Annotated in this window: 102 protein-coding genes and 4 pseudogenes (1 of these 106 running past the window's edge); 47 read left to right on the plus strand and 59 right to left on the minus strand. The window is 57.2% G+C overall.

The window, feature by feature from the left end:
• Positions 1–456 precede the first annotated feature (456 nt).
• Positions 457–681 carry a hypothetical protein gene (locus tag A3220_RS06645; protein ID WP_062373925.1) on the plus strand — a complete coding sequence of 75 codons (225 nt, stop codon included), beginning with the start codon at positions 457–459 and terminating at the stop codon, positions 679–681.
• A gap of 8 nt (positions 682–689) precedes the next feature.
• Here the strand turns inward: A3220_RS06645 and A3220_RS06650 are convergent, their stop codons facing one another.
• Entirely contained in the window at positions 690–2,648 is a 1,959-nt protein-coding gene (locus A3220_RS06650; RefSeq protein WP_044630760.1) for a ligand-gated channel protein, read from the minus strand.
• A gap of 190 nt (positions 2,649–2,838) precedes the next feature.
• Between A3220_RS06650 and A3220_RS06655 the strand changes: the two genes are divergently transcribed.
• The 5 genes from A3220_RS06655 (at position 2,839) to A3220_RS06675 (ending at position 8,875) form a co-directional block, all read left to right on the plus strand.
• A complete protein-coding gene (locus A3220_RS06655) occupies positions 2,839–3,762 on the plus strand; it encodes a LysR family transcriptional regulator (RefSeq protein WP_062373928.1) in 924 nt (307 codons plus the stop codon).
• Between the two features lie 69 nt (positions 3,763–3,831).
• Complete coding sequence (locus A3220_RS06660) at positions 3,832–4,707, plus strand: AEC family transporter (RefSeq protein ID WP_062362932.1); 876 nt, start codon at positions 3,832–3,834, stop codon at positions 4,705–4,707.
• Positions 4,708–4,828: 121 nt separating this feature from the next.
• Positions 4,829–5,989: a PQQ-dependent sugar dehydrogenase gene (locus A3220_RS06665; protein ID WP_062362935.1), complete on the plus strand. Its 1,161-nt coding sequence runs from the start codon at positions 4,829–4,831 to the stop codon at positions 5,987–5,989.
• Positions 5,990–6,014: 25 nt separating this feature from the next.
• On the plus strand, positions 6,015–7,460 hold the full coding sequence (locus A3220_RS06670; protein WP_058577514.1) for an ATP-binding protein: 1,446 nt from the start codon (positions 6,015–6,017) through the stop codon (positions 7,458–7,460).
• Between the two features lie 11 nt (positions 7,461–7,471).
• Positions 7,472–8,875 (plus strand): sigma-54 dependent transcriptional regulator, encoded by a 1,404-nt coding sequence (locus A3220_RS06675; RefSeq protein ID WP_062373932.1) that lies wholly within the window; start codon positions 7,472–7,474, stop codon positions 8,873–8,875.
• A gap of 39 nt (positions 8,876–8,914) precedes the next feature.
• Here the strand turns inward: A3220_RS06675 and A3220_RS17420 are convergent, their stop codons facing one another.
• Both A3220_RS17420 and A3220_RS06680 read right to left on the minus strand, forming a co-directional pair.
• Entirely contained in the window at positions 8,915–9,091 is a 177-nt protein-coding gene (locus A3220_RS17420; protein WP_161491476.1) for a hypothetical protein, read from the minus strand.
• 187 nt (positions 9,092–9,278) lie between these two features.
• Positions 9,279–9,695, minus strand: coding sequence for a hypothetical protein (locus A3220_RS06680; RefSeq protein WP_062362941.1), 417 nt, complete (start codon positions 9,693–9,695; stop codon positions 9,279–9,281).
• 397 nt (positions 9,696–10,092) lie between these two features.
• Between A3220_RS06680 and A3220_RS06685 the strand changes: the two genes are divergently transcribed.
• The 4 genes from A3220_RS06685 to A3220_RS06700 all read left to right on the plus strand — a co-directional run bounded on the left by A3220_RS06685 (position 10,093) and on the right by A3220_RS06700 (position 15,022).
• Positions 10,093–11,295, plus strand: a complete 1,203-nt coding sequence (locus A3220_RS06685; RefSeq protein WP_044630703.1) for a glycine betaine/L-proline ABC transporter ATP-binding protein — start codon at positions 10,093–10,095, stop codon at positions 11,293–11,295.
• Positions 11,295–12,128, plus strand: coding sequence for a proline/glycine betaine ABC transporter permease (locus A3220_RS06690; protein WP_058577511.1), 834 nt, complete (start codon positions 11,295–11,297; stop codon positions 12,126–12,128). The genes A3220_RS06685 and A3220_RS06690 overlap by 1 nt, the downstream gene beginning before the upstream one ends.
• Before the next feature lie 150 nt (positions 12,129–12,278).
• Positions 12,279–13,151 (plus strand): glycine betaine ABC transporter substrate-binding protein, encoded by an 873-nt coding sequence (locus tag A3220_RS06695; RefSeq protein ID WP_058577510.1) that lies wholly within the window; start codon positions 12,279–12,281, stop codon positions 13,149–13,151.
• Positions 13,152–13,381: 230 nt separating this feature from the next.
• Positions 13,382–15,022 carry a BCCT family transporter gene (locus A3220_RS06700; RefSeq protein WP_062373935.1) on the plus strand — a complete coding sequence of 547 codons (1,641 nt, stop codon included), beginning with the start codon at positions 13,382–13,384 and terminating at the stop codon, positions 15,020–15,022.
• Positions 15,023–15,100: 78 nt separating this feature from the next.
• On the opposite strand, the gene A3220_RS06705 is transcribed toward A3220_RS06700, so the two are convergent.
• From A3220_RS06705 to A3220_RS06715, 3 genes are all read right to left on the minus strand, one after another.
• Positions 15,101–15,826, minus strand: a complete 726-nt coding sequence (locus tag A3220_RS06705) for a 3'-5' exonuclease (protein WP_062373938.1) — start codon at positions 15,824–15,826, stop codon at positions 15,101–15,103.
• 1 nt (position 15,827) lies between these two features.
• Positions 15,828–17,738 (minus strand): DUF294 nucleotidyltransferase-like domain-containing protein, encoded by a 1,911-nt coding sequence (locus tag A3220_RS06710; RefSeq protein ID WP_062373942.1) that lies wholly within the window; start codon positions 17,736–17,738, stop codon positions 15,828–15,830.
• 255 nt (positions 17,739–17,993) lie between these two features.
• Entirely contained in the window at positions 17,994–18,383 is a 390-nt protein-coding gene (locus A3220_RS06715) for a DUF4168 domain-containing protein (protein ID WP_054641526.1), read from the minus strand.
• A gap of 146 nt (positions 18,384–18,529) precedes the next feature.
• On the opposite strand from A3220_RS06715, the gene A3220_RS06720 reads away from it, so the two are divergent.
• Both A3220_RS06720 and A3220_RS06725 read left to right on the plus strand, forming a co-directional pair.
• On the plus strand, positions 18,530–19,453 hold the full coding sequence (locus tag A3220_RS06720) for a DMT family transporter (protein ID WP_062373946.1): 924 nt from the start codon (positions 18,530–18,532) through the stop codon (positions 19,451–19,453).
• Positions 19,454–19,570: 117 nt separating this feature from the next.
• Positions 19,571–20,260, plus strand: a complete 690-nt coding sequence (locus A3220_RS06725; protein WP_062373950.1) for an EAL domain-containing protein — start codon at positions 19,571–19,573, stop codon at positions 20,258–20,260.
• Between the two features lie 30 nt (positions 20,261–20,290).
• On the opposite strand, the gene mtgA is transcribed toward A3220_RS06725, so the two are convergent.
• The 4 genes from mtgA to A3220_RS06745 form a co-directional block, all read right to left on the minus strand.
• On the minus strand, positions 20,291–21,007 hold the full coding sequence (gene mtgA, locus A3220_RS06730) for a monofunctional biosynthetic peptidoglycan transglycosylase (RefSeq protein WP_062373953.1): 717 nt from the start codon (positions 21,005–21,007) through the stop codon (positions 20,291–20,293).
• Positions 21,008–21,017: 10 nt separating this feature from the next.
• Positions 21,018–21,872: an S-formylglutathione hydrolase gene (gene fghA / locus A3220_RS06735; protein ID WP_062373955.1), complete on the minus strand. Its 855-nt coding sequence runs from the start codon at positions 21,870–21,872 to the stop codon at positions 21,018–21,020.
• 83 nt (positions 21,873–21,955) lie between these two features.
• The gene (locus A3220_RS06740; protein ID WP_062361028.1) at positions 21,956–23,065 is read right to left on the minus strand and encodes an S-(hydroxymethyl)glutathione dehydrogenase/class III alcohol dehydrogenase; all 1,110 of its coding nucleotides are present in this window, start codon (positions 23,063–23,065) and stop codon (positions 21,956–21,958) included.
• 88 nt (positions 23,066–23,153) lie between these two features.
• Entirely contained in the window at positions 23,154–23,846 is a 693-nt protein-coding gene (locus A3220_RS06745) for an MBL fold metallo-hydrolase (RefSeq protein WP_252860428.1), read from the minus strand.
• Positions 23,847–23,963: 117 nt separating this feature from the next.
• Between A3220_RS06745 and A3220_RS06750 the strand changes: the two genes are divergently transcribed.
• Positions 23,964–24,851 carry a LysR family transcriptional regulator gene (locus A3220_RS06750; RefSeq protein ID WP_054641524.1) on the plus strand — a complete coding sequence of 296 codons (888 nt, stop codon included), beginning with the start codon at positions 23,964–23,966 and terminating at the stop codon, positions 24,849–24,851.
• Here the strand turns inward: A3220_RS06750 and A3220_RS06755 are convergent.
• Positions 24,848–26,215 carry an L-serine ammonia-lyase gene (locus A3220_RS06755; RefSeq protein ID WP_062373957.1) on the minus strand — a complete coding sequence of 456 codons (1,368 nt, stop codon included), beginning with the start codon at positions 26,213–26,215 and terminating at the stop codon, positions 24,848–24,850. The genes A3220_RS06750 and A3220_RS06755 overlap by 4 nt on opposite strands.
• 189 nt (positions 26,216–26,404) lie before the next feature.
• Here A3220_RS06755 and A3220_RS06760 point away from each other — a divergent pair, with 189 nt between their 5' ends.
• Both A3220_RS06760 and A3220_RS06765 read left to right on the plus strand, forming a co-directional pair.
• On the plus strand, positions 26,405–27,046 hold the full coding sequence (locus A3220_RS06760) for a hypothetical protein (protein ID WP_062373961.1): 642 nt from the start codon (positions 26,405–26,407) through the stop codon (positions 27,044–27,046).
• A 177-nt stretch (positions 27,047–27,223) separates the two neighbouring features.
• The gene (locus A3220_RS06765; RefSeq protein WP_062373964.1) at positions 27,224–28,795 is read left to right on the plus strand and encodes an AbgT family transporter; all 1,572 of its coding nucleotides are present in this window, start codon (positions 27,224–27,226) and stop codon (positions 28,793–28,795) included.
• Positions 28,796–28,904: 109 nt separating this feature from the next.
• Here A3220_RS06765 and rpoD read toward each other — a convergent pair whose 3' ends face one another.
• The 3 genes from rpoD to rpsU form a co-directional block, all read right to left on the minus strand.
• Positions 28,905–30,752: an RNA polymerase sigma factor RpoD gene (gene rpoD / locus A3220_RS06770; protein ID WP_062373967.1), complete on the minus strand. Its 1,848-nt coding sequence runs from the start codon at positions 30,750–30,752 to the stop codon at positions 28,905–28,907.
• 235 nt (positions 30,753–30,987) lie between these two features.
• Positions 30,988–32,847 (minus strand): DNA primase, encoded by a 1,860-nt coding sequence (gene dnaG, locus A3220_RS06775; protein WP_062373969.1) that lies wholly within the window; start codon positions 32,845–32,847, stop codon positions 30,988–30,990.
• 187 nt (positions 32,848–33,034) lie between these two features.
• Positions 33,035–33,250, minus strand: a complete 216-nt coding sequence (rpsU, locus tag A3220_RS06780; RefSeq protein ID WP_016416934.1) for a 30S ribosomal protein S21 — start codon at positions 33,248–33,250, stop codon at positions 33,035–33,037.
• 200 nt (positions 33,251–33,450) lie between these two features.
• Between rpsU and tsaD the strand changes: the two genes are divergently transcribed.
• A complete protein-coding gene (gene tsaD, locus A3220_RS06785; RefSeq protein ID WP_062373973.1) occupies positions 33,451–34,494 on the plus strand; it encodes a tRNA (adenosine(37)-N6)-threonylcarbamoyltransferase complex transferase subunit TsaD in 1,044 nt (347 codons plus the stop codon).
• A 37-nt stretch (positions 34,495–34,531) separates the two neighbouring features.
• Here tsaD and plsY read toward each other — a convergent pair.
• Positions 34,532–35,100: pseudogene (gene plsY, locus A3220_RS06790) on the minus strand (glycerol-3-phosphate 1-O-acyltransferase PlsY).
• A gap of 101 nt (positions 35,101–35,201) precedes the next feature.
• Between plsY and folB the strand changes: the two are divergent.
• Together folB and folK are read left to right on the plus strand one after the other, a co-directional pair.
• Positions 35,202–35,582, plus strand: coding sequence for a dihydroneopterin aldolase (gene folB, locus A3220_RS06795; RefSeq protein WP_044629667.1), 381 nt, complete (start codon positions 35,202–35,204; stop codon positions 35,580–35,582).
• Positions 35,579–36,124 carry a 2-amino-4-hydroxy-6-hydroxymethyldihydropteridine diphosphokinase gene (folK, locus tag A3220_RS06800; protein WP_044629668.1) on the plus strand — a complete coding sequence of 182 codons (546 nt, stop codon included), beginning with the start codon at positions 35,579–35,581 and terminating at the stop codon, positions 36,122–36,124. Before folB ends, folK begins: the two co-directional genes overlap by 4 nt.
• Before the next feature lie 5 nt (positions 36,125–36,129).
• Here folK and A3220_RS06805 read toward each other — a convergent pair whose 3' ends face one another.
• The 7 genes from A3220_RS06805 to A3220_RS06835 are packed head-to-tail and all read right to left on the minus strand — an operon-like array spanning position 36,130 to position 43,913.
• A complete protein-coding gene (locus A3220_RS06805; RefSeq protein ID WP_062361010.1) occupies positions 36,130–37,257 on the minus strand; it encodes a polynucleotide adenylyltransferase in 1,128 nt (375 codons plus the stop codon).
• Positions 37,258–38,073, minus strand: coding sequence for a symmetrical bis(5'-nucleosyl)-tetraphosphatase (locus tag A3220_RS06810; RefSeq protein WP_062373975.1), 816 nt, complete (start codon positions 38,071–38,073; stop codon positions 37,258–37,260).
• A 22-nt stretch (positions 38,074–38,095) separates the two neighbouring features.
• A complete protein-coding gene (apaG, locus tag A3220_RS06815) occupies positions 38,096–38,473 on the minus strand; it encodes a Co2+/Mg2+ efflux protein ApaG (protein ID WP_044629671.1) in 378 nt (125 codons plus the stop codon).
• Entirely contained in the window at positions 38,470–39,318 is an 849-nt protein-coding gene (gene rsmA / locus A3220_RS06820) for a 16S rRNA (adenine(1518)-N(6)/adenine(1519)-N(6))-dimethyltransferase RsmA (protein WP_062361005.1), read from the minus strand. Before rsmA ends, apaG begins: the two co-directional genes overlap by 4 nt.
• A 26-nt stretch (positions 39,319–39,344) precedes the next feature.
• Positions 39,345–40,388, minus strand: coding sequence for a 4-hydroxythreonine-4-phosphate dehydrogenase PdxA (pdxA, locus tag A3220_RS06825; protein ID WP_044629673.1), 1,044 nt, complete (start codon positions 40,386–40,388; stop codon positions 39,345–39,347).
• A complete protein-coding gene (locus A3220_RS06830; RefSeq protein ID WP_062373978.1) occupies positions 40,388–41,428 on the minus strand; it encodes a peptidylprolyl isomerase in 1,041 nt (346 codons plus the stop codon). The genes pdxA and A3220_RS06830 overlap by 1 nt, the downstream gene beginning before the upstream one ends.
• A gap of 37 nt (positions 41,429–41,465) precedes the next feature.
• A complete protein-coding gene (locus A3220_RS06835; RefSeq protein WP_062373982.1) occupies positions 41,466–43,913 on the minus strand; it encodes an LPS-assembly protein LptD in 2,448 nt (815 codons plus the stop codon).
• Between the two features lie 70 nt (positions 43,914–43,983).
• Between A3220_RS06835 and A3220_RS06840 the strand changes: the two are divergent.
• From A3220_RS06840 to speD, 4 genes and pseudogenes are all read left to right on the plus strand, one after another.
• Positions 43,984–44,993: pseudogene (locus tag A3220_RS06840) on the plus strand (phosphotransferase).
• Positions 44,990–45,652, plus strand: coding sequence for an N-acetylmuramate alpha-1-phosphate uridylyltransferase MurU (gene murU / locus A3220_RS06845; RefSeq protein WP_062361000.1), 663 nt, complete (start codon positions 44,990–44,992; stop codon positions 45,650–45,652). The pseudogene A3220_RS06840 and the gene murU overlap by 4 nt, the downstream one beginning before the upstream one ends.
• Positions 45,653–45,746: 94 nt before the next feature.
• On the plus strand, positions 45,747–46,166 hold the full coding sequence (locus A3220_RS06850) for an OsmC family protein (RefSeq protein WP_054641169.1): 420 nt from the start codon (positions 45,747–45,749) through the stop codon (positions 46,164–46,166).
• Positions 46,167–46,393: 227 nt separating this feature from the next.
• Positions 46,394–47,188, plus strand: a complete 795-nt coding sequence (gene speD, locus A3220_RS06855; RefSeq protein WP_062373986.1) for an adenosylmethionine decarboxylase — start codon at positions 46,394–46,396, stop codon at positions 47,186–47,188.
• 78 nt (positions 47,189–47,266) lie between these two features.
• On the opposite strand, the gene lpxL is transcribed toward speD, so the two are convergent.
• From lpxL to A3220_RS06915, 12 genes are all read right to left on the minus strand, one after another.
• Positions 47,267–48,181 carry an LpxL/LpxP family Kdo(2)-lipid IV(A) lauroyl/palmitoleoyl acyltransferase gene (gene lpxL, locus A3220_RS06860; RefSeq protein ID WP_062373990.1) on the minus strand — a complete coding sequence of 305 codons (915 nt, stop codon included), beginning with the start codon at positions 48,179–48,181 and terminating at the stop codon, positions 47,267–47,269.
• Positions 48,182–48,193: 12 nt separating this feature from the next.
• The gene (alr, locus tag A3220_RS06865; protein ID WP_062373993.1) at positions 48,194–49,294 is read right to left on the minus strand and encodes an alanine racemase; all 1,101 of its coding nucleotides are present in this window, start codon (positions 49,292–49,294) and stop codon (positions 48,194–48,196) included.
• A gap of 180 nt (positions 49,295–49,474) precedes the next feature.
• On the minus strand, positions 49,475–50,449 hold the full coding sequence (gene rpoS / locus A3220_RS06870) for an RNA polymerase sigma factor RpoS (RefSeq protein WP_044630278.1): 975 nt from the start codon (positions 50,447–50,449) through the stop codon (positions 49,475–49,477).
• Between the two features lie 153 nt (positions 50,450–50,602).
• Positions 50,603–51,637, minus strand: coding sequence for a peptidoglycan DD-metalloendopeptidase family protein (locus A3220_RS06875; protein ID WP_062373996.1), 1,035 nt, complete (start codon positions 51,635–51,637; stop codon positions 50,603–50,605).
• Positions 51,638–51,665: 28 nt separating this feature from the next.
• The gene (locus A3220_RS06880) at positions 51,666–52,631 is read right to left on the minus strand and encodes a DUF368 domain-containing protein (protein ID WP_062374000.1); all 966 of its coding nucleotides are present in this window, start codon (positions 52,629–52,631) and stop codon (positions 51,666–51,668) included.
• Positions 52,628–53,305, minus strand: coding sequence for a protein-L-isoaspartate(D-aspartate) O-methyltransferase (locus tag A3220_RS06885; protein ID WP_054641166.1), 678 nt, complete (start codon positions 53,303–53,305; stop codon positions 52,628–52,630). Before A3220_RS06885 ends, A3220_RS06880 begins: the two co-directional genes overlap by 4 nt.
• Positions 53,292–54,038, minus strand: a complete 747-nt coding sequence (surE, locus tag A3220_RS06890) for a 5'/3'-nucleotidase SurE (protein ID WP_062374003.1) — start codon at positions 54,036–54,038, stop codon at positions 53,292–53,294. The genes A3220_RS06885 and surE overlap by 14 nt, the downstream gene beginning before the upstream one ends.
• A gap of 21 nt (positions 54,039–54,059) precedes the next feature.
• Entirely contained in the window at positions 54,060–55,100 is a 1,041-nt protein-coding gene (locus A3220_RS06895) for a tRNA pseudouridine(13) synthase TruD (protein WP_062374005.1), read from the minus strand.
• Positions 55,093–55,581 carry a 2-C-methyl-D-erythritol 2,4-cyclodiphosphate synthase gene (ispF, locus tag A3220_RS06900; protein WP_062360982.1) on the minus strand — a complete coding sequence of 163 codons (489 nt, stop codon included), beginning with the start codon at positions 55,579–55,581 and terminating at the stop codon, positions 55,093–55,095. The genes A3220_RS06895 and ispF overlap by 8 nt, the downstream gene beginning before the upstream one ends.
• Positions 55,581–56,291, minus strand: a complete 711-nt coding sequence (ispD, locus tag A3220_RS06905; protein ID WP_044630251.1) for a 2-C-methyl-D-erythritol 4-phosphate cytidylyltransferase — start codon at positions 56,289–56,291, stop codon at positions 55,581–55,583. Before ispD ends, ispF begins: the two co-directional genes overlap by 1 nt.
• Positions 56,288–56,650, minus strand: a complete 363-nt coding sequence (ftsB, locus tag A3220_RS06910) for a cell division protein FtsB (RefSeq protein WP_044630252.1) — start codon at positions 56,648–56,650, stop codon at positions 56,288–56,290. The genes ispD and ftsB overlap by 4 nt, the downstream gene beginning before the upstream one ends.
• Positions 56,651–56,732: 82 nt before the next feature.
• Positions 56,733–57,881 carry a GNAT family N-acetyltransferase gene (locus A3220_RS06915; protein ID WP_062374010.1) on the minus strand — a complete coding sequence of 383 codons (1,149 nt, stop codon included), beginning with the start codon at positions 57,879–57,881 and terminating at the stop codon, positions 56,733–56,735.
• Positions 57,882–58,052: 171 nt separating this feature from the next.
• Between A3220_RS06915 and A3220_RS06920 the strand changes: the two genes are divergently transcribed.
• From A3220_RS06920 to A3220_RS06935, 4 genes are all read left to right on the plus strand, one after another.
• Positions 58,053–59,408, plus strand: coding sequence for an aldehyde dehydrogenase family protein (locus A3220_RS06920; protein WP_058577486.1), 1,356 nt, complete (start codon positions 58,053–58,055; stop codon positions 59,406–59,408).
• Between the two features lie 72 nt (positions 59,409–59,480).
• Positions 59,481–62,111 carry a GAF domain-containing protein gene (locus A3220_RS06925; protein WP_062374013.1) on the plus strand — a complete coding sequence of 877 codons (2,631 nt, stop codon included), beginning with the start codon at positions 59,481–59,483 and terminating at the stop codon, positions 62,109–62,111.
• Positions 62,108–63,877, plus strand: coding sequence for an EAL domain-containing protein (locus tag A3220_RS06930; RefSeq protein WP_054645095.1), 1,770 nt, complete (start codon positions 62,108–62,110; stop codon positions 63,875–63,877). Before A3220_RS06925 ends, A3220_RS06930 begins: the two co-directional genes overlap by 4 nt.
• Entirely contained in the window at positions 63,867–64,730 is an 864-nt protein-coding gene (locus tag A3220_RS06935) for a MurR/RpiR family transcriptional regulator (RefSeq protein ID WP_054641164.1), read from the plus strand. The genes A3220_RS06930 and A3220_RS06935 overlap by 11 nt, the downstream gene beginning before the upstream one ends.
• A gap of 13 nt (positions 64,731–64,743) precedes the next feature.
• On the opposite strand, the gene A3220_RS06940 is transcribed toward A3220_RS06935, so the two are convergent.
• A complete protein-coding gene (locus tag A3220_RS06940; protein WP_044630258.1) occupies positions 64,744–65,103 on the minus strand; it encodes a RidA family protein in 360 nt (119 codons plus the stop codon).
• 82 nt (positions 65,104–65,185) lie between these two features.
• A complete protein-coding gene (locus A3220_RS06945) occupies positions 65,186–65,662 on the minus strand; it encodes an Lrp/AsnC family transcriptional regulator (protein WP_044630259.1) in 477 nt (158 codons plus the stop codon).
• Positions 65,663–65,859: 197 nt separating this feature from the next.
• Between A3220_RS06945 and A3220_RS06950 the strand changes: the two are divergent.
• Positions 65,860–67,546, plus strand: a pseudogene (locus tag A3220_RS06950) (2-isopropylmalate synthase).
• A 56-nt stretch (positions 67,547–67,602) separates the two neighbouring features.
• Here the strand turns inward: A3220_RS06950 and A3220_RS06955 are convergent.
• A complete protein-coding gene (locus A3220_RS06955; protein ID WP_058577482.1) occupies positions 67,603–68,457 on the minus strand; it encodes a universal stress protein in 855 nt (284 codons plus the stop codon).
• Between the two features lie 176 nt (positions 68,458–68,633).
• Here A3220_RS06955 and crcB (A3220_RS06960) point away from each other — a divergent pair, with 176 nt between their 5' ends.
• Positions 68,634–69,011, plus strand: a complete 378-nt coding sequence (crcB, locus tag A3220_RS06960) for a fluoride efflux transporter CrcB (protein ID WP_062374016.1) — start codon at positions 68,634–68,636, stop codon at positions 69,009–69,011.
• 13 nt (positions 69,012–69,024) lie between these two features.
• On the plus strand, positions 69,025–69,420 hold the full coding sequence (gene crcB / locus A3220_RS06965) for a fluoride efflux transporter CrcB (protein WP_062360962.1): 396 nt from the start codon (positions 69,025–69,027) through the stop codon (positions 69,418–69,420).
• 93 nt (positions 69,421–69,513) lie between these two features.
• Here crcB (A3220_RS06965) and cfa read toward each other — a convergent pair whose 3' ends face one another.
• From cfa to A3220_RS06980, 3 genes are all read right to left on the minus strand, one after another.
• The gene (cfa, locus tag A3220_RS06970) at positions 69,514–70,668 is read right to left on the minus strand and encodes a cyclopropane fatty acyl phospholipid synthase (RefSeq protein ID WP_054641161.1); all 1,155 of its coding nucleotides are present in this window, start codon (positions 70,666–70,668) and stop codon (positions 69,514–69,516) included.
• Between the two features lie 158 nt (positions 70,669–70,826).
• A complete protein-coding gene (locus A3220_RS06975; protein ID WP_044630266.1) occupies positions 70,827–71,684 on the minus strand; it encodes a universal stress protein in 858 nt (285 codons plus the stop codon).
• Between the two features lie 19 nt (positions 71,685–71,703).
• Positions 71,704–73,194 (minus strand): SulP family inorganic anion transporter, encoded by a 1,491-nt coding sequence (locus A3220_RS06980; protein WP_062374019.1) that lies wholly within the window; start codon positions 73,192–73,194, stop codon positions 71,704–71,706.
• A 502-nt stretch (positions 73,195–73,696) separates the two neighbouring features.
• On the opposite strand from A3220_RS06980, the gene A3220_RS06985 reads away from it, so the two are divergent.
• A complete protein-coding gene (locus A3220_RS06985) occupies positions 73,697–74,710 on the plus strand; it encodes an isocitrate dehydrogenase (protein WP_062374022.1) in 1,014 nt (337 codons plus the stop codon).
• Positions 74,711–74,712: 2 nt separating this feature from the next.
• Here the strand turns inward: A3220_RS06985 and A3220_RS06990 are convergent, their stop codons facing one another.
• Positions 74,713–75,489: a ZIP family metal transporter gene (locus tag A3220_RS06990; RefSeq protein WP_044630269.1), complete on the minus strand. Its 777-nt coding sequence runs from the start codon at positions 75,487–75,489 to the stop codon at positions 74,713–74,715.
• A 56-nt stretch (positions 75,490–75,545) separates the two neighbouring features.
• Here A3220_RS06990 and A3220_RS06995 point away from each other — a divergent pair, with 56 nt between their 5' ends.
• Entirely contained in the window at positions 75,546–75,815 is a 270-nt protein-coding gene (locus A3220_RS06995) for a sigma factor (protein WP_082051476.1), read from the plus strand.
• 59 nt (positions 75,816–75,874) lie between these two features.
• Here the strand turns inward: A3220_RS06995 and A3220_RS07000 are convergent, their stop codons facing one another.
• A complete protein-coding gene (locus tag A3220_RS07000; RefSeq protein ID WP_062374024.1) occupies positions 75,875–76,525 on the minus strand; it encodes a peroxiredoxin in 651 nt (216 codons plus the stop codon).
• A gap of 105 nt (positions 76,526–76,630) precedes the next feature.
• Positions 76,631–77,668 (minus strand): CNNM domain-containing protein, encoded by a 1,038-nt coding sequence (locus A3220_RS07005; protein WP_062374028.1) that lies wholly within the window; start codon positions 77,666–77,668, stop codon positions 76,631–76,633.
• Between the two features lie 171 nt (positions 77,669–77,839).
• Between A3220_RS07005 and A3220_RS07010 the strand changes: the two genes are divergently transcribed.
• From A3220_RS07010 to A3220_RS07020, 3 genes are read left to right on the plus strand one after another with little or no spacing between them, the layout of a single operon-like run.
• The gene (locus tag A3220_RS07010) at positions 77,840–81,313 is read left to right on the plus strand and encodes a DNA methyltransferase (RefSeq protein ID WP_062374030.1); all 3,474 of its coding nucleotides are present in this window, start codon (positions 77,840–77,842) and stop codon (positions 81,311–81,313) included.
• A complete protein-coding gene (locus A3220_RS07015; RefSeq protein ID WP_058577478.1) occupies positions 81,313–82,062 on the plus strand; it encodes a HipA family kinase in 750 nt (249 codons plus the stop codon). Before A3220_RS07010 ends, A3220_RS07015 begins: the two co-directional genes overlap by 1 nt.
• A complete protein-coding gene (locus A3220_RS07020; RefSeq protein ID WP_054641159.1) occupies positions 82,059–82,880 on the plus strand; it encodes a DUF3037 domain-containing protein in 822 nt (273 codons plus the stop codon). Before A3220_RS07015 ends, A3220_RS07020 begins: the two co-directional genes overlap by 4 nt.
• Before the next feature lie 92 nt (positions 82,881–82,972).
• On the opposite strand, the gene A3220_RS07025 is transcribed toward A3220_RS07020, so the two are convergent.
• From A3220_RS07025 to doeA, 8 genes are all read right to left on the minus strand, one after another.
• On the minus strand, positions 82,973–83,440 hold the full coding sequence (locus tag A3220_RS07025; protein ID WP_054641158.1) for an S-ribosylhomocysteine lyase: 468 nt from the start codon (positions 83,438–83,440) through the stop codon (positions 82,973–82,975).
• 53 nt (positions 83,441–83,493) lie between these two features.
• The gene (locus tag A3220_RS07030) at positions 83,494–83,841 is read right to left on the minus strand and encodes an antibiotic biosynthesis monooxygenase (RefSeq protein ID WP_044630276.1); all 348 of its coding nucleotides are present in this window, start codon (positions 83,839–83,841) and stop codon (positions 83,494–83,496) included.
• Positions 83,842–83,904: 63 nt separating this feature from the next.
• On the minus strand, positions 83,905–84,582 hold the full coding sequence (locus tag A3220_RS07035) for a haloacid dehalogenase type II (RefSeq protein WP_062374033.1): 678 nt from the start codon (positions 84,580–84,582) through the stop codon (positions 83,905–83,907).
• Positions 84,583–84,708: 126 nt separating this feature from the next.
• Complete coding sequence (locus tag A3220_RS07040; protein ID WP_062374036.1) at positions 84,709–86,142, minus strand: aspartate aminotransferase family protein; 1,434 nt, start codon at positions 86,140–86,142, stop codon at positions 84,709–84,711.
• A gap of 188 nt (positions 86,143–86,330) precedes the next feature.
• Positions 86,331–87,827, minus strand: coding sequence for an NAD-dependent succinate-semialdehyde dehydrogenase (locus A3220_RS07045; RefSeq protein WP_062374039.1), 1,497 nt, complete (start codon positions 87,825–87,827; stop codon positions 86,331–86,333).
• 225 nt (positions 87,828–88,052) lie between these two features.
• The gene (locus A3220_RS07050; RefSeq protein ID WP_058577473.1) at positions 88,053–88,529 is read right to left on the minus strand and encodes an Lrp/AsnC family transcriptional regulator; all 477 of its coding nucleotides are present in this window, start codon (positions 88,527–88,529) and stop codon (positions 88,053–88,055) included.
• 8 nt (positions 88,530–88,537) lie between these two features.
• The gene (doeB, locus tag A3220_RS07055; protein WP_062374042.1) at positions 88,538–89,569 is read right to left on the minus strand and encodes a N(2)-acetyl-L-2,4-diaminobutanoate deacetylase DoeB; all 1,032 of its coding nucleotides are present in this window, start codon (positions 89,567–89,569) and stop codon (positions 88,538–88,540) included.
• A gap of 26 nt (positions 89,570–89,595) precedes the next feature.
• Positions 89,596–90,795 (minus strand): ectoine hydrolase DoeA, encoded by a 1,200-nt coding sequence (doeA, locus tag A3220_RS07060; RefSeq protein ID WP_044628651.1) that lies wholly within the window; start codon positions 90,793–90,795, stop codon positions 89,596–89,598.
• 299 nt (positions 90,796–91,094) lie between these two features.
• Between doeA and A3220_RS07065 the strand changes: the two genes are divergently transcribed.
• From A3220_RS07065 to A3220_RS07080, 4 genes are all read left to right on the plus strand, one after another.
• On the plus strand, positions 91,095–92,030 hold the full coding sequence (locus tag A3220_RS07065) for a glyoxylate/hydroxypyruvate reductase A (RefSeq protein WP_062374044.1): 936 nt from the start codon (positions 91,095–91,097) through the stop codon (positions 92,028–92,030).
• 155 nt (positions 92,031–92,185) lie between these two features.
• Positions 92,186–92,830: a hypothetical protein gene (locus A3220_RS07070; RefSeq protein WP_089675805.1), complete on the plus strand. Its 645-nt coding sequence runs from the start codon at positions 92,186–92,188 to the stop codon at positions 92,828–92,830.
• Entirely contained in the window at positions 92,831–93,763 is a 933-nt protein-coding gene (locus tag A3220_RS07075; protein ID WP_062374046.1) for a lysine exporter LysO family protein, read from the plus strand.
• 75 nt (positions 93,764–93,838) lie between these two features.
• Positions 93,839–95,068 (plus strand): spore maturation protein, encoded by a 1,230-nt coding sequence (locus tag A3220_RS07080; RefSeq protein WP_044628655.1) that lies wholly within the window; start codon positions 93,839–93,841, stop codon positions 95,066–95,068.
• Positions 95,069–95,264: 196 nt separating this feature from the next.
• Here the strand turns inward: A3220_RS07080 and A3220_RS07085 are convergent, their stop codons facing one another.
• The 4 genes from A3220_RS07085 to A3220_RS07100 all read right to left on the minus strand — a co-directional run bounded on the left by A3220_RS07085 (position 95,265) and on the right by A3220_RS07100 (position 100,207).
• A complete protein-coding gene (locus A3220_RS07085) occupies positions 95,265–95,822 on the minus strand; it encodes an NYN domain-containing protein (RefSeq protein ID WP_217284280.1) in 558 nt (185 codons plus the stop codon).
• Positions 95,823–96,106: 284 nt separating this feature from the next.
• Complete coding sequence (locus A3220_RS07090) at positions 96,107–98,299, minus strand: OsmC domain/YcaO domain-containing protein (protein ID WP_062374050.1); 2,193 nt, start codon at positions 98,297–98,299, stop codon at positions 96,107–96,109.
• A 108-nt stretch (positions 98,300–98,407) separates the two neighbouring features.
• Positions 98,408–99,292 (minus strand): alpha/beta hydrolase, encoded by an 885-nt coding sequence (locus A3220_RS07095; protein ID WP_062374052.1) that lies wholly within the window; start codon positions 99,290–99,292, stop codon positions 98,408–98,410.
• Positions 99,293–99,322: 30 nt separating this feature from the next.
• Positions 99,323–100,207, minus strand: a complete 885-nt coding sequence (locus A3220_RS07100) for a LysR family transcriptional regulator (RefSeq protein ID WP_062374055.1) — start codon at positions 100,205–100,207, stop codon at positions 99,323–99,325.
• Between the two features lie 119 nt (positions 100,208–100,326).
• Between A3220_RS07100 and A3220_RS07105 the strand changes: the two genes are divergently transcribed.
• Together A3220_RS07105 and A3220_RS07110 are read left to right on the plus strand one after the other, a co-directional pair.
• Positions 100,327–101,337: a zinc-binding alcohol dehydrogenase family protein gene (locus A3220_RS07105; protein ID WP_062374058.1), complete on the plus strand. Its 1,011-nt coding sequence runs from the start codon at positions 100,327–100,329 to the stop codon at positions 101,335–101,337.
• 99 nt (positions 101,338–101,436) lie between these two features.
• A complete protein-coding gene (locus tag A3220_RS07110) occupies positions 101,437–101,679 on the plus strand; it encodes a hypothetical protein (RefSeq protein WP_062374061.1) in 243 nt (80 codons plus the stop codon).
• An 11-nt stretch (positions 101,680–101,690) separates the two neighbouring features.
• Here A3220_RS07110 and A3220_RS07115 read toward each other — a convergent pair whose 3' ends face one another.
• The gene (locus A3220_RS07115; RefSeq protein WP_044628662.1) at positions 101,691–102,278 is read right to left on the minus strand and encodes a TetR/AcrR family transcriptional regulator; all 588 of its coding nucleotides are present in this window, start codon (positions 102,276–102,278) and stop codon (positions 101,691–101,693) included.
• A 219-nt stretch (positions 102,279–102,497) separates the two neighbouring features.
• Between A3220_RS07115 and A3220_RS07120 the strand changes: the two genes are divergently transcribed.
• From A3220_RS07120 to betT, 6 genes and pseudogenes are all read left to right on the plus strand, one after another.
• The gene (locus A3220_RS07120) at positions 102,498–103,703 is read left to right on the plus strand and encodes an efflux RND transporter periplasmic adaptor subunit (protein WP_062374064.1); all 1,206 of its coding nucleotides are present in this window, start codon (positions 102,498–102,500) and stop codon (positions 103,701–103,703) included.
• Positions 103,700–106,798: an efflux RND transporter permease subunit gene (locus A3220_RS07125; protein WP_062374068.1), complete on the plus strand. Its 3,099-nt coding sequence runs from the start codon at positions 103,700–103,702 to the stop codon at positions 106,796–106,798. The genes A3220_RS07120 and A3220_RS07125 overlap by 4 nt, the downstream gene beginning before the upstream one ends.
• A pseudogene (locus A3220_RS07130) lies at positions 106,798–108,221 on the plus strand (ATP-binding protein). The gene A3220_RS07125 and the pseudogene A3220_RS07130 overlap by 1 nt, the downstream one beginning before the upstream one ends.
• Before the next feature lie 21 nt (positions 108,222–108,242).
• On the plus strand, positions 108,243–108,989 hold the full coding sequence (locus A3220_RS07135) for a response regulator (RefSeq protein ID WP_058577198.1): 747 nt from the start codon (positions 108,243–108,245) through the stop codon (positions 108,987–108,989).
• Between the two features lie 119 nt (positions 108,990–109,108).
• Positions 109,109–109,522, plus strand: coding sequence for a hypothetical protein (locus tag A3220_RS07140; RefSeq protein WP_062374071.1), 414 nt, complete (start codon positions 109,109–109,111; stop codon positions 109,520–109,522).
• Positions 109,523–109,724: 202 nt separating this feature from the next.
• Positions 109,725–111,764: a choline BCCT transporter BetT gene (gene betT, locus A3220_RS07145; protein WP_062360650.1), complete on the plus strand. Its 2,040-nt coding sequence runs from the start codon at positions 109,725–109,727 to the stop codon at positions 111,762–111,764.
• Positions 111,765–111,839: 75 nt separating this feature from the next.
• On the opposite strand, the gene adhP is transcribed toward betT, so the two are convergent.
• Positions 111,840–112,868 (minus strand): alcohol dehydrogenase AdhP, encoded by a 1,029-nt coding sequence (gene adhP, locus A3220_RS07150; RefSeq protein ID WP_172416473.1) that lies wholly within the window; start codon positions 112,866–112,868, stop codon positions 111,840–111,842.
• Positions 112,869–112,988: 120 nt separating this feature from the next.
• Entirely contained in the window at positions 112,989–114,509 is a 1,521-nt protein-coding gene (locus A3220_RS07155; protein WP_044628670.1) for an aldehyde dehydrogenase family protein, read from the minus strand.
• A gap of 117 nt (positions 114,510–114,626) precedes the next feature.
• On the opposite strand from A3220_RS07155, the gene A3220_RS07160 reads away from it, so the two are divergent.
• A complete protein-coding gene (locus A3220_RS07160; protein WP_062360646.1) occupies positions 114,627–115,316 on the plus strand; it encodes a response regulator transcription factor in 690 nt (229 codons plus the stop codon).
• A 7-nt stretch (positions 115,317–115,323) separates the two neighbouring features.
• On the opposite strand, the gene A3220_RS07165 is transcribed toward A3220_RS07160, so the two are convergent.
• Positions 115,324–115,343 carry the 3' portion of a hybrid sensor histidine kinase/response regulator gene (locus A3220_RS07165; protein ID WP_062374074.1) on the minus strand. 1,357 nt of this gene lie beyond the right edge of the window, so 20 of the gene's 1,377 nt are visible here — the last part of the coding sequence; its start codon lies beyond the right edge, outside the window — the gene reads right to left on this strand; the stop codon is at positions 115,324–115,326.

The following is a 115,343-nucleotide window of genomic DNA, read 5'->3' on the forward strand; positions in this document are numbered from 1 at the left end:
GCAGATCATCCTCGACTTCGGGCAGGATATCGGGCGCATGACGGTGCTCAAGACGCTGCGGAGCCGACTGCGTTATCCACGAGGAACGCCATGCTGACCGTCAATCGGCGACACTCTATCCACAAGCAGTTCCAAGCGACACGCGATCGCCAGATATGTCGTGCCTGGCGGGTGGAAAGGCATGACAAAACGGGCCGTCAGCACCGATCAGCACGGTGGGTTTTGGCAATAACGGGCTTGCGAAAGCCAACTTGCACGGGGCGAATGATCAAAAAGTGCTCGCTGGCGGTGATAGGGAAAGTGTCGGCGCCGGCTTCACGGATTCAGGTATATGTCAACGCACTCGCTTGGGTAGTATGAGCAGCGCGCCTTTTACTCGCCTTCGCATTTACCACCTTTCACTCATGTTAGGAAACAACCTGTTATGACGGTGCCTTTACTTGCCCTCTTTCTTTTGTGCTGCTACTGGCCTTTTCACTCGTTGCTGGCACCGCGCTGGCCCAATCTGCCCCACGAGTCGAGCTGGCGAGCGTCAACCGGGAGCCGATTTATCAAGAGCTTAACCTGGTCGGCACGGTGAACTCCCTGGAGGATGCGCTGCTCTCCTCGTCGGTGGCCGGGCTGGTCGCGGGCATAAACAAACACGGCCACCCATCGGTGGCCGCGTCTATTGCCTACTGACAGGATGTTTAGAAAGCGACGTTCAGGCCCAGCCACACCCGGCGGCCGTCATCCACATAGCCGTATTCGTCGTAGGTGATGCGCTCATCAAACAGGTTGTAGATACCGGCGTTCACCGTGGTGCTATCGTTGAGCTGATAGCCAATACCCGCATCCACGAAGGTGTAGGACGGCGCGACAATCGCGCTTTGTGACGGCCCGGTGGTGGGCTGGCTCTCCTCACCCCGGTAGCTCACTTTGGTCCACTGGCTAAGCCGTGCGTTCACATCCCAATCCAACGTGGCCGACACCTGGTGGCGGGGCAGCTGGGTCAGCGGCTCGCCAGCGTACTCGCCGCTTTTCTGTTCGGAATCGGTGAAGGTGTAGCTGGCGGTAAGCGCTAGCGTGTCGGTCAGCGGTGCGCCTAGACTGGCCTCGACCCCTTGGGTCACCGCGTCATCGATGTTGACCCGGTACGTGGGGTCGCTGCCGAACTGGTTCGGGCCTGCATTGCAAATATCGATCGGGCAGGCGATACGGGTGATTTTGTCTTCGAAATCGTTATGGAACAGCGTGAGGCTGCCGTTCAGGCCTGCGTCGTTGCCGTACAGCAGGGCAATCTCTTTATTGAGCGAGGTTTCCGGCTCAAGGTCAGGGTTGCCGTATACATTACCGCCACGACTGATCTGCCCCCAGTCCGGGGTAATTTCCCGCAGGTTGGGGGAACGGTAGCCGGTGGATACGCCGCCTTTCAGGGTCCATTCAGGTGTCATGTTCCATACGCTGTAAAGGCGCGGGCTGAGGTGGCTGCCATAGTTGTCGTCATCGTCCAGGCGCAGCCCGCCGGTCAGTGCCCAGGCGTTTGTCAGCATCCACTCATCTTCCATAAACAGCGCCCACTGGCTGTTCTCAACCGCCGTACGGTCGGAGATTTGGTTGGTGGTGCCATCCTCCAGCGACTCCTCTTCCCAGCTCGCGCCGACGGTGAGCATGTGCATACCCAAGGGAATCACTACGCTGGTTTTCGCGGTGGTGTTGGTAATCTCGATATCCCGCGATTGGTTTTCGCTGCGCTCACGCTGTACGAAGGTTTCGCTGGTGCCCCAGTCGAAGCGGCCGCTATGGGTCAGCGCTACATGGCTATTGGTGTATTCACCGATACTGTCGGTGCAGCCGCCACGGCACCCTTCCGCAGGCGCCGAGCGCCCAACCAGCGAGCGGCGATCCTGCTCGGTGATCCCCGCTTCTGCAGTAAAGTCGTGGTTATCGCTGGCGGCCAGGCTTAGCCGTGCGGTCAGGCTTTGTAAGCTCTTCTCTTCGTAGCCGTTTTCAATATCGTCTTCGTCGCGTTCTGAGGTGCGGCCATACAGCTGCAGGCCTAAACGATCCGCCACCAGCGGCCCGCTTAGGTAGAAGTTGGCTTGGCGGCTGTCGCCGGAGGCGCTGTCTTCCTGCAGCACGGTATCGAGCTGGATGTTGCCGTGCCAGCTATCCGCCACTTTGCGGGTAATCACATTGATCACCCCGCCGATGGCATCGGAGCCGTACAAGGTCGACATCGGCCCGCGCACCACCTCGATACGCTCGATGGCTTGCAGCGGCGGCAGCCAGTCCTGTTCGAAGCCTGCGCTGCCGTTGGGGCGTGATTCGCGGGAGTTTTGTGGGCGGCCATCCACCAGAATCAGCGTGTATTGGGAAGGCATACCGCGAATGGAGATGTCATTGCCGTTATCGCCTGCCCCGCCTCCAGTCACTACCACGCCGGGGACATCCCGCAGCGCATCGGTGACGTTTTGGAAGTGTCCACGCTCCAGCTCTTCACGGGAGATGACGCTGATTGAGGCGGGTGCACTGCTAATTTGCTGCTCAAAGCCAGAAGCGGTGACCACGATATCGTTGAGCTGAGGCGTTTCTTGAGCCGCAACTGCCCCGCAGGCGAGAGATGAGATAGCGCTGGCCAGCAGCGTACGGCGCAAACGTAAAGACATAGCGGGTTCCTTTGAATTGAAAGAGCACTTATACTTAAATACGAATTATTAGCATTTGTATTTTTGCATACTCTTTGCACAAAGAGGCGGGACGGTGCGTTCAACCAACCGGAACAAAAATAGCAATTATTTTCATTCAAATAATTAAGTGGCACAATGGCGTGACCTCGTTCCCCCAGTGGCCCCGACTATGTACGATTTTGATGAACTCGCCGCTTTTGCCGATGTGATGACCACCGGCAGCCTGACGCGCAGCGCACAGAAGCTCGGGCTTGCTAAATCCACGTTAAGCCGGCGCATTAGTCAGCTAGAAGCCCGGCTGAACCAGCCGCTGCTGCGTCGCCAGGCGAACCGTTTGATTCCCACCGAAGCGGGCCTGCTGTTTCACCAGTACTGCACCGAGCTGCTGGCCATGGTCGCCCATAGCCAAGAGGCGCTAGCAGAACTTCGCGAGGAGATCAGCGGTAAAGTGACGCTGGAGGTACACGGTGCGCTGGCCCGAGGCTGGATGGCGGGCGTCGTGGATGCGTTTCTGACCCGCTACCCCAAGGTCGAGCTGACCTTGCACACCCGGGAAACGCCGCCTAGTAAAATGCACAGCAACAGCGTGCATATTTGGCTAGGCGCCACCCATGAGTGTGGGCTGAATCAAGAGCGCTTGGGCCACCTCACCCGCGGCCTCTACGCCAACCCACACTATCTGGCCCACGCGGGAACACCGCAACACCCCCAAGAGCTGGATGCGCATGCCTGGATCGACTTGTTGGATACTGCCTCCAGCGGCCTGCTGCTGCATCACCCCGAACACGCCGACTACCTGTTCAACGCGCCCCGCTCGCGACTCCGGGTAGATCTCACGGCGTTGCACATCGATGCCATTGCCTATGGCCAGGGCATTGGCCTGCTGCCCCACTGGGTGGTCGAGAAGCGTGAGTGCCATCACCCTGGCGATTTGGTGAACTGTTTGCCGGGCTGGGAGCCTGCCCCGCTCCCCATCACGCTGCTTTACGCTTACGGGCACCACTCCCGCCGGGTAAATGCGCTGCTTGAGTTTCTCCGCGAGCAAGTACCTGCTGCGTGGCAAACGCTTCCCGAGGCCGCTCATGCCACCTAAGACATTCGCCTTGCCAGTTAGCCGCCTAATTACCCACAATAGGCGGCCGATGATCGTCAAGGAACGTTAATGCTCGCTGAACTCTTCGCCGTCATGGCGCCAGTGCTGGCCGGTGCCGGGCTGGGTTTTTTATGGGTACGCTTAGGGCAACCCTACCCCGTCGATTTTATTACGCGTTTGGTCTTCAACATTGGCACCCCTGCGTTGGTACTGGCGTCGCTCTCTGGTGCCAACATTGATGCCGGCACCTTTGGGCAGATGATGCTGGCCACCGCGCTGGTCATTATCAGCATGGGGGCAGCCAGCTTTGCCGTGGCCAAACTGCTGCGTCGAGATTGGCGGGTACTGATCGCGCCGATGATGTATCCCAACACGGGCAATATGGGGCTGCCTGTCGTGCTTTACGCTTTCGGCAGCGCAGGTTTTGCTTACGGTATTACGGTGATGGTGACGGTATCGCTGTTTCAGTTCACCTTAGGAGCCGTGCTCAGCAGTAGCGGAAGCCCGATTAAAACGCTGATTAAAACCCCCACGGTTTATGCCATCTTAATTTCCATGGCCCTGCTGTTGACCGACACGCCGCTCCCGCTATGGATGGCCAACACCGTTGACTTAATGTCTGGATTCACAGTACCGCTGATGCTCATCACCCTCGGTGTGTCGCTCGCTAGTATTCAGGTGAAAAGCTTACGCTCAGGGGTTGGCTTTAGCTTGATCCGTATCCCTCTGGCCGCCGCTGCCGCTTGGTTTATTTCTGGTTGGCTTGGCTTACCGCCGCTGGCGCAGAGCATTTTGGTGGTGCAAATGTGCATGCCCGTGGCGGTATTCAACTATCTGTTTGCCCAGCGCGCCCGGCGCGAACCCGCTTATGTGGCCAGTTTAGTCTTCTGCTCAACGCTCATGGCGCTGATCTATTTACCGGTACTCTTGGCACTGTTGATGTAGCCCGGGGGAACCCCGCCCGCTTACGGCAGTCACTGCTAGACTTAGACTCTGATCCAGCGCTAACAGAGGACACTCGATGCCAACTCGATACGCTATGCCCAATCGATATGTCGGCCCCCTGATGACTCCACGCCGTTCACTGCGTTTACAGGCTAAACGCTGGATAGCGCCTTCCCTGGCAGGACTGCTACTTGCCAGCACTGCCCAGGCAGAGGTGGTTCATGATGCCCTGGAAACCGACCACTTCGCTATTACCATTGAGCGCGTGGCCAATGGCTTTGCGAACCCCTGGGCGGTGGCGTTTCTTCCCGATGGTCGCTACTTGGTGAGCGAGCGCAGCGGTGAGTTAAATCTCGTTGACTCTGACGGGCAAACGCAAGTGCTTGAAGGCATGCCCCGCGTCAGCCAAAACGGCCAGGGAGGCCTGCTCGATGTGGCCCTGCACCCTGAGTTTGGCGATGGCGAGCACGATTGGATCTACTTCACCTGGAGCAAGCCTGAGGGCGATAACAGCCGTTCAGCGCTCTCCCGCGTTAAGTGGAAAGGGGATTCGTTAGGCGACGTTGAGCACCTTTTCGTGCAGGATCGCGCCTCCTCTCCCGGCCGACACTACGGCTCCCGTTTGGCATGGCTCAAAGATGGCACGCTGCTGATGAGCATCGGAGACCGCGGCGTAGACCCTTCTCGCGCTCAGGCCAGCGATGACCACGCAGGCTCTACCCTTCGGCTCACCGAGACCGGAGAGGCCCCTGGCGATAATCCCTTTGTGGATGACGACGATACGCTGGATGAAATTTACACCATGGGCAATCGCAATATTCAGGGCATAACCGTTCTCAGCAATGGTGAACCTTGGGCCACCGAGCACGGCCCACGCACGGGTGATGAGCTGAATCAGATTGTGCCTGGCAATAACTACGGCTGGCCGGAGGTGAGTTTAGGCAATGACTATAGTACCAACGAGCCGATAGGCGTTGAATCTAAGCCTGGCATGGTTGACCCGGTATATCGCTTTGATGGGCGCTTTGCCCCCTCAGGTCTTGCCGAGGTGACTAGCGATGCCTTTGAGCCCTGGCAAGGAAGCCTGCTGGCGGGTGGTCTGGGCAGCCAAAAGCTGCTGCGCCTTACCCTTGAAGAGGGCCAAGTGGCCGGTGAAGAGCTGATTTTAGAAGGTGAGATCGGCCGTATTCGCGATGTGCGCCAAGGGCCAGATGAAGCGATTTATTTGCTAACCGACGGCGGCCAAGGCAGCCTTTACCGACTAACGCCCAGCGAGCGCTAACGTTAAGCCACCATCAGGAAGCACGATGCGATTACGTAACCTCATCATCTTAACGGTCATCGTGCCGCTTTTCGTTATCCTGGTGGTCTTTAGCCTGGTGGCGATTAAATCGCTGGAAGATAACGTTCGCTCCAAGCTGCAAACCGAGGTGGAGATTATCACCCGCGCGCTCAGCACCTCGCTGAGCTACGCGGTGGCTCGAGACAGCGCCACGCCGCTAGAAGAGGCGCTGCAGTCGGCGTTTTCGTTTCACCGCATCTACGGGGCCTACGTATTCGATACCCAAGGCCGTGAGGTATACGGCCTTGGGCTAGGTAAAGATCTGTTCACACCGGAAGAGATTCAGCAGGTCATCGAGCGCGACGACCTGCACAGCAGCTACCGACAACAGGAAGGTTGGACCTACTACTCTGCTCTCACGCCGCTACGTACCCAAGACGGCACTGTGCAAGGGGTGCTGCAGGTGAACCGACTCAATACCGGCATTGAGAATTACACCGGGTTTATCAGCATTGTGGCCGTGCTGGTCTTCGTGATTGGCGCGGCGGGCATCGTGTTCAGCATTTGGTGGGGGTTTCGCCACTACATCGAGCGGCCGCTCAACCGTCTGTTGCGCGTCATGCTGCTAGTGGAAGATGGCGACCGCAGCCAACGGGCCACAGTAGACGGTCCGACGGAGTATCGCCGTTTAGCGTCGGGCTTGAACGGCATGCTGGACGCTATGGCCGAAAAAGATCGTGATATCGATGCTCGCCAGCGGCGAGAAATCGAGCTGGAAAAACGCCTGCGCAAATCGAAAAAGCTGGCAGAGCTTGGCGTGTTGGCCGCCGGGGTGGCCCACGAAATTGGCGCACCGCTGACAGTCATCAACGGCCAGGCCCAGCGGTTGGCCCGCAGGGATACGATTGGCGACGACGAGCGTGCTAGGCTTGGCCGGATTCGCGGCGAGGTAGAGCGAATCGTCGAAATTGTCCGCCAACTGATGGAATTAGGCCGACAACATAACGTGGAGAAAGGACACCAAGCCCTTAACCAGCTTATCATTAGTGCCAGCGAGCTAGTCGAGGAGGAGCTGGAACCACGAAATATCTATCTGGATATTGATCTTCCGTCCCCTCCCCCCCATTTATTAGTTAACGGTCAACAAATTGTGCAGGTGCTGACCAACTTATTACGCAACGCCGCCCAAGCCCCGGACGTTAGCCATATTCGTGTTCGCGCCCAGTCGCACAGCGACGAGCTTACGGTATGGGTCGAAGATAACGGGTCAGGCATACCGACTTCGCATCATCATCAAGTGTTCGACCCCTTTTTCACCACCAAGCCGGTGGGCCAGGGCAGCGGCTTGGGACTATCGATGGTGCACCGCATTATTAACGACCACGGCGGGACGATTGGCGTATTTGACAGCGCGCTTGGCGGTGCTGGCTTTGAAATTACGCTTCCCCTTAGTGAAACCGCATCCGCTTGAGGACGACGTTTGTGACCCATCAGGAACACCTTTTACCGTTATTGGTGGTGGAAGATGACGCCGCTATCCGTGAGTTATTAGAGGAAGAGCTCAACGACGCGGGCTATGACACACTGGGTGTCCCCAGCGCTGAAGAGACCATTGCCCTGCTTAGCCACACGCCAGTGGCCATGATGATTACCGATGTACGGCTCCCCGGCATGACGGGCATTCAACTGCTGCAGCAGCTACGCCAGAGTGGCAGCGAGCTAGGCATTATTGTGATCACCGCGTTTGGCACGATTGACCAGGCGGTAGAAGCCTTAAAGCTTGGCGCAGATGATTTTTTAACTAAGCCACTTGATTTAGATGCTATCCGCGAAGCCGTATTTCGCGTACTGGAGCGACAGCGTTTGTCCCTTCCCCACGATGCGGAACTCAGTCACTTCCACGGTATTGTGGGTAAAAGCCAAGCCATGCAGTCACTGTTCCACGATGCGTCTCGATTAGCCAAAAGCGATGCGCCTATTTTGATCCTGGGTGAAAGCGGCACGGGTAAAGAGCTGCTGGCCCGAGCGATTCATCAAGAAAGTAGCCGCCACGAAGCACCTTTCGTTCCCGTTAACTGCGCCAGCATTCCCGCCGACTTGATGGAGAGCGAGTTTTTTGGTCATGTGAAAGGTGCCTTTACCGGTGCTAACGAGGCCAGAAAAGGACTGTTTCATAGCGCCCAGGGCGGCAGCCTGTTTCTCGATGAGATTGGCGAAATGCCGATCAATCTGCAGGCCAAGCTACTACGCGCCCTGCAAGAGAAAACCGTTCGCCCCGTGGGCGGCGAGCGTGAGGAACCAGTAGATGTGCGCATCATTGCCGCTACGCACCGCCACTTGGAAAAAGAGATTGAGCAGGAGAACTTTCGCAGTGACTTGTTCTACCGCTTAGAGACATTCTCACTGCGCATTCCACCGCTACGCGAGCGCGGCACGGATATCGAACACTTGGTGTTCGCACTGATTGATAAGCACGCAGAAGCCCAAGGCAAACAGATCGAACAGATCGAGCCAGAGGCGCTCAATAGCCTGCTGAACTACACCTACCCTGGTAATGTGCGTGAGCTGGAAAATGCAGTTATGCGCGCGGTAACGCTCAGCGAAGCGGGCGTACTGCAGCATCAGGATTTACCTGAGCGCCTGCGCGAACAGTCTAGCCAGCAAAAAAGCAGTGCCGACAGTACCCCAACGCTAAGCGGCGAGGTGCTACCCGGCACGCAGATTCCTGCCCCGGCGCCTGCCCGTTGGCCAAGTTTGGAAGAGGTGGAAAAGCGCTATATTCGCAAAGTGTTGGAAGCGACAGGGGGAAATAAACGGCGGACGGCCGAAGTATTAGGCATCGCCCGCCGCACTCTTTATCGGCGTTTGGAAGATAGCGAGGAGTAAGTCCAAGCCGGTCGCACTCGCCGACCGGCTTTTTCATGCTTACTCCGGGTCACTCACGCCATCGCCGGTCGACTCACGTGTCGCTTGCCCATCATTCGCCATGGGGCCGGTATCCATGGGCTCTTGAGGTTCGTCGGTCGGTACTTTCGAATCGGTGGTCGGTGCTTCGGAATCACCGCAGCCTGTCAGCACGCCCGCCATGAGCAGTGCGCTCAACAGTAGCGCCTGCCCCCTAACCTTATCAGCTGACTGGTTTGCAACCGCCCAAACTCACCGTCATACGCTTTAAACAAGCAAAAAAAAGCCCCCGCGGGCGCGGGGGGCGAAAGGATGATAAACCGTGTGGAGCAGCCGCAGGGAACAGACAGCTGGGTTGGCTTACCATCGTAGGGAGCGTTGACGGCTATTGGCCGTTAGTCATGTCGTCTTCATCATCGGTAGTGTTAACGTCGTCGGTAGTGGTCTCGCTAGCACCGGGCATGGGATCGGTGCCTTCACCGAAACCAGGATTCTCTTCAGGATCGTTGACAGCGCCCGCTTGGGTATTCTCACTCGGCATTGGCTCTTGCGTCGCCGCGGGATCTTCGCCCAAGCCCGGGTCTTCATTCATCGGCTCGTCTGCCATGGTAGGCTCGTTCCCGGTAGCCGGAGCCGTCGTGGTCGTCGCATCCTGCTCCATGGTGTCAGGTTGCTGCGCCGGGGGCATTTCATCTTCGCCGTTGCCACACCCCGCCAGGGCCAAGGTGCTGACGGTTGCGGCTAACATGCACAGTGTCAGCACACGTGGACGCTTGCGCGATTGGCTCACTTGTTTATCCATAAAGATTGCCTCCTTTTTCGACTAACGTGCTTGCGTCACTTGCCAAGCTTTTCTAAAAAGGCACATTCACACTTCATGCCAACATTGAAAAAAATACATTTATATTTAAAAAAAACAATAGCTTATTAAAAAATCGTAGCCACCGTTCGCTGTCACGACAGGGTCATGGGCGTGGGTTCAAAATGGCACATGTGGCGTAATATGGCCTGGCTGGCGGGCGCGTTGTGACACATCCCACCCATTTATGTATAATAATTTTTAATAATTTATTAAACATAACCTCATCTTCTACTTATGAACCGTTTTGTGTCGCTGCTTGCAGGGAGCACGTAAAGGCCGCAGGTAAGCGCATTGAGTAACGACACAAGGCTGCTCATTCAATCAAAAGGCACCGCTGATGGACGAGACACGCCCTGTCAAAATTCAGGTACGCGGCTTGAGTAAGGTCTTTGGCAAACAGCCCAAAAAAGCCCTCGAGTTACGCGACCAGGGCCTCAAACGCCCTGAGATTCTCGAAAAAACCGGCCAAACCCTCGGCCTTTCCGATATCTCCTTCGACGTCTACGAAGGTGAACTACTGGTCATCATGGGCCTGTCTGGCTCGGGTAAATCCACGCTGATTCGCTGTTTGAATCGCCTGATCGATACTACCGAAGGCGAGATCATCATCGACGGAGAGAACATCCCCACGTTGGGTGAAAAAGCGCTGCTGGAGTGCCGCCGCCGTCATTTCTCGATGGTCTTTCAAAACTTCGCGCTTTTCCCCCATCGCACGGTTCAACAGAATGCCGAGTTCGGCCTGGAAATTCGCGGCGTCGAAAAATCGGAGCGCCAGTCGATTGCTCATAACGCGCTGAAGCAGGTGGGCTTAGAGGGCTGGGAAGACGCCTACCCCAATCAACTATCAGGTGGTATGCAGCAACGCGTTGGGCTTGCTCGCGCCCTGGCGAACGATGCCAGCGTGCTCTTAATGGACGAGGCGTTCTCGGCCCTCGACCCGCTGATCCGTAAGGATATGCAGCAAGAGCTACTGCAGCTGCAAAGCAAAATGCAGAAGACCACTGTCTTCATCACCCACGACCTCGATGAAGCGCTCAATATCGGCGACCGCATCGTGCTGCTGAAAGATGGTGAAGTCGTACAAATTGGCACGCCAGAAGAGATTCTGACCAAGCCCGCCGATGACTACGTCCGCCGCTTTATTGAAGGGGTGGACCGCTCGCGCATTCTGACCGCCGAGAGCGCCATGCGCCCGGTACGCACCACCGCACGCGACAGCGATGGCCCACGTACAGCGCTGCATCGGATGCGCGATCACAGCATTGACTCCATCTACGTCACTGACCGTGACCGTCAGTTGTTAGGCCTGCTGGAAGCGGACGCTGCCAGCCGCGCCATTGAGGCAAAAGCCGAGACCATTACCGACCATCTGACTCAAGATTTCCGCAAAGTGCCGCCAGACGAGCCGCTGCAAAACCTCTTCGCCATGTTTAGCGAAAAGAGTTACCCGATTGCCGTGGTGGATGAGCAGCAGCGCCTGCTGGGCGTTGTAGTGAAAGGCGCAGTCCTGGATGAACTGGCACGAGCAGGAGAACAGTAATGGAGATAACACGCATTCCTTTAGGTAGCTGGATCGAAAGCGGCCTGACGTGGCTGACAAGTGAATATTCGGTGGTTACCCGCGGCATTTCCCGCGTGACACAGGCAGGGATCAACAGCCTCAACGATGGCCTAATGTGGCTACCCGAGTGGGCGCTACTGGCGATTATTGCACTGCTGTGCTGGAAACTCGCCAGCACTCGCCTGGCCATTGGTGCGGTTGCCGGGCTGGCTTTGATCTGGAACCTAGGGCTTTGGAACCCGATGATCGAGACGCTGACGCTGGTGGTGATTGCCACGCTGGTCGCAGTAGTCATCGCCCTGCCTGTGGGGATTGCCGCCGCACTATCGGAGCGGCTCTACCGGGTGATCATGCCGGTGCTGGACTTTATGCAGACCATGCCAGCGTTTGTGTATCTGATCCCTGCCATCCCGTTTTTCGGCATTGGCTCGGTGTCGGCGATTTTTGCCACGGTCATCTTCTCCATGCCGCCCGCCATTCGCTTTACCACACTGGGCATCCGCCAAGTGCCGACCGAACTCATCGAAGCTGCCGACGCCTACGGTGCCACGCGAGGCCAAAAACTGTTCAAAGTGCAGTTGCCGCTGTCGCTGCCCACGGTGATGGCGGGCATCAACCAAACCATCATGCTGGCACTGTCGATGGTGGTCATCGCCGCCATGATCGGTGCAGACGGCCTGGGCAGCGAAGTGTGGCGTGCCATTCAGCGCTTGCGCCCTGGCGATGGCTTCGAAGCCGGGATTGCCGTGGTCATTCTAGCCATGCTGCTGGATCGTCTGACGCAGTCGCTGCGCAAATCGCGCCGCTCATAGCCGCTCTCGGCGCTGCGTTGACCATGGCATTTGATCCCTCCGTGATGATTGACCATGCTGAAAGCGCCAAAAGGTAATTTACGTTAAACCACAACACACTATTTATACTGCAGTGGCGCTCGCCACTGCCCATCAACAGGGAGCAAGTGAATGAAAACTCGTACGTTGAATCACCGCATCCGTCTCGCCTCATTAGCCCTCTTCGCTGGCACAGGTCTCGCTGCCGGCAGCATGGCCCACGCCCAAGATCAAGGCACGGTCAACTTGGCCTATGTCGAGTGGTCCTCTGAAGTCGCTTCCACTAACGTCATTGCTGCGGTTCTCGAGCAGGCAGGGTTCGAGGTGGAACTGACCTCGCTGTCCGCAGCGGCCATGTTCCAAGCCCTCTCCACGGGTGATGCCGATGCCATCGTCGCCGCCTGGCTGCCCACCACTCACGCAGAGTACATGGAGCGTGTCGGTGACAATACCGAAGACTTAGGCCCCAATCTGGATGGCACCAAGCTCGGCTTGGTCGTACCTGAGTACACCGACGTGGACTCCATCGCCGATCTGAACGACAACGCCGACAGCTTCAACGGCGAGATCATCGGTATTGACCCCGGTGCCGGCCTGATGGCACTCACCGAAGAGGTCGTGGATACCTATGACCTCGGGCTGAACCTGCGCAGCGGCAGCGGTGCTACCATGACGGCTGCTTTGGCCAGTGCCATCCAAAACGAAGAGGATGTGGTCGTCACTGGCTGGACGCCGCATTGGATGTTTGCTCGGTTCGATCTGAAGTACCTCGAAGACCCAGAAAACGTCTACGGCGGTGCCGAGCAGATCCATACCGTCGTACGTAGCGGTCTGGAAGAAGACATGCCAGAAGCCTACGCCATTCTGGATGCCTTCGAGTGGACGCCCGAGCAGATGGGCGAGGTGATGCTGATGAACCAAGAAGATGGCAGCGACCCCTACGAAAATGCCAAGCAGTGGGTAGAAGAGAACCAAGACGTGGTCGAGCAGTGGCTCAACGGCTAGTCATACTCTGCCCGAGCGTTAAATGACAGAGGGCTTCGGCCCTCTGTCGTCGTTGTAAATGTGACGTTTTTTCGTGCTAATGTGCCCGCGCGTTGAACAAAGATTAAGCAACGTTTGCTACTGTTACTGATGTAATACACGCCTGCTAACGCATTGGTGATTGGCCAGAAGGTAACTGCTGGCCCATCCAGGTGCGTTTGGCGGTTTCTGTCCGACATGGAGAGGCTCCCGTGGATAATCCTGACTCTAAGCATCCCGCTGATGAGCCGGTATCAGAAGGCATCCCCGCCCCTGATGGTCCGGCTAACCTGATCGATACCGATTATGTGATCGGCCAAGACAACATTACGACGAGTGCAATGGGCTTCAACCTTGACCTACACGGCAAGGTATTCACCATTTCGTCACTCGTGGTACTGCTGTTCGTCATACTCACCTTGGCACTGCAAGATACGATTTCGCCGATCTACGACGCCGTTTTTGGCTTCCTGACCGGCAATCTGGCTTGGTTCTTCATTTTGGCCGCCAATATCTTCGTTCTGCTTTGTCTGGGCCTGATCGTATCGCCGTTGGGCAAGATTCGCATCGGCGGAGCGGACGCCAAGCCTGATTTCACTTATACCGGCTGGTTTTCCATGCTGTTTGCGGCGGGTATGGGCATTGGGCTAATGTTCTTTGGCGTCAATGAGCCGCTGACCCACTTCGGCACCTCTTTGGAGGGTGGCGACTGGGCACCGCTGGCTGGCGCTGAGGGCGATACGGCAGGCGCAGCGGCGCTGGGCATGGCGGCAACGATCTTCCACTGGGGTCTGCATCCGTGGGCGATTTATGCCGTGGTGGCTCTGTCATTGGCGCTATTCTCGTTCAACAAAGGCTTGCCGCTCTCCATGCGCTCGGTGTTCTACCCGCTACTGGGTGAACGCGTTTGGGGTTGGCCGGGCCACTTGATCGACATTCTGGCGGTGTTTGCCACACTGTTTGGTCTGGCCACGTCACTGGGGCTGGGCGCCACCCAGGCCGCTGCTGGCTTGACCTATCTGTTTGGCGCGCCGGAAAGTGATATCACGATGATTCTGCTCATCATCGGTATCACGATAATAGCGACTGGCTCGATCGTTGCCGGTGTCGACAAGGGCGTACAGCTGCTGTCGAAAATCAACATCGCCATGGCTGCCGCGCTGCTGTTCTTCGTGATCGGTGTCGGCCCGACGCTGCTGATTGCGACTGGCTTTTTCGAGAACCTATTGAGCTATGTGGTTCATCTTCCGGCCCTCTCCAACCCCTTTGGCCGTGAAGATGCCAACTTCAGCCAAGGCTGGACTGCCTTCTACTGGGCCTGGTGGATCTCCTGGTCACCCTACGTCGGCATGTTCATCGCGCGGGTTTCCCGTGGCCGTACCGTTCGTGAATTCCTGATCTCGGTGCTGCTGGTGCCTTCGGTCGTCTCGGTACTGTGGATGACGACCTTCGGTGGCACTGCCATCGACCAGTACGTGAGCCAGGGTATCGAAGCCGTGCGTGACGCCGGTGTGGACCTGCAGCTGTTCGTGATGCTGGAGCAGTTGCCGCTGTCGCAGATCACCTCGTTCATTGCGATTCTGCTGGTCATCATCTTCTTCGTGACCTCATCGGATTCTGGCTCGCTGGTCATCGACTCCATTACCGCAGGTGGCAAGGTCGATGCACCGAAACCGCAGCGTGTGTTCTGGGCGATCATCGAAGGCGCGATTGCCATTGCACTGCTGCTGGGGGGCGGTTTGACGGCCCTGCAAACCATGGCCGTGTCGACCGGGTTCCCGTTCACCATCATTCTACTGGTGGCCTGCTACGCCATCATCAAAGGCTTGATGAGCGAACCCAAAGCAGTGTAAGTAACAGCTTCAACTCGGCAAGACGTCAACGGGCAGCCCAAGGGCTGCCCGTTTTATTATGCAAAGAAGGTGCGAGCGCTAACACCACAGCGCTTTTAAAGGCGTCTCAGGGCTATAGCGATTGGCGATTTGCGCCTGCAAAAGCTCGGCAGTGGCAAGAGCATCAATGAGCGCATGGTGGCCTTGGTAAACGGGTAAGCCGTAGCGCTCGCGGCTGGCGTTGAGGCGAATCGATACCGGCGGACGCCCCAGCCAGCGGCGAAAGCGTGCCCACAGTGTTTGTCGATGCCACCGCGCTTCCAACGACATGGTATCGATCATGGGAAACAACACCCCCTCACCACGGCGCGCCTTCACCGCCGCATCGAGAAAAGGTCGCTCGATATTACGAAAGTGAACCACCACGACCCGCCCGGCCAACACCGTCAACAGCTCGTCTAGCACGCTATCCAAGTCTGGCGCATCGGCAATCTCCGAGTGCGTGATGTGGTGATACGCTATCGATTCCTCATCTAACGGACGGGGCGGTTTCACTACCCAGTAACGGCGCTGAGCCATGGATATACGCCCTAACGTAAACGGCACGACGCCAATGCTGACGATCGCATGGCGTCGCTCATCGAGTCCGGTGGTTTCCATATCCAGCGCGACGAGCGGCACCTCGGACAGCGGCGTCTCGGGATCAGGTATCGGCGTATCGAAAAAGCGTATCAAGGTGTCATCTTTGGCCCGCTCGGCCCGAGCGGCCATATAGCCCTTCCAATCGGCTTGAGTGACCTTTTGGCGCGGACGAATACCGTGCATATCAGCGCCTCTGCCGTTGGCTGGGAACGGGGTAGCGGAACTTCAAAAACTTCTGAGCATTGCTCAACACCTGAAAAGCATCCTTTAGAGTGTGCCGTTCGCTGTCTTCTACGTTCTCCGGCTCGATATTGTTGTCCGGCTCACGCTCTTCCTGCAGGTCGATCATTTGGTGACGGATCCGCGACATGCACAAGAACTCGAGCGCATAGCTGAGTTTGTCACTCACCCCGGTGGCTAGCAGCTGGGTTTTGCTGATGTCGTCCAAGCGCTGGAAGGAGTTTTGCGCTTTGGAACCGCAGGCCAATGCATGCACGCGAATCAAATCCACCATCGGTGCCGTTCCGCGCCGCTTTAGGTTGATGGAGTTGTTGTGCTTGCCATCTTTTTCCATCACGAAGGTGCGGAAGAACCCCAAAGGCGGCGTGCGATTAAGCGCATTACGCGCCATCGCCGCCAGGAATAGCGGCGACTTGGGAGCGGTTTGGGCAATCAAATCCTGCAACGTTTCAACGAACAGGTCTTCCCCATAGACGCTATCCAGATCAAAAAATATCGAGCTGTGCAGCAGCTTCTCGGGCGTTGGGTTCGCCATCCAGTCATGGAAGTAGCGTTTCCATACCGACAGCGGCTGACGCCACTGGCGATTGGTCGCCATCACATCGCCCTTGCAATAGGTGTAGCCACAGGCGGCCAAGCCATCGCTGACGAACGCCGCCAGGGCATGGAAGTACTCGTCGTGCTCTTCGGGGACGAAGTCATCAGAGAGAATCAGCGCATTATCCTGGTCGGTGACAATGCTCTGCTCATTACGCGCCATGGAGCCATTGACCATATAGCAATAAGGCACTGGCGGCGGCCCAAGGGTATCTTCTGCCAGTTCCAGCAGCCGGCGAGTAAAGCTGCGTCCAATCGTAGAGAGCGCACTGCCCACCATTTGCGAGTTAGCGCCCTCCTGCACCATGCGTACGAACGCCGCTCGAACGTCCGGCGCCAGCTTGGCAAGCCCCTGGGCGCTGGACTGGTTGAAGATATTGCTCACCAGATAAAGACCGCTCTGGGTTTCATAGCGAATAATATCGGAAAGGTGCACGACCCCCACCGGGCGCTGGCGGTAAAGCACCGGCAGGTGATGCACGTTGCTACGCAGCATGGTCAGCATCGCTTCATACACGGATGCATCGGACTGGACGGTAATCAGCCGCTCGGAGATGACCTCTCCCACAGGGGTGCTGGGCGATAGCCCCTCGGCCACGACCCGCGTGCGGAAATCGCTATCGGTGAGAATGCCGCACACCTGCCAGGTTTTGCCTTCGCTATCCTGGAAGCTGTAGCGGGGGTTATCGCTACCTTCATTAATCACCAGCACCGCAGAGGCCTGGGCATCGCTAATCTGCTTGGCCGCCTGTTGTACGCTGGTGGTGGATTCGACCATCACCGGGTAACGGGTGACCAGCTTACGAATACGGGTCACCATCATGTCGTTAGACTTCTTCTGCTGCTCGGCGGCGGTCTCTAACCGAGGACGCTCCAACTCGACGAAGTCAGCGAAGTCATCATCCTCTTCGCATAGCCGTTGAAATACCTCATTGGGAATAAAGTAAATCAAGGTATCTTCAATAGCTTTGGCGGGAAAACGCACCTTATGGTTACGCAGCAGGCTAAAGTGGCCAAAGATATCCCCCTCGCCTAGGCGGTTATAGAGCTCCCCTTGGCGGCGATAGACTTCAACTGCGCCGCTGCGGATGTAGCAAAGCTCGTCGAGGGTATCGTTGAGCTCCAGAATATCGCTGCCCGTTTTGAAGTAGCTTACCTCTACCTGCTCGGCAATCGCGTCCAGCAGCTCATCCGACAAACCATCAAACGGGGGAAACTGCCCCATGTGCTGGCGTATTTCTAATAACTCGACGTCCATACGCTCTCCTGCTGGGCGCTTTGTCTCTCTAGCTGGCTATCCGGCAGCCAATCCTGGGCTAAGTTTGTCTTGAACAACCAATATCGACAACCCTTGGGGAATGAAAACGTAGTGATAAATAATGGTGACTAATAAAAAAGCCCAACGCATGTACGTTGGGCTTTGGTCGGCTTGCGGCGTGACAGTTACTTCGCACGTTAAGGAAAATCTGTCACTATCCGCATAGCCTTAGATGAATCACTTAAGAAATGGCGCTTATGACTGGTTAGCCATCTCTTGAACGCGCTGCATCATTTCTGGATCTTGCTGGATGGATTGACCGATAGCATTGAACGTGTCGACGTCCAAGCCGCTATCTTCGACGACTTCGATCATGCGGTCGTTAGCTTCAGCGCGAACTTCCTGTTGTGTGGCTTCGTCTTCTGCTTCCTGCAGACGCTGGGTGTACTCTTGCGAGATCACGGCGATTTCTTGAGAAGCATCGGCGAACTGCTGTAGCTGCTGATCAGAAAAATCCTGAGTCGGGGCTTGTTGAGTAGCCATTGGGTCTTGCGCTTGACCGTCGGCTTGTTGGGCGTGAGCGGTGCCCGCCATCAGACCCGTCGCAAGAAGTGCAGCAGAGAACAGAGCAGTCATACGTTGCATGGTAAGAAACCTCATTGACGCGTTATGAATGTGCCCAGTGTGACGCGTCGTTTGGGCGCTGGTTCAATCTTTTATGTAAAATCAAGTAACAAAAAGAACAAAACATAAGTTATTCACGCAGCAACTCATGCTGCTATAGGAGAATTATGTCTAGTATTTTCAATGCTTTAAAAGAAAAAGACGCCGCCTCTCTCGGGCTTGCCGCCATGCCTGGTATCTTCGTTCTTTTATGGAGCACGGGCTTTATTGGCGCAAAATTTGGCCTCCCCTACGCCGAACCCTTCACCTTTTTGTTCCTCCGCTTCGTACTCACCCTACTGCTACTGACTCCCTTGATATGGATAATGCGAATTTCATGGCCTTCATCACCTACGTTATGGAAACATATCGCGGTATCGGGTTTGCTGGTTCATGGCACCTACTTAGGCGGTGTATTTTACGGTATCTATTGGGGCATGCCTGCGGGTCTGGCCGCGCTTTTGGTTGGCCTGCAGCCACTCCTCACCGCCGCCTGCGCAGGACCGCTGCTCGGCGAGCGGTTGACCAGACGGCAGTGGTTAGGCCTGTTGTTGGGATTGGTCGGCATCAGCTTGGTTCTGGGCAGTAAGCTGGAACTCGGCAGCACGCTCTTTAGCGGCTTTGGGATGGGCGCATTGGTGAGCGTGATGGCTGCCCTAGTGGGTATCTCGCTTGGCACCCTATACCAAAAGCGCTACTGCACCAGCATGCCACTACTGTCGGGCGCAGCGATCCAGTACATGGCGGCAGGTGGACTGTTGGGCATTGGCGCCCTACTGTTCGAAAGCCGCGAGGTGGAGTGGAGCACAACGTTCATACTCACGCTTGGCTGGCTCGTGCTGATTCTATCAATTGCCGCTATCCTGCTATTAATGGCCTTGATAAAGAAGGGGGAGGCTTCTCGTGTAGCGAGTCTCTTTTATCTGGTGCCTCCAGTCACGGCACTTCAGGCGTGGTGGCTATTCGATGAGCGTTTGCCGCTCCTTGGCTTAGCAGGTATGGTAATCACCATTGCCGGTGTGGTCATGGTGGTGCGCCCTTCAAAAACATAACTCATACGATAATGATGAAAATTCCAGGGCTTGGAAAAAATGACTGCACAACCTCACTGCGCCAGGGTAAACGGCGTTTGCAATCGCTGTGATACGCCGGTTCCCTTCGCGTTTACGATGGCTTTTCAACCGATAGTAGATGTGACTCAGCGGCAGGTGGTTTATTACGAAGCATTAGTGCGTGGCATAAACGGAGAGTCAGCCTTTTCGATCCTCAGTCAAGTGACCGATGAGCTAATGTACCGCTTTGATCAAGCTTGCCGGGTAAAGGCAATCGAACTTGCCAGCGAGCTGGGCATGACTGAACGGCTTTCGATTAACTTTCTGCCTAATGCTGTGTACGAGCCGGAAGCCTGCATTCAATCGACGCTAGAGACATCACGCCGGGTCGGCTGGCCAACTGAGCGGCTCAATTTTGAAATTACTGAAACCGAGCGCGTAGTGGATCGTGCCCATATGCGCTCAATTATCGACAGCTATCGCCGTATGGGCTTTACTACGTCGCTGGATGATTTCGGCAACGGCTACGCGAACTTGGACCTACTGACGGACCTTCACCCCGATACGCTAAAAATCGACCGCGAACTGGTGATGAAGTGCGATAGCAATAGCCGCCGCCAAGCCATTCTGAAAAGCATGGTGGCACTGGCCCGCACCCTGGGTACCCAGCTAGTGGCGGAGGGTGTCGAGACCCGGGAAGAGTCGCGCTGCCTGTTGGCGCTGGGTATTGCCGTGCAGCAAGGCTATTACTTTGCCCGCCCAGAGGTGGGCAAACTGCCCACCGTGGCGCTGGAAAAGTATGACTAGAAAAACCTATGGTTCGTTAGTTGTGAACGATTAAAGCCGTTCAAGATAGGAAGTGCCGCCTAAATTACGCATTTGCTGGCGAATCCATTGGCTGCGACGCTCTACCTGGGCGTCGGGCCTAGAGGCACTGCGATTCCGAGGATTGGGTAAAATGGCGGCTAGCAGGCTTGCCTGCCTCTCGGTCAAGGCACTTCCGGAAGCACCAAAGTAGTGGTCGGCGGCAGCTTCCAGCCCAAACACCCCGGTATCCCACTCGGCCACGTTCAGGTACACCTCCAGAATCCGCTGCTTGCTCCAGAAGGTTTCGATCAGCAGGGTGAACCAAGCCTCCAGCCCTTTGCGCAGCCAGCTGCGCCCACTCCATAGGAAAACGTTCTTGGCCGTTTGCTGGCTGAGCGTACTGGCCCCCCGCAGCCTCGAGCCATCGCGGCTGGCCTCCCAGGCACGACGCAGCTCCACCACATCGAAACCTCGATGAATCGGGAAGCGTTGGTCCTCGGCGGCAATCACCGCCAGCTTGGCGTTATTCGAGAGATTCTCCCAACTACGCCACTGGCGCTGAATATCAACCGGTTCGCTGTTTATCCAGCTTTGCACCTTACGTTCAACCATCACCATGGAGCCCGGTGGCGGAACAAAGCGAAATAGCAGCACCAGGGCAACGGAGAGCACCACGAAGCCAAGCGCACCACGCCAGATAAGACGCCATAACAGACGAAGAAAACGGCGCAGCGCGCGATTGAGCATCTCGGAATCCTTAGCGTTTCATGAGGTGTTCCGCATGATAGCGCAAATGGTCCTCAATGAACGAGGCGATAAAGAAGTAGCTGTGGTCATAACCTGGCTGGCGACGCAGCGTCAGCGGGTGGTCATGCTCTTCACACACGGCTTCCAAACGCTCGGGCATCAGCTGCTCTTCCAAGAACTGGTCCGCTTCGCCTTGGTCGATAAACAGCCGCTGGCGGGACGCCCCGTTGGCCACTAGCTCGCAGGCGTCGTACTGGCGCCAGCGGGACTGGTCATCACCCAGATAGCTGGTGAACGCTTTTTGCCCCCAGGGGCAGTTCATGGGGTTCACAATCGGCGCAAAGGCGGAGACCGAACGGAACCGGCCAGGATGGCGCAGGGCAAGAATCAGCGCCCCATGGCCACCCATGGAGTGACCGCTGATAGATTCGCGCCCATTAACGGGGAAGTGCTGGCGCACCACCGACGGTAACTCTTCAATCACGTAATCGTACATACGGTAGTTGGATTTCCACGGCGCCTGGGTGGCGTTCACGTAGAAACCCGCCCCGGAGCCAAGGTCATAGCTATCGTGCTCGCCGGGGAGATCGGTGCCACGCGGGCTGGTATCCGGACAGATAATCGCCACGCCTAATTCGGCGGCAATGCGGTGCGCGCCAGCCTTCTGCATAAAGTTTTCGTCGTTGCAGGTCAGGCCCGATAGCCACCATAACAGCGGAACACGCTCGTTTTCTGCCTGGGGTGGCAGGTACACGGCGAAGACCATGTCGCAATCCAGCGCCCGGGAGTAGTGGCGGTAGCGCTTGTGCCAACCGCCGCAGCTGCGGTTGGCCGACACCAGTTCTAAGGTTTCACTCATGCTCATGGGGCAGGCTCCTTCAGAAGATGAAAACGCGGCGGGTCTCCCCTACCGCGTTCGTTTATCTGGTTTCTTTCGCTAGATGATACTCAGTAATGCAGAACGGTACGAATGCTCTTGCCGGCATGGAGCAGGTCGAAGGCTTCGTTGATCTTCTCAAACGGCATGTCATGGGTAATGAAGTCGTCGATGTTCAGCTCGCCGTTCATATAACGCTCTACATAACCCGGCAGCTCGCTACGGCCTTTCACACCACCGAACGCCGAGCCTTTCCAAACGCGGCCTGTCACCAGCTGGAAGGGACGGGTTGAGATCTCTTCGCCTGCGCCTGCCACGCCGACAATGATCGATTCACCCCAGCCTTTGTGGCAGCACTCAAGCGCTGAACGCATCACGTTGACGTTGCCGATACACTCAAACGAGTAGTCGACGCCGCCATCGGTCATATCAACGATGACCTGTTGGATCGGGTCACTGTAATCTTTGGGGTTGACGAAATCAGTCGCGCCGAACTGCTTGGCCAGCACAAATTTGTCTGGATTGACATCAATCGCGATGATTTTAGAAGCTTTCGCCATCACCGCCCCCTGAATCACCGCCAAGCCAATGGCACCCAAGCCGAACACGGCAACGGTAGAGCCGGGCTCTACTTTCGCGGTATTCATAACGGCACCAATACCCGTGGTAACACCGCAGCCCAGCAGGCAGATTTTATCCATCGGCGCTTCTTTGGAGACCACCGCCAGCGATACTTCCGGCAACACGGTGTACTCACTAAACGTGGAGGTGCCCATGTAGTGGTGCAGCATTTTGCCGTCTAGCGAGAAGCGTGATGTGCCGTCTGGCATGACACCTTTACCTTGGGTCGCACGTACGCTACCACAGAGGTTGGTTTTACCTGAGAGGCAGAATTTACACTTACCGCACTCGGCGGTGTAGAGCGGAATAACGTGGTCGCCAGGTTTCACGCTGGTAACACCTTCGCCCACTTCTTGAACAACGCCCGCGCCCTCGTGGCCCAGTACGGCAGGGAAGTTGCCCTCAGGGTCGGCACCGGACAGCGTAAAGGCGTCTGTGTGACACACGCTGGTGGCGGCCATTTTCACCAGCACTTCTCCCGCCTTCGGGCCTTCAACATCAATCTCAACCAGCTCAAGCGGCTTACCCGCTTCTAATGCAACCGCAGCACGTGATTTCATGGTCACTCCTAGCTAAAGTTTATTGACTATCGTTTAAATGTCTGTGAGTGAGCACGCCGTGGCGCACTCGACTTACCAAGGGTGTGGATTACTCGCTATCGCGGGCGATAGGCGCAAACTCAATGGGCAGCCAGCGGTAGCCTTCTTCGTCTTCGACGATGTGACCGATGCCCGGGAACGGCATGTGAGCACCGGCCACCCAGTGCTTCTCATCGACCGCTCTCTCCAGCACCGCTTCACGTGTGTGTACCGCTTGCTCGGGGTCGGAATCGAATTCGATGGCAACGCTTGGGTCAGCAAACTGCACGCCGTAGCTGTGGACGACATCGCCCCATACCAACATGGCGTCGTCATCACTATTGAGCATAAAGCTCGCATGGCCCGGCGTATGGCCGTGAGTATCCCGCGCAACGATGCCCATCAGCAGCTCATCGCCCGACGCAAAGGGGCTGAATCGGCCAGCCTCTTGATAGGGCGCCACGGCCTCTTGTGCCATGGTAAAGAAGGCACGCTCCTCCTCTGGAAGCGCTTGAGAGCGCTCTTCGTCCAACCAGAAGTCAGCGTCGCCTTCGCTGGCGCGCAGCTCGGCATTGGGATAGACCGCCTCACCGTTCTCATCCACCAAACCGCACACATGGTCCGGGTGCAGGTGGGTCATCAAGATCGTATCGACCTGTTCCGGTGCATAGCCCGACGCGCGTAAGTTCTGCTCGACCTGGCCCAGAGTGGGACCAATGCACGCCGTGGCCAGCGTGAAGAGATCATCGACATCATCAAACACTCCATGAAAACGCGAGATAGACCTGAAGTGTAGGTCAGCTAGGCGAGAAAGATAAAGCGGGATACACTCACAAGATTATTGCTCCTGAGCAACAATCTCTTTCATTAAGGGTTCGCCATGCAGCGCTGGGATCGTATCGAAGCCTTCGTCGAGGTGGTCAGGCTGGGCACCTTTTCCGCCGCCGCTCGACACCTCAAAGTCTCTACCTCGCATATCAGCCGTTTGGTCAGCCAGCTAGAGAACCAGCTAGGCGTGCAGCTACTCTACCGCACCACACGGCAGATTCGGCTGACCGATGCTGGGGCCTTGTACGCGGAGCACTGCCGCCATTTGTTCGATGGGCTGCGTGATGCCGAGCAGGCGATCAGCGAGCTGCAGGCCAAACCCCATGGGCTACTAAAACTGACCTCGGCAACGACTTTCGGCGAGCGCTACGTTGCCCCGCTAGTCAATGACTTCCAGCGCCTGCACCCTCAGCTCGAAGTACACATGCACTTCACCAATCGCCCGGTGGAGTTGATCGAAGAGGGTTTCGACATCGCCATTCGCATGGGGGTGTTGAAAGACTCCAGCCTGATTGCCCGGCGGCTGTGCGGACGCCGCGAATACGTGGTGGGCTCACAGGCCTATTTTCGTCAGGCGCCCCGTCCCCACACGCTGGGCGAGCTGAGCCAACACCGCTGCCTGCTGGGGTCGCGCCCCAACTGGCTGTTCGAAGTGCACGGTCAGCGGCGAGAGGTCAAGGTAGAGGGGTGCTGGAGCAGCAACTCGGGGCCTGCCCTGCTGGATGCCGCCCTCAAAGGGCTGGGGCTCGCCCAGCTGCCGGATTACTACGTGGCGCCTTATCTGGCCAGTGGAGAGTTAGTGTCGGTGCTGGAGCCGTTCCAACACCACGACACGGCGGTGTGGGCGGTCTACCCGCGCCACCGCCACTTATCGCCCAAGATTCGTCAGTTGGTCGACCATTTGGTCGACCATATCGACACTCTGTTACCCGCTCATTAGCATTCGATGGCATTGACTGCGAGACCACCTTTCGAGGTCTCTTTGTACTTATCCTGCATATCGCGACCGGTATCGCGCATGGTGCGGATCACCTTATCCAGCGAGACAAAGTGGTCGCCGTCACCGTGTAACGCCATGCGGGCGGCATTAATCGCCTTGACAGACGCAATCGCGTTGCGCTCGATACAGGGCACCTGGACGAGTCCTGCCACTGGGTCGCAGGTCAGCCCCAAGTTATGCTCCAGGCCAATTTCCGCAGCGTTTTCTACCTGCCGCGGCGTACCGCCCAGCACTTCGGCCAGCCCGGCCGCCGCCATGGCGCAGGCAGAGCCCACCTCCCCCTGACAGCCTACTTCAGCGCCGGAAATTGAAGCGTTCTTTTTGCATAGAATGCCCATGGCACCGGCAGTCAGCAAAAAATTCACTACATCGGCATCGCAGGCGTCCGGCTCGAACTTTAGATAGTACGCCAGCACGGCGGGCACGATACCCGCGGCACCGTTGGTAGGCGCGGTCACCATTCGCTTACCAGCGGCATTTTCTTCATTCACTGCTAGCGCAAACAGGTTGACCCAGTCCATCACGGTAAAACTGGTCACAATCAGGCGCTGATTGTCGGGCGGCGAGAGCAGTTGCTGATGCAGTGAATGGGCGCGGCGGCGGACATTTAAGCCGCCCGGTAGGCGCCCGGTGGCCTCCAGGCCATTATCAATGCTCTGGCGCATGGCGTGCCAGATGGTGAGTAATTCGTCACGTATCGCGGCTTCGCTACGCCAAGCTTTCTCGTTTTCTAACATCAGCTCGCTGATGCTTAGGCCGTGCTGCTGGCACAGTGTCAGTAACTCATTTGCTGACTCAAAGGGATAAGGCAACGCTGTTTTGTCTTCATCCAGCCCGCCTCGGTCAGCGCAGGCCTGGTCCACATAAAATCCACCGCCCAGGGAGTAATAGGTGTTCGTACTGATCACCGTATCGCCTTCATACGCCGTGAGTACCATGGCGTTAGGATGAAACGGCAGGCAGGCCTCATCCCATTCGATATCACGTGCGCGCTGAAACGCTAGCGCTTGGCCGTTGGGAAGCCTCAATGGCTCGCTGTTATCCAATGCGGCTAAGCGCTCGGCGATAGTATCAAGGTCAACCGCCTCTGGCGTCTCGCCCATCAACCCCATCACCACGGCATTATCAGTGCCGTGACCGACACCAGTCGCTGCCAGCGAGCCGTGCAGCCTTACCACCACACGGCTGATATTGGGCGCTGTCAGCGCCATGACGAAATCTCGCGCTGCCCGCATGGGCCCAACGGTATGTGAGCTGGATGGGCCAATGCCAATCCGAAACAGATCAAACACACTAATTGCCATAAAAGTGCCTGCCCCTAGAGGTAATTATTACGCTTCTTGTAGCGCTACTTTGTAGCCTAACCGGCTAGCCGTCGAGCAATTCTCAGCTAGTTAGACGTGCGAGCATAGAAATGTGACGATATAATTAACATTCACCCCTGCATGTTTGTTTGCCTCCCGTAACATTTTATCTCCGATAAGGGCACTGGTATGTCACCATCTCCCCCCTGGGCGATTAGCTTTCGCACCGCGCTACTTCGTGCCACTCTGTACACGCTCGCCATCGGCGGTATCGCCCAAGGCGGTTACCTGGAAGTGCTTTACCTGCCCGAGGTGCGCTATACCGAGCTTGGTTTTACCGAATTCACCCAAACCTTGGTATTGGCAAGCTGCTGCGCGCTACTGATCTATATTCGCCACGTATTGAACGTATGGCCCACCGTCACGCTGCTGCTGGCGTTTATCGGCGCATCGCTCGTGCGTGAGCAGGACTACTTTCTCGATCACTACGTGGCGGAAGACACCTGGAAATATCTCGTCGCGCTGATCGTGCTCCCCAGTCTTGGCTGGGTCATCTTTCACCGCCAGCGGTTTTTGGAAGAGTTTCGCCACTACAGCAACACCTTCTCGTTTGGCCTATTTGCGGCAGGCGTGCTGGTCACCTATATCTTTTCTCGCCTTTATGGACGCCAAGATTTTTGGCGAGCCGTGTTGCAAGAGCACTATATCCGTGACTTCAAAGACATTGCCGAAGAGGCCATCGAACTACTCGGCTACAGCTTGATTCTGTTTGCCACCATCGAGCTTCTCTTTCTCGCACGACGCATCCATCGCGCACGGCAAACGCCTTAACCAATCACTTATCCCCCCAGCCAAACACCGCTGACGCCCCGCGTCAGCGGTGTTTCATTTTTTACATCTCCCTATACGTAAAGCCATTTGCGCCGCTTGCATTATCAACGTAGTGTCAGCCACCAAACCTACATGGGCATTTTTGCTGAAAAATAACCTATCAACGATATAAATCTTATGACAAACTCACAAAATCGCGAAGAAAACCTAAAACGCGGAGCATTTACCCGCTTTCTCGATAGCGTCGAGTGGCTAGGTAATCTGCTGCCGCACCCGGTCACACTATTTGCCATTCTCTGCGTACTGGTCGTTGTGGCGAGCGGCATTGCGGCAGCGCTTGGCGTTTCAGTCGCTGACCCGCGCCCCGCCAATGAGGGCGAGTGGATTGCAGTGAACTCACTCTTAAACGCGGAAGGTCTACGCCGCCTGGTTACCGAAATGGTGACTAACTTCACCAGCTTTGCGCCCCTGGGCACGGTACTAGTGGCCATGCTAGGGGTGGGAGTTGCCGAACACTCTGGCTTGTTGTCCGCTAGCATGCGCGCACTAGTGCTTAACCGTTCACCACGCATCGTCACCTATGCAGTGGTGTTTGCCGGAATCATGTCGAACATGGCCGCCGAGCTTGGCTATGTGGTACTGATTCCGCTAGCAGCGATGATCTTTCATTCCTTAGGTCGGCACCCGCTAGCGGGCCTGGCGGCGGCGTTTTGTGGCGTCTCCGGCGGCTACAGCGCCAACTTATTGATTGGCACCGTCGACCCGCTGCTCTCTGGCATTACCCAGGAAGCGGCACGGTTGCTCGACCCTACCTATTCAGTCGGGGCTGAAGCCAACTGGTTCTTTATGTTTGCCAGCACCTTCTTTGTGACTCTCATTGGCGGCTTGGTCACCGAACGCATTGTGGAACCTAAGCTTGGCAAGTTTGACTCCGCCTATGCGGATAGCGATATCGACCAGAACCGTATGGAGGGCCTGACGCCCACTGAAAAGCGGGCACTAAAAGGTACCGGCTTAGCCACCCTGGCCCTCATTGCGCTGGTCGCTGTGATGGTAGTGCCAGAAAGTGGCATTCTGCGGAACCCGGAGACGGGCCTTGTGAGCGGCTCACCCTTCCTGCGCGGCATTGTGGTTATCGTCGCCATTGCCTTCACCGTGCTGGGCTTTGTCTATGGTCGACTCGCGGGCACCATGCAAAACGATCGCGATATCGTCGATGCCATGGCCAAAAGCATGAGCAGCCTGGGGCTCTATATTGTGCTGGTGTTCTTTGCCGCCCAATTCGTTGCACTATTCAACTGGAGCAACTTTGGCACCGTGACCGCCGTGGCGGGCGCTGATCTGCTGGACTCCCTTGGCTTGCGCGGCCCTGGCCTGTTTGCGCTGTTCATCCTAATGTGCGCCTTCGTGAACCTGTCGCTGGGTAGCGCGTCGGCGCAGTGGGCGGTCACCGCGCCGATTTTTGTGCCCATGCTGATGCTGATGGGTTACGCGCCCGAAGTCATTCAGGCGGCGTATAGGATCGGCGATTCCGTCACCAACCTGATTACGCCCATGATGAGCTACTTTGGCCTGATTCTCGCAGTGGCGACCCGTTATCGTAACGACATGGGCATCGGCACGCTGGTCGCTCTCATGCTGCCTTACACGCTGTTCATGCTGATCGGTTGGAGCATGCTGTTCTTTATCTGGGTGTTTATTCTTGGCTTGCCGGTTGGTCCAGGCTCTGCCACTTACTACACGCTCTAAGCTTTAAACGGCATAACATAAACCGAAAAGCCCGCCGTTCAGAGAACGGCGGGCTTTTCGGTCTTCGTGGCGACTCTATTTCACCACTCACTCTTCACTACTCGCGGCTTTACTCGTCTAGGAACGAACGAAGCGGTTCTGAGCGGCTGGGGTGACGCAGCTTGCGCAGCGCTTTGGCCTCGATCTGACGAATCCGCTCACGGGTGACGTCAAACTGTTTGCCCACCTCTTCCAACGTGTGGTCGGTGTTCATGTCGATACCGAAACGCATACGCAGGACTTTCGCTTCGCGGGCAGTCAAACCACCCAGCACGTTGCGGGTCGCTTCGATCAAGCCTTCGCCGGTGGCCATATCGATCGGCAGCAGCATGGTGCCGTCCTCAATGAAATCCCCCAGGTGCGAATCGTCGTCATCACCAATCGGCGTCTCCATGGAGATCGGCTCTTTGGCAATTTTAAGCACCTTACGTACCTTGTCTTCGGGCATTTCCAGACGCTCGCCCAGCTCTTCCGGCGTCGGCTCGCGCCCCATCTCTTGCAGCATTTGACGGGAGACGCGGTTGAGCTTGTTGATCGTCTCAATCATGTGTACCGGGATGCGAATGGTACGCGCCTGATCGGCAATCGAGCGAGTGATGGCCTGACGAATCCACCATGTCGCGTAGGTCGAGAACTTGTAGCCACGACGGTATTCGAACTTGTCCACCGCCTTCATCAAGCCGATGTTGCCTTCCTGGATCAGGTCCAGGAACTGCAGGCCACGGTTGGTGTACTTCTTGGCAATCGAGATCACCAAGCGCAAGTTCGCCTCGACCATCTCTTTCTTGGCACGACGTGCTTTCGCTTCGCCAATCGACAGCTTGCGGTTGACCTCTTTCAGATCGGCTACCGAGAGCTGCACCATGTCCTCTTCGAAGGCAATCTTGCGCTGAGAACGGGCGATATCGGCACGCAGTGGCTCTAAGCGGTCAGCGTACTTGGGATGCGCTTCTTGGAAGGCGTCCAGCCACGTCGGATCCGACTCGTGGCCCGGGAACGACTTGATGAACGTCTTGCGCGGCACCTTGGCTTTCTTGACGCACAGCTGCATGACCGCTTTTTCTTGGGCACGCACCTGCTCGACGCTGATCCGCACTTGGCCTACCAGTCGCTCGAAGTGCTTCGGCACCAGCTTGATCGGCGAGAACAGCTCGGCGAGGCGCTCCTGTTCGAATTTCAATTCGGAGCTACCACGACCGTGTTTAGCTAGCGCGGCTTCCACCGCCGCGTTCTGCTCACGAATCTGCTCGAAACGCGCTTTGGCTTCTTCTGGATCTGGACCGCCTTCGCTGGCGCTGGTGTCTTCTTCGTCATCGCTATCGATATCGTCATCGTCGCTCAGCTCGGTATCGACGTCAGGCTCCGGCGTTTCTGCTTCGGCAACCCCGGGGATACCTTCGTCGGGGTCGATGAAACCAGAGAAAAGATCGGACAAGCGCCCAGGCGCTTCTTCGTCCTGAGTGGCGTCGTAGGCTTCGAGGATCGACGCGACCGCGCCCGGCAAATACGCCAGTGCGGACATCACTTCCCGCGTGCCTTCTTCGATCCGCTTGGCGATTTCGATTTCGCCTTCGCGGGTCAAAAGCTCAACCGTTCCCATTTCACGCATGTACATGCGCACGGGGTCGGTGGTGCGACCTACGTCGCTTTCCACGGCGGCGAGTGCCGCAACGGCCTCTTCCGCAGCGGACTCGTCCGTGGAGTGATCCGACATCATCAAAGTGTCTTCATCTGGCGCTTCCTCAACGACACTGATACCCATGTCGTTGATCATGCCAATGATGTCTTCCACTTGATCCGGGTCGGCGATATCCTCGGGTAGATGGTCGTTGACCTCGGCATAGGTCAGGTAGCCCTGCTCCTTGCCGCGCGCGATCAACTCCTTCAGACGTGACTGCTGCTGCGCATTTCCAGCCATAGAAACCCTATCTCGACGAAGAAGAATGAAACACCTGGGGCGCTGAATCGATTAAACTCAACAAGCCGAACAGTATAGCGTAAATAACGGGATTTTTTCCAGCGAAACGTATTTGCGCGGTCATTCAGGTGTGTTAGGTTGTTCGGTTAGGCCAGCGCCTGGCGACTAACCCTGTATGTGGTGCTGAAGCTTGTTAATTCAACCCCACTGTGCGAATTGCTTTGGTTTGACGCCCTCATGTGCGCTGAATTAGCTCCATCATCAGACTCGCCAACCGCTGCCGCTGAGCTTTATCCAGCTTCTGGCCAGAACGCTCTAATGCCAACAGCGCATCGTACTCTTCCTGGGGCGAACGCTTACGCTGCTTCTCGACCAAATGCTCTACCAGCCCGCTTAGCTCTGCTTCCCTTGTACTCTTAGGAATCAGCAGTTCCCGCTGCGCCAGCTCTGCTAAGATCTGCCCCTCATGACTACCCTGAAAATGCGCTAACACCACCTGCGGACTGCGATAGCGTCCGGCGCGCAGCAGCTCGATTAAAGCGCGGCACAGCGGCGCCTCTTCACTATTTTCTGGCAGCCAATCCAGCGATTCGGGTAGCGACGCCACCAAACGCGGCTCATGAAGCAGCAGTTGCACAATACGACTCACCGTAGAGAGCGTTTGCAGCCTTGCCCCTTGGCGGCGGCCACGTGCCGCCGAGCGAGGCAGCGCCTGCTCTGGCACCATTTCAGCGGCTGGCTCCTCAACAGGCCCCCACTGCGGCAACGCTTTTGCAGCGGCATCTGCCGTGCGCCTATCTAACAGCGCCTGCAACTGCGACTGCGCCAGCCCGCTACGCTTTGCCAGTGATTCAAGCAGTAGCGATTTGAGCATGCCTTCAGGCACTTTGTTCAATGCCTCTAGCACCTGGGTGGCAAAACGCTCGCGCCCTTCCACCGTGTTCAAGTCACGCCCCTGGGCGGCCTGCTCAAAGAGAAACTCCGAGAGCGGCATCGCACAGGTCACACGATCCTGAAATGCTTCGCTACCCTCGCGACGCACCAGTGAATCAGGGTCATCGCCATCGGGCAGAAATAGGAAACGCGCCTCACGTCCATCAATCATTTGCGGCAGCGCCGTTTCCAAGGCGCGGCTTGCCGCCTGACGGCCAGCACGGTCACCGTCAAAGCAAAACACTACTCGGCTCACCAAACGAAACAGGCGGCTTAAGTGGTCTTCCGTGGTGGCAGTTCCCAAGGTGGCGACGGCGTTATGAATGCCGAACTGAGCCAGCGCCACCACGTCCATATAGCCTTCGACCATCACCAACTGCTCAAGTTTGCTAGACGCTTGACGCGCCTCGTACAAACCATATAGCTCGCGCCCTTTATGAAAGACAGGCGTTTCTGGTGAATTAAGATATTTGGGCTGTTCATCCCCCATGACCCGGCCGCCAAAGCCTAGGGTACGGCCACGCAAGTCGCGGATGGGAAACATCACTCGGTCGCGAAAACGATCGTAGGTGCGCCCAGTGTCTTCGCGGTGGATCAGCAGTCCGTACTCGACCTGTACCGGCTCGCCGATCCCTTTTGCCGACAGATGCTGCTTGAGCGCCTCCCAGCCACCCGGTGCATAACCAATACCATAGGTGTCGATGACCTCTGGCGACAGTCCACGGCCCTGCAGGTAGCGCTGAGCACTTTGACCCTCCTGCATTTTCAGCCGCTCACGGTAGAAGCTGGCGGCCACTTCCAGCAGGTTGACGCCCTCTTTACGCTTTTTCTCGCGCTGCTGAGCACGCGGGTCATCCGCTCCCTCACGGGGAACATCGAGACCTAAACGCCCGGCCAACTGCTCTACCGCCTCGGGGAACGGCAGCTTGTCGTACTCCATCAAAAAGCGCAGCGCGTTGCCATGAGCGCCACAGCCAAAACAGTGGTAGAACTGTTTATCGGCACTCACCGTAAACGACGGCGTTTTTTCTTGATGGAAAGGACACAAACCGGAGAAGTTACGACCCGCTTTCTTGAGCTGCACGCGCTCGCCGACAACCTCCACCACGTCAACGCGGCCGAGCAGATCGTCAATGAAACGCTGTGGAATTTGGCCTGCCATGAACTGCGGGCATCCTCGCGCGAAGCGCTAATGGGCGAGTCTAACGTCATCAGACAGCGCGCCTGATCACCTTAAACCGCGCAAAACACACATCACAGAACGAAAAACAAACGGCCACCTAGTGGCGGCCGCTTGGCATCCCTCTTGAGACAACCAGCCAACTGCTCTGGCTCTCTCCAGGTACGGATCAATAGAGCCGTTCGAAACGCTTACGCTCACGCTGCAACTTCTTGGCGTGACGTTTTACGGCAGCGGCCGCTTTGCGTTTACGCTCAGCAGTCGGCTTCTCGTAGTGCTCGCGACGACGTACTTCAGAGAGAACGCCAGCTTTTTCGCAAGAACGCTTGAAGCGACGCAGGGCGACGTCAAACGGCTCGTTATCACGTACTTTTACAGAAGGCATTAAGCACTCACCTACCTTAAGGAGTCTTGAGTTCGGATAGTTCGCACACCGAACACAACGGTGTACGACCCAGTTTTACAGCGCACAGTAGTCTAGTCGCGGTTGGCGATCTTTGCAAATGCTTACGCCCCTCTACTGCCATAATGCTAGACTAGCCGGTTTTAAACCTCTGCCTTACCACCTACACGAGTTCTTTTGCCATGCGCGTACTGGGCATTGAAACGTCTTGCGATGAAACTGGCGTCGCTATTTACGATACCGCGTTCACCGGTGGACAGGGTCTGCTGTCCGATGCGCTGTATAGCCAAATCGCCATGCATGCGGAGTATGGCGGCGTCGTGCCTGAGCTGGCCTCTCGGGATCACACCCGCAAGCTATTGCCGCTAATTGAGCAAGTATTGAAGGATGCCAACCTCACCCGTCAAGACCTGGACGGTATCGCCTACACTGCCGGACCAGGCTTAGTTGGTGCCTTGATGGTGGGCGCTAGCACCGCTCACGGCATGGCCAAAGCTCTGAACATACCGGTGCTGGGCGTTCACCACATGGAGGGCCACCTGCTCGCCCCGATGCTGGAAGATGACGCGCCGGAGTTCCCGTTCGTGGCCCTTCTGGTCTCGGGCGGCCACACTCAGCTAGTCGAAGTACAGGGGTTAGGGCACTACCAACTGCTGGGGGAGTCGGTGGATGACGCCGCCGGGGAGGCTTTCGACAAGGCCGCCAAAATGCTCGGCCTTGCTTATCCAGGCGGCCCGCTGGTCGCAAAGCTTGCCGAACAGGGCGACCCGACGCGCTTTCGTTTTCCGCGCCCAATGACTGATCGTCCGGGGCTGGATTTTAGTTTCTCCGGTTTAAAAACCCATACCCTGACGGCGATTCGCCAGTTAGAAGCAGCGGGCGAGCTGGATGAGCAGGCCAAAGCAGATGTGGCCCGGGCCTTTGAAGAGGCCGTGGTGGATACGCTGGTGATCAAATGCCGCCGAGCGCTCGACCAAACCGGGCTAAAGCGCATTGTTATGGCAGGTGGCGTGAGCGCCAATACGCGCTTGCGTGAACGGCTAGCGCTGGAGACCCAAAAGCGCCAAGCCCGTGCTTATTACCCTCGCGGGCGCTTTTGTACCGACAACGGCGCCATGATTGCCTATGTCGGTGCGCAGCGCTTGGCAGCCGGCGAGCGTGATGACAACGGCATAATGCAGGCGACCCCTCGCTGGCCGCTCGATACGCTTACAGCACCACGGTAGCTCCCGCGCCTATCCGCGTAGGGCTATCCGCGTAGGGCTATCCGCGTAGGGGCGGCTCTTCCCCACGGCGTAAGCGGCGAATATTGAGGCCATGGCGGGCCAATACGAGCAGGCTAAAGCCCCTACAACGCTGACGTAGCCGGGGGCTAGCCAGAGGCACAGCAGCGGGGCCAGTAGCGCGCTAATAAGCGAGGCTGCCGCTGCGGTACGCAAACGCCATGCGAGTAGCGCCCAGCAAAGCGCCGTGATCAGCGCCACGCTGGGCACCAATACCAGCAACACGCCAAACGCACTGGAGACCGACTTTCCACCACGGAAGCTAAACCAAATCGGGTAGCTGTGTCCCAGCAGCACAGCCAAGCCGACAAGCCCCTGCAGCCATACCGGCAGCGCCAGCAGCTTGGCAGCCAGCACTGCAGGCACCCCTTTTAACGCATCGAGCAGCAGCGTGGCCGCGGCGAGCCTTGGACCATACAGGCGGAGCACGTTCGAAAATCCTGGGTTGTAAGAGCCGCAAAACCGTGGATCCGTCACACCGGCCCACCGACATACGCTCACTGCCGCCAGCCAACTGCCGCTTAAATAGCCGATCACTATCCATATCATGGCCTGCCCACCCTGGCATTAGCGGCCAACGCCGCTGCCTTACTGTCGTTTCTGGTCATCCTCAAGTACAATCGCCCGCTTGTTGACCCTGGGGAAGGCCTGTGGACCGCATTTTGATCGAAGCACTCACCGTAGACACCGTCATCGGTGTCTACGACTGGGAACGCACGATAACGCAATCGCTGAGCCTGGATCTATCGCTGGCAACGGATATTCGGCCAGCGGCCGCTACGGATGATTTACGCTTAACGCTTGATTATGCCGCGATATGCCAGCGAATCCAGCAGTTCGCCGATGAGCATCAGTTCGCCTTGGTAGAAACCTTCGCTGAACGTCTCGCCGCCTGCTTGCAACATGAATTCCCGATTAGCTGGCTGCGCATGACCGTCCGAAAGCCGGGCGCGGTGCCTCAAGCGGCAAGCGTTGGTCTTGAAATCACTCGCGGTACGCTGCCGGAGGCTACCAAGGACCCGAACTTATGAGCCTGGTAACTCTCAGTCTAGGCAGCAACATTGATCCCGACACGCATATTCGCCTCTGCCTGGATGCTCTAGAAGCTACGTTTGGCCGCCTACAGATATCGCGCATTTTTGAAAGCGAGCCCGTAGGTTTCAAGGACAGCCGCAACTTTTACAACTTAGTGGTGGCGTTTGATAGCGACTGGTCGGTGGGTGAGCTCCAGGCGTGGTCTAAGCAGCTTGAGATTGATCATGGCCGCACCCCCAACATGGCTAAATACAGCCCCCGTGCTCTGGATATCGACCTGCTGACCGTCGGCAGTGTCTGCGATACGATTGATGGCGTCGCCCTGCCCCGCGCGGAAATCACCCGCAATGCCTTTGTGCTCCAGCCACTCGCTGAACTGTTACCCAACGAGCGCCACCCCGCCTGCCAAACATCCTACGCTACACTCTGGAAGCGCTTCACATTAGGTGACCAGCGCCTGTGGGCGATTGATTTTCACTGGCGGGGCCGTTGGATTTCCCAAGCAGATCCGCAGCCTCGTGCGGCGATGCCGCGCTAGCGCGACTACCCCTCGCCTAACGCGCCTGCCACCGCCCTCTGCCGATGCTGGCGCAGCGCTTCTCCTAATGCCGCTCCCCGATACCCCTCGCTCAGCAGCGCTTGCGGGCTTACCGCTTGCGCTGCCTGCCACGCAGCGCGCAGCACAGCTTGGCGCTCAGGTGCCAGACGACTAACAAGCGCCAGCTGCGCCGCTACCTGGGCAGGTTTACGCCAGCCATCCAGCCGCTCCAGCCAGTGCAACACTCGCTCGCCGTTTAACGGTTCATTGAGCAACGCTTTAGTCAGCGCGGTATGGCGAGCCAACTGCGCTACTGCGTTGGGCAGCCGCAGCCTGCTCGCTAGCGCATCCCGCTGCTCATCACTAAGCACCGATACCAATAGCGCATAGCGCCAGTGGGCCAGCACGGGTGACGAGGTCTCAGGCGCGCTTGGTATTTCAGCGAGCGCGGCAGTCAACGTCTCGCCCTCGGCAAGCTCAGGCCACCAAGTGGCAAGCGCCTGGCACTCGTTTAGCGTGGTGAAATATTGTTCAGGATTGGGTTCACCCAATGCTTTCTCGGTTTCTATCCACACCCGCTCTGCGGCTAAGTGGCCAAGCTCACCGCTTTGGCTCACTTCACGCATCAGCGTGTGGGTATCTGGGGCAATGGTAAAACCCAAGTGAGCATAGCGGGCTAAAAAGCGCGCAGTACGCAGCACCCGCAGCGGGTCTTCGCTAAACGCAGGCGATACATGGCGCAGCAGGCGCTGCTCTATATCCTGCTGGCCGTGAAAGGGGTCTGTCAGTTGGCCGCCTGGCCCTTGGGCAATGGCATTGATCGTTAGGTCACGCCGGGAGAGATCCTCTTCCAGTGTTACATCGGGGCTGGCATACACCTCGAAACCACTGTAGCCATGGCCGGACTTACGCTCCGTGCGCGCCAGCGCATACTCTTCCGCGGTGTGCGGGTGCAAAAACACCGGAAAATCTCGGCCAACGGGTTTAAAGCCCCGCTGACGCATCGCTTCCGGTGTGGCACCCACCACCACCCAGTCGTGGTCCACTACTGGCCAGCCCAGCAGCGCATCCCGCACTGCACCGCCTACCCGGTAAACGTCAAGCCCTTGAGTCAATGCATCCTGTTGAAACACTTAACGGCCTCCTTGCAGGCTCGGCACGCTAGTGCGTTCACCAGTGTCTAGGTTCATCGCGGTGAGTGAGCCACCCCACACGCAGCCGGTATCCAGCCCTTGAACGCTGATCTTCGCATGCGGCGTGCGCCCTTCCAGCGCCGCCCAGTGGCCAAACAGGACCTGCAGATCATCCTGACGAGCAAATTGAAACCAGGGGGCAAAGCCTGTCGGTGCGCTATCGAGCCCCTCTTTGGCGGCAAAATCGAGGCACTCCTGCGCATCAATGAAGCGCATGCGGGTAAACACGTTAACGATGCAGCGCAGGCGATCCACGCCTTCCAAGTCCTCCCGGAAACGGTCAGGCTGATTACCAAACAACTGGGTCAGAAACGCACCCGCGCTTTCACTGTGTAGCGCCGCCTGAACTTCACCGCTCAGCGCCAGAGCCTGCTCAGCACTCCAGCTCGGCAACACTCCGGCGTGGGTCATTAACGTATTGCCTTCTTGAACCGCCAAAGGCTGGCTCTGCAGCCAATCCAGCAGCGCTTCCCGCTGGGGCGAGGCGAGAATATCGTCCAGCGTATCGTTTTTCTTCAACCTGCCGCCCCCGCGGGCGACCACCAGCAGGTGAAAATCGTGGTTACCGAGCACACAGCGCACGGCACTGCCCAGCGCTTTAGCTTCCTGCAGGCAGGCAAGCGACCCTGGGCCACGGTTAATCAAATCCCCAACCAGCCAGAGCGTATCGTGGGTCGGGTTAAAGTCTATTGCTTCCAGCAGGCTAATAAATTCAACATGGCAGCCGTGCAGGTCGCCAATGACATAGATACTCATGGGCATTCCCGGCTAACAGAGTTCAGTGCAGTTGACGGGGCACCGCTAGACGAAAAGGCGAAACGGGCACATCAAAAGCCCGCTGGGTATACGTATTAAGCAGGGTGTAGGCACCCTCCATCACACCGACCGGCGTTTGCAAAATCGCCCGGCTGGTATAACGAAAACGCTGGCCAGGGCCAATCAGCGGCTGCTGGCCCACCACGCCCTTGCCACGCACCTCTTGGCTGTCGCCGCTGCCCTGGGTGATTTTCCAGTAACGCGCCATTAGCTGTACGCTGTGCGGGCTTTGGTTATGAACCGTCACCGTGTAGCTAAACACGTAGCGGGATTCACTGTCACTAGACTCTGCGTCACGAAACTCCGGCGTGACGCTCACCTCAATGTCTAAACCGCTCAAGCCTCATCACTCCCCTTAGTATCACCGTTAGCCACTGCGCTGGCCGCCTCATCGGCGGCTACTTGGTTGGCAATTGCCACGTACTCCGCCACGGTTAGAGTTTGCGGCCGCCGTGCAGGGTCAATGCCTAGCGCTTCCAACGTGTCGGCACTCACCCGCCCTTTCAGGTTATTCCGCAGGGTTTTACGCCGCTGGCCAAAGGCCAGCTTCACCAGCTCGAACAGCAGCGTCGGGTCATCGGCGGTGTGGGGCAGGTGTTCGTGGGGCGTTAAGCGCACAATCGCGGAATCTACCTTCGGACGCGGTACAAAGGCTTCCGGCGGCACGATGAACAGATGGTCTACCTGGCAGTAGTACTGCGCCATGACGGAAAGACGGCCCCAGTCGGTGCTGCCTGGCTCGGCGGCCAAGCGCTCCACTACCTCTTTTTGCAGCATGAAGTGCATATCGGCGATGGCGCTGCCCATACTCAGCAAATGCACGATCAAAGGCGTGGAGATGTTGTAAGGCAGGTTACCCACTACCCTCAGCGCCGGGCCATCGCCCTTCAGCTCGGCAAAATCGAACTTCAGCGCGTCGCCTTCGTGAATCACGAACTCGGGGTAGTTGAAAAACTGCACCCGTAGGCCAGGAATCAGGTCGCGGTCGAGTTCGATTACTTCCAGCTTGCCAGTCGCCTCTAACAGCGGCGCCGTCAGTGCCCCTTGCCCAGGGCCGATTTCAACGAGTCGGTCACCTTCACGTGGCCCAATGGCGCGGATGATACGAGAAATAATACCGAGATCCCGCAGAAAGTTTTGACCGAAACGTTTACGAGCGCGGTGCTGCTGAGGCACTTGAGACATCTAACAGTGTTCCTTGGAGGGTTGATTCATGGAGCGGCCAGGGTGCTGGCACGCTGGGCAGCAAGCCGCTGTGCAAGCGATAGCGCGACGCCCAGGCTGTTGGGGTCGGCAGTGCCGCGGCCCGCCAAATCCAGCGCGGTGCCGTGGTCCACTGAAGTACGTACCAGCGGTAGGCCGAGGGTAATATTCGCAGCTTGCCCAAAGCCTGCGTATTTTAGCACTGCCAAGCCCTGGTCGTGATACATCGCCAGCACCGCATCGACTCCGGCTAGGTGGCGTGGAGTGAACAGCGTATCGGCGGGCAGCGGCCCTTGGATATCCAACCCGTCGGCACGCAGCGCGTCGAGGGCCGGAATGATCGTGTCCAGCTCTTCGCGCCCCAAATGCCCTTCTTCCCCGGCATGGGGGTTGAGGCCGCACACCGCAATGCGCGGATTCAAGATGCCAAATTGGCGCCGCAGGTCAGCGGCCAGTAAGCGGCTAATCTGGGTGACCCGCTCGAACGTGATGGCATCGGCCACGTCACGCAGCGGCAGATGAGTCGTCACCAGCGCCACGCGCAAATCGCCGCTGCCTTGCCAAAGCGGGTTCTTGGCATGCAGCGCGGCATCGGTCGCCAGCAGCATCACCACCTCATCGACGCCACAGGCGTCGCGCAACCACTCGGTATGGCCGGTGAAGTGGGGAAAGCCCCCTTCGATGATGACCCCTTTATGCAGCGGCGCGGTGACCATTGCCGCAGCCTGCCCTGCTTGGCAGGCGTCTACGGCAATTTGCAGTGTCTCCAACACGTAGCGGGCATTGGCGGGATCGAGCCCCCCAGGCGTGGCAGGCGCTCGCAGTGTGGCGGGCCACACCACCAAACGCCCTGGAGAGGATATATCCAAGCCACCCGGCGCGGCCTCGACGACCTCTACGGCCAGCCCGAGCAGCGCGGCGCGCTGGCGCAGCATCTGCGGGTCACCCACCGCCACCGTGTTGGCTAATTGCCCACGAGCGGCCAGCATCAGCGCAAGCTCTGGCCCGATGCCCGCAGGTTCACCGGTGGTCAACAGCAGCGGCCGCGTCATTAGAGACGAATATCCACGAAGGCCTGTTCACGGATTTCACGCTGCCAGGTTTGCAGCTCTTCGTTGGCACGACGCTGGAAAATCGCTTGGCGCACCTGCTCACGACGGCTCTCTTCGGTCACGTCCTGACGGCGACGCTCCAGCACTTCGATGACGTGATAGCCGAACTGCGAGCGCACAGGCTCGGAGAGCTGGTTCGGGCTGAGAGACGTCATGGCTTCTTCGAACGCAGGGACCGTTTGGCCAGGGCGCACCCAGCCCAGGTCGCCGCCGTTCATGGCGCTACCACGATCGTCGCTGTACTCACGGGCCACCGACGCGAAGTCTGCGCCCTGCTGTAAACGCTGGCGAGCCTCTTCTGCGCGGGCGCGGGCTTGGTTCTCGTTACGCGTAGGCGTCAGTTCCACCAGGATATGGCGGGCACGGGTCTCTTCGATAAAGGCTTGCCCCTGCTGCTGGCTTGGCTGCTGGCTCAAGAAACGCTCCACATCGCGATCGGAGACCGTGACGCGCTGACTGATCTGGCGCTGCTGTACTTGACGCATCAACATTTCACGGCGTACGTCTTCGCGCACGTCGGCCAGAGTCATACCGTCGGCTTCTATCGCATCGGCAAACTGGTCCAGCGTCATGCCGTTGGATTCGGCAATGCTGCGTAACTGGCGGTTGAGTTCGGTGTCATCCACACTCAGATTGGCTCGGCGGGCCATTTGCAGCTGGATTTCATCCATGACCATACGCTCCAACACTTGCTGGGCCAGCTGGTTACGCGGCGGCAAATTGCCGCCCTGAGCCGCTGCTTGCTGCTCCACCTGGGCAATGCGGTCATCCAACTCGCTGCGCATGATGACGCCATCATTGACGACCGCGACAACGCTATCCAACTGCTGGCGCTGGGCCGACTCGAAATTTTGCGCATGCACGGTCAGCGGAACCAGCGCCGCGCTCGTGCCCAGGCAAAGCACCATCATGCTGCCTGCGGACAGCTTAGTTGCCCGTTTTTTCAGCGCGCAGCTCAGCAAGGTCTTTCTGATCATCATAAAAAGTCTCTTTCAGTCGCTATTTTAAAGTGGTCGTTCATAAGGGCGTGGGGCGGTAGCCAGGAATCGCCTGTTCAAAGTAGCCGTCGGCCTCTTGGCCCACGCCACCTAGACCACGAAACACAAAGCGCAAAAATAGCCCGCGGTCGTTGAAGTCATCGCCAACCCGCGCCGTATCGTTATCGTCGATCCATTCACGCCATACCAGCTGTACGCCATAGCAGCAGTCGTTCCACTGCAGGCCCGCGAGCTGTTCCAGGGGACGGTTGTTGGTTTGATCGTGCAGGTAGCGGCCAATCAAATCAATCCTTGGACTCGCTTTCCACGCCAGCGAAAGATCCCACTCTTCGCGACTGTAGTTACGGAAGCCATCGTCGCCGGGTATCACGCTCGGATCGAACCCTTCGATCTCCCAACGGTAGCCAAGGTTCACTACGTGCCCTTCCGGGTGGCGATAGCGTACATCCACACTGGAGCGCTCGGTCTGTTCACGCTCGTCATCGTAGAGCCATTCGTAGCCGGTACTCCAGCGATCCGATATTTGCCAATCCAGGCGAGTGACCAGCGGAGAGCGGTCACGGGTGGCCTGATAGCGGCTTTCCGGATTCACGGAAGGGTCTTCGCTGGGGCGCGGCGGCAGCGTGTCCGGGTCGCCTTCGCTATCGATGCGCCGCTCGGAGAAGTAGTAGCTTTGACCGACGCCAAAGGTGAGTCGGTCCCGACCAGCGCTATCTTCGATCAAGCGTGACTGTACGCCCAACGAGACGCGATTCAGATCACCGACCCGGTCAGCCCCCGAGAAGCGGTGCGGGGACCAGAGCTGATCCCAGGAGAATACCCGTTCACGGCTATCGAAGTCCGGCAGCTGGGTCTGGTCGGTACGCGGCACGTAGGCATAGTTAACGCGGGGTTCAAGCGTCTGGCGATAACCGCGCCCGCCTAGCTCAAGCTCACGCTCAAATACCAGGCCGCTGTCGATGGAAGTGATCGCCACGCTGCGCGTCGGTGAGGTCGTGCGATCGGTCACTCGGTCGCCATAATCCAGCTCGTAAGCAGTGTGCCAAAGCTCGGTGCGTGGCTCGATATAGCCCCAGGGCTGCTCATAGCGCCAGCCCACCGCAGGCGTCAGGTGAAGGCGCGAACCGATGGCCGCCTCGCGCTCCGGAACTCGCCGCTCATCCACGTCGCGCCAGAAATAGGTCGCGTTCGAGCGCCACTGGGTATACAGGCCGTTGTCTAGCTGCCAGTTGGCATTGGCGGTCAAACTCGGCAGGCGGTAGAACGGACGGTCGGTATCGCTGAGCGGGTCTTCCAAACGTTGGAAGCCCTGGGCACGGGCGTCTAACTGCCAGCGCTCGCCGCGGTAGTCCACCTGCGCCAGGCGCTCCATACTGACCCGATCACCGCTGCCGAACGCACCCCCAAAGTCGTCGAAATAGCGCCCATCGCTGGCGGCGCCGTAACGGAGCCGGTAATCACTGCGGGGCGTTAACGTGCCCGCGTGCTGGGCATCAATGTACCAGCGGTCGTCGCCTTCAAAGCGGTTGTCACCTCTATTGGTGCCGCCGTCGCTATCGAGATAACCGCCCTCGACCAAGCCTTGGCTCTCTTCCAGCAGGTAGCGGTACTCGCCGTTGAGCAGCAGTCCTCGGTCAGACATCCAGCGCGGGGTAATGGTGGCATCCTGGTTCGGTGCAATGTTCCAGTAGAAAGGCTGGGTATAACCAAAGCCATCGCTTGAGAAGCTCACTGACGGCGAGAGCAGCCCGGTATGGCGGCGGTCATCAATGGGGAAGCGCAGCCACGGCCAGTAAAATACCGGCACATCTTTAACTTCCAGGCGCGCATGGCGGGCAGTGCCAAACCCCGAGGCTTGATCGAGGCGAATATCACTACCTACCAACTGCCAGCTATTGGCGCCGGGGTCACAGGTGGTAAACGTGGCCTCCTGAAGGCGGTACTGATTTTCGCCGGTCTGCTCTAGCTGGCTGGCCTGGCCGCGCAGGTGCTGGTCGTAGAGCACATAGTGGCTGTTACGCAGCGATGCGCGGTCTTCGTTCAGCATGAGGGTGGCTTGCTCGCCACGCACCAGGGCTTGTCCATCGCGGATAGCCAGGTTGCCCTCAGCATCCACCTGCTGACGGTCTGCGGGTAGAAAGACGCGCTCTGCCTGCAGTTCGGTATCGCCCCGGCGTAGTACCACGTCGCCACGCAGCAGGGCTTCACCGTCTGCGGCGTAATCCACTTCCCGGGTTTCTACCGAGAGCGTTTCCGGGTTCTCTTCCGCTGGCAAGCGGTAGGCGGGCATCACATAGCGCCCCCGACATAGCTGTTGCGGCGCTTCGTCTTGGCTCCAGGCCTGCCAGTCCAGCGCTTCTGCGGGCAGGGTTTGGTCCTGCGCCACCGCTGAAAACGAGGCGCCAGCGAGCAAACTGCCCAGCAGCGTATGCGCAACCGGTACGGTGCGCGAGATTCGCTTGCCCATGTTCGTTATCCTTGGCATCCAGAATCGGTATTATACAGCCCGCATGATGCCCGACCAGCAAGGAGCTTGCATGTCCTCTTCTCGGATTGACGCCCTCACTCAGTGGGCGGCGCAACACCACGGCCTTGATAGCGCCACCATTCGCCTCTCTGCTGCGGGCGGTGACGCCAGTTTTAGGCGCTATTTTCGACTAACGCTACCGGATGGCAACACCCAAATCGTAATGGATGCACCTCCGGCACAGGAGGACTCGGCGCCGTTTGTGGCTATCGGCCAGCGCTGGCACGCCGCCGGGCTGCCTGTGCCTTACATTCACGCCAGCGACTTAGACGCTGGTTTTTTGCTGCTTGATGACTTGGGTGACACACCACTGCAGGCTACCTTTACCGACCCGGCCCGCACGGAGCAGAGCCATCTAGACGCACTCGCTCTCATTGCCCAGTTGCAAAACCGCACTAACCCGGCCGCCCTGCCTGATTACGATGCCGCCCTGCTTGGCCGGGAGCTGGACCTATTTCCCGAGTGGTGCCTGGGGCGCTGGCTGTCGCTATCAGTTCCCGATAGCTGGGAGGCAGTACGCGATAAATTGATAGAGCATGCATTAGCGCAGCCGGTGGTGAGCGTCCACCGCGATTTCGATGCCATGAACCTGATGCTGCACGATCAAACGCTTTACATGATCGACTTCCAGGACGCCGTGGCAGGCCCGCTCAGCTACGACGTTATTTCGCTACTGCGGGGCCGCTACTGCCGTTTTAGCGCTGACCAGTTTGCCTCCTTCGTCGGCGCTTTCTATCAGCAGGCGCGGCAAGAGGGTCGCCTGACCCGCTCGGTCAGCGAGGAAACTTTTTAGCGCAGTGCCACGCCATGGCCGCACAGCGCTCGCTGAAAGTGCTGGGCATCTTTTGTCGGTTGACGCTGCGCGACAGCAAAGAAGGCTATTTAGCCCGCCTGCCCCACTTTTTGGCGCACCTGGAAGATAGCCTAGCGGCCCTGCCCCAACACCGCGAGTTTGCCGACTGGGTAACGGGCGTGCTGCGCCCGGCGATCATGCAGCGCCTGGAAGAGGACGCTCCATGAAGGCGATGATTTTGGCGGCAGGCCTGGGCAAACGGATGCGCCCACTCACCGACCACTGCCCTAAACCATTGCTGCCCGTGGCGGGCAAACCGCTGATCGTGCACCACTTGGAGCGTTTAAAGCGTGCTGGCATTAATGAAGTGGTCATTAACGTGAGCTACCGTGCCGAGCAAATTATCTCTGCACTGGGCGATGGCTCGGCCTACCAAATGCGCATTCACTGGAGCCAGGAGGCTAGCCCGCTTGAGACCGGCGGTGGTATTCAACAGGCACTACCGCTGCTGGGCGATGCGCCGTTCTTACTGGTCAATGGTGATGTGTGGTGTGACTACCTACCGAGTGCTTCCACGCTGGCAGCAGGTGATTTGGCGCATCTGGTATTGGTGGATAACCCTGCCCATCACCCTGAAGGCGATTTTTCACTTCGCCAGGGGCGCGTTTCACCACACGGGGAGGCTCGCTTCACCTTTGCAGGCATCAGTTTGATACGCCCTGAACTGGTCGCCTTTGAACCTGCCGGCGCCTTCGCCCTGGCCCCACTACTGAAACGGGCCATGGCAGAGCACCGCGTTAGCGGCGAGCACTTTGCGGGCCACTGGGTCGATGTGGGCACGCCTGAACGACTGGCCGAGCTTGATAGGCACCTTCAATCAGCCTGATACCAGCTGGCAGCGCACGATGAAGCCGTGCGTTGCCTTCTAGAAATGTTATGCTGCGCGACTTACCTTTCGTCGCCAAGATGAGGAGAGCAACGTGAAAGCACGGGTAAAATGGACCGATGGCCGCCAGTTTGTAGCGGAATCCGGTAGCGGACACAGCGTTGTGATTGATGGCCCACCCGACCACGGCGGTCGCAACACCGGCCCTCGGCCGATGGAAATGCTGTTGATGGGCATGGGCAGTTGCACCGCCTTTGATATCTTGAACATTCTTGATAAGGCCCGCGCAGAGGTCACCGACTGCGTTGCCGAGCTGGACGCCGAGCGCGCCGATGAAGTGCCGTCCGTGTTCACCAAGATCCACGTCCACTTTGTGGTCACTGGTCGTGGCTTAAAAGAGAAGCAGGTTCAGCGGGCTGTGGAACTATCGGCAGAGAAATACTGCAGCGCTTCTATCATGCTGGTCAAAGGCGGCGTTGAGATCACTCACTCCTATGAGATCCGCGAAGCTTGAGCCGTCATGGGTCGGCTGGCCACGCGGGTGACGCTGCAGCATCAAAAAAATGGCGTGACTGGATGCAAGCCACGCCCTGGGCGGGCATAATACGCCCGCTTGTTTTTCCCTTTACTGCGTAGTGCGGGGTCGTCTTCACGGCGGCTGCGTTAGCACGGTGACAAGTGTTTATCGGTTCCGGCGCTGGCTCGTCGGGGTGTCCTCATCTGCCATAGGGAGGTTCGGAAGTGTCAGATAATCTCCGACTCCACGGGTTCAACAACCTGACCAGCTCTTTGAGCTTCAATATTTACGACATCTGTTACGCCAAAACCGAAGAGCAGCGTGCGGCTTATATCGACTATATCGATGAGCTTTACAACGCCGAACGTTTGACGCAGATCCTGAAAGACGTCACCAACATCATTGGCGCTCATGTACTGAACATCTCGCGTCAGGATTATGAGCCGCATGGCGCGAGTGTGACCATCCTGATCGCCGAACACGAGCTGGATGAGCCAACCGCAGGGCAAATCGAACCAGGCCCAGGCCCGCTACCGGAAACCGTGGTGGCCCACCTGGATAAGAGCCATGTGACGGTACACAGCTACCCGGAGTCGCACCCTGACAACGGCATCAGTACCTTCCGTCTGGATATCGATGTCTCGACCTGTGGGCATATCAGCCCGCTGAAAGCGCTGAACTACCTGATCCATAGTTTTGATTCCGATATCGTGACCATGGATTACCGCGTGCGCGGCTTTACGCGGGATGTGGATGGCAAAAAGCTGTTTATTGACCACGACATCACCTCGATCCAGGACTACTTGGCGGAAGACACCAAGCAGGCCTATCAGATGATCGACGTGAACGTGTATCAAGAGAACATGTTCCACACCAAGATGCTGCTGAAAGACTTCGAACTGGATAACTACCTGTTCGGCACGTCGCGCCGCGACATCACCTTCGAAGAAGCGCGGGATATCGAAAGCCGCCTACGTAAAGAGATGCTGGAGATCTTCTACTCCCGTAATCTCGATTAAGGCGTTGCCTTAAGCAAGCTATCAAGCCAACGAAAAGCTGCCCGCGGGCAGCTTTTTTTATGCGCTTTGTTGATACGGCTAGTAAAAACCTGCCTCGCCCTCAGGACGGGTTTTAAAGCGTCGATGCAGCCATAGGTACTGCTCGGGGTGCTTGCGAATCGCCCGCTCAATAAACGCATTTACCCGCGCAGCATCGGCCAGTTCATCGCCGCTGGGGAAATCTTCAAAGGCGGGCAAACACTCAATGGTGTAGGTGCGATTATCCGGATTACGGTGGAACATAAGCGGCACCACAGGGGCGCCCGTCATGCGGGCAATTTTGGCCGTAAGACGAATCGTCGCCGCTTGCTGACCAAATAGCGGCGCAAAGACGCTCACATCGCGGCCAAAATCCTGATCCGGTGAGTACCACACGATGTGCCCCGCTTTGATGCGGCGCACCACGCCGCGCAGGTCATGGCGATCAATGGCTTGGCCAAAGATGCGTGAACGTGCTCGGGTCATAAATCGCTCGAACAGCGGGTTGTTATGGGGGCGGTAAACCACATCTGCCGGGAAGAACAGCGAGTGCAACGCCCCGCCTAAGTCCAGCGTCGAAAAGTGGATACCCACCACCAGCACGCCTTTGCCCTGGGCTTTAGCGCGTGCAAGGTGCTCTTGGCCGTGATAGGCCACTCGATGACGCAGCCCTTCGGCATCACGACACCAGCCAGTTGCGGTTTCAACCAAACCGATCCCGTTGGCAATGAATGTCTCTTTGACCAGTTGACGCTGCTCGTCGGCGCTTTTTTCTGGAAAGCAGAGCGCGATGTTCGTGGCGGTGATGTGCCGACGACGCTTCACGAAGCGCCACGCCAGCAGGCCAATCGCTTTACCTACCCATAGCTTCAACCGCCAGGGGAGCCACGCGGCCACATACATTAGGCCAATCGCCAGCCATGTCGGCCAGTAGCGAGGGTGCGCAAAGGAGCGCGGATAAGACGCTTTTGACATACAGATAACCGTTTAAACGTGAGCCCCATGATAGCGCCGAGGAGCCCTGGGAAGCACACCGGTCAGCAGCGTATAGCTGATGGTATCGCAGTAGCGGGCCACCTCGTCCACCGGCAGCACACTGCCATTGCTAGCTGCTCCCCATAGCACCACTTCACTGCCAATCGCGGCATCAGGCACGTCGGTAACGTCCACCGTCAGCATATCCATCGAGACCTTACCGGCAATGGGGCAGCGCTGCCCATTGACTAGCACCGGCGTGCCGTCGACCGCGTGGCGATCATAGCCATCGCCATAACCTGCGGCGACTACGGCAATTTTAGAGGGTCTCTTGGCCTTCCAGCGGCCGCTATAGCCCACCTGATCCCCCTCCGCCAACTCGCGCAACGCAATAATTTCTGAGCGTAATGTCATCACCGGGCGTAGCTGCTGGGCGATCTCGTTGGGCACTTCCAGCGGGTCGCTGCCATAGAGCATCACGCCGGGGCGATTCCAGTCGCCATGTGCGGCAGGCCATGCCAGCGTCGCCGGGGAGTTGGCCAGACACAGCGGTGCCTTCAGCTTGGCAGCCAGCGCTTTTAGCGTATTCATCTGGCGGTTGAAGTAGCTAGGATCTTTCGCATCGGCGGTGGCAAAGTGGCTCATCAGATGCAGCGCCGTTACCTGCGGCGCATCCACCAAACGCTGCCAAACACTGGTCGCTTCCTCCGGCGAGAACCCCAAACGGTGCATCCCCGAATCCACCTTTAACCAAACAGGAATAGGCTGCCGTGGCGAATACGCCAGCAGCGCTTCGACCTGCCACGCACTGTGCACACTGATCCATAAACGGTGCTGATCGACCAGCGCCAGCTCATCGGCACTGAAAATACCCTCTAGCAGCACAATGGGCGCTTTGATGCCTCCTTCGCGCAGGCTCAGCGCCTCTTCGATACAGGCCACTGCAAATGCTGGAACGGCAGTTTCTAAGGCTCGGGCACAAGCCAGTGCACCGTGGCCGTAGGCATCGGCTTTAATGACGGCAACTGAGCGGCTTTGCGGGGCGCAGCGGCACGCCAGTTGATAGTTGTGACGCAGCGCGTCCAAATCAATATGGGCCACTAACGGGCGCATGGCTCTCTCACTTACTAGGTCACTGACCGGCGTACTTGCCGGACTGAGCGGAGTCACTCAGTAATGTATGAATGAAAATGGTTCGCCCTAAAAACAGCGCACCGAGCAGATAACTCGGTGCGCTATTTAATACTTCCGTTGGGCTTGTCGGAAGCAGCTGGTTTAACTCTCGACCCGGAATTAACTCTCGAAAATCGCGTCGAGGGAAAGCCCCTGTTTTTCCAGGGAGCGGCGCAGCTTCTTTAACGCTTCTACCTGAATTTGTCGAACGCGCTCCCGCGTTAGGCCAATCTCGGCACCCACTTCTTCCAGCGTTGCTGCCTCGTGACCGCGTAAACCGAAACGGCGTACCACGACTTCGCGCTGTTTTTCGCTTAGCTCATCCAGCCAGTGGTCTACGTGTTCGCGCACGTCGCCATCTACCAAGCACGCTTCCGGCCCCAGCACCTCATCGTCGGTGAGCGTATCAATCAGCGGCTTATCGCTGTCGCCGCCCATGGGAGAATCCACCGACGACACCCGCTCGTTAAGCCCCAGCATTTTCTTAACTGTCTCGACCGGTTTATCAAGATGCTCAGCGATCTCTTCGGCGGTAGCTTCGTGATCCAGCTTTTGAGTCAGCTCACGGGCAGCACGCAGATAAATGTTGAGCTCTTTCACCACGTGAATCGGCAGACGAATAGTACGCGTCTGGTTCATCAGCGCACGCTCTATCGTTTGGCGAATCCACCACGTGGCGTAAGTAGAGAAGCGGAAGCCCCGTTCGGGGTCAAACTTCTCCACCGCCCGAATCAAACCAAGATTACCTTCCTCGATTAAATCGAGCAGCGTTAAGCCTCGGTTCAGGTAGCGTCTGGCAATCTTGACCACTAGACGCAGGTTAGACTCAATCATCCTTGAGCGGCCAAGCGCATCGCCTTTACGCGCTAGGCGGCCATAGTAAACTTCTTCTTCCGGCGTCAGCAGCGGAGAAAAGCCAATTTCGTTAAGGTAGATCTGTGTCGCATCCAAGCTTTGAGTCGATTGACGGTCTTCACGGCCCAGCGCTTTTTCAAACGCTTCCTCCTCTGCCGTGGCGTCGTCGTCGGCGTCATCTAACGCCTCTTCAACCTCATCCAGGTCAATCTCCTGTAGGTCCTTCTCCAGCATACTCATGGTCATACCCCCGTTGTCTCGCCTAACCGCCATTTAGAAAAGTAAGGGTGGTCGCACTCCCTGTGCGCATACACCTTATTGTTATATGACGCTCTAATTCAGCTATGCGGGTTGCCCTAGCAGGCTTGACACGTTACACCTGCTAGGTAATGACTAGCGCGATGGCAGATAGTCCAACGGATTTTGCGGCTGACCATCGCGGCGCACCTCAAAATGCAGTTTGATGGCATCTGCATCGCTATTGCCCATCGTGGCAATCACTTCACCTGCCTCGACGACATCATTCTCTTTGACGCTTAAACTATCATTATGTGCATACGCGCTGAGAAACTGATCGTTATGTTTCAGTAGTATTAGGTTACCGTAGCCACGTACACCGCTACCGGCATAGACCACAATACCAGGGCCTGCTGCACGAATAGGTTGCCCCTTTTGCCCAGCGATATCAATCCCTGCTGTAATGCTGCCTCCCTGCCCAAACTCACCGATGACCTGACCATCGGTTGGCCATTGCCAATCGATGTTTTCGGCAGGCGTAAAGGTACGCGACGAGCGATCGGTGCGGACGGTTTGAGTGGGCTGAGCGGCAGGTTCCGGCTCAGCGGCAGGTTCCGGTTCTGGGGTCGGTTCAGGCGTGGGCGCTGGCTCCTGCGCGGGCTGGGCTGGCGGCTGTTGATTAGTGGATTCAACCGGGGCATTAGCAGCGGCAGCTACCTGCTGGGATGCTTCCACCGCCGTGCGCTCAGCCCGCTCGGCGGTTAGGCGCTGGTTGCGCTCGATGGCACTCTCGTCCGGCAGCAGCCAGTCGAGCTCCTGGTCATTGCTTGCCACGGCAGTGGCTTGTGGTTGCAGCCCCGTAGCAACGGCACCGCTGGTCGAAGCGGGTGACGCGTTGTCGCCAGACGAAGTCGACATACCTCCCGTGCCTTCACGCAAAGCGATGGTTTGACCAGGATAAATTTGGTAAGGCGCATCGATATTGTTGATGGCGGCGAGCTGGCGATAGTCCAGATTGTGCTGCCACGCGATGCCATAGAGCGTATCGCCTGCTTTAACGGTGTACTGTGGTGAGTTTTCCACCGCACGGCGTGCGTCGCTCAAATCGCGCACCTGGGGGGTGTTGGACTGCTGACTGGCACAGCCACTCACCGCCAGTGCAAGCACCGTCATCATAAAAACCTTACGCATGGAAACCCTACTCCTGTTCAACGCCGTGCTAACGATCAATGGAACGATTATCTGTCGAGTGATGCTGGGCATGAGTGGCCGCACGACGGTTGAGCGCTACGACGAGTAGCGCACCGACGACCATCAACGTTATCACGCCAGTTACCTGTGCCGACGCCCCTGTCAGCACGGCGTAATCGCTGGGTAATAGATAGCGATAATCCAGCGGAATCATTTGCCCATCGGGGCCTAGCTGGTAGCGTAACAGCTCACGCCAGGGCCAGAGAACCGGTAGCGAGCCAACAATAAAGCCCAACAATAGCTGTAGTGTCGCGCCATGGTAGCGCCGCAATAGCCACGAAAGCAGTCGTGAAGAGAGCGCCAACCCGATGATGCACCCCATTCCAAACAGCATGATAATGCCAAGATCGAAGCTGCGAATAGCCCCCATGATGGTGCCGTAGAGCCCCATCGTGAGCAATAAAAAGCTGCCGGATACGCCGGGCAGCAGCATCGCACTAATCGCGATAGCGCCAGCTACTATGACTACCAGCGCTTCATTGCCAATCATCAGCACCAGCGGCATCATGCCGGGAAGCAATTTGGCTAACATTAACCCAATCGCCAGCGGCAGCAAGTACCAAATTTTCCATCGTTCTCCAGCCTGCCCGACCACCAGTGCCGAGGCCGCTACAAGCCCGAAAAAGAACCCCTCCAATAGCAGCGGTTGCGCCTCCATTAGCCACAGCGCTAAGTGAGCCACGCTCACCAAACTGACCGCAACACCCAGCAGTAGCGGTATTAGAAACGCCAAGTTCAGGTGCCGACTTAAGCCCACCCAGCCCCCGCGACGCCAAGCACCAAAGGCGCTAGGCCCAAACTGTTTAATAGTGTTAATTAACTCTTCATAAATACCGGTAATAAAGGCAATCGTGCCTCCCGATACGCCAGGTACTGCATCGGCAGCGCCCATCCCGGCGCCTTTTAAAAACAGTCCTATGGGTCGACGCTTCAATCCACCACTCCTTGCAATAGGGGTACAAAACGCACGGGTTCAAGCCTGCGTTTTTCAAAGGCAGAGCCAATACGCTTAATTTGGGTAAGCCACTGACTGCCATCTGACTCTTCCAGCGGTGCAATAAGCACACCGTCATAACTCAGCTGTTCAAGTAATACTTCCGGCAGCGTTTGCGCGCAGGCCGTGAGCAAAATAACGTCAAAGGGCGCAGCTTCCGGCCAGCCTTCGCTGCCGTCGGCCACAGCTAATGTCGCTGGGGCACCTAGCCGCCATAGCCGCTCTGCTGCTCGCTCGTGCAGCGTATAGATTCGCTCCACGGAGTAAAGCGTTTCTACTAGGCGCGACAAAATCAGCGTTTGATAACCTGAACCAGTCCCCACTTCCAGCACGCGCTGGGGCGACGCGCGAAGTACCAGCTCGGTCATGCGCGCGACGGTTAGCGGCTGGGAAAGCGTTTGACCAAAACCAATGGGTAGAGCGGTATCTTCATAGGCGCGATGAGCGAGCGCTTCATCGACAAACAGATGACGCGGCTCGCTGGCCATCACGTCTAACACGCACTGGTTACGCACGCCTTGTTGAATCAGGCGCTTGATCATACGGTCACGGGTGCGCTGGGAAGTCATTCCACGGCCGCGCCGCTCACCAGGAGATAGCTCAGGCAAAGGCATCCAACCAGTCCTGCACATCACGACGCGCGGAGTGGCGCGTTAAATCAGTTTGCAGTGGCGTAATCGATACATAACCTGCTTCGATGGCCGCAAAGTCGGTATCTTCACCGTCGTCAGCGTTAGCCGCCACCGGGGCAATCCAGTAGCGGGTACGGCCCCGGGGGTCTTGCACCGGCACAGGCTTTTCGGCTGGGCCGCGGTAGCCCAAGCGGGTAACTTTAACACCTTTGATTTTTTCCCAGGGCAGGTCAGGGACGTTCACATTCAGCAGCGTACGAGGCGGCAGTGAGAGTTGATCAGCGGCACCGATGAGGCTCGCGGCAAACTGGGCTGCCGTCGCAAAATGGTGGGCGCCGCACAGCGACATGGCAATCGCCGTCATACCTAGATTACGCCCCTCCATCGCGGCGGCGACCGTGCCTGAATAAAGCACGTCATCACCGAGGTTACTGCCATGGTTAATCCCTGAAATGACCAAATCAGGACGCTCGTCCCACATCCCATTCACGCCTAAATAGACGCAGTCGGCCGGAGTGCCGTCCACACTATAAAAGCCGTTGTCTAACGCCGTCAGCGCAAGCGGACGCGATAGCGTCAGCGAATTACTGGCCCCGCTGCGGTCACGGTCAGGGGCAACCACGCGTAGGTTAGCGTGGGGTGTTAGTGCCTCGTAAAGCGCTCTAAGGCCGGGGGCGTGAACACCGTCATCGTTGGAAAGCAGCAGTCGCCGCATCAGAATCTCCTCACCTCAGCGTTAAGCCGTGTCGGGATGATGAATTAACTCGCCAATGACCGCCGTGGCAAAGCTGCCTCGCGGCAGGGCAAACGAGAGTAGCACGGCGTCTGCATCGAAGGTTATTTGCGGCGCAATAAGCCGGGCACGTAGCGCACGCTGCCCGCGCCTGACGCCGCTCTTTTCAAGCCCTTCACACAGCGCAGGGTGCTGAGCGGCGAGCTGCGCTTCATAAGCCCCAGCATCTCCTTCAGCCGAGCGGCCAACGCCCCACAGCACGCCGGTTGGGTGAACGTCTAGCGCAGCGGCGCGCTCCACCAAACTCTCCTCCACCGCCTCAATGCCAAACACACTTTGGGTGCCATCAAGCATGAGAGCATCCCCAGCGATGGGCTGGCACCAGTTACCATCCTGCAGCCGCGCGCTAAGCAGCTCATTGAATAAAAAGCTGCGAGCGGTGGAGAGCATCATGCCCTGCCGGTCGTCGCGCTTGCGCCAGCCTTTCGCCAGCACGGCGGCGGCACGCTGTAAGTTGCGCGCCCCTGCGCCAAAGCGCTGATGGCCGAAATAGTTGGGCACGCCCTGGGCGCAGAGCGTTTCCCAGCGCGGCAAAAAATCGGCCGACTGAACGGCCTCACCGCTCAGGCGTAGCGTAAAGTGGTTAGTGCGATGCACGCCCCGCTTTAGCTTACGTGGGTGGCGTGCCTGCTCAAGTACCGTAACCCCCAGCGCTGCCAAAAAAGCCGACAAATCCGCCGGGGCATCGCGCCCTGGCAAATGGACGCTTAACCATTGGCGAGCCACCGCGACCCGATCTTTCATGCCGGAATAGCCAATATCTCTAGGCGTGACGCCACACAGTCGGCTTAGCTGTTTCACCATATCTAACGTGGTTTGGTTACGCTTTTCAAGCCGCAGCCACAGGTGTTCACCATGAGCTTCCGGGGTAAAATCAAGCTGCTCATCGACGATAAAGTCTTCCGGCTGAGCACGGTACTGCCCTGGCGCGGGCACGCCGAAAGCGGGCGTTAGGCTACGCTGCCATGGGGGTAGGTTAAGCATTCAGCGCCTCTGGGGCCGTCAGCAGTACCACCGCCTCTGCGGCAATGCCTTCACCGCGCCCGGTGAAGCCAAGGCGCTCAGTAGTGGTGGCTTTGACGTTTACCTGGCCAAGACTAATTCCTAAATCTTCAGCGATGACGGCGCGCATAGCGTCAATATGGGGAGCCATTTTGGGCGCCTGGGCCATTAACGTTGCATCCAGATTCACCACGCGATACCCCTCGCTACGCACCAGGGTTACCACATGGCGCAGCAGGCCACGGCTGTCAGCACCAGCCCAGGCGGGGTCGGTATCCGGGAAGTGACGGCCGATATCCCCCAGCGCACAGGCACCCAGTAGCGCATCGCTGATCGCGTGGAGCAGTACGTCGCCATCAGAGTGGGCCACAAAACCGTGGTCAAACGGCAGCTTAACGCCGCCAATCATTAAATGGTCACCTGGCCCAAAGCGGTGCACGTCAAAACCGTGGCCAATTCTCATTAGGTACTCCTGTTGCTGGCGGTTGCCGACTGGGCGGCCAGAATGGCAGCCGCCAGGGCTAAGTCGTCAGGGTGGGTCACTTTTAGATTATCTCGGCGTCCGCTCACTAGCCGTGGTGCCTCGCCCAGCGCTTCTACCGCCGAGGCTTCATCAGTGACCACCGTGCCGGTTTGCTGAGCCTGCTCAAGCGCATGGCGCAGCAGCGAGTAACGGAAACTCTGTGGCGTTAGCGCGTGCCATAGACCATCCCGCGGTTCGGTAATTTGGCTGAGCTGGTCACCGTTATCGCGCTTCATGGTATCCGCCACCGGCATTGCCAGAAGCGCACCGCCTGAGTGTGTCTGCGCTGCTTGATAGAGCGCGTGGAGATCATCACGAGTAATGCACGGACGCGCGACATCGTGCACCATCACGAGGTCTGAGCCCTCGGCGGTCATCGCTTGCAAAGCGTTTAATACGCTATGCATACGCTCGGCACCGCCTGACACACGCTGCCACTGCGCAAAAGGCACCCAGGTGGGGTCGAACCAGCGGTCGTCGCTGTCTAGGCAAAGTACCAACCGCGCCTGCGGAAAAGCGGCGTGAAGCCTTGCCAAGGTGTGGGCCAGAATGGGCTGATTGTTCAACGTCAAATACTGTTTAGGCTTATCGGCCCCCATACGTCTGCCCTGCCCCGCTGCAGGAACGACGAGCCATAGTGTGTTACTCATTCTGCGGCGCCTTCACTGCTCGGTGGTATAGCTCCAGGCAGGGAAACCAGCCCCGCATTGATTCCCACTAGCTCGTTTTTGATGGCAACACCGGGCACCCAATAAAATTGTTCATCGGTGCGCACCATTCCCATATCGCTACGGGCGCGCTCTTCAATGGCATCGAGTCCCGTTTTTAAGTCAGTGACTTCCGCTGCGAGCCTTGCATTGCGCTCACGCATTGGCACGTTATCGGCTTCCTGCACGGCAACGCGTTGCTCTACCTCCTGGAGGTCTTGCCAGCCGCCGTTTCCCAGCCACAGCTGGTACTGCAGCAATCCCAGAGCGGCAAGCAGTATCACCACAAGCCATTTGTGCATCACAGAGATCCTTTGTGAAAGCGAGAACGGCGCGCATTATGCCATTAAGGGCGATAGGCAGCGAGCCGCAGCGCTGTGGGAATTATTTAAACGGTAAGGCATCTTCGGCGGCACGGCGATAGGCCATGATATGGGCAGCCTCTTCTTGGCAAAACTGCGCGACCCCTGCGGCAAGCCCTGGATGGGCCACATAGTGCAGCGAGCGAACCCGCTGCGGTGCAAAGCCCCTTACCAGTTTATGCTCGCCCTGGGTGCCAGGGTCAAATAGGGTTAGCCCCTTGGCTAGGCAGTAGTCGATACCTTGGTAGTAGCAGGCTTCGAAATGCAGGCAGTCCGCGATGATTTCACTGCCCCAGTAGCGTCCATAAAGAGTGTGTGCACCGCGAAAATAGAGCGCAGCGGCCACGGGCCTGCCCTCCAAACGCACCTGCACCAACATCAGCGCCTCGGGCATTACTTGGCGTAAGCGTTCAAAGAAGACGTGATTAAGATAGGGTGGTCGGCCACGCTCATGATATGTAATGGTGTAGCAGCGATAGAAGTGCGCCATATCGACATCACTAATCGCAGCACCTTCCAGACGATGCAGCGTAAGGCCCTGATCAGCGACTAACCGCCGCTCACGCTTTATCATTTTGCGACGCTTTGAGGTCAGACTAGCTAAAAAGCCGTCAAAATCGCCGACACCTCGGTCTCGCCACTGAAACTGTACCCCTTCTCGCGCAATTAGCTCAGGACACTGGCGCTGCCACGCCTCGACCTCTGGCTCCTCGGCAAACAGCAAGTGCCAACTGGAAAGCCCCACCTCATCGCACTGCTGTTTCCAACCGATGGCTAACTGCTCACGGACAGCGGCAGTATCGGTATTCGCGGCTATCAGTGCTCGGGGGCCAGGCGCGGGCGTAAAAGGAATAGCGCTTAGCCCTTTGGGGTAGTAGTCGCCACCTGCCCGCTCCAGCGCCTCCGCCCACCCCCAATCAAACACATATTCGCCATAGGAGTGGTCCTTGCGGTACATGGGCAGCGCCCCGACCAATCGGGAATCTTGCCAAACGCATAAATGGCAAGGCACCCAGCCAGTAGCTGCACCCACCGAACCGCTCGCTTCAAGTGCAGCCAAAAAGGCATGGCGTAAAAAGGGCTGCTCTTCACTCACCAGCGCATCCCACTGGCTTGCCGCAACGGTATCAATCGCAGGTAGAATGGTAAGGGACAGCGAGCGTGAACGCATAACATCTCCCATGGCACACTGGCATAGGTTGTGAATCGTTTACTGTACCATCAAGGCCATGACAGCGTACCAACCACCTTGTTTTGCTTACGATCTTTTGGACCGATAAACACTGCACCCACGCGCAATGAAACCAGCACTGTCAATAACGGATGATTCCAAGGAGAGGCTATGAAGCGCGACCTGACGAGTATGTTTAATGCTCAGCGTCATACGGCTGGCCAAGCGCCATTTCCAACGTTAGGGGTGCGCCGAGAACGTTTGGCCCGCTTAGCCAAAATGACGAAGCGCCATCAGCAAGAGATCGTGCGAGCAATCCAAACCGACTTTGGCCAGCGTAGCGACGTAGAAATACACCTTGTTGAAATTAGCGCTGTGCTGCAAGCAATTCGCCATGCACGCCGCCACTTATGGCACTGGATGCGCCCTCGCCGAGCAGGCGTACCTTGGAAAATGTGGCCCGCTCGTGCTCACGTTGCCCCTCAGCCCCTTGGCATTGTGGGAGTGATGTCCTCCTGGAACTACCCTTGGCATCTTGCTTTGATGCCGGTGGTAGATGCGTTCGCCGCAGGTAATACGGTACTGGTAAAGCCCAGTGAGCAGGCGCCACATACCAGCGCTCTATTGGCCAAACTGGTGCCTCAATACTTCACCGACGAAGAGTTTGGCGTGGTGGAAGGTGGCGCTGATATCGCCACAGCATTTAGCGCGCTGCCGTTTGATCACTTGCTCTTTACCGGCTCAAGCGCAACGGGCCGCCAAGTAGCCGCTGCCGCGGCAACCCACCTCACCCCCGTCACGCTGGAGCTGGGTGGCAAATCACCTGCGCTTGTCGCGGGTGACGCTGATTTAGAACAGGCGGCCGCCGCGATTATCTTTGGCAAAGGCATGAATGGGGGACAATCCTGCATAGCGCCGGACTATGTACTGGTTGAGAGCCGCCACCTTGACGCCCTTACTCACGCTTTAGAGCGAGCCATCCAACATCAGCGGCCAAACGCAAAAGAGGCCACCGGCTATGTGAGCGATGTCCACCAAGCGCGCATCAAGCAGCTATTGGATGAAGCACGCGACCACGGCTGCCGTGTAATTGACCAAGGCACCCATTCCCCCGCGCTCGTCATCGACCCGCACCAGGGTTTAGCGCTAATGCAGGAGGAGATTTTTGGCCGCATCCTGCCGCTTATTAGCGTTAAGCAAATGGACGACGCCATTCGTTTTATTAATGCTCGCCCTCACCCACTCGTTCTCTACGCGTTCACCCGTAACAAGGCGCTCCAGGAATCCCTTCGTCATACCACCCGCTCTGGTGCGCTGGTGTTTAATGAGACGCTGCTGCACCACGCCGTTTCCTCTTTACCCTTTGGAGGCGTTGGTGAAAGCGGCATGGGGGCTTACCACGGCCGTCACGGTTTTGAACGTTTTAGCCATTTGCGCGGCGTCTTTTATCAATCCCAGCGCCCCACCAGCCGGTGGTTAAGCCCCCCTTATCGACGTTGGTTGCTGAAATTACTCGGGCTTGACTAAAGCTATTAAGCTAATGTCCGATATTCACTGAATACGCCTTATAGTTACAGGCCACTACGTTTAGGAAACATTATGCAAGCCGCCGACCTACCTAATAATGAAACACAGCGCCTGACGGCCTTGCATGCACTCAATGTTCTCGATACACCTGCCGACACAGCCTTTGATCGCATCACTGAGCTGGCCTGCGAACTGTTTGATGTGCCGATTGCTTTAGTATCGTTGGTTGATAAAGAGCGCCAATGGTTTAAAGCTCACAGCGGGCTTGAGGCCTATGAAACCAACCGTGATATCTCATTTTGTGCTCATGCCGTAGCAGCTAATCGCCCCTTAGTCATTGAAGATACCAAAAACGACCCGCGCTTCGCTGATAACCCATTGGTATTAGAGCAGCCTCATATCCGTTTTTATGCAGGCCACCCGCTTTGCCCCAGCGATGACCAGTTACCCGTTGGTACGCTGTGCTTAATTGGTGAACAACCACGCACCTTTACTGAGCGTGATCATCGCATCCTGCACAATTTAGCCAAGCAGGTAGATGAATTGCTCCGCCAACATGAGCTTAAGGAGCGGCTTTCACGTACGGCAAAACAGCTTGAAGCACTCTTTACCAAAAGTGCGACAGGTAAACTACGCGTCGATCGGGCGGGAAATGTCATCGCCATTAATCCATTTGCACTCAACTTATTGGGCTACCAAGCAGAAGAAGTTGTCGGCAACAATGTGGGAATGCTCGCCTTCCCAGAGACCGCGGAGAAATACAATTATTTAATTAGCCGCTACTTCTCTTCTGATGCTAATGAACAGAGCGTTGGAAAAGGGCGCGAAACCGTGGTGCGCCACAAGCAAGGGCATCAGATTCCCGTACACTTGGTAGTAAATGCCATCCACAATGACCGTCAGGAATTTGTTGAGTTTCTGGCGATACTCACTGACCTTTCAGATATTAATAAAGCAAAACATCGCGTAAACCGGGAACGCCGCTTATTACAAGTGCTTCATCAGGGCATTACCGACTACCAGGCACTAATGTCCGGCGAGCGGCTTTGGACCTTTCTGATGGAAGCACTGCGTGAGCTAACCGACAGCGACTACGCGCTGATTGGTGAAGTACTACCAACTGAGACCACCAACGCGCTGAAAATACACGCCATTACCGATCTCTCGTGGAACAAAGAGTCCCGCGAGCTGATGGAGAAGCTGCGCAGTGGCGATATGATGCTTACCAACCCTAACTCCTTACTAGGGCAGGTTTATGCCTATGGCAACGTGGTGATTACCGATGATGTGTATAGCCATGCCAAGCGTGGCGGTTTCCCACCGGGCCACCCACGGATCAATAACTATTTGGGCGCGCCTATTTTCAACGGCGACCAGCTGATTGGCATGTTCGCTATTGCCAACAGCCAGCAGCCTCTTAGCCAAGCGCTGCTGGACTGGCTACAGCCGTTTACCGACACCTGCGCCCTACTGATTAATCTCTATCGCCAAATGGCCGAGCGCGAACAAGTCACCAAAGACTTAGCGGCCGCACGGGATCAGGCAGAGAAAGCGAATAAGGCGAAGAGTGAATTCCTCTCTTCCATGAGCCACGAGCTACGTACCCCGCTAAATGCCATCATTGGTTTTGCCCAGTTACTCAGTAAAGGGCGACGCGACCCTCTTAGCGAGAAGCAACAGCGCCAGGTCGGCCAAATTGAGAAGAGCGGCCAACACTTGTTGAGCTTAATTAACGAAGTGCTTGATCTAGCGAAAATTGAAGCTGGGCATATGACCCTCTCCATAGAACCGATCTCTATCGAAGGCGTCATTGAAGATGCTTGCAACACGTTAGAAGCTAATATGAATGCCACTGGCATTCAGTTAATTCGCTACCCAATAAACAGTACCTGGTCTGTCTCTGCTGACTACACCCGCACGAAACAGATACTGCTCAACCTGTTATCTAATGCCATCAAGTACAACCGCGAGCACGGCGCCATTACCATTGGGGTAACGCAGCAAGATTCTGAACTACGCTTCAGCATTAGTGACACAGGACCGGGTATTGCCCCCGAGCGGCAAGAGGAACTCTTTGAGCCGTTTAATCGCCTAGACGCTGAGTACGGCACCATCGAAGGCACGGGTATTGGGCTAGCAATCACTCGAGAACTGGTTGAGCGCATGTCGGGGTGTATTGGCGTGGACAGCCAGCCGGGCGAAGGATCTACTTTCTGGTTTACGCTCCCTGTTGCCAACGTTGCCCCACTAACAGAACAGACCGCAACACGCACCTTGGCCGATGCGGAAAAAGCTCAGCGCGATTATCGACTGCTTTATATTGAGGATAACCCCACCAACCAACGCCTGATGGAAGACATTATTGATGACTTCCCCCACGTGGACCTTCAAACCGTTAATAGCGCTGAACTCGGGCTTGAGATTATGCGTCACTCACCGCCTGATCTTGTACTTATGGATATCCACCTGCCGGGGATGAACGGCTACCAAGCCCTCGCTGCCATACAAAACGATACGCAACTGAAGCATATTAATGTAGTTGCGCTCTCTGCCAATGCGATGGAACGTGATTTAACCCACGGCTTAGCCGCTGGTTTTGCTGATTACCTGACCAAACCTATCGATATCGACAAGCTATCGGCAACGCTCAGCACCTATTTTTCCGCTGCACCGGCAACAGACGCACCAAGGAAGGCTCCATGATATTTATGAACAAACACCTGCTTGTTGTTGACGACAACAGCGTGAATATTGAGCTGCTTCTCGACCTATTAGACGATCATGGGTTTGACAATGTGCATGGGCTAAGCGACCCGCGTCACGTACTTGCCTACTGTCAGCAGCAGTTGCCCGATTTGATTTTGCTCGATATCCGTATGCCTCATATAGATGGCTACGCGGTGATGGAGCAGCTGCAGGAACATTTTGCAGACCAGACGCCCCCCGTCATTGTACTGACCGCCCAAATTGACGACGACACCCGCCACCGGGCGCTTAAAATGGGCATTCGTGACTTCCTTACCAAACCGTTTAAGCACGATGAAGTGCTCCAACGCATTCGTAATACGCTTGATGTCGAGCATCGCTACCAGGTTCGCGATAAACAAGCAGAAACCCTGGAGCAAATGGTTGCCAAGCGGACAGAAGAGCTTGATCACCAGTCACGCACCGACCCCATCACACAGCTACCCAACCGGCGGGCACTGACACAGCTATTGCAAGAAGCCGCTCAACGAGGGCACGGCACTGGGCTGCTGTTTATTGCTTTGGATCACTTGGACGATGCGGTTCGACTCCATGGCTACGGTATTGCAGACCAGTTAATAATGCATATCAGCCACCGCTTAAACGCCCAATTATCCCCTAAATGTACATTAGGACTCTGGGGCGGCAGCGAGCTACTGGTGATCACCCAAAGTGCTGAGCTCACCGGGCTACGGCAGTTAGCCTCTCGTCTACTAAGCTGTTTCGACCATGACCAGACGCTGGGCGATTTACTGCTACCGCTCAACGCCCGCATGGGTATTAGCTGGTCCCATGGCCATTTTGAAACCGAGCGACTTGTGCACATGGCCGCCCTAGCCCTGCCCCAAAACGGCTCTTTACGTATCCAAAACTACAACGAAACTCTGGAAACCCAGCAGCGTCATCGCCTACACCTGCAACAGGCGGTTCGCGGGGCAACCCAACGGGGGGAAATGTCACTGGCGTTTCAGCCCAAGCTATCGCTCGCCACCCAGCAAGTCATCGGCGCGGAAGCCCTGCTCCGCTGGTACCATCCAGAACTTGGTCATGTGTCACCTGCAGATTTCATCCCCCTTGCCGAGGCAAGCGGTGATATTCTCTCCATTGGTGAGTGGGTGCTAGAAGAGGCCATGCGCTATATTGTGCAGTGGCGCCAGCAAGGGCTTCTTAATGACCGCTTCCATATTGCGGTTAACGTGGCAGCCCGCCAGCTGGCACGTAAGGATTTTGCTCAAAACCTACTAACACGCTTAGCTAAGCACAACATTCCTGAGCGCTTTTTTGCTTTAGAGGTCACCGAATCCGGCCTGCTCAGCGATATGCACAACGCGCGCATCCAGTTAGCTCAATTGACCGAAGCAAAGATTGCTGTTGCCATCGATGATTTTGGTACCGGGCACTCCTCGCTGGCTTATGTAAAGACACTACCTTTTTCAACCCTAAAGATTGACCGCGCCTTTGTGCTGGACTTGGAAAAAGACACGGTGGATCGCCAACTGGCTCTGACCATCACCCAGTTAGCCCATGCAGTAGGCTGTAATGTGGTGGCTGAAGGCATCGAAACCGCAGCTCAAGCAGACTACTTACGTTCTATTGGTTGCGAAGCTGCACAGGGGTATTACTATGCTCGTCCGTTGCCCGCCGATGAATTTTATCGCTGGTGCACGAATTGGAAACCTCACCCAAACTTAACGCCTGCCACGGAGTCTGTTAATGGCGCATGACCTGCTAGACCGCTTACGGGAACGCTTAGAAGAGTTGAACCGCTCAGAGCGCAAAGTCGCGAACGTAATTTTGGAAGACCCCGCCGCGGCCACCAGCCTGAGCATCGCAAGCCTTGCCCAGGCAGCTAGTGTCAGCGAGCCGACCGTTAACCGTTTCTGCCGTAACTTTGGCGCCAAAGGCTACCCGGATTTTAAAATCAAGCTGGCCCAAAGCTTGGCGGGGGGCACGCCCTACGTCACCCGCGCCGTTGAGCCCGGCGATACTGCCACGCAGTACACCCATAAAATCTTTGGGGCCACCATTGCCGCGCTGGACGAAGCCCAGCGTGAAGTGGATATGGCCGCCGTCGAGCGGATGGTGGATTATCTGACGCAGGCCAAGCAGATTCACTTTTTTGGGCTGGGTGCGTCAGGTGCCGTGGCGCAAGATGCGCAGCATAAGTTTTTCCGCTTTAACCTGCCGGTCATGGCCTATGTAGACGTGCTGATGCAGCGCATGGTAGCCGCCGCCTGCCACACCGGCGATGTGGTGGTGATCATCTCTTATACCGGACGCACCAGGGAGCTGGTGGATATCGCCAAAGTGGCCAGGGAAGCAGGCGCCGTCGTACTCGGCATTACCGCACCGAACTCTCCGCTCTCACAGGAGTGCACCGCCACGCTTGAAGTCGCCACTCCAGAGGACACCGACCACTATATGCCGATGACCTCACGAGTTATTCAGCTCACCTTAATTGATGCGCTCGCCACCGGGGTAACGCTTAGGCGCGGCGAAGATTTTCTGCCGCACCTGAAAAAGATCAAAGACAGCCTGCGCGATACCCGCTTTCCAGCGGAAAAGCCCACTAAATAAGCGTCGCTAGTGGTTACGCGTCCACAGCGGTGGTGACGGTAATTTCCACTTTTAACTCGTCGGCAGGCATTGGCGCGCATACGCAGGTGCGTGCCGGTGCATAGCCATCTGGCACCCAGGCATCCCATACTTCGTTCATCGCTGCGAAATCGCCACCATCTTTCAGGTAGATAGTGGCACTTAGCAGCTGCTCGCGGCTGGAGCCAATCTCTTTTAGCAGCGCATCTACCCGCGCCAGCATGCTCTCAGTTTGCGCTTTGATGTCGCCATGGCGCGCCTCAGGACCCGCCACCTGACCGCATAAATAGGCAACGCCCTGGTGAATCACGGCGCGGCTCATACGAGCTTTTGTATCATGACGCTGAATGCTCATAGATTAATCTCCTAAGAAGATGAAAAAAAACTAGTGTAAACCGCCACCAAGCCACTGCCTATGCTTCGTTAGCCAACGCGCATTAGGTGGGCACGGGACGATGTTCAAACACGCGGCGCAAAACGAAGCTCGTATGGGCCCCGGTAACCCCTTCAATTCGGTTGATGACGTGCAGCAGCAGGTGCTGGTAATCATCCATATCCTTCACCAGAATTTTGAGCTGAAAATCCGCTGCTTGCCCGGTAATGATCAAACACTCCACCACGTTGGGGATAGTGCGAATATGTCGCTCGAAGTTATCAAACCGCTCAGGGGTGTGCTGGTCCATCGAGATGTGCAGCAATGCCATCAGCTGAAACCCCAGCGGGCGCGCATCCACCACCGCACGGTACTGGGTAATCAGCCCATGCTCCTCCAGCGCCCGCACCCGGCGTAAGCAGGGCGATGGCGAAAGGCCAATACGCTCGGCCAACTCCTGGTTACTAATGCGCCCTTCCACCTGCAGCACATCCAGAATACGCCGATCAAAACGATCCAGCGTCAAGGGTGATACCGTCATAGCCGACAGCTCCTACCAATAAAAAAGCATATATTGATACATTCTGCCACTTACTCTCAATAATGCCATTTTTTCGCAATAACCTTTCAAGGCAAGTTGAGTAAACTGGTGTGACTGTCACAAGCAGGATCGTCTTAAAAGCGGCTGACGCCACAAGCGGCCGCCCCAAACAACTCAACGTTTTCAGGAAACTTACCATGGCTGCTTTTGATCATCGCAAATATCGCCCTGCTCCGCGGGTGCCCGCCTTTAACCGCCAGTGGCCCGACCGGGAGCTTACCCACGCTCCTATCTGGGTAAGCGAAGACCTACGCGATGGTAACCAAGCCCTACTGGAGCCCATGACAGTTGAGCAGAAGCAGCGCTTTTGGCACCAGATTATTAAAGTGGGCATTAAGGAAGTCATGGTGGGCTTCCCCTCCGCCAGCCAGCCGGATTACGACTTCGTGCGCTGGTTGATCGAAGAGGACCAAATCCCTGAGGACGTCACCATTGCCGTGCTGGTACAGTGCCGCGAACACCTGATCGAAAAAAACGTTTGCTTCGCTGGTGGGCGCTAAACGCGCCATTATCCATCTGTACAACTCCACCTCGACCATTCAGCGAGAGCGGGTGTTCGAGATGGACCGCGATGGTATTACCGATATCGCCGTGCAAGGGGCGACCTGGGTGAAAACCTATGCCGCGCAATATCCAGACGTTGATTGGCGCTTCCAGTACTCGCCGGAGAGCTTCTCCAGCACGGAAATCGACTTCTCACTGGCTATTTGCGAAGCGGTGATGGATGTCTGGCAGCCCACCCCAGACAACAAGTGCATTCTTAACCTGCCCACCACAGTAGAAGTGGCTGGCCCGCATCATCACGCCGACCAAATCGAGTATTTCTGCCAGCACATTAGCCGCCGCGACAGCGTGATTATTTCAGTGCATACCCATAACGACCGCGGCGGTGCCGTGGCCTCGGCTGAGCTTGCACTGTTAGCGGGTGCCGACCGGGTAGAGGGCACCTTGCTGGGTAACGGCGAACGCACCGGCAATATGGATATTGTCACGCTGGCGATGAACCTCTACAGCCAGGGGATTGACCCCGAGCTGGATCTTTCCAATCCAGACGAGATCATTCAAGTGGTTCACGAATGTACCGGCATTACGATGCACCCCCGCCACCCCTGGGTAGGCGAAATGGTCTACACCGCCTTCTCAGGCAGCCACCAGGATGCGATTCGCAAATCGCTCAAACACCAGAAGCCCGACGAGCCATGGCAAGTGGCCTACCTGCCGATCGACCCTCATGATATTGGGCGGGACTACCAAGCCGTTATTCGGGTCAACAGCCAGTCGGGCAAGGGCGGCATGGCCTTCCTGCTAGAGCGCGACTACGGCATTAACCTGCCCCGCTGGATGATGCTAGCGCTGGCCCCTTACGTGCAGAAAGAGAGCGAGCGACGTAACAGCGAGCTCTCTAGCGAGATGATTCGCCAAGTGATGTTCGATAACTTCTCCCATGACGCCCCCCTAGCGCTGGCCGACTACCGGCTCTCGAAGGGGCAGCAGGAAGGTATCGATGTGACGCTGTGGCAGGGTGCCGAAACGCTGCGCTTATCCGGCACGGGAAATGGCGCGATGTCATCATTCACCGACGCCTGGAAGAAACATACCGGCACCCATGTGGCCATTCTCGATTACAGCGAGCACTCGCTAGGCGGCGACAGCGAGGCCAACGCCATTGCCTTCGTGCAGCTTAATATTGATGGGCAGCGCATCTGTGCCGTGGCGGAAGATAGCGACACGGTCAGCGCCTCGCTTAAAGCGGTGCTATCGGGGATTAACGCAGCGCAAGCAACCCGCACCACTCAGCCAGAGGCCGCCACCAGCCTCGCGTAAGCCGCCTGGCCGCCGCTAAGGGGTAGCGGCGGCCAGGGTTTAGCGTCAACCGCTATTCAGCGCAGTATCAACACCGGTAAATGCGCGTTACGCAGCATTGCCGTGGTGGTGCTGCCCACCAGCAGATGGCGAATGCGCGAGTGGCCGTAAGCCCCCATCACGAGCAGGTCAATGTCCTTTTCTTGCTTATAAGCGCGCAGCGTCTCTTCCACCTCACCGGCGCGAATAGCGCCTTCGGTTTGGTGGCCTGCGGCCTGGAGGGTATCCATAGCCCACTGCAGCTGCGAGTGATTCTCTGCAGTCTCTGCGCCCACAATCACCACATGGCACGATGCGTCATCAAACAAGGGGCTTTTCGCCAGCATTTCAACGCCTTTTCGCGCTGTTTTGCTGCCATCGAAGGCCATCAGCACGCGTTTGGGCAGCGTAAACGCCTTCGGCACCATCAAGATGGGACGGTGAAGCTCACGTACCACGCGCTCAAGGTTAGAGCCCAAGTGGCCGCTGGCTTGGTGGGCCGTTTCCCCTCGCTTTCCTAGCACTAGCAAGCGGATCTCTTTTTCATGCTCGGCCAAGGTATCCACCAGGGTGCCATTGCGCTGCATACAGGGCGGCTCTGCAAACCCAGCCGCTTCTACCCGCGCTTTTGCGGCATCCAATATCAAGCGCCCCTGCTGGCGAGCAAGCTTGCCGCGCTGCTCTTCAATATCCGAGAGCTGTTCCAGAAGATGTTCTCGCGTGCCCAGGCCTAGATGGCCGGTTAAGTCAGGCTCCGCCACCTGCGTGTGGTTATCAACGGTGTGAAGAAAACGCAGCGGTGCCGAAAGCGCCGTGGCTGCCCAAACCGCATAGTCACACACACTTTCTGCATAGTGGGACCCATCAATGGCTGCTAACACGTAATCAGACATACTGGCTTCTCCTTGAGAGGGTGCACCAAACGTTGTCGTTATTCTGACTCTGTTGTACACGAAGACGTTGGACAGCAACACCGTCAGCGGCACGTTTTTAGGCGCTCCGACCTTGATGGATACAGATGCTACAATTAGCCGCCTATCAATAGATTCATCATAGGGCGAGGAGCAGCATGGGACATGGCATCACCAGCGTATTACTCGTGGCACTGGGCGGCGCACTGGGGGGTATCGGGCGCTTTGCCATTTCCAACGCGATGGCTCATGCGCTGGGTAAAGCCTTCCCCTGGGGAACACTCTGCGTCAATGCTAGCGGAACGCTATTAGCAGGTTGGCTACTAGGCGTTTACGGCGTGGCTAATACGCAGTCGCTTTGGCTATTTGCGGTAGCGGGCCTGTTAGGCGGCTATACCACGGTGTCGTCGTTTAGCTTGCAAACCCTTGAGCTGTGGCAGCGCGGCCAGGCAATTCGCGCCGCGCTCAATATGGTCGCTACGTTACTATTAGGCATCGCCATGACAGCGCTAGGCTGGTGGTTGGCCCAGGGTTAGCAAGGAGTCCTTGATGAGTATCAACGCCTATCTAGCCGTCGGCCTTGGCAGCGCTATAGGAAGCGTTCTTCGCTATAGCGTTTCGCTGGCTTCAATGGTCATGCTGGGTACCCACTTTCCCTGGGGAACGCTATTGGTAAACGTGCTGGGCTCCTGCCTCATCGGCTGGTTAGCCGCGACAGCGTCTCGCGCGCCACATGGCAAACTGGCGCGCTGGCAGCCGCTGTTAGTGGCAGGGTTTTGCGGCGGCTTCACTACCTTTTCGCTCTTCAGCCTGGAAACGCTGCACTTGGCACAGCAGGGCAGTATGGGGCTGGCGCTGCTGTACGGCATAGGCAGCCTGCCCCTCTGTGTATTCTCCGCCTGGATGGGCGAGCGTTTGGCCTTTTCACACCCACCAGCGGCCTAACCTTTTGATACGCGGGTCGCTCGAACAGCAGCAGCCCTAGGTTTATCTCTCCTTGATCCTCTGGCTGCCACAAACTGCTGCCGGGGCGAGTGGTTAGCTAACACGGGAGTATCCACCAAGTATCCCTTGCTTGCTCATCACTAGTTGCCAGAGCTGAATTTGCCGGGCGCGAAAAGCCCCTGCACACACCAGCAGGTAATAGCGCCACATGCGGTAAAAGCGCTCGCCATACTGCTCTTTAAATCGCGGCCAGTGGGTTTCGAAGTTATGGTGCCAAGCCATTAAGGTGCGATCATAGTCAGCCCCGAAGTTATGTAGATCTTCAATAACAAACAGTGCTTCGGCGGCGTCTGTGATTTGCCCTAAGGTAGGCAGCTCACCATTGGGGAAAATATACTTATCAATCCAAGGGTCGGTCACGGTATTGCTTAAGTTTTTACCAATGGTATGCAGCAAAAATAGTCCATCATCTTTTAAGCAGCGGTGAACAACACTCATATACTCGCGATAATTTTTATGACCTACGTGCTCAAACATACCGATACTCACTACGCGGTCAAACGTCTCGCTTTCATCACGATAATCCTGCAGGCGAAACTCTACCGGTAAGCCTTTTCTTAGCAGCCGCTGCCCAAATTCAGCCTGCTCCTTAGAAATGGTCAGGCCCACACACTCCACCCCATAATGCTCGGCAGCGTAGCCCATAAAACTGCCCCAGCCGCAGCCGATATCCAGAACACGCATCCCTGGTTTTAGCTGGAGCTTACGACAAATAAGATCAAGCTTGGCTTCCTGGGCTTCATCCAGCGTTTGGGCATGTTTCCAGTAGCCACAGGTGTAGGTCATCCGCTGGTCGAGCATCGCGGCATAAAAGTCGTTGCCGAGATTGTAGTGCTTCTCCCCTACTTCCCACGCCCGCTTCGCTGTTTGGCGGTTGAGCAGGCGTGAACGTAGCGAGTGGTAAATCAGCTGGGTGGGCTTAATGCGTTGGCCAAGCTGGGCACGCATGATGCGGTAAAACAGCTCATCTAGCCGTATGGCATCCCACTCCCCTCGCATGTAGCTTTCGCCAAGTCCCAGATTACCTCGCGAAAGAGCACTATCGATAACGCCGGGTGCGTACAGCTGTATATCCCAAGGGCGGCTCCCATCCAGTTGAATGTCAGCCTCGCGCAATAGCTCGGCAATAAAACGGTGAGAGGGTGAGGTTGCATCAAAGCCAATAGGCGATTTTTCCAACGTTGGCACGGCAGGCTCCTCGCTATTCCAGAGAGTGGATAGGTAACAACCTGCCTAACAGCATAGTATCGAATAGCACAGTATTGCACTGCAGCATCAACAACCTCCCACAAAAAAAGCCGGGCTGCTCTTACGAGCAGCCCGGCTTAAGCGATGTTGATAAGCGGTTAACGCAGTATTAACACAGGTATCCGGCTGCTTCGCAGCATGGCCGTGGTGGTACTGCCTACTAGCAAATGACGAATGCGCGAGTGCCCGTAGGCTCCCATCACCAGTAGATCAATACCGCTTTCCTGCTCGTAAGCTTGCAAAGCGTCATCCACTTCACCCGCGCGAATCGCGCCTTCTGCATGATGCCCTGCTTCACGCAAAGTGTTTAGCGCCCACGCCAGCTCACTGCGGTGCTCGGCTGTTTCTGCTCCTACAATCAGTACATGGCAGGTTGCCCCCGCAAATAGCGGCGAGCGGGCCAGCATCTCCACCCCTTTGCGGGCGGTTTGGCTGCCATCAAAGGCAATCAGCACCTTTTCCGGCCGCTGAAAGGCTTTCGGCACCATCAAAATCGGGCGGTGCATTTCGCGCACCACCTGCTCTAGGTTAGCGCCCAGGTGCCCACTTGCCTGGTGGGCGGTTTCGCCGCGCTTGCCTACCACTAGCAGGCGCACGTCTTTTTCCAGCTCTACCAGTGTTTCCACTAGCGTGCCGTTTAACTGGCGGGTCGTGGGGCTACTTACCCCATCTTCCACCGCCCTGGCCTTGGCCGCTTCGAGCATCAGCTTGCCTTGCTCACGATTTACCCTGGCACGCTGCTCATCAAGCGCTGAGAGTTCTTCCATCAGCTTTTCGCGAGCGCCAAAGCGCAGGCTGCCGGATAAATTTTGCTCTTCGGGTGCCCCGGAGTGGTTATCCACTACGTGCACAAAGCTCAAAGGTGCATCAAGAGCCAGGCTTGCCCAGGCGGCGTAATCACAAACGCCTTCGGCAAATTGGGAGCCGTCAATGGCGGCGAGTACGTGTTCAGTCATGCTGTTCTCCTTGCCTGGTTTAGTGGCCGCCCATCAGTTTTTCAACGGCTTCCGGGTCGTTGTGAACGGCGTAGCGGTCCACCACGGTGGCGCTTGCTTCGTTTAGGCCTACCAGTTCAACCTCGGTGCCTTCACGGCGGAATTTAATCACCACGCGGTCAAGCGCCTGAACGGCGGTCACATCCCAGAAGTGCGCCTTCGAGAGATTAATGGTCACCTTATCGATGCTCTCTTTGAAATCGAACGCGGCCATAAAGCGCTCAGACGAGGCAAAAAACACCTGTCCAACCACTTGGTATTCGCGCTCTTTACCGGCCTCTATTTCTTTTGAGCCGACGTACATGATGTTGCTAACTTTATTGGCGAAGAACAGCGCCGCCAGCAGCACGCCGACAAAAACCCCCATCGCTAAGTTATGGGTACCGACGGTCACCGCGACGGTCGCCAGCATGACGACATTGGTGCTCATCGGATGCTTTTTCAGATCGCGAATGGACTCCCAGCTAAAGGTACCAATCGAGACCATAATCATCACCGCGACCAGCGCCGCCATGGGAATTTGCGATACCCAGTCTGACAAGAACACCACCATCAACAGCAGCACCACGCCCGCAATCAGCGTCGATAAACGCGTCCGGCCACCCGATTTAATGTTGATCACCGACTGACCAATCATCGCGCAACCAGCCATACCGCCCATTAAACCAGCGCCAATATTAGCCACCCCTTGGCCTTTACACTCGCGGTTTTTATCGCTGGGTGTATCAGTAAGATCATCCACAATCGTGGCGGTCATCATCGACTCAAGCAGGCCCACCACTGCCAGCATCACGGCGTAGGGAAAAATAATCATCAGGGTTTCAAGATTTAACGGCACGTTCGGCCATAGGAAAACCGGCAGCGTATCCGGCAGCTCGCCCATATCGCCCACGGTGCGAATATCCATACCGCTCACCATATACACCACGGTCAGCACCACGATGCACACTAGGGGCGAAGGAACCGACTTGCCAATCTTCGGCAAATAAGGGAACAAGTAGATAATCCCCAGGCCAGCCAGCGTCATGGCATACACATGCCACGTCACATTGGTAAGCTCCGGCAGTTGCGCCATAAAAATCAGGATCGCCAGCGCATTCACAAACCCGGTGACCACCGAGCGAGAAACAAAGCGCATCAGTTCCGCCAGGCGCAGGTAACCCGCGATAATTTGCAGCACGCCGGTCAGCAGCGTGGCGGCCAGCAGATACTCCAAGCCATGCTCACGCACTAGCGTTACCATCAAAAGCGCCATGGCACCGGTGGCCGCAGAGATCATACCTGGGCGGCCACCGGTAAAGGCGATAATCACCGCGATACAGAACGAGGCGTAAAGCCCCACTTTTGGATCCACGCCCGCGATAATTGAAAAGGCGATCGCTTCAGGAATTAGCGCCAGCGCGACGACAATACCTGAGAGCGTGTCGCCCTTAATGTTAGAGAACCACTCATGCTTACTGAAAAGTGCCATTCAGGGAGTCCAATGGTTAGGGGGCTAAAGACATTGCGCGCCGCAGCCGCACACAAAGGCAGCACAAGAGCGCACGTTAGTAATAGATTGTCGGATGAATGCTACCAATCGAAGACGCAAACGCGCCGATAGCCAAATAGCAGCAACGGGGTGCCATAGCACCGATATAACGCGAAGAGCGTTATGGCGCTAATTAAGGAGGGAGAACCTAGGGTGGAGTCATCAGCCCTGGTGTCGGCAGAGCAACGGCTGCCATTGCATTGATCATTACAGATAAACCTTGCTGTTTTAACATCGTTATTCAGGCGAGATGGCGGCAGCTAAGTGCGTTCCAGTCGCCTTGAGCGCGGCATTCTACCAGCAAACAGGCCAATTCGCACCCGCCACCCTAGACGTTTAGACGATGACCTTCCCTCTAAGCTTGGCTTACCATGGCACTCAAACGGCGGCCCCACCGCCCTTTCCTCGCCACTTTCTACCCTACCAACGAGAGGAACCGCACATGAGCCAGACAGTCGCAGTGATTAAAGGCGATGGCATCGGCCCTGAGATAATGGACGCCACCCTGCAAGTGTTAGACGCCCTTGAGTGCGGGCTGAACTACGAGTTTATCGACGCAGGTCTGGTAGCGCTTGAAAAGCACGGCACGCTGATTCCACAAGCCTCGTTGGATGCCATTGAAAAGCACGGCATTGCCCTGAAAGGCCCGCTCACCACGCCAATTGGTAAGGGCTTTTCATCCATCAACGTGCAGCTACGCCGCCATTTTGACCTCTATGCCAACGTGCGCCCCGCCATCAGCTTTCCGGGCACCCGCTCCCGCTACGATGATATCGACATGATCACCGTGCGGGAAAACACCGAAGGGGCTTACCTCTCCGATGGCCAGGAGATGATTGACGACGGCAACACGGGCATTTCAGTGATCAAGGTGACCCGCCAAGGCTCCGAGCGCATCGTGCGTTACGCCTTTGAACTCGCCAAGCAAAACGGTCGCAAGAAAGTCACTGCCGTTCACAAAGCCAACATCATCAAAACCAGCTCCGGCCTGTTTTTGGACGTAGCCCGCGACATCGCCAGCGAGTATCCCGAGATCGAATTCCAAGAGATGATCGTGGATAACGCCTGTATGCAGCTGGTCATGAACCCTCATCAGTTCGATGTGGTGGTCACCACCAACCTATTCGGCGATATTCTATCCGACCTCTGCGCCGGTCTCGTAGGCGGTTTGGGCCTCGCCCCAGGGGCGAACATCGGTGAGAAAGCAGCTATTTTCGAAGCGGTACACGGCTCAGCCCCCGACATTGCAGGCAAGAAAATTGCCAACCCCTGTGCCCTACTGCTCGCCGCCGCCCAGATGCTCGACCATCTCGGCATGACCGCCAAGGGGGATGCCATTCGTCAGGGGATTCGCGCCGTGCTCGAAAACCGCCGCGACATGGTGACACCCGATATGGGCGGCACCGGCACTACCGATACTTTTGCCCAGGCGCTCGTAGAACACTTGCAACGCTGAGCCTAGCCCAGCCACACATCGAGAAACAGCATGATCACCAAGCCCATCGCCAGGCCAAACGTCGCTTTCTTCTGATGGCCGCAGCGGTGGGTTTCGGGAATGATTTCATGGCTGATCACATAGAGCATGGCCCCTGCCGCAAACGCCAACCCCCAAGGCAGCAGTACTTGGGAGACGGTGACGACGCTAGCACCAAAGAGCCCCCCAATCGGTTCGATGAGCCCGGTCAACGCGGCGATCGACCAGGAGCGCCACTTGGAGTAACCCTCGCCCATCAGCGCGACGGCCACCGCCAGCCCTTCCGGCATGTTCTGTAAGCCAATACCTATCGCTAGCGGCATACCTCCTTCTAGGCCATTGGCACCAAAACCAACGCCGACCGCTAACCCTTCCGGCAGATTGTGAATCGCAATGGCAAACACGAATAGCCAAACGCGGCGCAGCGATGCGGCTTCGGGCCCTTCCCGCCCCTGTTGAAAGTGCTCGTGGGGCAACCCCTCGTTGAGCAGCGCAATGGCCCCCATGCCGAGCAAAATCGCAGTGCATACCAGCGCTGCGGGCACCGGCCCGCCGGCGTAATAGATTTCTGCGGCCTCCAGGGCAGGAATGATCAGGGAAAAAAACGAAGCCGCCAGCATCACCCCGGCCGCAAAGCCCAGCGCTAAATCACGAAACCCCCGACTTGGCGTTTTGCCCAGCAGCACGGGCAACGCCCCCACGGCGGTCAATAGCCCAGCCACCAAACTGCCTAAAAATCCTAATAACAGCGTATTTTCCATGAATATCGTAAACTCGATGTGCGATGAGAAGGAACCAGCAACGACAAGGGGACACTGTGACCATCACCGCTTCACTGGCCGCCACGCATTTCAGCTACATGCGCCCTCGCCTACTTGCCTTTGCGCGCTTACAGCTAAGGGACTCAGCCGCCGCCGAAGATGCCGTTCAAGAAACTTTACTGACCGCCTTTGAAAAAAGCACGACGTTTGAAGGCCGCTCAGAGTTTGAAACCTGGGTATTTGGCATCTTGAAATTCAAGATTCTAGATCAGTTACGCCACCAGAAAAAACAGGGGCGCTGGCAGCCACTAGAAGAACCCGCCTAGCATAAAAAAAGCCCCGACAGTGGCACTGGCGGGGCTTCCGATCGACTGCTTGCGCGCGATTAACGCAGCTTGGTCTTGCGCAGGTAGGGCAGCACGGTGTCAAACTCACCAAATTTCTGCTTGGCGTCCTCGTCTGAGACGCTGGGCGGGATGATGACATCCTGGCCGACTGTCCAATCCGCCGGGGTGGCAATGCCATGCTTTGCCGTAGTTTGCAGCGCATCCAGCGCACGCAAAATTTCAGCAAAGTTACGGCCTACGGTCATCGGGTAGGTCATGGAGAGCTTTAGCTGCTTATCCGGGCCGATGATGAAGACCGAACGCACGGTGGCGCTGTCCGCTGGCGTGCGGCCATCGGGCAGGTAAGCATCTTCCGGCAGCATATCGAACAGCTTGGAGACTTTGAGGTCTTCATCCGCAATGATCGGGAAGCCGACGCTGCTACCGCTCACGGTTTCAATGTCGCCAGCCCAGCGCTTGTGTTCCTCTACACCATCGACGGACACACCGATGACCTTGGTGCCACGCTTCTCCCACTCGGCACTCAGCGTTGCGACGGCGCCGAACTCCGTGGTGCATACCGGCGTGAAATCTTTTGGGTGTGAGAACAGAATCGCCCAGCTGTCGCCAATCCAATCGTGAAAACGGATCGGACCGTGGCTCGTCTCTGCTTCGAAATCAGGCACGACTGCATTGATACGTAATGACATCGTTGCTCCTCGTTAAAGTGAAGTGGCTCTCATACCTTATATGACTTTCAACGCCTTCACTATAGAAGAACGTTTAGCGCTAAGACAATGAGGTTATGGCAGCGTTCACTCTGCTGGTTTCACATTCTTATCTTCGCGTTTAATACGTTTGATCCAACGCTGTTTCGCATAGTGGCGCAGGTTCGCCACGCTGTCAGTTTCATCGACGATATCTTGGCCGAGAATGGTCTCAATAATATCTTCCAGCGTGATCAACCCTACAAAAGTGCCGTGCTCATCGTAAACCACCCGCATGTGCAGGTGATCTTTCAACATGGAGGTAAATACCTGCTCCACATTATTGGAGACGTCGACGCTACCAATGGGGTGCATCAGCTCACGCATCGTTTTGGTATCGTCGGCATGGTACATATCCGCCTTGTGTACGTAGCCAAATGCCTGTTCGCCGTTATCCATCACCGGGAAGCGAGTAAACGGCGCTTTACCGTACTGCTCGTCAAATTCGCTAACGGACATGTTTGGTGGCACGGTCTCACACACGGTGCGAGGCGTCATGGCCTTACTCACCGCAATTTCGTGCAGGTTGAGCATGTTGATGATGGTGCGCGACTCATCAGCGTCCAACACTTGCTGTTCCAGGCCAACCCGCGCCAGCACTTTGATCTCATCGCGCAGATCCACGTCATGCTCTGACTTACCTAAGCGGCGGGTAATCTGCTCCGACATCCAAATAAACGGCAGCAGACCCATAATCATCGGGTTGAGCAGCTTCGGCAACAGCGGCGCCAGGCCACGCCAGTAGGTAGCACCGATCGTCTTGGGGATGATCTCTGAAAGAATCAGAATCAGCATGGTCATCACGGCAGAGACAATCGCAATAGATGACTCACCAAACACAACCGCTGCCTGAGCACCCACCGCCGTTGCCCCGACCGTATGAGCAATCGTATTGAGCGTCAGAATCGCGGCAAGCGGCCGATCGATATTGGTTTTCAGCTTGGTCAGCGCGGTGTGAAGTTTGGGATTGTCTTCTTTTTGCTTGGCAATATAGCTCGGCGTAATCGACAGCAGCGCTGCCTCAAGAATAGAACACAGAAAGGAGAACGCGATTGAAAAGGTGGCAATCGTGACGAGGAGGAACATGGAAGGCTCATGTAGTTGATGATAAATGCGTTATAGGGGCACTGACCGCCAGAAGCAAGTGGCGGTTCAACAAAAGGGCTTTTTCACTTAGATACCCATGCTAACATCTAACCTCTCTTAATCTAGTTAAATAACCTTGTTAAATACTGCTGCCTGAAAGGATGCTTGCTGATGTTTGACGCGCCCGCTGCTGTTGCTACGCCTGAAGCTGTTGAGACCTTCATTACCCGCTGGAAGGGCACCACCGGCACCGAAAAGGCCAACTACCAGCTGTTCCTTTCAGAGCTATGCGCACTGCTTGCGCTACCCACACCCGACCCCGCCAGCAAAGACAACAGTGAAAACGCCTACACCTTTGAGCGCCGGGTAGATATTCAAAACCCCGACGGCAGCGAGAACCGCGGTTTTATCGACCTCTACAAGCGCGGCGCCTTTGTACTGGAAGCCAAGCAAACCGGCAAAGGGCTAGAAACCAAAGGCTGGGATAAAGCGATGGAATCGGCCTTCAACCAAGCCGACCAGTACGTGCGCGCCCTGCCCGCCAACGAAGGCCGCCCGCCGTTTATTGTGGTAACGGATGTGGGCCGCACCCTAGCACTGTATTCGGAATTTTCGCGCTCTGGGGGCAACTACATCCCCTTCCCCGACCCGCGCAACTACCGCATCAAACTGGAAGACCTGCGCCAACCTGAGGTTCAACAACGCCTAAAAGCCCTGTGGGAAGCGCCCGACACCCTAGACCCGAGCCAATACGCTGCCCGCGTGACCCGTGAAGTCAGCGCAACGCTAGCCCAGCTTGCCAAAGCACTGGAAGCCGACGGTTATGAAGTAGACCGCGTGGCGCACTTTTTGAAGCGCTGCCTGTTCACCATGTTCAGTGAAGATGTAGAGCTACTGCCCAAAGGCAGCTTTACCGCGTTTTTAGAGCGCATGAAAGAAACCCCAGAGCACTTTACCGACGCTATTGGCTCGCTGTGGGAAAGCATGAACAGCGGTGGTTTTAGCGGCGTACTCACGGCCAAGGTGATGCGCTTTAACGGCGGCCTGTTTAAAGGCATTGACCCCATCCCGCTCACCCCCGCGCAAATCCAACTGCTGATTGATGCCGCCAAAGCCGACTGGCGCTTTGTGGAACCGGCCATTTTCGGCACGCTGTTGGAGCGCGCCCTCGACCCCCGCGAACGCCACAAACTAGGTGCCCACTACACGCCCCGCGCTTACGTCGAGCGGCTGGTCATGCCTACGCTGATTGAGCCACTACGCCGGGAGTGGGATACAGTAAAAGTAGTCGCAGAAGCTTATCTCCAGAAAAGCCAAACTACCAAGGCAAACAAAGAGCTGCGTACGTTCCACCATAAGCTCTGCCAAATACGCGTGCTGGACCCCGCCTGTGGCAGCGCCAACTTCTTATACGTAGCGCTAGAACACATGAAGCGCCTGGAAGGTGAAGTGCTCAACCGCTTAGCCGAGCTTGATGGCGGGCAAGATTCGCTAGACGCCGAAGGGCTAACCGTTTCGCCCCAGCAGTTCCTCGGCATGGAAATTAACCCCCGCGCCGCCGCCATTGCCGAAATTGTGCTGTGGATTGGTTACCTGCAGTGGCACTACCGCATTAACGGCAAGCTCGACCTGCCCGAGCCAATTCTCAAAGACTTCCACAACATCGAAAACCGCGATGCGCTGATAGAATTTGAACGCCGCGAGCCGCTGCTGGATGACGCAGGCAAAGAAGTCACCATTTGGGACGGCATCAGCATGAAGAAAAGCCCCGCCACCGGCGAGCTGATCCCCGATGAAGCCGCCCGCACCCCCGTGTACCGCTACCACAACCCCAGGCGTGCCGAGTGGCCAGAAGCGGATTACATTGTCGGCAACCCGCCGTTTATTGGGGCCTCTACCATGCGCCGCGCCCTCGGCGATGGCTATGTAGACGCCGTGCGTCAGGTATTTAAAGGCACGGTGCCGGAATCTGCCGATTTTGTGATGTACTGGTGGCACATTGCCGCCGAGGCGGTGCGCAACGGCCACGCCCAGCAGTTTGGCTTTATTACCACCAACAGCCTGCGCCAAACCTTCAACCGCCGCGTACTGGAACCACATTTAAACGATGCTAAAAAGCCGCTCTCGCTCACCTTCGCGATTCCCGACCACCCCTGGGTCGATGGCAACGACGGTGCCGCCGTGCGTATCGCCATGACCGTGGGCCGTGCAGGCGAAGCGCCTGGGCTGCTACAGCAAGTGACTAATGAAAACAGCGATGAAGGCCGCGAAGCCCGCAATGTGGCCCTAAGCCGCCGCGAGGGCAAGGTGTTTGCCGATTTGAGTATTGGGGCGGATGTGGCTGGGACGGTAACACTCGAAAGCAATCAGAACTTGAGTAGCCGTGGTGTGATGCTGTTTGGCTCTGGTTTTATTGTTAATCCTGATGAAGCGAATCAACTTGGCCTTGAAAGTAAACCAGCATATGAAAGTGTGATTCGCAATTACCGCAACGGACGGGATATGACCCAGACGCCACGCGGTGTCAAAGTGATAGACCTCTTCGGACTAACCGCCGACGAAGCAAAAACGCATTACCCATCAATTTACCAATGGGTAGTCGAGCGTGTTAAACCTGAGCGCGATCAAAATAAAGATAAAAGCATTCGCGAAAAATGGTGGCTTCATGGCCGACCAAGGCCAGAATGGCGAGACTACTCTGCAGGTCTGCCGCGATACATCTCCACGGTAGAAACAGCAAAACATCGCCTATTTACGTTTTTAGATGCCGATATTTTACCAGACAACAAGCTAATCAATATTGCTCTGCAAAAGGGTGAAGAGTTTGGGCTGTTATCAAGCCGCTTGCATATACTCTGGTCATTAGCGGCTGGTAGCCGTTTGGGTGTTGGCAACGATTCAGTCTATGTAAAAACCCGCTGCTTCGAGACTTTCCCCTTTCCAGAACTTACCGACGAGCAGGCGGCGAAGATCGGCCAACTGGCCGAACAGATCGACACCCACCGCAAGCGTCAACAGGCCGAGCACCCAACGCTGACGCTTACCGGCATGTACAACGTGATGGAAAAGCTTCGCGCAGGCGAAGAGCTCAGCGCCAAAGAGCAAACCATCAACCAGCAAGGCTTGGTCAGCACCCTGCTCGCCGACCACGACGCCTTAGACCGCGCGGTATTTAACGCCTACGGCTGGGATGACTTGGCAAAAGCACTCGTGGGCTTACCCGGTGCCACCACGCCCCTGCCGGATAAACCCGCCGCCCAGGCAGAAGCCGAAGAAGAGCTGCTGATGCGCCTAGTGGCGCTCAACAAACAGCGCGCTGCGGAAGAAGCGCAAGGCAAGGTACGCTGGCTACGCCCGGATTACCAAGCGCCGGAAGAAGCCGCCCCCACCCAAACCGAGCTGCAAAGCACCACGGCTGAGGCCAGTGCCCCAGCTGCCGACAAAACAAAAGCCGCCTGGCCCAAAGACCTCGCCACCCAGGTCACACTGCTGCGCGACATGCTCGCCCAAAGCCCCCACAGCGCGGAAAGCCTAGCCGCCCAGTTCAAACGCAAACCGCTAAAAGGCGTCAACGAGGTACTCTCCGCCCTCGCCGCCCTCGGCCAAGCCCAGCAGGATGATGAACACTGGCGGCTGGTGAGGTGATGATGGAAAAGCCCCGCATCGTAGAAGCCAAGGAGATTCTGCGCCAATCAACTCAAGGCCGCACTCAGCCATTTATTGTGCGTGATGTTATGGATGAGCAGTACGTGGTCAAAGGTATCCATGGCGTTGGCCAACCGTCATTGGTCGCTGAACTCATTTGCGCTGAATTGGCACGGCGGTGTGAATTACCTATCGCTGAGTACGCTTTGATGCGATTTCCAGCAGGCATGCTAGATTTTTCCATGGAGCCTCGCGCCTCCGATCTGAAAGGCGGGCTAGCATTCGCTTCTAAGGTCGCTGCGCATAGCCAGGATCTGCTTTTTTCACAAATCTCAGAAGTCGATGAAGTGATTCAGCAGCGGCTTTTGCTATTCGATATGTGGGTTAACAATGAGGATCGTCGCCTGAGCGCTCAAGGAGGCAACGTCAACCTGCTATGGAGCTCAGTGAACGGTTTGGTAGTGATTGATCATAATCTAGCTTTCGACCCTATCAACGGTAACGGCGATTTTGAAAATCATGTATTTAGCCATCAACGTGCATGTTTTGCGGACCTGGAAGTACGCGCACGCCACGAGGCGGTGCTTGACGCGGCCCTGAACGATTGGGATATGATCATCGATTCGATTCCTCTGGAGTGGCTCTATCACGATATAGACGATGACACCTCAGAGATACACCCCTCACTGGCAGAGCGCTTCAATCTATTAGCACGGTTACGCGATCCTTCCTTCTGGAGCCTGATATGAGCGCCATTATTTGTAATTATGCAGTACTGCGCTTTCAGCCCTACCTAGATACGGGTGAGTTCGCGAACCTGGGAATCATCATGCTCTGCAATAACGGCGTGTTCCTTCAACGCGTTGAAACCGTTGCTCGCAAACGCATCACACAATTTTTCGATAAACTGCCAGCAAAAGTGTTTACTCAGGCACGCCAACATTTCGTCACAGAGCTCAAGAGGACGGTTGATCTAGCCAACCAGCACCAAGGCCAACCTGAGGTGCAGCTGCGCATTTTCAAAGATTTAATAGAGCCTCGTGAAGCCATGTTTCGCTTTAGCAGGCCAGGCACGCTCGCCGCCAAAGACCCACAAGCAGCGCTGGATGAGCTATTCAACCGCTATGTTCATCATGATTTTAAGCACGTAGCATCACCAGAAGAACAGCTCACCAAAGATGTCACGCAATGGCTAAAATCGCTGAACCGTCGTTACACAGAGCAAACGCTGGGAAACGATATCGTGCGCGTAAAGTTGCCGTTCGTCTGGCAGGAAGGCGCACACATACGACAGGCCATCAAACCCATCAGTTTTGATTTGGATGACGCCAGCAAAATTATTGAGAAGGGTGATAAGTGGCTAGCGCATTTACGCCGCCTTAAAATTTCTGGCCATAACCCTGACGATATGGTGTTTATTAGTCAGGCACCGAAGGTACAAAAAGGCCCTAAATTGCAAGCATACCGAGAGATTTGCCAAGAAATAGAGGGTGAGTACTCAGCACGTGTGCTACCAGAGCAACTTGGACAACACAGCATTCTCAAGGCAGTTTCAGCACCTTTTTAGTCAACACAGCGTTAGGTGCCTTCAGTTTTTCAAGCTCACACTAAAACGCCCCAGACGGGGGCGTTTTGCGTTCTGAATCGACTCAAGGCTGTTTAAGCAAACACTTCCGTCCACTCACTGCGCTTGGCTAACAGGCCTTTGGCGAGTTCCTGAGCGCCTTCCAGGCTGTGGCTGGCGGCCCAGCCGCACTGCATTTCGTTGCAGGCGGGTACTTCGGTGGCGGTCAGTACGTCGTTGAGGGTCTTCTCGATGATCGATAGTACATCGTCGTAATCATCGTGGTTAATCAGCGCGATATAGAAGCCGGTCTGGCAGCCCATCGGGCTGATATCGACCACTTTATCGGTATGGTTACGCGACATTTCCGCCATCAAGTGCTCCAGGGAGTGCAGCGCGGGCATCTCCATGTGCTCTTTGTTGGGCTGGCAGATCCGCAGGTCATACTTGTGGATACGGTCGCCGTTCTGGCCCTCTTTAATATCGGCCAAGCGTACGTAGGGCGCTTTTACCTTGGTGTGGTCCAGGTTAAAGCTTTCAACGTTCATCTTCTTTTCGGTCATGGTGGCTCCGTCGTCGCTCTCTTTCGTTCGCCTATTCTACACGCTGAAGGCGGTTACACCTTGGGAGCGTCGAAATTCCACGGTTCATCGGTGTAAACGCATACATTGGCGTCTTCAATGTCGCCATCGGGCGACTCAACGTGCTTGGCGAAGAAGTCTTGAATCTCTTTACGCTGGCAGTGGGCTTCAAACTCTTCGCGACTGGCCCAAATTTCATGGAACACAATCGGGTAGCTAGTGCCTTGGGCAAACGGGTTATCGATCTGGCGAGTCACCGTGTAGTGCAAGCAGGCATCTTCGCGGTGCGTATTGGGTTCTAACGTCTGCAGCGCTTTAAATACGGCTTCCTCTTTACCGGCCTTGGGTTTGAAGCTAGCGATGCAGTAGATTTTTTTCGACATATTGTGTTCCATGTAAGGAGGGTTCTGCCCACCATTATGGGGCCGATAGCGGTAGATACCAACCTATCGCATCATCCGTTCCGCCAGCGTTTCTAATTCAGGTACCGTCACATCCGGCTCAATGCCCCAAGGGTCGAAGGGAGCATCCGAATGGCGGCGTACCCAGGCGCTACGCAGGCCCGCGTGGGCCGCGCCAATCACATCAAAGGGGTTGCTAGAGATCAGCCAGGTGTTTTCCGGGCGCGTTTCTAGCCACGTGCGTAGGTAGGCATAAACGGCGGGGTCGGGCTTGAAGCGCTTTACCTCATCGACACTGATCACGACATCCATATGACTCCTCACACCTGCGCGAGTCAGCAGTTGGCTAACAGCTTCTTCCGTGCCGTTGGAAAAGGCCACGCAGCGGATGCCCGCATCGCGCAGTTGGTCCAGCGCAGGTACCACATCTGGGAACGCAGGCAGCTCCGCATAAACGGCCATTAAGTGGTCGTGGTCATTATCGGAAAGGCAGGTTTGTAGCGCTCGGTCGGTGAATACCAGCGCTTCACGCGTGCACTCGGTAAAGGGCACATAAGCCCCCATCAGGCCATGGCGGAAGCTGTACTCCAGCTGCTTTTCCCGCCAGCGTTTGGCAAACTCGCCTGCCTTGGTGACATCGCTTAGGCGGCGTTCCAGTTCAACGGTTACCCCCTGGGTATCAATTATCGTGCCGTATACGTCAAAGGCTAGTACCGGTTGCATTGTGTACGCCTCCTTAATGATCCATTGTCTATTCACTGTATTCAGCATAGACGCCGCGATCAAAAACAGCCGTGAACAAAAACGCCGCTGCATCAGCAGCGGCGTTTAAACGGCTAACGCAGGCGATTAAACGGTAAAAGCGGCTTCTTGCTGGCCCGTTTTCAGGTCGCCGGAGCGCACTAACTCATCGGTCACCCGGTCGATGGCACGTTTGGCACGGCCAATCATCTCGTCCACTTCACCACGATTGATGGTCAGCGGCGGCGCAAAACCTAGAATGTCACCTTGGGGCATGGCGCGGGCAATCAGGTTCTCTTCCAGCGCGGCAGCGGCGACACGCGGGCCAACCTTCAACGAGGGGTCGAAGTGCAGGCGCTGCTTGGCGTCTGGAGAGAATTCCAGCGCAGCCATCAGGCCAACACCGCGAACATCACCCAGCAGCGGGTGGCCTTCGAAGGTGGCTTTCAGCTGCTGCTGGAAGTAACCGCCGGTTTCAGCCGCGTTACCCACCAGGTTTTCGCGCTCGATGATGTCCAGATTCGCTAAGCCTGCGGCACAGCCCAGGGCGTGGCCTGAGTAGGTCCAGCCGTGGCCGATGGGTCCAAATTCACCGGTGCCCTGCTCAAGCACTTTCCACACTTTATCGCCGACAATCACGCCAGACAGCGGCTGGTAGGCGCTGGTCAGGCCTTTGGCGATAGTGATCAGGTCAGGCTTCATATTGTAGTGGTGGCTACCGAAGTCGGAGCCGGTACGGCCAAAGCCACACACCACTTCGTCGGCAATTAGCAGCACGTCGTACTTATCCAGTACCGGCTGAATCGCTTCCCAGTAGCCTTCCGGCGGCGGCACAATACCGCCAGTGCCAAGTACTGGCTCGCCGATAAAGGCGGCAACGGTGTCCGGGCCCTCTTCCAGAATCATCGCTTCGAGCTTATCCGCGCAATAGGCAGAGAATTCCCGCTCGGTCATGCCGTGCTGCTCGGCGGCGCGCAGGTAGTAGTGCGGCGCTTCGGTATGGCGGATGGTATCGATGGGCAGATCGAAGTGGTCGTGGAACGCTTTCAGGCCGGTCAGCGAGCCAGACGCGATGCCCGAGCCGTGGTAACCGCGCATGCGCGAGATGACCTTTTTCTTCTGCGGGCGACCCAGGACGTTGTTGTAGTAACGCACGATTTTGAGCTGGGTTTCGTTGGCGTCAGAGCCGGACATGCCGTAGTAGACTTTGGACATGTTGAGGCCTGCAATTTTCAGCACGCGCTCGGAAAGCTCGATTTGCGGCTCGTTGGAGTGGCCTACGTAGGTGTGGTAGTAGGAGAGCTCAAGCGCCTGCTTGTAGATAGCTTCAGCCACTTCAGTGCGACCATAGCCGATGTTCACACAGTAAAGACCCGCAAAACCGTCGATGAACTCACGACCATCTTTATCAACGATATTAATGCCTTTACCACCGGTAATAACACGGCCCGGTGCGTCGCCGTGGGCGAAGTCACGCAGGTGGGTAGAGGCGTGGAAGGTGACTTTACGGTCGCGTTCGATCAGATCCTGATGCAAGCTCATAATGTTCTCTCTGTACGATAAGCCTCCCCATACTTGGGGAGGGTGTTTTATCTTTGGTGACTGACTTAATGTTGGGCACCTAGCGGTGCCTTCGCCCGGCGGAGCCGGCCTCCCACAGGGCCTATTCAAGCTTCTCAGCGGATGTTGTGGGAGGGCCGCTTCAGCGTGCGATGCTGTGGTTCCTAAACCTAGCTGCCCGACACCGAACCCAGTGCCCCCAGGCAGTAGTACTTCGTTTCCAGATACTCATCGATACCCGTCGCGCCACCTTCACGGCCAAGGCCGGACTGCTTCACGCCGCCGAAGGGCACGGGCGGGCCGGTCATCTTCACGGAGTTGACGCTCACCATGCCGTACTCCAGTGCGCGCATCAGCTTCCAAATACGACGAATATCATGGGTGTAGATGTACGCGGCCAGGCCGTATTCGGTGTCGTTGGCCATCTCGATCACTTCGTCGTCGCTACTATAAGCGGTAATGCCGGCCACCGGGGCAAAGTTCTCTTCCCGCCATACTTTCATTTGCGGTGTCACACCGGTCAGCAGCACGGGCATAAAGAAGTTGTCGCCCGGTGCTTGGCTTTGGTCGCCCGCGATCATGGTGGCGCCTTGGGAGATCGCGTCGTCCACAATCGCGGCTGCTTTTTCGACCGCTTGGCGGTGAATGAGCGGGCCAAGATCAACTTCGCCGTGCAGGCCATTGCCCACGGTGAGGGCCGCCATACGCTCGGTGAACTGGGCCACGAACTCATCGTGAATCGATTCGTGTACTAAAATCCGGTTAGCAGCTAGGCAGTCTTGCCCAGCGGTTTGGAACTTGGCCGCTACCGCAGCATAGGCGGCCTCTTTCGGGTCCATATCTGGCCCGACGATAAACGGCGCGTTGCCACCCAGCTCCAGTGAAAGACGCTTCACGGTGTTAGCGCTTTGCTCGATGAGCAGGCGGCCAACGCGGGTGGAGCCGGTGAACGAGAGCGCACGAATACGCGGTTCGCTGCACAAAATCTTGGAGACTTCCGCAGGCTCGCCCAATACCACGTTGAAGATGCCTTCTGGGATGCCCGCTCGCTCGGCAAGTTCTGCCAGCGCCAGCGCCGAGAACGGCGTTTCGTTGGCAGGCTTCACAATCACCGGGCAGCCTGCGGCCAGCGCGGCAGCGGCTTTGCGGGTGATCATCGCCAGCGGGAAGTTCCACGGCGTAATCATCGCGGCAATGCCCACCGGCTCTTTAATGGTGCCGAGCGATGCATTGGGAATGTGGCTCGGGATGGTCTCGCCGTAGGTGCGCTTGCCCTCTTCCGCGAACCAACGCACGAAGCTTGCGCCATACTCTACTTCACCACGGGCATCGGGCAGCGGTTTGCCCTGCTCCAGGGTCATGATGGTCGCTAGGTCTTCGCGGTTGGCTTGAATGAGGTCGTACCAGGCCAGCAGGCGTTCGCAACGCTCGTCGGCGCGCAGTGCCCGCCAGTGGACAAACGCCGCTTCGGCGGCATCCACAGCAGCGGTAATCTGCTCTGCTTCCAGCAGCGGAATATGGCCAATGGCTTCGTTGGCTGCCGGGTCGTACACGGCCTCTTCACGGCCACCTTCGCCATGGGTCCACTTGCCGTTCACGTAGGCGTACTGCCGGAACAGGCGCGGATCTTCCAGGCGTTTAGCAAGCGTGGTCGATAGTGTGGTCATGGGCACCTCCCCAGGTTGCAGCCAATACGATGAGGCCTGCTAGAGGCGACACACCGTGCACATCAAAAGGATCATCCATCGCGGCTCAAGGGTCGCGCTAAATCGATGTGTCTAGCGTAAGGGAGAATCGCCACGAAGTGTTTTTGAAAGCGCCGGTGTTTTCCGGCACTTTTTTTTGTGGCAAGACGTTTTATGATGGTTTTTTTTGGCCGCAAGGCAAAGCGGCTAAAGCGCAGCGCTGGGGTCGATGCCAATCGGCTGATGCTTGACGGTCTTCGTCACGATATACGTAAAGTAGCGCTCAATGCCCACCTCCGATACCAGCCATTTATCCATCAAGCGCTGGTAGCTATCGATGGTGCGGGCTTCGAACTTCACCAGATAATCGACGCCACCGCCGACGGCCACGCACTCGGTCACTTCGGGAGTTTGCATCACCAAGGCTTCAAAGCGGGCAAAGCTTTCGGCGTTGTGCTGCTTGAGCTCGATCTGCACCCATACGGGGTTGCGCGGCACCAGCACGTCAGCATTGATGCGCGCGGTATAGCCTTCGATCACACCGGCTGTTTCCAGCCGCTTTACCCGCTCCCAGCAGGGGCTGACCGAGAGGTTAATCGCCTCGGCCAGCTTAGACTTGGTGATTCGTCCATCCCGGGAGAGGATATCGAGAATTTTGAGATCAAAACGGTCCAGTTTCATCATACCGAGGGCTACGCCTCTAGCCGTTCAACAACATCGGCAATCACCGCTAGAGTGTCCCCCATATTGATCAGCGACGGCGCACGGCGGGCCATGAGAATACCATCGCGCTCGGCTTTGTACGCCACCGGGGCGGTGCCGCTGCGGGTCATATCGTAAACATAGGCGATGGTTTGGCCCTTCTTCACTTCGTCGCCCAGTGCCACCAGCAGCTCTAATACGCCCGAATGCTGGCTCTGCACGTAGCAGCTAGCATCCGGCATATCGAGGTACATTTGACCGCCTTCGGGCATCTCCACGTCACCGGCTACCAAACCGTAATGAATTAAGAAGTTTCGCACGCCACGCTCGGCAATCGCCATGCTTTGCGGCGTAGAGGTGCCGCCGCCGCCCAACTCCGTGGCCACAAACACTTTGCCCTGGCGCTCGCAAGCGGTGTCGAAAAGCTTTTCGGCATCTAGCTCAAACATCACCATGGCGTAAGGTGCACCAAACGCTTTTGCACCTTCCAGGGCGGCCTGCTGTTGGGCTTTGTCATCCAGCACGTGGGAAGCGCCAAACGGCAGAATATCCAGCGTGCGGCCGCCAGAGTGCAGGTCGAGCACCACATCGCTCATGGGCACCAGCACGCGGGTGAAGTAGTCGGCAATTTGCGAGGTCACCGTGCCGTTAGGGTCGCCAGGAAAGCTGCGGTTCAGGTTGCCTTTATCCATGGGTGAGGTGCGTTTGCCCGCCATCACCGCTGGGGTATTCATGCAGGGCACGATGATCACGCGTCCGGTCACGTCTTCCGCTTTCAGCGTCGAGGAGAGCTTCAACAGCGAAGTGATGCCCTCGTACTCATCGCCATGGTTGCCACCGGTGAGCAGTGCCGTGGGGCCTTCGCCATTTTTTACTACCGTGACGGGGATCATCACCGCGCCCCAAGCCGACTCATCGGTGGAAATCGGCAGTTTTAAAAAGCCGTGCTGCACGCCATCGGCGTCGAAATCAACGGTGGCGGAAATGGGGCTTGGCCGCAGTTGGTTCGGTTGAAGCGTCATTGTGTTTCCCTTGTGTTATCACGCGGCTATTTGACGAACAGCTGGCGGGGGAAATTCGCCAGGGTTTCACAGCCATCTTCGGTTATTAGGATACTTTCGGTAATCTCCAGGCCCCAGTCATCAACCCATAGGCCGGGCATGAAGTGGAAGGTCATGCCGGGCTGCAGGATAGTTTCATCCGAGGGGCGCAAACTCATGGTGCGCTCGCCCCAGTCGGGTGGGTAAGAGATACCGATGGGATAACCACAGCGGGCACCACCGCGGTCAAAGCCATATTTATCCATCGCCGCACCCAGCGCCATGGCAATATCTGCCGTGCGGTTGCCGGGTTTGGCAACCGCTAGGCCATTCTCGATACCTTCCAGCAGCGCCGACTCCGCACGGATAAAATCAACCGGTGGCGTGCCGAGAAACACCGTGCGCGACATAGGCGCATGGTAACGCTTAAACACGCCCGCAATCTCGAAGAAGGTGCCTTCGCCGGTGCGAAATGGCGTATCGTCCCAGGTTAAGTGGGGTGCGGCTGCATCTTTACCGGTGGGCAACATGGGCACGATGGCGGGGTAATCACCGCCAAATACTTTGCCGTTTTCATCGACAAAGCCCTCAATACCCACGCGATAAATCTCCGATACTAGCTTGCTCTTGGGCAGACCAGGCTCAATCACCTCAAGAATGCGCGAGTGCATCCCCTCGACGATTCTGGCCGCTACCCGCATATAAGCAATTTCTTGAGGCGACTTGATCGCCCGGCACCAGTTCACCAGCGAGTTGGCATCCATAAAGCGCGCATGGGGCAACTCTTTCAGCAGGCTTTGATACGCTTTAGCGGAGAAGTAGTAGTTATCCATCTCCATGCCCACCACACCGATATGCCAGCCACGGTCCGGCATAATCGACTGCGCCAGATACTCCATCGGGTGCATATCAGGGTTCTGGACGTAGTAATCCGGATAGTAGGTAATATTATCGGGATGAATCCAGCAGGTGCGCAGTGCACCATTGGCATCCATCCGGCGGCCGAACCATACGGGTTCGCCTTCCAGCCCCACCAGCACGCACTGGTGGACATAAAATGACCAACCATCGTAGCCGGTTAGCCACGCCATGTTGGAGGGGTCGCTGACGATCAATACGTCAATACCACGACCGGCCATTTCAGCACGCACCTTCCACAGGCGGTTTGCATACTCTTCACGAGTGAAAGGCAGGGAAACCTCAGTCATCGGGCAACTCGCCATCAAAGATCACTAAGAACCAGCGCATGCCCTAAGGCTCACTGCGCTGGGCCACAGGATCGACCTGGCCACCGCCGCTGCTGGCCCGCCAATGTCGTCTTAAGGCGATACTAGCACCCCCCCTTGGCTGCCGGTCAAAGCCTTTATTACAAAAATTTCATATGCTGTTAACGTTAGCTTTATCTACACGTTGACAGCGTTCTCCATAATGCCCTCAGGTTGCGGTATTAAGCTCCTCTCGCCCATGATAGTCAGCATGCATTATTAACTGAGTACAAGGAGATAACATGAAAGTCGTAGTGCATATTGACGACGCGGCCCAGTGGCAGGCCGCTATTGCAGAGGCGCTTCCAGAGGCCACCGTGCTTACCAGTGATGCCCCCGCCAGCGAACGAGCCAACGCCGACTACCTAGCCGTGTGGAAAGCGCCCGCTCACCTCCTGCAAGAACAAACGCAGCTAAAAGGCATTATTAACCTAGGGGCTGGGGTCGATTATTTGCTGAAGACGCCTGGGCTCCCCAAGGATGTCCCTATTGTGAAACTACGCGATGCAGGCATGAGCGAATTGATGGCCGACTATGTGCTTTACGGCGTGCTGAACTTCTACCGCAGCATGGACCGCTACGCCGCTCAGCAGCCAAATGCCCAGTGGCAGCCCCATGCGGTGCCGGATAAAGCGAACTGGCCGGTGGGTGTATTAGGGCTAGGCGCTATCGGCAGCTATGTGGCTAGCGCGCTTCAACAGGCTGGGTTCCCGGTGCTTGGCTGGAGCCGTACCCCCAAACAGATCAGCGGCGTGCGCTGCCTGCATGGCGAGGACGGTTTAAACGAGCTACTGAACCAAGCGCAAAGCGTAGTGACCATTCTCCCCGATACAGCGGCTACCCAGCACATTCTTAACGCCGAGCGGCTGGCACAACTGCCGAAAGGTGCCAGCATCATTAACCCAGGCCGTGGTAGCTTGATTGATGAGCAAGCACTGCTGGACGCACTTGGCCATGACGGCCAGCCAGGGCACCTGCGCGGAGCACTGCTGGATGTTTTCCATGAAGAGCCGCTACCGGCAAACAACCCGCTCTGGCAGCACCCTAAGGTCATCGTCACTCCGCATATGGCGGCCCCCACACCGCTTAACGATGCCATTGATCAAGTGATTTCGTACCTGCACGCCTTTGAGGCGGGTGAAACCCTGGCTACCGTTAACCCCGACATGGGCTACTGACGTTTAACGCCACGCTCGTTATACTCGCACACGGAACCAAGCGCTCGCTAAAGGCTCTTAGGAAGACACACTGTAGGGAGGAGGAGCCTTTGCAACACACATTCGCTCGTAACACACGGCACGGCCTATTGGGCGCTACATTGACTGCCGCGCTGATGACGAACAGCGCCGTCGCGCTTGCCGATGACAGCGCTTCCTTGGCCTCTCCTCAGCCATTCGAGGCGCAGTACCGGCTTGAAATTCGCGGCTGGCCGAGCGCCAACATTACCCATACGCTCACGCATGAAGGCTCGCATTGGCTGAGCGACATGAGTTTCTCCATTGCCGTCGCCCGAGGTAACGAGCGCAGTCGTTTCTACATCGATGATGGCGACACACACTCTTTGCTTTATAACAGCAGCTACTCTCTCTTCGGCGTCGGCGACAGCTATCAGCTCAACCAAGACGACATTCCCTCCATCGATCGTCAAGCCGCCCTGTTCGACCTCTCCCGCCGGGCTGGCACCGAAGGCTGCACCGAGAGCAACCCCTGCGATATCGACTTCGTGGATCACCGTGGGCGCGACGAACACTTCCAGTACTTCGTGAACGAGCCCACTACAGCCCGTGTGCCTGCCGGTGAGTTCGACGCTAAGCAGGTCACGCTGATTGATGCCGAAAAGCCTGACCGGCATTTGCTGATCAACTTCCATCCTGACTGGCCGGGGCTCATCCTCTCAGCCACCTATGAAAAAGAGGGGCGCCGACAAACGACACTCACCATGACCCACTTCAACCCCGCCGGGGGTAACGCGCCCTAAATGCTCTCTGGCCTATTGATCGTTTTACTGCCGCTGTTTTTGGGCTACTTGGTACGTGTCCGTTCGACCCGCTTGCTGAATCTGATTAACCGAGCCGTCAGCGGCTCGGTGTACCTGATTCTGCTGTTTATGGGCGTGAGCCTCGCCGGGCTTGAGAATTTAGGCAGCCAGCTCTCTCGTCTGGGTGGCAATGCCCTACTGCTGTTTACCATCACCACGCTGTTTAACTTAGCCGCACTGTGGTGGCTTTCTCGGCGAGTGCGGCTCAGCGCGGGCGGCTCTCCGGTAGTGAAAGATGCCCCCACCAGCAAACTCGCCGCCATGCAGGGCTCGTTAATGCTGGTGGGCGTGGTCGCAGCGGGTGTCACTGCGGGGCTGCTGCTTGGGCCTATGGTTGGCGAGGCGCTGTTCACCACCGCCGACTGGCTAGCCGAGTGGGTGCTGTATCTACTGCTGGTGTTGATTGGCTGCCAGTTACGCAACTCCGGCATGCCGCTGAAACAGATTTTGCTCAACCGCTTGGGGCTTGCCATTGCCGTCACGCTGGCGTTGAGTTCGCTACTGGCGGGGCTGGCCGCCGCCCCGCTGCTCTCACTGAGCTGGAACGAGGGCCTCGCCATGGCCTCGGGCTTCGGCTGGTACTCGCTGTCCGCCATCCTGATTGGCGACCAGCTCGGCCCGCTGATGGGTGGTGTGGCGTTCTTCAACGACCTCTCCCGCGAGCTGCTGGCGTTTATCCTGATCCCGCTGGTCATTCACCGCCACACCGCGCTGGCGATTGGCTACGGCGGGGCGACCTCCATGGATTTCACTCTTCCTGTTATCCAGCAGCACGGCGGCGTGGCCTGTGTGCCCATTGCCGTGGTTAGCGGCTTTATCCTCTCGCTGCTGTCGCCTCCGCTGATTCTGTTCTTTCTTTCGCTTTCGGGTTAGCACGCACGGGCGCTCCTTGGTTAGGATACGCAGCAAACGCATACCCTCTTTTATGACCAAGGACGCCCACCCGCCATGCTCAACGGAATCTGGTTAAGCTTCTTTATTGCCGCCTTTGCGGCATCGCTCTGGCAGTGGCTGGTGGGTGGCGATAGCGAAGTGTTTGCCCGCTTGGTGCAGTCGCTGTTCGATATGGCGAAGGTGAGCGTCGATATTATCTTGGTGCTGCTGGGCACCATGACGCTGTGGCTGGGGTTTCTTTCCATTGCCGAAAAGGCAGGGTTGATACGACTACTGGGGCGGGTACTCGACCCGCTTTTTAGCCGCCTGATGCCCGAAGTGCCCCGTGGCCACCCGGCCATGGGGCTGATTAGCATGAACTTCGCGGCGAACATTCTCGGCCTGGATAACGCCGCCACGCCGATCGGTATCAAAGCGATGCATTCGCTGCAAAGCCTTAATCCCAGCAGTGAGACTGCCAGCAACGCTCAAATCCTGTTTTTAGTGCTTAATACCTCGTCGCTCACCCTGCTGCCCGTCACTATTTTTATGTACCGCGCCCAGCAGGGAGCCACCGACCCCACGCTGGTATTTTTACCTATCTTGCTCGCGACTAGCGCTTCTAGCCTGGCTGGGCTTTTGGCAGTAGCGGTGATGCAGCGTTTAAAGCTCTGGCACCCGGTCGTGTTGGCCTATTTAGTGGCAGCTGCGTTAGCGTTAGGGCTATTGATCACTACTTTAGCGGGGATGTCCGCTCAGGCGCTGGCGGCGGCCTCAACGCTGGTGGGCAATCTGACCCTGTTTAGCATTGTGATGATGTTTCTGGTGGTTGGCGCGCTTCGCGGAGTGAAGGTGTACGACGCCTTTATCGAAGGGGCTAAAGAGGGCCTGAGCTTTACCATCACCCTACTGCCCTACCTGATTGCCATGCTGGTCGCGGTGGGTGTGCTGCGCGCCAGCGGCGTGCTGGATGCCGGGCTTGGCGGGATCCGCTGGCTGGTTGAGGGCATCGGCTGGGACACCCGCTTTGTGGATGCGCTACCCACCGCCTTTGTGAAACCGCTCTCCGGCAGCGGCTCCCGAGCCATGATGATCGAAACCATGAACACCTTTGGTGTCGATAGCTTCCCTGGGCTACTGGCGGCCACCTTCCAAGGCAGCACCGAAACCACGTTTTACGTGCTGGCGGTTTACTTCGGTGCCGTAGGCATCACCCGCATTCGCCATGGGTTGGGATGCGCCCTGGTCGCCGATATAGCAGGCATCACCACCGCCATTCTGGTGTGCTACTGGTTCTTTGGCTGAATTGCGCGAAGAGTGTTGTACCAAGCCAGGCCTGCCATGAAATTTGGCGCAGCGGTGCAGTTGGTTGCACTCACTGCGCCAATTGCTGCACCAAAGTGCATCACATAAAAACGGTGCGGGCCTTTTAAGGCAACGCACCGTTAGGGGACTTACAAAATTCACTAACTGTTCTTTTAAGACTAAACAAAACTCCTCATCAGTATTGGCGCCTAAGAGGAAGTTCTGGCTTCGGGCAAGTCGTTCTTAGCCCATCAATATGCTCGTGCAATCCTGCGGGAATCGTCTGCCACATTGGATCGAGGATGAAATCGATACCTTCGCGTCTCGCAATTTTTGCAGCAGGTACAAAATCAGCGTCACCAGCCATAAGCACAATTTGATCAACTTGCCCTTTTAACGTCAAAGAAGTGACATCAACTCCTATACGCATATCGACCCCCTTTTGCCGAACATCAACGCGCACATCATTCTCAGTCAAATCATCAAGCGATATTTTATGCTTTAGCAATGCTTTGATTTTTTCAGGTTTAAGTGTCCACTGAGCATCATCCGAAAGATGGCCCAGACGGACTGCTAATTTGCGTTTCCCCAACAAGGCTTGGTGCAGCTCTTTACGAAAAAGCGCCTCTGGCGTTTTGGAAAAGTCGATGGCTTTCCCTGAAATAGGGTTATGCATCTTTTTCGATAGGGGCGGGCAGTCGTAGAAAAAAAATTCTGTACAAATCACGCCGTTGATTCGTTTGACTGTTTCCATGGCGGCTCTTCTCATGCAAGTGACTTACCGCCCACCGAAACAAACAATCAGCTGCTCTTTTTCCATCATACGCATTGGAGGGCTCTATGCGCCTGAAACGCTTAATAAAATAGCCACCATCAATCAATATTGCTGTAGGCATGGCTTTTTTCCTTCTTCAAACAAAAAACGCCCTAGGGGTCGGCTTATCCCGAGATATGTGGGAAAGCTTACTGCCTAAGGCGTGGATAATTTCTAGCTTACGGAGTACTTAATGCCTCGTCAACCCCAATCGCCTCTACAGGTTACATGCGCGCAATACCCGCTTTTGCCGCTCGCGCTGCGTGAAGCTTCTTGTAGCTTTCGATCAGGCGCTGGTGGCGATCCAAGCCCTCTAACTGCATATTGGTGGGCGTGAGGCCGTGGAAGCGTACGCTGCCGTCTACTGAACCCACGACCGCCTCCATAGTCGCTTCGCCGAACATGCGCTTGAAGTTGGGCAGGTAGTCGTCCAGCTCCAATTCGTCGTCCAGGGCAATTTCCAGCACCGCGTTCACCGCCTGGTAGAACAGGCCGCGCTCAACGGTGTTGTCGTTGTACTGGAGGAACATCTGCACGCAGTCCAGCGCCTCTTCATGGCGGCCAAGTGCCAGGTAAACCAGCAGTTTCAGCTCCAGAATGGTTAGCTGGCCCCACACGGTGTTCTCGTCGAACTCGATACCAATCAGCGTGATGATATCGGCGTGGTCGTCCATCTGGCTCTCTTCCAGCCGCTCGACCAGATCGGTGAGCTGGTCGTTATCCAGGCGGTGCAGATTGAGAATGTCCTCGCGGTAATCCAGCGCCTTGTTGGTGTTATCCCAAATCAGATCTTCAATGGGGTACACCTCGGAGTAGCCTGGCACCAGAATCCGGCACACCGGCGCGCCCAGGTCTTCGTGGACCGCCATGTACACTTCCGCGCCCAGCTGTTCAAAAATGCCAAACAGCGTATTGGCCTCTTCTTCGTTGCTGCCGGAGAAGTCCCATTCACTGAATTCAAAATCAGGCTTGGCACTAAAGAAACGCCACGACACCACGCCGAAAGAGTCGATAAAGTGTTCTACGAAGTTGTTCGGCTCGGAGACGGTTTGCGAGTTAAATGTCGGCAGCGGCAGGTCGTTAAAGCCTTCAAAGCTGCGCCCTTGAAGCAGCTCGGTCAGGCTGCGCTCCAGCGCCACTTCAAAGCTTGGGTGGGCACCAAAGGAGGCAAACACACCGCCGGTGCGCGGGTTCATTAGCGTCACGCACATGACCGGGAATTGCCCACCCATGGAGGCATCCTTCACCAGCACCGGGAAGCCTTGGGCTTCCAGGGCGTTAATGCCCTCTACAATGTTCGGGTACTTGGCCAACACTTCTTGGGGTACGTCGGGCAGGGTCAGCTCCTGTTCGAGAATCTCCCGCTTCACCGCCCGCTCGAAAATCTCTGAAAGGCACTGCACCTGAGCTTCCACCAGGGTGTTGCCCGCGCTCATACCATTACTGAGGAACAGGTTTTCGATCAGATTGGAGGGGAAGTAGACCGTTTCGCCATCGCTTTGGCGCACAAAGGGAAGCGAAACGATGCCCCGGTCTTCACGGCCCGAGTTGGTATCAATCAGGTTCGAGCCACCCAGCTCGCCTTCCGGGTTGTAAATCGCCAGGCAGTGCTCGTCGAGAATTTCGGCGGGCAGCTCGTCATTCGGCCCCGGCTTGAACCACTTCTCATTGGGGTAGTGCACGAATTCGCTGTTCGCGATCTCTTCGCCAAAGAACTGATCGTTGTAGAAGAAGTTGCAGCTCAAGCGTTCGATGAACTCGCCCAGCGCAGAGCACAGCGCGCTCTCTTTGGTCGCGCCTTTGCCGTTGGTAAAGCACATGGGGGACGCCGCATCGCGGATATGCAGCGACCACACGTGAGGCACGATATTGCGCCAGGAGGCGATCTCGATCTTCATACCGAGGTTCGCCAGAATCGCGCTCATATTGGCGATGGTCTGCTCCAGCGGCAGGTCTTTACCGGGGATAAAGGTGCTGCCCCCTTCCGGCGCGCCCATCAGCAGCGCTTGGGCGTCCTCGTCGATGTTCTCGACCACTTCGATCTGAAACTCGGGGCCGGTCTGGATAACCTTCTTCACCGTGCAGCGGTCAATGGAGCGCAGAATGCCTTCGCGATCCTTTTCCGAGATATCTTCCGGCAGCTCGACCTGGATTTTGAAGATCTGCTTGTAGCGGTTTTCCGGGTCGACGATGTTGTTTTGCGACAGGCGAATGTTCTCGGTGGGAATATTGCGCGCGTTGCAGTACACCTTGACGAAGTAGGCGGCACACATGGCCGACGACGCCAGGAAGTAGTCAAACGGGCCAGGGGCCGAGCCGTCGCCCTTGTAGCGAATCGGCTGGTCGGAGATGACCGTAAAATCGTCGAACTTGGACTCCAGGCGGAGGTTGTCGAGATAGTTAACTTTGATTTCCATAAGCGGGCGTCCAGAGTAATGAGTGTGCCTGAGCGCCAACGCATCAGGCGAATGGCGGCCATTATCCAGTTTTTTGCCCGCTTCGTCTTGGGCAGTCGCGTGAATCGCTTATTGCGGTTCCAGCAAGAACGGCAGCGACTCCTCTAGCAGCAGGTCAGGAATCTCTTCGGCGATATAGTGCCCGCAAGGCAGCGCCTTGCCCTCTACCTGCGTTGCTACCTTGCGCCACTCGCCCAGGGCATCAAAGCAGGCTTCAATCGCCCCTTGGGCACCCCACATCACGTTGATGGGGCAGGTCAGTTTCACACCCGCATCAATATCCGCTTGATCGTGCTCTAAATCGATAGTCGCGCTGGCGCGGTAGTCACCGCAGATGCCGGTGGCCGTGCCGGGAAGCGACAGGCAGCGCTCGTACTCCGCCAGCGCTTCTGGGGCGAACGGTGCCATGCCCGCGCTGCGGGCGCCCATCACACTTTTTAAGTACTGAGCGGGATCGGCTTGAATCAGCATTTCTGGCAGCGGCTGAGGGCGAATCAGAAAGAACCAGTGCCAGTAGCTGCGGGCGAACGACTCGGTGGTGCCACGGTACATGGCCAGCGTGGGGGCGATATCTAAAAGCACCATGCGCTCGATGCGTGCTGCGTGGTCTACCCCTAAGCGGTGTGCCACCCGCGCGCCACGGTCGTGGGCCAGCACCTTGAAACGCTCGAACCCCAGCGCGCTCATTAGTTCGGCCATATCGGCGGCCATGGTGCGCTTGGCGTAATTGAAGTGCGCTGCGTCGTCGTCGGGCTTACTGCTGTCGCCGTAGCCGCGCAGGTCGGCGGCAATCACCGTAAAGTGCTGGGCAAGCGTGGCCGCCACTTTGTGCCAAATCATATGGGTCTGCGGGTGGCCGTGAAGCAGCAGTAGCGCCGGGCCGCTGCCGCCCATCCGATAGGCAGTATCGACGCCGTTAACGCGGCGTGTCTGTTTTTCAAATCCTGCAAACATGGCTAGCTCCTCGCGGATAGATGATGCTCTTCATTTGGCGTTCTCTTGTAACCGTTCGATCAGAAAGTCTTTCAGCGCGACCACAGCGGGCGTGAGCGACAGCCGATGCGGGCAGACGAGATACAGCGGCGCGGGCTCGGTAGAAAACGAGGCCAACAGCGCCACCAAGCGGCCTGCATCGAGGTCTGCCTGAACATCGAGGCGAGATTTATAGGCAATGCCCTCTCCCGCCAGCGCCCAGCGGCGCACACACTCGGCATCGTCGCTCACTCGATTGCCCTGCACGCTGATACGCTCACTGCCGAACTGCCACTGGTTGTGCACCCGCTCACCCAGGTTGAAGCAGAGGCAGTTGTGCTGGCGTAATTCATCTGGAGTGGCAGGCTCGCCGTGGCGCGCGATATAGCTTGGTGCTGCGCACACCGCCCGGTGGTTATCGCTTTTTAGCGGCAGGGCTACCAGGCTGGAATCCTCCGGCACGCCGTAGCGCAGGGCAATCTCCACCGGCTGGCGAAACAGGTCGCTCACCCGGTCACTCACCCGAAGCCGCAGGCGCAGCTGCGGATGCCGCGCCATAAAGCGATCCAGCCAGCCCAGCAGCACGTTGCGGCCCAGATCAGACGGCATGGAGAGGCTGAGCTCTCCCGCTATCTCCTGGCGCTCGCGGTGCAGTTCTTTTTCCCCTTCGGCAAGGGCACTCAGCGCCGTTTTCGCATGCACCAAATAGTGCGCCCCGGCGGGCGTTAGCCGCAAGCTGCGGGTAGAGCGCACCAGCAGCCGCGTGCCTAGCGCGTCTTCAAGCCGTTTGATCGCAACGCTGGCCACCGCTGGGGTAATCGCCAGCTCCCGCGCGGCAGCGGAAAGGCTGCCGTGCTCGGCGGCGTAGACAAGCACGTTTAGGTCATCGGTACGCATGGGTCGATGGCGCCCTTATTTTCAAAGAAAATGAGAAACTGTTAGCTACATTAGCCCTCTTTTTCATAAAACGACACCCAGGCATGATGACGCCATTCATCATCCTTTAGAGAGCCACTATGAAAGCATTTGCGTTTACCAAAAGCCTGCCGATCGACCACCCAGACGCCCTGCACGCCGTCGAGCTACCGCTGCCCACACCCGAGCCCCACGATATTCGCGTCGCGGTGAGCGCGGTTTCCGTTAACCCGGTGGATGCCAAGGTGCGCAAGAGCGCGCTGCCCGAAGGCGGCGAGCCTCGCGTGCTGGGTTACGACGCGGTGGGCGTGGTCGATGCCGTGGGCAGTGCGGTCACTCGCTTTCAGCCGGGTGACCGGGTGTGGTACGCGGGCAGCATCGCACGCCAAGGCTCCAACGCTGAGTACCAGCTGGTCGATGAGCGCATCGCCAGCCTAGCGCCGAAGAGCCTCTCCGACGCCCAGGCTGCCGCCCTGCCGTTAACCGCCATTACCGCCTGGGAACTGCTGTTCGACCGCCTAGAGCTGGGCATGCGCGACACCCAAGGTAAAACCCTGTTAGTGGTAGGCGCTGCGGGGGGTGTTGGCTCGATTCTGATTCAGCTCGCCAAGCAGCTCACCGATATCACCGTGATTGGGACAGCCTCACGCCCGGAAAGCCAAGCCTGGGTCACGTCGCTCGGCGCCGATGCGGTGATCGACCACCGCCAACCGCTGGATGAAGCGCTCAAAGCCGCAGGCTATGAGCAGGTGGATATGGTGGTCAGCCTCAATCAAACCGATCACCACTTCGAGGCGATCATCAATGCTCTAAAACCCCAGGGCAAGCTGGCGCTGATCGATGACCCGGAACTGATCGATGTGCGCAAACTCAAGCTCAAAAGCCTGTCACTGCACTGGGAGCTGATGTTCACGCGGCCGCTGTTTACCACCGAGGACATTGCCAAGCAGCACGACCTATTGAGCGAAGTCGCCGCCATGGTGGATAGCGGCCGTTTAACCACGACGCTGGGCGAGGTGCTTGGCCCCATCACTGCCGATAACCTAACGCGTGCCCACGCGCTGATTGAGAGCAACCGCACCGTGGGTAAGCTGGTGTTAGAGGGCTTCTAACCACGCGCACGGCTTATTTTAAGCGGACGTAAAGAGCGAGCCGTTGCACTCTTGGGCGCAAGGCGGCACATTAGCCGCCACCGCCCAAGAGTCACGCCTATGCACGATGAATTTGTGGCCAATTTGCGCCTGCTGTGCAGCTACTACCCCAGCCATGCCGCGCTCCAGCGTATTTGCCACTTTTTTGGCGTCACGCCGGACGACATTGCCCTGCCCCACCACGATTTTCGGGCGCTGGTACAAACCGGCCAGCTCAATGCCGACACCGCGAGCACCTCGCTGCTCGCCGCCGTGAACAACGACGTGTCTAGCGGTGATTACCACTTCCGCGCTCGCCATTGATGTATCGCCTGCTAGCGTGGCACCAGCACTTGATCGAACAAAATGGCCTCGAAGTGTTCCATAGGGGCCAGAGATTTGAGTGTTTTGGCCCGCAGAATCGCCCCTTCCCATCCGGAGAGAATAAAGCTGGCCAGCGCCTCAGGCGGGATGGCGGCATTGATCGTGCCGTCGGCTTGGGCTTGGCTCAAGCAGGCCACAAAGCGTTTTTCCCAACGCTGAAATACCAAATTCAGGGCGTCACGGAAGGTATCACTCTGGCCGGAAAGCTCCTGACCGAGATTACCGATCAAGCAGCCGGTGGTGTGATCGCAGTCGAGCATATGGGCGCGCCCGGTGGCAAAGTAGCGGCGCAAACGCTCCAGGGGCGGCAGGGCGGGGTCTTCCAGCAGCGCCGCTAACGACGCATCGTAATCGTCGGCAAAGCGCTCAATGACCGCCAAGCCGAAGTCTTCTTTGCTGGAAAAGTAGTGGTAGAACGAGCCTTTGGGGACACCGCAGGTTTTTAATACAGCATTGATACCCGTCGCATTATAGCCCTGCTGGGCAATCAGCTCGGCACCAGAATCAATGAGTTTGTCGCGGGTGGCGGTGTTTTTCATAACGTCATACAGACCAGGGAGTCTATGGCTTTTCACATGAATGATGGCAGCTATTACTTACTTGCTGCGTCAGCGTTTGGTGCAAAAAAGCCCCGTCACGTCGGGTTGCACACTTTTTGCACAAAGCTTACCTAATCGCTGCGTGGCAATCGGTGATGCTAGCATGATACGCACTCTTTTCTGGAATTTTTGCTCTCAGCCAACGGATAACACCCGTCCATGCCCCCCTCTCGCTCTTACGCTTTTTCTCAGCAAGGTCGCATCGGCTTCGGTGCACTGGCAGCGCTATTGGTGTTTGCCGGTGGTTTAGCTCTCGCTTGGTGGATCGTTAGCCAGCCGCCACGGGTCGAGCGCCGCCCGCCGCCTCCGCCAACGCCGCCCGTGGTCGATGTCATCACCACGGAACAGCAGGTGCAGTCACCCACGCTGAACGGCTTTGGCCGCGTTGAGGCAGAAAAATCCACCGAGCTTGCCAGCCGCGTAGCGGGCCAGCTAGAGCGCTTTGGTGATGGCGCGCTGCCTGGGCGAGTCGTGGAGCAAGGGGAGCCTGTGGCCCACATCGACCAAGCCGACCTGCGCTTAACGCTAGAAGACGCCGAAGCCCAGTTGGCGAATGCCCAGGCGCAGCTCGCCTTAGAGCAGGCCGAGCAGCAGCGCGCGCGCAGCGAGTACGAATCCTTTGGCCGCCAGCTCAGCGCCGAACGCCGCGCGCTGGTGCTGCGTGAACCGCAGCTCCGCCAGGCCCAAGCTCAACTGACCCAAGCCCGCGTGGTGCGCGACCAAGCGGCGCTCAACCTAGAGCGTGCGACCTTAACCGCCCCGTGGCGCGCCATGGTGCAAGAGCGTTTGGTGGGCGCTGGCAGCCTGCTGAGCCAAGGCACCGCCGTGGTGAGTTTGGTCGGCGTCGAGCAGTTCTGGGTGCGCGCCTCGCTGCCGGGCGAAACGCTGGATTGGCTCTCGCCGGGGGGGAGCGTCACGCTGACCAGCCAAGGCTGGCCAGAAGGCGCCTCTCGGGAAGGCACCTTGCTCTCTATTCTGCCCAACCTCGAAGAGAATGGCCTTCAGGCCCAGCTGTTGATTGCCGTGGATGATCCGCTGGCGCTCAACCAGGACGGCCCCGCTCTGCGCTTGGGAGATGTGCTGCGCGTGGCGTTTCATACCACCGCCGAAGAGCCCTTGATTGCGCTGCCCTCAGCCGCACTACGCCCCGGCGAGCAGGTGTGGTGGGTGGATGACGAGAATCGCCTGCAGAGTACCCAGGTCACACTCGCCTATCGCGGCCAGGAAGAAGTGCTGATACGCAGCGGCCTGGAGCCCGGTCAGCGGGTAGTGACAGCCGGGCTGGCCCAACCCCGAGAGGGCCAGGAAGTGCGGATTCGCCAGCGTGGCGATACCCCCGCTCAGGATGAGGGAGCGGCTCAATGATGCGTAAAGGCCCGCTGGCGTGGATGGTCGATCACGGCGTCGCCCCCAACCTGATGATGGTACTGTTTATCGTCGGCGGGTTAATGGCCTCACTGGCGATCAAAAAAGAGGTGTTTCCCGAATTCGAGACCGAAATCGTCCAGGTCACCATCAGCTATCCGGGCGCTACGCCAGAGGACGTCGAGCAGAGTTTGCTGCTGCCGGTCGAGGCCGCGATTGCCGATGTGGAAGGCATCGATGAACTGACCGCCAGCGCCAGCGAAGGCAGCGGCGTGGTCAGCGCCACGCTGATTGATGGCGTGGACGTGATGCGGGCGTATCAGGATATTCAGCAATCCGTGAACGCCATCACCACCCTGCCCGCCGCCGCCGACCCGCCCCGCTTCACCCTGGCAGGCCGCTCGCGCAGCGTGGTCAGCCTTCAGGTGTATGGCAACGTGGGCTTGGCCGCGCTTCACGATGCGGCCGAGAACGTACGCGCCGAGCTGCAGGCCACCAGCGGTATTTCCCGCGCCGAGCTTTCCGGCAACCGCGAACGGGAAATCCAGGTTCATTTGGATGACGAGGCCATCGAGCGCTACGGGTTGGATCATCAGCAGTTGGCGAGCCGCATCGCCGAGGAAGCGCTGGACCTTGCCAGCGGCCAGCTCACAACCGACGCGGGTGAGTGGCTGATTCGCTACCAGGGGCGGCGCAATAGCGCCGAGGAGTTTGCCGAACTGCCCATCTTAACCACCGCCCAGGGTGCGCCCGTTATGCTCGGCGATATCGCCAGAGTGAGCGAAGGCTTTGCCGAAACCGACCGGGAAGAGTTTTACAACGGCCAGCCAGGGCTATCGGTAGATGTGTATCAAATCGGCGACCAAACGCCCACGAGTATTTCTAATGCGGTTTACGGTGAGTTAGAGCGGCTGCAAGCCAACCTGCCCGATGGCGTCAGCCTGGACGTTTCACGGGATAGCTCGGAAGTTTACGAAGACCGCCTCAGCCTGCTGCTGAAAAACGCCTGGATGGGGCTAGCGCTGGTACTGATTTTGATGGCGCTGTTTTTAGAGGCGCGGCTGGCCTTTTGGGTCACGCTAGGCATTCCCACGGCGTTTTTAGGGGCCATGCTGTTTCTACCCTGGGTCGGCGTGTCGCTCAATATGATGTCGATGTTCGCCTTTATCATCGCCCTCGGCATCGTGGTGGATGACGCCATCATGGTGGGCGAAAACATCTACAGTTACCGAGAGCAGGGCTACTCGCTGCGAGATGCGGCGGTTAAAGGCGCTCAAGAAATTGCCACTCCGCTGACCTTTGCCATCCTCTCCAATATCGTCGCGTTTCTACCGCTCTTGTTCCTGCCGGGATTTCTGGGGCTGATTTTTGCCACCGTGCCGGTGGTGGTGATTACCGTGTTTATTATCTCGCTAGTGGAAGCGCTGTTTATTCTGCCCGCCCACTTGGCCCACGCCAGCAAGCCCCGCCAAACGCCCGCGTGGCAGCGGCCCATCGAAGCGGTGCGACTCAGTATGCAGCGCGGTTTGCATCACTTCACCTATCAACAGTTTGAGCCTCTGTTACAGCGCGCGCTCAATCAGCGCCTGCTCACGGTCTCTATTGGCGTCGCCATTCTCTGCGTGACCATGGCCTGGGCGATGAGCGGGCGGTTAGGTTTTTCGCTGATGCCTCGGGTCGAGTCTGATCAGGTGCAAGCCACCGTCACCTTGCCGATTGGCAGCCATATCAGCGTAAGCCGCGAGCTAAGCCAACAGCTCCTCGATGCCGCCGCACAGCTCAGCGAGCAGGAAGAGACGCTCACCTTCAACAGCACCCGCAGTAGCCTAGATGGCGAAAGCCTGGAAGTGCGTTTGGATATCGCGCCGGAAAGCCTGGATGCCTGGCCTCCTTCTCGCATTGCCCAGGAGTGGCGGGATCTCACTGGGGATCTGTTAGGCGCGCAGTCAGTGCGCTTTGAATCTGACTTTGGCGGCCCCGGTAGCGGGGCGGCGCTGAGCCTGCGACTCTCCCACCCCAATACCCAAGTACTAGAAGACGCCGCCGCAGGTTTGGCAGAACGGTTGGCAGAGTATGGCTTAACCGATATCGACAGCGGCCTGGGCGATGGCAAGCCACAGCTAGAGATGCGTCTCTCCGCCGAAGGTCGTTCACTCGGGCTAACCGGCAGCGACCTCGCCCAGGCGCTGCGCGGCCCGCTGCAAGGAGCCACGGCGGTGGAGCAGTTTATCGGCCGCCAGGAGGTGAGCGTGGAAGTGCGCTTGCCAGAGCAGTCGCGCAACAGCCTTAGCGAGCTATACCGCCTGCCGGTCAGAACCCCCGACGGGATGAGCGTGCCGCTCTCTAGAGTCGCGGATATCACTCTGAGCCAAGCCTCTAGCAGCCTGCAGCGTATCGATGGGCGGCGGATTATCACCGTCACTGCCGATTCAGAGGGCGACCAAGCGATTAACCAAGTGCTCGCCACCCTTCAAGAAGAGGTCTTCCCCACGCTCAGCAACACCTGGCCAGGGCTTGAAGTGAGCATGGGCGGCCGCCAACAGGATACCGCCGACAACCTCGCCACCCTGCGTAACGCCATGTGGCTGATGTTAGCCGCCCTCTATGCGCTGCTCGCTATTCCGTTCAGAAGCTACCTACAGCCGCTGTTGGTGATGGCCGCAATTCCGTTTGGTATCGTCGGTGCCGTGGGCGGGCATATGCTGATGGGCTTTGGGCTGTCGATCATCAGCCTATTAGGTATGCTAGCGCTCTCCGGCGTGGTGATTAACGATGCGCTGGTGTTGATCGACTACGCTAACCGTAAGCGACGGGAAGGCATGGCGCCTCGCGAAGCGATTGTGGCCGCCGCCACCCGACGCTTGCGGCCGATTATGATGACCACGCTGACCACATTCCTGGGGCTTGCGCCGATGATTCTGGAAACCTCACGCCAGGCACGCTTTATGATCCCCATGGCGATTTCGCTAGGCTTTGGCATGCTCTTCGCCACCCTGATTCTGCTGCTGGTAGTGCCCTGCCTCTATTTAGGGCTGGAAAACCTACGTGAACGGTTAAGCGCCCCGCGCCAGCCTAGCCAGCAGGGCATAAACTAATGAGTAGATGGACCCGACTGCGTCAGTGGCGGCCCTCACGGCTGGGGCTAAAGCTGTTTGTGGCAATTTTAAGCGTTAACGTGGCCATCGCGGCGAGCGTGTTTCTGGCGGTCTCTTACAGCATCGACCGCGGCTTTCTTGAGTATCTCAATCAAGCTCAGGAGCGGCGGGCCACGCTGCTTGCCGATGGGCTGATTACCCGCTGGGAAACCCAGGGCGACTGGGCTTGGTTAGAAGCGTCGCCTGATCGCTGGCCCTATATTGTGCGCTTTGAACTCGGTCAGGAGCATCGTGACCGTCCATCGCCTCTCGGCGAAGCTGAGGATTTTGCTCTGCGCGATAGCAAAGGGGATTATGTTGTACCACCTGCGGATGCACCGCGTGGCTCAATGGGCTGGCGCTGGCTAACGCTGTATAGCGATATGACCCCAAGCGGCCAGCGAGAAGCGATTGGCGCGCTGGGTTTTCGCCCGCCGCAGGAGATGATGGAGCGCATGGAGAGCCGCTTTCTGGAGCGCCAGCAGCGTAACCTAGTGCTAATCGTGATCTCGCTAGGGCTGGCCTCGCTGCTGCTGGCAGGCGGGCTCTCCTGGTGGCTGGGTCGGCGCACCCGCGCCTGGCCGGGGCTACGCTGCGCTTAACCGAAGGCGACTACCACACCCGCCTGCCAGAGCGTGGTAAAGACGAGCTTTCCCGCCTTGCCCGAGATTTCAACGTGCTGGCCGCCACGCTTGAAGCCAGCCGTGAAGCCCGCGCCCGCTGGGTCTCGGACACCGCCCATGAGCTGCGCACCCCACTGGCCGTGCTGCGGGGTGAAATTGAAGCCATGCAGGACGGCATCCGCCCGCTGAACCAGGAAAACTTAAGTTCGCTGGCTCAGGAAGTGGCTCAGCTAGAGCGCTTAGTAGCCGATTTACGCCTGCTCTCCCAAAGCGATGCGGGCGCGCTGGATATCCAGCTTGCCCCCATGAATCTCAGCGAAAGCCTGGAAAGCCGCCTGAACGACGCCGACCGCTGGCTGGAAGAGAGCGGCCTGACCCTCACCACGGCCCTGGCCGGTGATGTGATGATTCGTGGCGATGCCCAACGACTACGCCAGCTGTGGAGCAACCTGCTGGATAATAGCTGTGCCTACACCCAGCCGCCTGGAAAGCTAAGTGTTTCCCTTATCTGCGAACGGGGCGACGCGGTGATTACCTGGCAAGATAGTGCCCCCGGAGTTCCTGAAGAGGAGCTGTCACGTTTAACCGAGCGGCTCTACCGGGTGGAGGGTTCGCGCAACCGCGCCAGCGGTGGCAGCGGCCTGGGGCTTTCTATTGCCAGCGCGCTGGTAACGGCTCATGGCGGCACGCTCACACCCAGCGCCTCGGCGCTGGGTGGCTTAACTTGGACCCTACGGTTGCCACTGTTAACCGCCTCTTAAACGACCATAAGCGAGCTGACTATGTCTCAGAGTGATTCACATCCCGACGCATTACCTCAAGATGGTTTACCCCAAGACGCTTCCCTGCTGATCGTTGAGGATGAGCCCAAAATCGCCCGCCTCATGGCCGATTACTTACAAAGCAATCATTTTGCGCCCAGCATTATCAGCCACGGCAATGAGGTGATCCCCTGGCTCACTCAGCATTCGCCTGAACTGGTGCTGCTGGATGTTATGCTACCGGGCAAAGATGGCCTGACGCTGTGCCGGGAAATCCGTGAACAGTGGCCCAAGCTCCCCATTATCATGGTCACCGCCAAGGTAGAAGAGGTAGACCGGCTGCTGGGGCTAGAGTTAGGCGCAGATGATTACATCTGCAAACCTTTCAGCCCTCGTGAAGTAGTGGCACGTGTTAAGGCCGTGCTACGCCGCAGTCATGCCGCTGCACAGGCAGCACCCACCACCACCGCCCCCAAAGCGCCCATCACGCTAGATGAAGAGGGCTGGCAGGCACTGGCCGACGGCCAAGATTTAGGCTTAACAGCGGTCGAGTTTCAGTTGCTGCGCGTGATGATGCAGTCTCCAGGACGCATTTTCAGCCGCGAGCAGTTGATGGATCATATGTACCGTGATAACCGCATCGTTTCCGAGCGCACGGTGGATAGCCATATTAAGAAGCTGCGCAAAAAAATCACCGAAGCCCTACCCGACCAAGAGATCATTCGCTCGGTTTACGGAGTGGGTTATAAGTATCAGCCGGAAGGATGAACCACTACTGCTATTGAGAAGGTCATGGTTGTTGCACACTTTGTGCAAACGATTTACACCAAGCCCGTTAATACTGACATCGTCAAATTACCATGTATTCATTAGAAACGAGGTATGCCATGAAGATGTCACTACGTCAGCTATTTGCTCCTGCCCTGCTCGCCGTTGCCCTTACACCGCTGGCCTTTACCGCCCAGGCAGACAACCATGAAGGCCGTGGCATGGACCGGGAAGCGATGATGGAGCGCATGGAAGAGCGTCGCCAAGAAGTCTATCAACGCGCAGAACTAAGTGAAGAGCAGCAAACGGCGCTTAATGAAGCACACGCTGAGCACCGCGAAGCCATGCTTGCCCTGCGTGAAGAGCATCAAGCCCGTGTCGCTGAGATTTTATCGGAAGAAGAGCAGCAGGCACTGCGTGACGCTATGCACGAGATGCATGCTGAGCACCGCCACGAACGTGGACACGGTAAGCGCGACCATCACGGTGACTCGGCCCAGGAAATGGATGCCGAGGAAACGGCTACCGAGTAAGCGTTTATTTAGCGTCAAACCCACCCTACACGCCCAGCCTAGCTGGCGTGTTTGTTTCTATACGCCTGTTGGCATCTTTTTTACCGCCCTGATGCGTTAGCCGTTGGCTTGAAGTGAATGCCTAAACCGCGTATTTTATTTGAACGTTCATTCAAAAATAACGTATCACTCATCTTTGTCTTAACAACAGGAGTCCGCCTCCATGGCGAAAGACAACCCCGCTCTCCCCTCACGAGACCGCCTAAACCCCGTGGTTTTCCACGGCAGCGTCGCGGGGATTCTCGTGTTTCTTATCGTGACGATGCTGTTCACCGAACAAGCAGGTGCCTTTTTTGATGCGGGCCTTGCCTGGGTAAGCAAAACGTTTGGCTGGTACTACATGCTAGCGATCGTGGCCTACCTCGTGTTTGTGGTGTTCATCGGCATGTCGCGCTTTGGCAGTATTCGACTTGGGCCCGACCACTCCCGCCCTGAGTTTTCGTTGCTGTCGTGGTCAGCCATGCTGTTTGCTGCTGGCATTGGTATTGACCTGTTGTTTTTCAGCGTAGCCGAGCCGGTTGCCCACTACTTGGCACCGCCCGACTTAACGCCTGAAAGCCAAGAGGCCATGCGCAACGCCGTCGTGCAAACCTATCTGCACTGGGGCCTTTCCGGTTGGGGACTGTACGTGCTGACGGGCATGGCGCTGGCTTATTTCAGCTACCGCCATCGCTTGCCGCTGGCTATTCGTAGCGCGCTTTACCCACTGCTGGGCAAGCGCATTCACGGCCCGATTGGTAACGCGGTCGATATTACGGCGGTGATTTCTACCGTGTTCGGTATCGCCACCAGTCTCGGTATTGGGGTGATTCAGCTTAACTACGGCTTGAACTATATGTTCGACGTGCCGGAAACCCTGACGGTCCAGGTAGTTCTGATTGCGCTGGTAGTTGTTCTAGCAACCATTTCGGTGGTGACTGGCGTTGAGAAAGGTATCCGTCGCCTCTCCGAGTTCAACATGCTGCTGGCCCTGGCGCTGATGCTGTTTGTGCTGTTCTCTGGCGATACTCTTGTACTGCTGGATAAAGTGGTCAACAACGCAGGCGACTACCTCTCAGGCTTCGTTGCTGCCAGCTTCGATACTTACGCCTTTGCCGATGAAGGTGCCCAGGAGTGGAAGATGTGGTGGACCATCTTCTTCTGGGGCTGGTGGATCGCCTGGACGCCTTTCGTCGGGCTGTTTCTGGCGCGCATCTCGCGCGGCCGTACCATTCGCCAATTCGTGGCTGGCGCTCTGTTCATTCCGCTCTCGTTCATGATGGTATGGATGTCGATTTTCGGTAATAGCGGCATCGAGCTGGTGGCCAATCAGGGCGTTGTCGAATTGGGTGAGCAGGCGTTGAACTCGCCGCAAACCACGCTGTATACACTGCTTGAGTACTACCCCTATGTGGGCATTACCGCCGCCGTCGTGACCGTTCTGGGTATCGTGTTCTTCATTACCTCAGCGGACTCTGGCGCGCTGGTACTGGCTAATTTCACCTCGATTTTAAGCGACGTGAACCACGATGCGCCGGTGAGGCTGCGTATCTTCTGGTCGGCAGTGATTGGCCTGATTACCGTGGCCTTGCTGATGGCGGGTGGCTTAAACGCGCTACAAAGCGCAGTCGTGATTACGGCGCTGCCCTTCTCGGTGGTGATCTTCGCCATCATGGTGGGGACTTACAAAGCGCTGAAGCTGGAAGGCAGCAAAGCCGACGCCCGCCGCATGATTGCGGGCAGCGCGCCCGGCGGCGACTGGCGTGAGCGTTTGGACCGCGCGCTGGATACCTCTAACCGCGCAGGTGCCGCCGCGACCATTGAGCACTCGATTCGCCCCGCGATGACCCAGTTTGCCCAAGAGCTTGAGAGCCGTGGCCAAACCGCTAACGTCACCGAAGAGCAGGTTGAGGGGGAATCCCTGCCCAACCTAATGCTGCAGGTCGACTTTGGCGACGCCACCAGCTTTGTCTATCAGGTATGCCCGCATCGTATGCGTACACCGAACTTCATTCCCGCGGACGATGATTTCTACGTGCGTTTAGATGTGTACCTTGCCGAAGGTGGCCAGGATAAAGACCTCAACGGCTACACCCGTGGTCAGGTGATCGGTGATCTCGTGGCAGAGTACGAGCGCCACCTACAATTCCTTGCTCTGGCGGGTGGCCATGCGCAGGCAATGCCTGGCACCATCGGCGAACCGCCTGAAGATGCGCAGATGTAAGTAGCGCTTTACGTACAACGCGTAAAACGAAGAATCCCGGCCACGCGGCCGGGATTTTTTATGCGCTCTGGGCGTTTAACCCGCCATGTCTAGCACAATACGCCCTTCGATTTTACCGTCTATCATGCGCTGAAAAACATCGTTGATATTGTCCAGTGTATCCGTTGCGACGGTGGCTTCCACTTTACCTTCCGCCGCAAAATCGAGCGCTTCCTGAAGGTCGCTACGCGTACCGACAATCGAGCCACGAATAGTGATCCCATTGAGCACGGTGCTAAAGATGGGCAGTGGAAAATCCCCTGGCGGTAAGCCATTAAGTACCAGCGTACCGCCACGGCGCAGCATATTTTGCGCCTGATCGAAGGCCTTCGGCGACACTGCGGTGACCAGCGCACCATGGGCACCGCCAATGGTCTTTTTAAGGTATGCCGCGGGGTCGGTTTTCATGGCGTTTACCGTAACCGTCGCGCCCAAGCGCTCAGCCAGCGCCAGCTTGCCGTCATCAATATCGACAGCCGCCACGTTAAGCCCCATGGCTTTGGCATACTGCACTGCCATGTGGCCAAGGCCACCAATGCCCGAAATCACCACCCATTGGCCGGGGCGGGTATCGGTCATTTTTAAACCTTTATAAACCGTTACGCCGGCACACAGCACCGGAGCCAGCTCGACAAAGCCAACGTTATCCGGCAGCCGACCCACATACCCCGCATCGGCCAAGGTATAGTCGGCAAACCCACCATTAACGCTGTAACCGGTATTTTGCTGGGACTCACATAAGGTTTCCCAGCCGCCTAAGCAGTGTTCGCAAAAACCGCAGGCCGAGTAGAGCCAAGGAACACCAATACGGTCGCCCTCTTTGACATGGGAGACACCGGCCCCGACCGCCACAACATGCCCAACGCCTTCATGCCCTGGAATAAAGGGAGGTGAAGGTTTGACTGGCCAGTCGCCGTGCACTGCGTGTAGATCCGTATGGCAGACCCCCGAGGCCGCCACCTTCATCAATACCTCCCCCTGCTTTGGGCGTGGAACATCGACTTCTTCTATGACTAACGGCTGTCCGAACTCGCGCACGACGGCCGCCCGCATTGTATTATCCATGATTCGACTCCTAATAATGGTTAACGGCAGTTCTAAGCTGCTCTTATCCGTAGAGTTAGCGCCAGAGGATGTGCAGCATCGCCCGGCCTAGGCCGGGCGATGGGACGACATAACAAACGTTTAGAAGAACCCAAGCGGATTGATATCGTAGCTGACCAGCAGGCTTTTGGTTTGCTGGTAATGCCCAAGCGCCATTTTATGGGTTTCACGACCAACGCCTGACTTCTTGTAGCCGCCGAAGGCTACGTGGGCGGGGTACTGGTGATAGCAGTTTGTCCAGACGCGACCCGCTTGAATACCACGCCCCATGCGGAAGGCCACGTTAATATCGCGGCTCCACACGCCCGCGCCCAAGCCAAACTCGGTGTCGTTGGCAATCGCCAGCGCTTCCTCTTCGTCTTTAAAGGTGGTCACCGCCACTACCGGGCCGAAGATCTCTTCTTGGAACACGCGCATCTGGTTGTTACCTTTCAGCAGCGTCGGCTGAATGTAGTAACCGCTGTTAATGCTTTCATCCAGCGTTTCTTTGTCGCCACCGGTAAGGAATTCAGCGCCTTCATCCCGAGCGATATCCATGTACGACATAATCTTATCGAACTGCTCTTGGGATGCCTGAGCGCCCACCTGGACGTCGGTATCCAGCGGGTTACCCCGTTTGATGGTCTTGGTGCGCTCAATGACTTTCGCCATGAACTCGTCGTACATGCTCTCTTGAATCAGCGCCCGCGACGGGCAGGTGCACACTTCGCCCTGGTTAAAGAAGGCCAGCACCAGCCCCTCTACCGCCTTATCAATAAACGTCGGCTCGGCGTTCATAATATCGGCAAAGTAGATATTGGGGGACTTACCGCCCAACTCTACCGTGGAAGGAATAATGTTATCTGCCGCGCACTTCAGAATATGCGAGCCCACCGGCGTCGAACCGGTAAAGGCAATCTTGGCGATGCGCTTGCTGGTCGCCAGCGCTTGGCCTGCTTCCGCACCGAAGCCATTAACGATATTGAGTACGCCGGGGGGCAGCAGGTCACCAATCAGCTCTGCTACTTTTAGAATGGACGCTGGGGTTTGTTCGGCAGGCTTCAGCACCACGCAGTTACCCGCCGCTAGTGCTGGGCCTAGTTTCCAAGCCGCCATCAGAATCGGGAAGTTCCACGGAATAATTTGCCCTACCACGCCCAACGGCTCGTGGAAGTGGTACGCCACCGTGTTGGCATCAATATCAGCGGCGGTGCCCTCTTGGGAGCGCAGGCAGCCTGCAAAGTAGCGGAAGTGGTCAACAGCCAGCGGAATGTCCGCATTGAGGGTTTCACGCACCGCTTTGCCGTTGTCCCACGTTTCGGCCACGGCCAGCATTTCGAGGTTTTGCTCGAGACGGTCGGCGATTTTGAGCAGGATGTTACTGCGCTCTTGTACCGAGGTCTTGCCCCACGCCGGAGCGGCTTTATGGGCGGCATCCAGCGCTTTTTCGATATCTTCAGCGCTAGAGCGGGGAATTTCACAGAACACTTTGCCATTAACTGGGCTAATGTTGTCGAAGTATTGGCCCTTCACTGGGGGAACAAACTCACCGCCAATGTAGTTACCATAGCGTTTCTCAAACGAAACAACAGAGCCCGCTTCACCTGGGTTGGCGTAGATCATGGTACTGCTCCTGAGTATTATGATTATTAAAAGGTGCCTACCCAGTGTTGGTCATTCGCGCCATTCTCGATATAGCCCGATGGCAGGACGCACCCTCATCCCTTGGAAGGAGACGCCATGTACTCGCTGTTAGTCGCAGATGATCATCCGCTGTTCCGCGATGCGCTGCACGCGGTGATCAGCAGCGGATTCACCGATGCCCAACTGCTGGAAACCGACAGCCTAGCGGGGGCCATGGCACACATTGAAGCCTTGGAAGGGTTAGACCTGCTGCTCTTAGATTTAAGCCTGCCGGATGCCGATGGGTTAGAGGGGCTGAAAACCCTACGGGAGACCTTCCCCGGGCTGCCCGTTGCCATCGTGTCAGCCCATCAAGAGCGCCAGCTGGTGCTGGATGCGATTACTCTGGGGGCCGTGGGCTATATTCCAAAATCAACGCCAAGGGAGCAGCTTCTTAGCGCGCTGCATCAAATTCTTCAGGGCCAGCTCTACTTGCCCGCCGATATTATGCGCCGCCCGCCTCCTCGCGGCATGCCGTCTACCACGGCAGAGAGCACCGACAGCAAACCAACCCGACTGCCGCGGCTCACCGACAAGCAGTTGGATGTATTGAGCTGTATGAGCCAGGGAATGTCGAACAAACAGATAGCCCGCGAGTTAGCGATTGCTGAAACCACGGTAAAAACACACGTATCGGCCATTTTGCGCAAGCTAGGAGCTAGCAGCCGAGTACACGCTATTGTGATTGCAGGGGAAGAGGATTTAAGCGGTTTTCTCGCCAAACGTACGGCCCCGGCAAAGGGATAGCGTAGGGCTAGCGGCTATCTAGCAGCG

Source organism: Halomonas sp. KX33721, from assembly GCF_001596805.1.
GTDB classification, from domain to species: Bacteria; Pseudomonadota; Gammaproteobacteria; order Pseudomonadales; family Halomonadaceae; genus Vreelandella; species Vreelandella aquamarina.

What these genes read in the sequence shown, in the direction of transcription:
- A3220_RS06650 (WP_044630760.1), bottom strand. Translation starts at nt 2,648, where the DNA reads ATGTCTTTACGTTTGCGCCGTACGCTGCTGGCCAGCGCTATCTCATCT.
- A3220_RS06655 (WP_062373928.1), top strand. Translation starts at nt 2,839, where the DNA reads ATGTACGATTTTGATGAACTCGCCGCTTTTGCCGATGTGATGACCACC.
- A3220_RS06660 (WP_062362932.1), top strand. Translation starts at nt 3,832, where the DNA reads ATGCTCGCTGAACTCTTCGCCGTCATGGCGCCAGTGCTGGCCGGTGCC.
- A3220_RS06665 (WP_062362935.1), top strand. Translation starts at nt 4,829, where the DNA reads ATGACTCCACGCCGTTCACTGCGTTTACAGGCTAAACGCTGGATAGCG.
- A3220_RS06670 (WP_058577514.1), top strand. Translation starts at nt 6,015, where the DNA reads ATGCGATTACGTAACCTCATCATCTTAACGGTCATCGTGCCGCTTTTC.
- A3220_RS06680 (WP_062362941.1), bottom strand. Translation starts at nt 9,695, where the DNA reads ATGGATAAACAAGTGAGCCAATCGCGCAAGCGTCCACGTGTGCTGACA.
- A3220_RS06685 (WP_044630703.1), top strand. Translation starts at nt 10,093, where the DNA reads ATGGACGAGACACGCCCTGTCAAAATTCAGGTACGCGGCTTGAGTAAG.
- A3220_RS06690 (WP_058577511.1), top strand. Translation starts at nt 11,295, where the DNA reads ATGGAGATAACACGCATTCCTTTAGGTAGCTGGATCGAAAGCGGCCTG.
- A3220_RS06695 (WP_058577510.1), top strand. Translation starts at nt 12,279, where the DNA reads ATGAAAACTCGTACGTTGAATCACCGCATCCGTCTCGCCTCATTAGCC.
- A3220_RS06705 (WP_062373938.1), bottom strand. Translation starts at nt 15,826, where the DNA reads ATGCACGGTATTCGTCCGCGCCAAAAGGTCACTCAAGCCGATTGGAAG.
- A3220_RS06710 (WP_062373942.1), bottom strand. Translation starts at nt 17,738, where the DNA reads ATGGACGTCGAGTTATTAGAAATACGCCAGCACATGGGGCAGTTTCCC.
- A3220_RS06715 (WP_054641526.1), bottom strand. Translation starts at nt 18,383, where the DNA reads ATGCAACGTATGACTGCTCTGTTCTCTGCTGCACTTCTTGCGACGGGT.
- A3220_RS06720 (WP_062373946.1), top strand. Translation starts at nt 18,530, where the DNA reads ATGTCTAGTATTTTCAATGCTTTAAAAGAAAAAGACGCCGCCTCTCTC.
- A3220_RS06725 (WP_062373950.1), top strand. Translation starts at nt 19,571, where the DNA reads ATGGCTTTTCAACCGATAGTAGATGTGACTCAGCGGCAGGTGGTTTAT.
- mtgA (WP_062373953.1), bottom strand. Translation starts at nt 21,007, where the DNA reads ATGCTCAATCGCGCGCTGCGCCGTTTTCTTCGTCTGTTATGGCGTCTT.
- fghA (WP_062373955.1), bottom strand. Translation starts at nt 21,872, where the DNA reads ATGAGCATGAGTGAAACCTTAGAACTGGTGTCGGCCAACCGCAGCTGC.
- A3220_RS06740 (WP_062361028.1), bottom strand. Translation starts at nt 23,065, where the DNA reads ATGAAATCACGTGCTGCGGTTGCATTAGAAGCGGGTAAGCCGCTTGAG.
- A3220_RS06750 (WP_054641524.1), top strand. Translation starts at nt 23,964, where the DNA reads ATGCAGCGCTGGGATCGTATCGAAGCCTTCGTCGAGGTGGTCAGGCTG.
- A3220_RS06755 (WP_062373957.1), bottom strand. Translation starts at nt 26,215, where the DNA reads ATGGCAATTAGTGTGTTTGATCTGTTTCGGATTGGCATTGGCCCATCC.
- A3220_RS06760 (WP_062373961.1), top strand. Translation starts at nt 26,405, where the DNA reads ATGTCACCATCTCCCCCCTGGGCGATTAGCTTTCGCACCGCGCTACTT.
- A3220_RS06765 (WP_062373964.1), top strand. Translation starts at nt 27,224, where the DNA reads ATGACAAACTCACAAAATCGCGAAGAAAACCTAAAACGCGGAGCATTT.
- rpoD (WP_062373967.1), bottom strand. Translation starts at nt 30,752, where the DNA reads ATGGCTGGAAATGCGCAGCAGCAGTCACGTCTGAAGGAGTTGATCGCG.
- dnaG (WP_062373969.1), bottom strand. Translation starts at nt 32,847, where the DNA reads ATGGCAGGCCAAATTCCACAGCGTTTCATTGACGATCTGCTCGGCCGC.
- rpsU (WP_016416934.1), bottom strand. Translation starts at nt 33,250, where the DNA reads ATGCCTTCTGTAAAAGTACGTGATAACGAGCCGTTTGACGTCGCCCTG.
- tsaD (WP_062373973.1), top strand. Translation starts at nt 33,451, where the DNA reads ATGCGCGTACTGGGCATTGAAACGTCTTGCGATGAAACTGGCGTCGCT.
- folK (WP_044629668.1), top strand. Translation starts at nt 35,579, where the DNA reads ATGAGCCTGGTAACTCTCAGTCTAGGCAGCAACATTGATCCCGACACG.
- A3220_RS06810 (WP_062373975.1), bottom strand. Translation starts at nt 38,073, where the DNA reads ATGAGTATCTATGTCATTGGCGACCTGCACGGCTGCCATGTTGAATTT.
- rsmA (WP_062361005.1), bottom strand. Translation starts at nt 39,318, where the DNA reads ATGTCTCAAGTGCCTCAGCAGCACCGCGCTCGTAAACGTTTCGGTCAA.
- pdxA (WP_044629673.1), bottom strand. Translation starts at nt 40,388, where the DNA reads ATGACGCGGCCGCTGCTGTTGACCACCGGTGAACCTGCGGGCATCGGG.
- A3220_RS06830 (WP_062373978.1), bottom strand. Translation starts at nt 41,428, where the DNA reads ATGATGATCAGAAAGACCTTGCTGAGCTGCGCGCTGAAAAAACGGGCA.
- A3220_RS06835 (WP_062373982.1), bottom strand. Translation starts at nt 43,913, where the DNA reads ATGGGCAAGCGAATCTCGCGCACCGTACCGGTTGCGCATACGCTGCTG.
- murU (WP_062361000.1), top strand. Translation starts at nt 44,990, where the DNA reads ATGAAGGCGATGATTTTGGCGGCAGGCCTGGGCAAACGGATGCGCCCA.
- lpxL (WP_062373990.1), bottom strand. Translation starts at nt 48,181, where the DNA reads ATGTCAAAAGCGTCTTATCCGCGCTCCTTTGCGCACCCTCGCTACTGG.
- alr (WP_062373993.1), bottom strand. Translation starts at nt 49,294, where the DNA reads ATGCGCCCGTTAGTGGCCCATATTGATTTGGACGCGCTGCGTCACAAC.
- rpoS (WP_044630278.1), bottom strand. Translation starts at nt 50,449, where the DNA reads ATGAGTATGCTGGAGAAGGACCTACAGGAGATTGACCTGGATGAGGTT.
- A3220_RS06875 (WP_062373996.1), bottom strand. Translation starts at nt 51,637, where the DNA reads ATGCGTAAGGTTTTTATGATGACGGTGCTTGCACTGGCGGTGAGTGGC.
- A3220_RS06885 (WP_054641166.1), bottom strand. Translation starts at nt 53,305, where the DNA reads ATGCCTTTGCCTGAGCTATCTCCTGGTGAGCGGCGCGGCCGTGGAATG.
- surE (WP_062374003.1), bottom strand. Translation starts at nt 54,038, where the DNA reads ATGCGGCGACTGCTGCTTTCCAACGATGACGGTGTTCACGCCCCCGGC.
- A3220_RS06895 (WP_062374005.1), bottom strand. Translation starts at nt 55,100, where the DNA reads ATGCTTAACCTACCCCCATGGCAGCGTAGCCTAACGCCCGCTTTCGGC.
- ispF (WP_062360982.1), bottom strand. Translation starts at nt 55,581, where the DNA reads ATGAGAATTGGCCACGGTTTTGACGTGCACCGCTTTGGGCCAGGTGAC.
- ispD (WP_044630251.1), bottom strand. Translation starts at nt 56,291, where the DNA reads ATGAGTAACACACTATGGCTCGTCGTTCCTGCAGCGGGGCAGGGCAGA.
- ftsB (WP_044630252.1), bottom strand. Translation starts at nt 56,650, where the DNA reads ATGCACAAATGGCTTGTGGTGATACTGCTTGCCGCTCTGGGATTGCTG.
- A3220_RS06915 (WP_062374010.1), bottom strand. Translation starts at nt 57,881, where the DNA reads ATGCGTTCACGCTCGCTGTCCCTTACCATTCTACCTGCGATTGATACC.
- A3220_RS06920 (WP_058577486.1), top strand. Translation starts at nt 58,053, where the DNA reads ATGAAGCGCGACCTGACGAGTATGTTTAATGCTCAGCGTCATACGGCT.
- A3220_RS06925 (WP_062374013.1), top strand. Translation starts at nt 59,481, where the DNA reads ATGCAAGCCGCCGACCTACCTAATAATGAAACACAGCGCCTGACGGCC.
- A3220_RS06930 (WP_054645095.1), top strand. Translation starts at nt 62,108, where the DNA reads ATGATATTTATGAACAAACACCTGCTTGTTGTTGACGACAACAGCGTG.
- A3220_RS06935 (WP_054641164.1), top strand. Translation starts at nt 63,867, where the DNA reads ATGGCGCATGACCTGCTAGACCGCTTACGGGAACGCTTAGAAGAGTTG.
- A3220_RS06940 (WP_044630258.1), bottom strand. Translation starts at nt 65,103, where the DNA reads ATGAGCATTCAGCGTCATGATACAAAAGCTCGTATGAGCCGCGCCGTG.
- A3220_RS06945 (WP_044630259.1), bottom strand. Translation starts at nt 65,662, where the DNA reads ATGACGGTATCACCCTTGACGCTGGATCGTTTTGATCGGCGTATTCTG.
- A3220_RS06955 (WP_058577482.1), bottom strand. Translation starts at nt 68,457, where the DNA reads ATGTCTGATTACGTGTTAGCAGCCATTGATGGGTCCCACTATGCAGAA.
- crcB (WP_062374016.1), top strand. Translation starts at nt 68,634, where the DNA reads ATGGGACATGGCATCACCAGCGTATTACTCGTGGCACTGGGCGGCGCA.
- crcB (WP_062360962.1), top strand. Translation starts at nt 69,025, where the DNA reads ATGAGTATCAACGCCTATCTAGCCGTCGGCCTTGGCAGCGCTATAGGA.
- A3220_RS06975 (WP_044630266.1), bottom strand. Translation starts at nt 71,684, where the DNA reads ATGACTGAACACGTACTCGCCGCCATTGACGGCTCCCAATTTGCCGAA.
- A3220_RS06980 (WP_062374019.1), bottom strand. Translation starts at nt 73,194, where the DNA reads ATGGCACTTTTCAGTAAGCATGAGTGGTTCTCTAACATTAAGGGCGAC.
- A3220_RS06985 (WP_062374022.1), top strand. Translation starts at nt 73,697, where the DNA reads ATGAGCCAGACAGTCGCAGTGATTAAAGGCGATGGCATCGGCCCTGAG.
- A3220_RS06990 (WP_044630269.1), bottom strand. Translation starts at nt 75,489, where the DNA reads ATGGAAAATACGCTGTTATTAGGATTTTTAGGCAGTTTGGTGGCTGGG.
- A3220_RS07000 (WP_062374024.1), bottom strand. Translation starts at nt 76,525, where the DNA reads ATGTCATTACGTATCAATGCAGTCGTGCCTGATTTCGAAGCAGAGACG.
- A3220_RS07005 (WP_062374028.1), bottom strand. Translation starts at nt 77,668, where the DNA reads ATGTTCCTCCTCGTCACGATTGCCACCTTTTCAATCGCGTTCTCCTTT.
- A3220_RS07010 (WP_062374030.1), top strand. Translation starts at nt 77,840, where the DNA reads ATGTTTGACGCGCCCGCTGCTGTTGCTACGCCTGAAGCTGTTGAGACC.
- A3220_RS07015 (WP_058577478.1), top strand. Translation starts at nt 81,313, where the DNA reads ATGATGGAAAAGCCCCGCATCGTAGAAGCCAAGGAGATTCTGCGCCAA.
- A3220_RS07020 (WP_054641159.1), top strand. Translation starts at nt 82,059, where the DNA reads ATGAGCGCCATTATTTGTAATTATGCAGTACTGCGCTTTCAGCCCTAC.
- A3220_RS07025 (WP_054641158.1), bottom strand. Translation starts at nt 83,440, where the DNA reads ATGACCGAAAAGAAGATGAACGTTGAAAGCTTTAACCTGGACCACACC.
- A3220_RS07030 (WP_044630276.1), bottom strand. Translation starts at nt 83,841, where the DNA reads ATGTCGAAAAAAATCTACTGCATCGCTAGCTTCAAACCCAAGGCCGGT.
- A3220_RS07035 (WP_062374033.1), bottom strand. Translation starts at nt 84,582, where the DNA reads ATGCAACCGGTACTAGCCTTTGACGTATACGGCACGATAATTGATACC.
- A3220_RS07040 (WP_062374036.1), bottom strand. Translation starts at nt 86,142, where the DNA reads ATGAGCTTGCATCAGGATCTGATCGAACGCGACCGTAAAGTCACCTTC.
- A3220_RS07045 (WP_062374039.1), bottom strand. Translation starts at nt 87,827, where the DNA reads ATGACCACACTATCGACCACGCTTGCTAAACGCCTGGAAGATCCGCGC.
- A3220_RS07050 (WP_058577473.1), bottom strand. Translation starts at nt 88,529, where the DNA reads ATGATGAAACTGGACCGTTTTGATCTCAAAATTCTCGATATCCTCTCC.
- doeB (WP_062374042.1), bottom strand. Translation starts at nt 89,569, where the DNA reads ATGACGCTTCAACCGAACCAACTGCGGCCAAGCCCCATTTCCGCCACC.
- doeA (WP_044628651.1), bottom strand. Translation starts at nt 90,795, where the DNA reads ATGACTGAGGTTTCCCTGCCTTTCACTCGTGAAGAGTATGCAAACCGC.
- A3220_RS07065 (WP_062374044.1), top strand. Translation starts at nt 91,095, where the DNA reads ATGAAAGTCGTAGTGCATATTGACGACGCGGCCCAGTGGCAGGCCGCT.
- A3220_RS07070 (WP_089675805.1), top strand. Translation starts at nt 92,186, where the DNA reads ATGACGAACAGCGCCGTCGCGCTTGCCGATGACAGCGCTTCCTTGGCC.
- A3220_RS07075 (WP_062374046.1), top strand. Translation starts at nt 92,831, where the DNA reads ATGCTCTCTGGCCTATTGATCGTTTTACTGCCGCTGTTTTTGGGCTAC.
- A3220_RS07080 (WP_044628655.1), top strand. Translation starts at nt 93,839, where the DNA reads ATGCTCAACGGAATCTGGTTAAGCTTCTTTATTGCCGCCTTTGCGGCA.
- A3220_RS07085 (WP_217284280.1), bottom strand. Translation starts at nt 95,822, where the DNA reads ATGGAAACAGTCAAACGAATCAACGGCGTGATTTGTACAGAATTTTTT.
- A3220_RS07090 (WP_062374050.1), bottom strand. Translation starts at nt 98,299, where the DNA reads ATGGAAATCAAAGTTAACTATCTCGACAACCTCCGCCTGGAGTCCAAG.
- A3220_RS07095 (WP_062374052.1), bottom strand. Translation starts at nt 99,292, where the DNA reads ATGTTTGCAGGATTTGAAAAACAGACACGCCGCGTTAACGGCGTCGAT.
- A3220_RS07100 (WP_062374055.1), bottom strand. Translation starts at nt 100,207, where the DNA reads ATGCGTACCGATGACCTAAACGTGCTTGTCTACGCCGCCGAGCACGGC.
- A3220_RS07105 (WP_062374058.1), top strand. Translation starts at nt 100,327, where the DNA reads ATGAAAGCATTTGCGTTTACCAAAAGCCTGCCGATCGACCACCCAGAC.
- A3220_RS07110 (WP_062374061.1), top strand. Translation starts at nt 101,437, where the DNA reads ATGCACGATGAATTTGTGGCCAATTTGCGCCTGCTGTGCAGCTACTAC.
- A3220_RS07115 (WP_044628662.1), bottom strand. Translation starts at nt 102,278, where the DNA reads ATGAAAAACACCGCCACCCGCGACAAACTCATTGATTCTGGTGCCGAG.
- A3220_RS07120 (WP_062374064.1), top strand. Translation starts at nt 102,498, where the DNA reads ATGCCCCCCTCTCGCTCTTACGCTTTTTCTCAGCAAGGTCGCATCGGC.
- A3220_RS07125 (WP_062374068.1), top strand. Translation starts at nt 103,700, where the DNA reads ATGATGCGTAAAGGCCCGCTGGCGTGGATGGTCGATCACGGCGTCGCC.
- A3220_RS07135 (WP_058577198.1), top strand. Translation starts at nt 108,243, where the DNA reads ATGTCTCAGAGTGATTCACATCCCGACGCATTACCTCAAGATGGTTTA.
- A3220_RS07140 (WP_062374071.1), top strand. Translation starts at nt 109,109, where the DNA reads ATGAAGATGTCACTACGTCAGCTATTTGCTCCTGCCCTGCTCGCCGTT.
- betT (WP_062360650.1), top strand. Translation starts at nt 109,725, where the DNA reads ATGGCGAAAGACAACCCCGCTCTCCCCTCACGAGACCGCCTAAACCCC.
- adhP (WP_172416473.1), bottom strand. Translation starts at nt 112,868, where the DNA reads ATGGATAATACAATGCGGGCGGCCGTCGTGCGCGAGTTCGGACAGCCG.
- A3220_RS07155 (WP_044628670.1), bottom strand. Translation starts at nt 114,509, where the DNA reads ATGATCTACGCCAACCCAGGTGAAGCGGGCTCTGTTGTTTCGTTTGAG.
- A3220_RS07160 (WP_062360646.1), top strand. Translation starts at nt 114,627, where the DNA reads ATGTACTCGCTGTTAGTCGCAGATGATCATCCGCTGTTCCGCGATGCG.